The sequence below is a fragment of the Candidatus Zixiibacteriota bacterium genome (genome assembly GCA_035380245.1).
Lineage (GTDB): Bacteria > Zixibacteria > MSB-5A5 > GN15 > FEB-12 > DAOSXA01.
The window spans coordinates 230,687-342,754 of record DAOSXA010000001.1 but is presented as its reverse complement, the minus strand read 5'-3'; the positions used below and the strand labels follow the sequence as shown (position 1 = coordinate 342,754).

At 53.1% G+C, this 112,068-nt stretch carries 83 protein-coding genes and 1 tRNA gene (1 of these 84 running past the window's edge); 45 read left to right on the top strand and 39 right to left on the bottom strand.

The window, feature by feature from the left end; translation table 11 throughout:
• The 3 genes from PLF13_01350 to PLF13_01340 all read right to left on the bottom strand — a co-directional run.
• The coding region (locus tag PLF13_01350; GenBank protein ID HOP05914.1) for a hypothetical protein at positions 1 to 6,551 on the bottom strand (6,551 nt) is incomplete at its 3' end.
• A gap of 444 nt (positions 6,552 to 6,995) precedes the next feature.
• Positions 6,996 to 8,321, bottom strand: coding sequence for a M48 family metallopeptidase (locus PLF13_01345; GenBank protein HOP05913.1), 1,326 nt, complete (start codon positions 8,319 to 8,321; stop codon positions 6,996 to 6,998).
• Positions 8,322 to 8,443: 122 nt separating this feature from the next.
• A complete protein-coding gene (locus tag PLF13_01340) occupies positions 8,444 to 9,502 on the bottom strand; it encodes a class I fructose-bisphosphate aldolase (GenBank protein ID HOP05912.1) in 1,059 nt (352 codons plus the stop codon).
• Positions 9,503 to 9,779: 277 nt separating this feature from the next.
• Here PLF13_01340 and PLF13_01335 point away from each other — a divergent pair, with 277 nt between their 5' ends.
• The 3 genes from PLF13_01335 to PLF13_01325 all read left to right on the top strand — a co-directional run bounded on the left by PLF13_01335 (position 9,780) and on the right by PLF13_01325 (position 12,604).
• Complete coding sequence (locus tag PLF13_01335; GenBank protein HOP05911.1) at positions 9,780 to 10,673, top strand: ABC transporter ATP-binding protein; 894 nt, start codon at positions 9,780 to 9,782, stop codon at positions 10,671 to 10,673.
• A complete protein-coding gene (locus tag PLF13_01330) occupies positions 10,670 to 12,001 on the top strand; it encodes an ABC transporter permease (protein HOP05910.1) in 1,332 nt (443 codons plus the stop codon). Before PLF13_01335 ends, PLF13_01330 begins: the two co-directional genes overlap by 4 nt.
• A 129-nt stretch (positions 12,002 to 12,130) precedes the next feature.
• Positions 12,131 to 12,604, top strand: a complete 474-nt coding sequence (locus tag PLF13_01325; protein ID HOP05909.1) for a DinB family protein — start codon at positions 12,131 to 12,133, stop codon at positions 12,602 to 12,604.
• Positions 12,605 to 13,197: 593 nt separating this feature from the next.
• Here the strand turns inward: PLF13_01325 and PLF13_01320 are convergent.
• The 5 genes from PLF13_01320 to PLF13_01300 all read right to left on the bottom strand — a co-directional run bounded on the left by PLF13_01320 (position 13,198) and on the right by PLF13_01300 (position 20,587).
• A complete protein-coding gene (locus PLF13_01320; protein ID HOP05908.1) occupies positions 13,198 to 15,675 on the bottom strand; it encodes a DUF5916 domain-containing protein in 2,478 nt (825 codons plus the stop codon).
• A gap of 524 nt (positions 15,676 to 16,199) precedes the next feature.
• A complete protein-coding gene (locus PLF13_01315) occupies positions 16,200 to 18,614 on the bottom strand; it encodes a DUF5916 domain-containing protein (GenBank protein HOP05907.1) in 2,415 nt (804 codons plus the stop codon).
• A 188-nt stretch (positions 18,615 to 18,802) separates the two neighbouring features.
• Entirely contained in the window at positions 18,803 to 19,138 is a 336-nt protein-coding gene (locus tag PLF13_01310; GenBank protein HOP05906.1) for an STAS domain-containing protein, read from the bottom strand.
• A gap of 159 nt (positions 19,139 to 19,297) precedes the next feature.
• The gene (locus PLF13_01305; GenBank protein HOP05905.1) at positions 19,298 to 20,062 is read right to left on the bottom strand and encodes a 2-phosphosulfolactate phosphatase; all 765 of its coding nucleotides are present in this window, start codon (positions 20,060 to 20,062) and stop codon (positions 19,298 to 19,300) included.
• Positions 20,063 to 20,074: 12 nt separating this feature from the next.
• Positions 20,075 to 20,587 (bottom strand): hypothetical protein, encoded by a 513-nt coding sequence (locus tag PLF13_01300; GenBank protein HOP05904.1) that lies wholly within the window; start codon positions 20,585 to 20,587, stop codon positions 20,075 to 20,077.
• A gap of 574 nt (positions 20,588 to 21,161) precedes the next feature.
• On the opposite strand from PLF13_01300, the gene PLF13_01295 reads away from it, so the two are divergent.
• Positions 21,162 to 22,391: a sodium:proton antiporter gene (locus tag PLF13_01295; GenBank protein ID HOP05903.1), complete on the top strand. Its 1,230-nt coding sequence runs from the start codon at positions 21,162 to 21,164 to the stop codon at positions 22,389 to 22,391.
• A 14-nt stretch (positions 22,392 to 22,405) separates the two neighbouring features.
• Here PLF13_01295 and PLF13_01290 read toward each other — a convergent pair whose 3' ends face one another.
• Entirely contained in the window at positions 22,406 to 25,624 is a 3,219-nt protein-coding gene (locus tag PLF13_01290) for a tetratricopeptide repeat protein (protein ID HOP05902.1), read from the bottom strand.
• A gap of 418 nt (positions 25,625 to 26,042) precedes the next feature.
• On the opposite strand from PLF13_01290, the gene PLF13_01285 reads away from it, so the two are divergent.
• The 5 genes from PLF13_01285 to PLF13_01265 all read left to right on the top strand — a co-directional run bounded on the left by PLF13_01285 (position 26,043) and on the right by PLF13_01265 (position 35,782).
• The gene (locus tag PLF13_01285; protein HOP05901.1) at positions 26,043 to 26,522 is read left to right on the top strand and encodes a hypothetical protein; all 480 of its coding nucleotides are present in this window, start codon (positions 26,043 to 26,045) and stop codon (positions 26,520 to 26,522) included.
• A gap of 128 nt (positions 26,523 to 26,650) precedes the next feature.
• The gene (locus PLF13_01280) at positions 26,651 to 29,083 is read left to right on the top strand and encodes a hypothetical protein (GenBank protein ID HOP05900.1); all 2,433 of its coding nucleotides are present in this window, start codon (positions 26,651 to 26,653) and stop codon (positions 29,081 to 29,083) included.
• Positions 29,084 to 29,177: 94 nt separating this feature from the next.
• Positions 29,178 to 31,694, top strand: a complete 2,517-nt coding sequence (locus PLF13_01275; GenBank protein HOP05899.1) for a hypothetical protein — start codon at positions 29,178 to 29,180, stop codon at positions 31,692 to 31,694.
• A gap of 271 nt (positions 31,695 to 31,965) precedes the next feature.
• On the top strand, positions 31,966 to 34,278 hold the full coding sequence (locus PLF13_01270; protein HOP05898.1) for a DUF5686 family protein: 2,313 nt from the start codon (positions 31,966 to 31,968) through the stop codon (positions 34,276 to 34,278).
• 85 nt (positions 34,279 to 34,363) lie between these two features.
• The gene (locus PLF13_01265; GenBank protein HOP05897.1) at positions 34,364 to 35,782 is read left to right on the top strand and encodes an O-antigen ligase family protein; all 1,419 of its coding nucleotides are present in this window, start codon (positions 34,364 to 34,366) and stop codon (positions 35,780 to 35,782) included.
• A 69-nt stretch (positions 35,783 to 35,851) separates the two neighbouring features.
• On the opposite strand, the gene PLF13_01260 is transcribed toward PLF13_01265, so the two are convergent.
• From PLF13_01260 to PLF13_01250, 3 genes are all read right to left on the bottom strand, one after another.
• Positions 35,852 to 36,304: a ferritin family protein gene (locus PLF13_01260; protein ID HOP05896.1), complete on the bottom strand. Its 453-nt coding sequence runs from the start codon at positions 36,302 to 36,304 to the stop codon at positions 35,852 to 35,854.
• Positions 36,305 to 36,448: 144 nt separating this feature from the next.
• Entirely contained in the window at positions 36,449 to 36,877 is a 429-nt protein-coding gene (locus PLF13_01255; GenBank protein HOP05895.1) for an FKBP-type peptidyl-prolyl cis-trans isomerase, read from the bottom strand.
• Between the two features lie 92 nt (positions 36,878 to 36,969).
• On the bottom strand, positions 36,970 to 37,902 hold the full coding sequence (locus PLF13_01250; GenBank protein HOP05894.1) for a hypothetical protein: 933 nt from the start codon (positions 37,900 to 37,902) through the stop codon (positions 36,970 to 36,972).
• A gap of 193 nt (positions 37,903 to 38,095) precedes the next feature.
• Here PLF13_01250 and PLF13_01245 point away from each other — a divergent pair, with 193 nt between their 5' ends.
• From PLF13_01245 to PLF13_01225, 5 genes are all read left to right on the top strand, one after another.
• On the top strand, positions 38,096 to 38,317 hold the full coding sequence (locus PLF13_01245) for a hypothetical protein (protein ID HOP05893.1): 222 nt from the start codon (positions 38,096 to 38,098) through the stop codon (positions 38,315 to 38,317).
• Positions 38,318 to 38,402: 85 nt separating this feature from the next.
• The gene (locus tag PLF13_01240) at positions 38,403 to 39,257 is read left to right on the top strand and encodes an MBL fold metallo-hydrolase (GenBank protein HOP05892.1); all 855 of its coding nucleotides are present in this window, start codon (positions 38,403 to 38,405) and stop codon (positions 39,255 to 39,257) included.
• 184 nt (positions 39,258 to 39,441) lie between these two features.
• Positions 39,442 to 40,242 (top strand): metallophosphoesterase, encoded by an 801-nt coding sequence (locus PLF13_01235; GenBank protein HOP05891.1) that lies wholly within the window; start codon positions 39,442 to 39,444, stop codon positions 40,240 to 40,242.
• Positions 40,243 to 40,275: 33 nt separating this feature from the next.
• The gene (locus PLF13_01230; protein ID HOP05890.1) at positions 40,276 to 41,277 is read left to right on the top strand and encodes a phosphotransferase; all 1,002 of its coding nucleotides are present in this window, start codon (positions 40,276 to 40,278) and stop codon (positions 41,275 to 41,277) included.
• A gap of 201 nt (positions 41,278 to 41,478) precedes the next feature.
• The gene (locus tag PLF13_01225; protein ID HOP05889.1) at positions 41,479 to 43,572 is read left to right on the top strand and encodes a DUF2339 domain-containing protein; all 2,094 of its coding nucleotides are present in this window, start codon (positions 41,479 to 41,481) and stop codon (positions 43,570 to 43,572) included.
• 31 nt (positions 43,573 to 43,603) lie between these two features.
• On the opposite strand, the gene PLF13_01220 is transcribed toward PLF13_01225, so the two are convergent.
• From PLF13_01220 to PLF13_01205, 4 genes are all read right to left on the bottom strand, one after another.
• On the bottom strand, positions 43,604 to 44,137 hold the full coding sequence (locus tag PLF13_01220; protein ID HOP05888.1) for a CHAP domain-containing protein: 534 nt from the start codon (positions 44,135 to 44,137) through the stop codon (positions 43,604 to 43,606).
• Between the two features lie 90 nt (positions 44,138 to 44,227).
• Positions 44,228 to 44,300, bottom strand: a tRNA-Lys gene (locus PLF13_01215).
• Between the two features lie 257 nt (positions 44,301 to 44,557).
• A complete protein-coding gene (locus tag PLF13_01210; protein ID HOP05887.1) occupies positions 44,558 to 44,902 on the bottom strand; it encodes a cupin domain-containing protein in 345 nt (114 codons plus the stop codon).
• 291 nt (positions 44,903 to 45,193) lie between these two features.
• Positions 45,194 to 45,574 (bottom strand): hypothetical protein, encoded by a 381-nt coding sequence (locus tag PLF13_01205; GenBank protein HOP05886.1) that lies wholly within the window; start codon positions 45,572 to 45,574, stop codon positions 45,194 to 45,196.
• Between the two features lie 443 nt (positions 45,575 to 46,017).
• On the opposite strand from PLF13_01205, the gene PLF13_01200 reads away from it, so the two are divergent.
• Positions 46,018 to 47,100 carry an AI-2E family transporter gene (locus PLF13_01200; GenBank protein ID HOP05885.1) on the top strand — a complete coding sequence of 361 codons (1,083 nt, stop codon included), beginning with the start codon at positions 46,018 to 46,020 and terminating at the stop codon, positions 47,098 to 47,100.
• A 696-nt stretch (positions 47,101 to 47,796) separates the two neighbouring features.
• Here the strand turns inward: PLF13_01200 and PLF13_01195 are convergent.
• Positions 47,797 to 48,888, bottom strand: a complete 1,092-nt coding sequence (locus PLF13_01195; protein HOP05884.1) for a DUF362 domain-containing protein — start codon at positions 48,886 to 48,888, stop codon at positions 47,797 to 47,799.
• Between the two features lie 737 nt (positions 48,889 to 49,625).
• On the opposite strand from PLF13_01195, the gene PLF13_01190 reads away from it, so the two are divergent.
• Positions 49,626 to 53,711 (top strand): hypothetical protein, encoded by a 4,086-nt coding sequence (locus tag PLF13_01190; protein HOP05883.1) that lies wholly within the window; start codon positions 49,626 to 49,628, stop codon positions 53,709 to 53,711.
• Between the two features lie 306 nt (positions 53,712 to 54,017).
• Here the strand turns inward: PLF13_01190 and PLF13_01185 are convergent, their stop codons facing one another.
• Complete coding sequence (locus PLF13_01185; protein ID HOP05882.1) at positions 54,018 to 54,812, bottom strand: nitrilase-related carbon-nitrogen hydrolase; 795 nt, start codon at positions 54,810 to 54,812, stop codon at positions 54,018 to 54,020.
• A 393-nt stretch (positions 54,813 to 55,205) separates the two neighbouring features.
• Positions 55,206 to 60,062, bottom strand: coding sequence for a C25 family cysteine peptidase (locus PLF13_01180; GenBank protein HOP05881.1), 4,857 nt, complete (start codon positions 60,060 to 60,062; stop codon positions 55,206 to 55,208).
• Between the two features lie 389 nt (positions 60,063 to 60,451).
• Here PLF13_01180 and PLF13_01175 point away from each other — a divergent pair, with 389 nt between their 5' ends.
• Positions 60,452 to 61,078 (top strand): hypothetical protein, encoded by a 627-nt coding sequence (locus PLF13_01175; GenBank protein ID HOP05880.1) that lies wholly within the window; start codon positions 60,452 to 60,454, stop codon positions 61,076 to 61,078.
• Between the two features lie 25 nt (positions 61,079 to 61,103).
• Here the strand turns inward: PLF13_01175 and PLF13_01170 are convergent, their stop codons facing one another.
• The 6 genes from PLF13_01170 to obgE all read right to left on the bottom strand — a co-directional run bounded on the left by PLF13_01170 (position 61,104) and on the right by obgE (position 68,189).
• A complete protein-coding gene (locus PLF13_01170; GenBank protein ID HOP05879.1) occupies positions 61,104 to 62,633 on the bottom strand; it encodes an ATP-binding cassette domain-containing protein in 1,530 nt (509 codons plus the stop codon).
• A gap of 273 nt (positions 62,634 to 62,906) precedes the next feature.
• A complete protein-coding gene (locus tag PLF13_01165) occupies positions 62,907 to 63,989 on the bottom strand; it encodes a bifunctional phosphoglucose/phosphomannose isomerase (GenBank protein ID HOP05878.1) in 1,083 nt (360 codons plus the stop codon).
• Complete coding sequence (gene ptsP, locus PLF13_01160; protein ID HOP05877.1) at positions 63,986 to 65,758, bottom strand: phosphoenolpyruvate--protein phosphotransferase; 1,773 nt, start codon at positions 65,756 to 65,758, stop codon at positions 63,986 to 63,988. Before ptsP ends, PLF13_01165 begins: the two co-directional genes overlap by 4 nt.
• An 85-nt stretch (positions 65,759 to 65,843) precedes the next feature.
• Positions 65,844 to 66,113 (bottom strand): HPr family phosphocarrier protein, encoded by a 270-nt coding sequence (locus PLF13_01155; protein HOP05876.1) that lies wholly within the window; start codon positions 66,111 to 66,113, stop codon positions 65,844 to 65,846.
• Positions 66,110 to 67,225, bottom strand: a complete 1,116-nt coding sequence (gene dprA / locus PLF13_01150) for a DNA-processing protein DprA (protein HOP05875.1) — start codon at positions 67,223 to 67,225, stop codon at positions 66,110 to 66,112. The genes PLF13_01155 and dprA overlap by 4 nt, the downstream gene beginning before the upstream one ends.
• Complete coding sequence (obgE, locus tag PLF13_01145; GenBank protein HOP05874.1) at positions 67,206 to 68,189, bottom strand: GTPase ObgE; 984 nt, start codon at positions 68,187 to 68,189, stop codon at positions 67,206 to 67,208. Before obgE ends, dprA begins: the two co-directional genes overlap by 20 nt.
• Before the next feature lie 143 nt (positions 68,190 to 68,332).
• On the opposite strand from obgE, the gene PLF13_01140 reads away from it, so the two are divergent.
• Complete coding sequence (locus PLF13_01140; GenBank protein HOP05873.1) at positions 68,333 to 68,974, top strand: CDP-alcohol phosphatidyltransferase family protein; 642 nt, start codon at positions 68,333 to 68,335, stop codon at positions 68,972 to 68,974.
• Between the two features lie 133 nt (positions 68,975 to 69,107).
• Positions 69,108 to 70,043 carry a PfkB family carbohydrate kinase gene (locus PLF13_01135; protein HOP05872.1) on the top strand — a complete coding sequence of 312 codons (936 nt, stop codon included), beginning with the start codon at positions 69,108 to 69,110 and terminating at the stop codon, positions 70,041 to 70,043.
• Positions 70,044 to 70,129: 86 nt separating this feature from the next.
• Here PLF13_01135 and PLF13_01130 read toward each other — a convergent pair whose 3' ends face one another.
• Positions 70,130 to 70,786 carry a TetR/AcrR family transcriptional regulator gene (locus PLF13_01130; GenBank protein ID HOP05871.1) on the bottom strand — a complete coding sequence of 219 codons (657 nt, stop codon included), beginning with the start codon at positions 70,784 to 70,786 and terminating at the stop codon, positions 70,130 to 70,132.
• Positions 70,787 to 70,974: 188 nt separating this feature from the next.
• Here PLF13_01130 and PLF13_01125 point away from each other — a divergent pair, with 188 nt between their 5' ends.
• From PLF13_01125 to PLF13_01095, 7 genes are all read left to right on the top strand, one after another.
• Positions 70,975 to 72,201 (top strand): inositol-3-phosphate synthase, encoded by a 1,227-nt coding sequence (locus PLF13_01125; GenBank protein ID HOP05870.1) that lies wholly within the window; start codon positions 70,975 to 70,977, stop codon positions 72,199 to 72,201.
• Between the two features lie 77 nt (positions 72,202 to 72,278).
• A complete protein-coding gene (gene tmk / locus PLF13_01120) occupies positions 72,279 to 72,911 on the top strand; it encodes a dTMP kinase (protein HOP05869.1) in 633 nt (210 codons plus the stop codon).
• A complete protein-coding gene (locus PLF13_01115; GenBank protein HOP05868.1) occupies positions 72,908 to 74,488 on the top strand; it encodes a S41 family peptidase in 1,581 nt (526 codons plus the stop codon). Before tmk ends, PLF13_01115 begins: the two co-directional genes overlap by 4 nt.
• Positions 74,478 to 75,248, top strand: coding sequence for a sulfite exporter TauE/SafE family protein (locus PLF13_01110; protein ID HOP05867.1), 771 nt, complete (start codon positions 74,478 to 74,480; stop codon positions 75,246 to 75,248). Before PLF13_01115 ends, PLF13_01110 begins: the two co-directional genes overlap by 11 nt.
• On the top strand, positions 75,245 to 75,535 hold the full coding sequence (locus tag PLF13_01105) for a hypothetical protein (GenBank protein ID HOP05866.1): 291 nt from the start codon (positions 75,245 to 75,247) through the stop codon (positions 75,533 to 75,535). Before PLF13_01110 ends, PLF13_01105 begins: the two co-directional genes overlap by 4 nt.
• The gene (locus tag PLF13_01100; GenBank protein ID HOP05865.1) at positions 75,532 to 76,197 is read left to right on the top strand and encodes an MtnX-like HAD-IB family phosphatase; all 666 of its coding nucleotides are present in this window, start codon (positions 75,532 to 75,534) and stop codon (positions 76,195 to 76,197) included. Before PLF13_01105 ends, PLF13_01100 begins: the two co-directional genes overlap by 4 nt.
• Before the next feature lie 21 nt (positions 76,198 to 76,218).
• Positions 76,219 to 78,720 (top strand): sugar phosphate nucleotidyltransferase, encoded by a 2,502-nt coding sequence (locus PLF13_01095; GenBank protein HOP05864.1) that lies wholly within the window; start codon positions 76,219 to 76,221, stop codon positions 78,718 to 78,720.
• A gap of 266 nt (positions 78,721 to 78,986) precedes the next feature.
• Here the strand turns inward: PLF13_01095 and PLF13_01090 are convergent, their stop codons facing one another.
• From PLF13_01090 to PLF13_01060, 7 genes are all read right to left on the bottom strand, one after another.
• Positions 78,987 to 80,129, bottom strand: a complete 1,143-nt coding sequence (locus PLF13_01090; GenBank protein HOP05863.1) for a glycosyltransferase family 4 protein — start codon at positions 80,127 to 80,129, stop codon at positions 78,987 to 78,989.
• A gap of 154 nt (positions 80,130 to 80,283) precedes the next feature.
• Positions 80,284 to 80,535, bottom strand: coding sequence for a DUF3098 domain-containing protein (locus tag PLF13_01085; GenBank protein HOP05862.1), 252 nt, complete (start codon positions 80,533 to 80,535; stop codon positions 80,284 to 80,286).
• A 35-nt stretch (positions 80,536 to 80,570) separates the two neighbouring features.
• Entirely contained in the window at positions 80,571 to 81,836 is a 1,266-nt protein-coding gene (locus PLF13_01080) for an O-antigen ligase family protein (protein ID HOP05861.1), read from the bottom strand.
• Positions 81,833 to 82,423, bottom strand: a complete 591-nt coding sequence (locus tag PLF13_01075) for an SIS domain-containing protein (GenBank protein HOP05860.1) — start codon at positions 82,421 to 82,423, stop codon at positions 81,833 to 81,835. Before PLF13_01075 ends, PLF13_01080 begins: the two co-directional genes overlap by 4 nt.
• Positions 82,420 to 83,187 carry a geranylgeranylglyceryl/heptaprenylglyceryl phosphate synthase gene (locus tag PLF13_01070; GenBank protein ID HOP05859.1) on the bottom strand — a complete coding sequence of 256 codons (768 nt, stop codon included), beginning with the start codon at positions 83,185 to 83,187 and terminating at the stop codon, positions 82,420 to 82,422. The genes PLF13_01075 and PLF13_01070 overlap by 4 nt, the downstream gene beginning before the upstream one ends.
• 140 nt (positions 83,188 to 83,327) lie before the next feature.
• A complete protein-coding gene (gene alaS, locus PLF13_01065) occupies positions 83,328 to 86,012 on the bottom strand; it encodes an alanine--tRNA ligase (protein ID HOP05858.1) in 2,685 nt (894 codons plus the stop codon).
• On the bottom strand, positions 85,957 to 86,598 hold the full coding sequence (locus tag PLF13_01060) for a regulatory protein RecX (GenBank protein ID HOP05857.1): 642 nt from the start codon (positions 86,596 to 86,598) through the stop codon (positions 85,957 to 85,959). The genes alaS and PLF13_01060 overlap by 56 nt, the downstream gene beginning before the upstream one ends.
• A 331-nt stretch (positions 86,599 to 86,929) precedes the next feature.
• Between PLF13_01060 and PLF13_01055 the strand changes: the two genes are divergently transcribed.
• From PLF13_01055 to PLF13_01020, 8 genes are all read left to right on the top strand, one after another.
• Positions 86,930 to 87,787: a DUF4388 domain-containing protein gene (locus PLF13_01055; GenBank protein HOP05856.1), complete on the top strand. Its 858-nt coding sequence runs from the start codon at positions 86,930 to 86,932 to the stop codon at positions 87,785 to 87,787.
• On the top strand, positions 87,784 to 88,443 hold the full coding sequence (locus tag PLF13_01050) for a hypothetical protein (protein ID HOP05855.1): 660 nt from the start codon (positions 87,784 to 87,786) through the stop codon (positions 88,441 to 88,443). Before PLF13_01055 ends, PLF13_01050 begins: the two co-directional genes overlap by 4 nt.
• Complete coding sequence (locus PLF13_01045; GenBank protein ID HOP05854.1) at positions 88,443 to 88,673, top strand: hypothetical protein; 231 nt, start codon at positions 88,443 to 88,445, stop codon at positions 88,671 to 88,673. The genes PLF13_01050 and PLF13_01045 overlap by 1 nt, the downstream gene beginning before the upstream one ends.
• Positions 88,666 to 88,854, top strand: coding sequence for a hypothetical protein (locus tag PLF13_01040; protein ID HOP05853.1), 189 nt, complete (start codon positions 88,666 to 88,668; stop codon positions 88,852 to 88,854). Before PLF13_01045 ends, PLF13_01040 begins: the two co-directional genes overlap by 8 nt.
• Positions 88,855 to 88,950: 96 nt before the next feature.
• On the top strand, positions 88,951 to 91,011 hold the full coding sequence (locus PLF13_01035) for a tetratricopeptide repeat protein (GenBank protein ID HOP05852.1): 2,061 nt from the start codon (positions 88,951 to 88,953) through the stop codon (positions 91,009 to 91,011).
• A gap of 145 nt (positions 91,012 to 91,156) precedes the next feature.
• Positions 91,157 to 92,053 (top strand): DMT family transporter, encoded by an 897-nt coding sequence (locus tag PLF13_01030; protein ID HOP05851.1) that lies wholly within the window; start codon positions 91,157 to 91,159, stop codon positions 92,051 to 92,053.
• A 4-nt stretch (positions 92,054 to 92,057) separates the two neighbouring features.
• The gene (locus tag PLF13_01025) at positions 92,058 to 92,816 is read left to right on the top strand and encodes a GNAT family N-acetyltransferase (GenBank protein HOP05850.1); all 759 of its coding nucleotides are present in this window, start codon (positions 92,058 to 92,060) and stop codon (positions 92,814 to 92,816) included.
• A gap of 99 nt (positions 92,817 to 92,915) precedes the next feature.
• On the top strand, positions 92,916 to 94,676 hold the full coding sequence (locus PLF13_01020) for a YgiQ family radical SAM protein (protein ID HOP05849.1): 1,761 nt from the start codon (positions 92,916 to 92,918) through the stop codon (positions 94,674 to 94,676).
• 316 nt (positions 94,677 to 94,992) lie between these two features.
• Here the strand turns inward: PLF13_01020 and PLF13_01015 are convergent, their stop codons facing one another.
• Both PLF13_01015 and PLF13_01010 read right to left on the bottom strand, forming a co-directional pair.
• Entirely contained in the window at positions 94,993 to 95,490 is a 498-nt protein-coding gene (locus PLF13_01015; GenBank protein ID HOP05848.1) for a cupin domain-containing protein, read from the bottom strand.
• Between the two features lie 94 nt (positions 95,491 to 95,584).
• On the bottom strand, positions 95,585 to 98,101 hold the full coding sequence (locus tag PLF13_01010; GenBank protein ID HOP05847.1) for a T9SS type A sorting domain-containing protein: 2,517 nt from the start codon (positions 98,099 to 98,101) through the stop codon (positions 95,585 to 95,587).
• 353 nt (positions 98,102 to 98,454) lie between these two features.
• Between PLF13_01010 and PLF13_01005 the strand changes: the two genes are divergently transcribed.
• The 8 genes from PLF13_01005 to PLF13_00970 all read left to right on the top strand — a co-directional run bounded on the left by PLF13_01005 (position 98,455) and on the right by PLF13_00970 (position 105,761).
• Positions 98,455 to 98,787: a hypothetical protein gene (locus PLF13_01005; protein HOP05846.1), complete on the top strand. Its 333-nt coding sequence runs from the start codon at positions 98,455 to 98,457 to the stop codon at positions 98,785 to 98,787.
• Between the two features lie 2 nt (positions 98,788 to 98,789).
• The gene (locus tag PLF13_01000; protein HOP05845.1) at positions 98,790 to 101,048 is read left to right on the top strand and encodes a sigma 54-interacting transcriptional regulator; all 2,259 of its coding nucleotides are present in this window, start codon (positions 98,790 to 98,792) and stop codon (positions 101,046 to 101,048) included.
• A 716-nt stretch (positions 101,049 to 101,764) separates the two neighbouring features.
• On the top strand, positions 101,765 to 102,355 hold the full coding sequence (locus PLF13_00995) for a BMC domain-containing protein (GenBank protein ID HOP05844.1): 591 nt from the start codon (positions 101,765 to 101,767) through the stop codon (positions 102,353 to 102,355).
• 4 nt (positions 102,356 to 102,359) lie between these two features.
• Entirely contained in the window at positions 102,360 to 102,680 is a 321-nt protein-coding gene (locus tag PLF13_00990) for a EutN/CcmL family microcompartment protein (GenBank protein HOP05843.1), read from the top strand.
• 199 nt (positions 102,681 to 102,879) lie between these two features.
• The gene (locus PLF13_00985; GenBank protein HOP05842.1) at positions 102,880 to 103,026 is read left to right on the top strand and encodes a hypothetical protein; all 147 of its coding nucleotides are present in this window, start codon (positions 102,880 to 102,882) and stop codon (positions 103,024 to 103,026) included.
• Between the two features lie 75 nt (positions 103,027 to 103,101).
• Positions 103,102 to 104,424, top strand: coding sequence for a 4Fe-4S dicluster domain-containing protein (locus PLF13_00980; GenBank protein HOP05841.1), 1,323 nt, complete (start codon positions 103,102 to 103,104; stop codon positions 104,422 to 104,424).
• Between the two features lie 4 nt (positions 104,425 to 104,428).
• The gene (locus tag PLF13_00975) at positions 104,429 to 104,980 is read left to right on the top strand and encodes a BMC domain-containing protein (GenBank protein ID HOP05840.1); all 552 of its coding nucleotides are present in this window, start codon (positions 104,429 to 104,431) and stop codon (positions 104,978 to 104,980) included.
• A 460-nt stretch (positions 104,981 to 105,440) separates the two neighbouring features.
• Entirely contained in the window at positions 105,441 to 105,761 is a 321-nt protein-coding gene (locus PLF13_00970) for an ACT domain-containing protein (protein HOP05839.1), read from the top strand.
• Positions 105,762 to 105,986: 225 nt separating this feature from the next.
• Here PLF13_00970 and PLF13_00965 read toward each other — a convergent pair whose 3' ends face one another.
• The 3 genes from PLF13_00965 to PLF13_00955 are packed head-to-tail and all read right to left on the bottom strand — an operon-like array spanning position 105,987 to position 107,282.
• Positions 105,987 to 106,418 carry a hypothetical protein gene (locus PLF13_00965; protein HOP05838.1) on the bottom strand — a complete coding sequence of 144 codons (432 nt, stop codon included), beginning with the start codon at positions 106,416 to 106,418 and terminating at the stop codon, positions 105,987 to 105,989.
• Between the two features lie 4 nt (positions 106,419 to 106,422).
• Positions 106,423 to 106,965, bottom strand: coding sequence for a toxin-antitoxin system HicB family antitoxin (locus tag PLF13_00960; GenBank protein HOP05837.1), 543 nt, complete (start codon positions 106,963 to 106,965; stop codon positions 106,423 to 106,425).
• A 2-nt stretch (positions 106,966 to 106,967) separates the two neighbouring features.
• Positions 106,968 to 107,282, bottom strand: a complete 315-nt coding sequence (locus tag PLF13_00955) for a hypothetical protein (protein ID HOP05836.1) — start codon at positions 107,280 to 107,282, stop codon at positions 106,968 to 106,970.
• A 285-nt stretch (positions 107,283 to 107,567) separates the two neighbouring features.
• Here PLF13_00955 and PLF13_00950 point away from each other — a divergent pair, with 285 nt between their 5' ends.
• Together PLF13_00950 and PLF13_00945 are read left to right on the top strand one after the other, a co-directional pair.
• Positions 107,568 to 108,923, top strand: a complete 1,356-nt coding sequence (locus PLF13_00950) for a PFL family protein (GenBank protein HOP05835.1) — start codon at positions 107,568 to 107,570, stop codon at positions 108,921 to 108,923.
• Between the two features lie 90 nt (positions 108,924 to 109,013).
• On the top strand, positions 109,014 to 109,289 hold the full coding sequence (locus PLF13_00945; protein ID HOP05834.1) for a hypothetical protein: 276 nt from the start codon (positions 109,014 to 109,016) through the stop codon (positions 109,287 to 109,289).
• A 312-nt stretch (positions 109,290 to 109,601) separates the two neighbouring features.
• Here the strand turns inward: PLF13_00945 and eno are convergent, their stop codons facing one another.
• Positions 109,602 to 110,900: a phosphopyruvate hydratase gene (eno, locus tag PLF13_00940; GenBank protein ID HOP05833.1), complete on the bottom strand. Its 1,299-nt coding sequence runs from the start codon at positions 110,898 to 110,900 to the stop codon at positions 109,602 to 109,604.
• A 539-nt stretch (positions 110,901 to 111,439) separates the two neighbouring features.
• Here eno and cmk point away from each other — a divergent pair.
• A protein-coding gene (gene cmk, locus PLF13_00935) for a (d)CMP kinase (GenBank protein HOP05832.1) crosses the window boundary here: on the top strand, positions 111,440 to 112,068 show its 5' portion. It continues 79 nt past the right edge of the window; only the first 629 of its 708 coding nucleotides appear in the window; it begins with the start codon at positions 111,440 to 111,442; the stop codon falls past the right edge of the window.

Here is a 112,068-nt window from a genome sequence, read left to right as displayed (position 1 = left end):
GTAATTGTCGGGGCGCTGTTGAAGGTCACGTTGATAACGGCTGTATCCAGATCAATCTCGCCGCATTCATCGGTGGCCCGGAGCACGAACTCGTAGGAACCATCGACCGTCGGGGTGAAGCATATCTGGGAACCGTTATAAGTACCGACAGGACTGATCAACTCACAGGCGGTCAGGTTGTCGTCAACGTCACTGCATGAGGCCGACCAGCAAATAGATTCCGCGTCACACAGGAAGAGTGTCTGATCGCTGCCCGCCGAAGCTATCGGAGCCTCGTTGAAGTCGATAGTTCCCGTCACATGGCAGGTATCGGCTCCACAAGCTGTCGTGGCGACAACCATAATGTCGTAAGCTCCCTCGGTATCGGCCAGGAACCGCACCGCACCGGCGCCGTAAGTGCCAAGGTCGGTCGTAACGGTTGCGCTTGCAGGAGTGACGGTAATCGGAATGATCAGCGAATCCGGACCGCAGAGGAAATAATCGGTCGGTTCGGGACAGGTCAAAGTCGGCTCTTCACCGAAGGTCACGGTCACTACGGCGGTATCCTGTGAAATCTCGCCGCAGGCATCGGTCGCTCTCAGAACGAATTCATAAACGCCGCCGACCGTGGGAGTGAAGCAGGCGGTATTGGCTACAGTATCGATCGTGCCAAAACCGGAGAGAAGAACTTCGGTCACCGCTTGTCCGGCATCCGGATCGGTCACCGTATAGTCGAGACAGATTTGCTGAGGCGTACAGAGGAAGACACTGGTGTCGGCCTGCGCCGTAATTGTCGGGGCGCTGTTGAAGGTCACGTTGGTAACGGCCGTATCCAGATCAATCTCGCCGCATTCATCGGTGGCCCGGAGCACGAACTCATAAGAACCATCGACTGTCGGGGTGAAGCATATCTGGGAACCGTTATAAGTACCGACAGGACTGATCAACTCACAGGCGGTCAGGTTGTCGTCAACGTCACTGCATGAGGCCGACCAGCAAATAGATTCCGCGTCACACAGGAAGAGTGTCTGATCGCTGCCCGCCGAAGCTATCGGAGCCTCGTTGAAGTCGATATTGCCGGTCAAGTGACAGGTATCGACACCGCAACCGGTGGTTGCTGTCACCGTTATATCGTAGGTTCCCTCGGAATTGGCATAGAATCGCACGGCGCCGTTGGCGTAGGTGCCGAAGCTGGTTGTTACTACAGCCGTGGTTGGAGTAACCGGGACCGGGATAATGACCGAATCGGGTCCGCACATGAAGTAATCGGTCGGAGGCTGGCAAGTCAGCGACGGGGCCGAATCGAAAGTTGCCGTTACGATCGTCGTATCCTGAGAAATCGCGCCGCAGGCATCGGTCGCTCTTAGAACGAATTCATAGGTGCCGCTGACCGTGGGGGTGAAACAGACCACATTGGCAGTAGTATCGAGCGTGCCGTAGCCGGACAGCATTACTTCCGTTACGGTCTGACCGGAATTCGGATCGGTCACATCGTAATCGAGACAGATTTGCTGAGGCGCGCAGAGGAACAAACTCGTGTCGCCGGTCAGGGTGAGAGTCGGCGCAACGTTCATGGTTACCTTTATCACCGCGGTGTCGGCATCCTGTGCTCCACACTCGTCTTCGGTAAGCATGATGAATTGATATTCGCCGTCGGTGTCGGCATCGAAACAGATATAAGTGCCGTCGTATGAGCCTGGTCCGGAGAAGAGACATTCATCGAGATTGTCATCCGGATCGCCACAGGCCGCGGGCCAGCATATCTGTGTCGGCTCGCAGAGGAAGAGGTCCTGATCCGGTCCGGCGTTGGCCACCGGGGGGCTGTTGAGCGTCAGGTTGACCAGGATCGTGTCGGTGTCGGTCAAGCCGCATTCGTCTTCAACGCCGAGCTCGAACAAGTAAATACCACTGATGCTTGGAGTGAAACAGATTCGCGAGTTGGCCTCATCGAGTGTCCCCGGTCCGGAAAGCAGACTCACCGTAAGCGGGCGACCGTTATCAGGGTCACTTACCGAATACGGCAGGCACATTTCGTATGCTTCGCACACCAACATTGTCGTATCGGCGCCGAGCGATACGGTCGGCGCACCGTTAACGGAGAAGTCGACCGTGAAAGTAGATTCGCAAGTAGCTCCGCAGGCGTCGGTACAACGCATGGTCACCGTTACCGTCTGATGGCCGACCGGCGTGTAACACCAGGCGCCGCTGCTTAAGGTACCGGGTCCCGATATTATCTGACAGACCTGGAGATTACCGTCGACATCAGTCCCGTAAGCCGGCAGACAGACTTCCTGCGAGGAACACAGGAAGATACTCGTATCGTTCGGGACAACACAAACCGGGGTGCTGTTGATCGTGACCGTAGCGGTGACCGTGTCAAGGTCGGTCAGTCCGCAGGCATCGGTGGCCTGGATCACGAAAGAATAAACACCCGATTCGGTCGGCGTGAAGCAGACGGCGGAGCCGTTGTAATAGCCGGGACCGCTCATTAAGGTGCAGTCGCTCAGGTTCCCATCAGGATCGGAACAACTGACCGGCAGGCACACCTCGGTCGGAGTGCACTGGAAGAGGGTCTGGTTGGGACCGGCGTTAGCCACCGGAGCGCGATTGAGGCTGTAGTACACAGCCACTGTGTCCACCGCCTCGAGACCACAAACATCGGTAGCTTTGAAGATAAACTCGTAATTATAAGTGCCGGTCGGAGTGAAACAAACCTGAGAGCCATCGAACGTGCCGGGTCCTTCGATCATTTGAATCGAGGTCAGGTTGCCGTCGGCATCGCCCGAGGCTACCGTCCAGCATATTTCCGTTGCCTCACACTGGAACACCGTCTGGTCCGCTCCGGCATCGACGTACGGCGCTTCATTGAGTGCCACCGTGATGTTAACGGTGTCAAGATCAACTGCGCCACAGGCATCGGTGACCTGCAGGATCATCCGATAGACGCCCTCACCGGTCGGATTGAAACAAACCTGCCCGATCTCGTCGTTGATCGTACCGATGCCGGTAAGCTCTTCGAGCGTGACGATGTTGTCGTCAGCGTCGGAAGTGTCGTAGAAGACACAAACCGGACCAAGAGCACACATAAATCTGGTTTCATCGGCGCCGAGAGTCACGATCGGCGCACTGTTCCTGGTGACATTGTAAGTCAGGGCTGTCGTGTCAACGGCACCGCAGGCATCGGTGACCGCTACCGTCACCGACTTAGTGACACTGCCTGAAGCGTTGATACACCATAATCCATCGTTTGTAACGGTGCCGTCGCCGCTGAGACGCGTCCAGCCGGTGATGTTGTCGTCGACATCGTTAGCTTCGAACTGGAAGCAGATCTGCCCCGATGTGCAGATAAAGGTATCAACCGGGGTGGTCGGATCGACCGCTACCGGTGCGGAGTTGATCGTTACATCCGAGATAACCTGACAGGTATCGGTGCCGCAGGTCGTAGCGGCGATTACGGTGATTTCATAATGGCCGCTGGTGTCGGCCGGGAAACAAAGATTACCGGAGGCATAGCTGCCGATCGGAGTAACCGTTACCGTGGCGCCGGCGCCGTAAATTCCAACCGGAATACAAACACTGCCCGGAGCACAGATAAATTTCTGACTCGGAGCCGGGCAGTCTATCTGAGCCGCCGCGCCGATATCGACGTTGAACGTCAGTTGACAGGTGTCGGCATTGCAGTCCTCGGTTGCGATTACGGTAATATCATAAGTCCCGGCGGTGTCGGCGTCGAAACAGAGTTGTCCGGCGCTGTAAGAGCCGAACGATACATTAACCGCCGCTGAAGCCGGGGTGATATTCAGAGTCTGACATATCTGATCGGGAGCGCAAAGGAAAACATCGATTGCTTCACTCGGGCAATCGATTGCCGCAAACTGTCCGAAATTAATCAGAACCACGGCGGTGTCGTAATCGTATTCGCCGCAGCCGTCGGTTACCGCCACGATGAATTCATACGAACCCGAGGTGGTCGGGGTGAAGCAGATTTGATTGGCGGCCGTATCAATCGTGCCGTAACCCGAAAGCATTTCCTCAACCAATCCGCTTGTTCCCTGTGGATCGCTCACGTCATAGGCGATACAGACAGCCTGGGAAGTGCAGAGATCCACCGCCGTATCACCGGCCAGAGCGATGACGGGAGGTTCATTAACTTCCACGTTGTAAGTCAGGCTGGTTGTATCGGCTAAACCGCACGAGTCGGTCACAGTTACTACGACGCCGTAGGCGCCGCCGGCTGTTGGCGTAAAGCAGTAATAGCCGGCGGCGGTAACGGTACCATCACCGCTTAACTTGCTGTAAGTCAGGCTGCCGCTCTCCGGGTCGGTCGCTTCGAATTGATAACATACCTCTGCTGCGACACATTGAAACAGCTCGACCGGTGAAGTCGGATCGGCGAAGACCGGAGCTCCGTTAAGGGTGATGTTGTACGTGATCGATACGGTGTCGGCGAGACCGCAGGAGTCAGAGACAGCTACGGTTGCGGCATAACTGCCGCTCGCGGTCGGCGTGAAGCAGAAATGCCCACCGCCGGTAATGGAGCCCACGCCCGCCACGTGACTCCAAATAAGGGTTCCGCCATTCGGATCAACGGCGGTAAAATCATGACACAGCTCCGTGGATGAACACAGGAAAGCCGTAACGGGATTCGGTACCGTGGCAACCGGAGGCTGGTTCATTGTTATTGTAACGGTTACGGTATCATAGTCCTGATAGCCGCAGTCATCGAGAGCTTTGAGTACGAAACTATAGCTGCCGGCAGCGGTTGGCGTGAAGCAGATGTTTGAGCCGTTATACGTGCCCGGCCCACTGATGAGTGTGCCGCTGCTGAGATTGCCGTCCGGATCGGTGCATGAGGCCAACCAGCATACCTGGGAAGGAGCACACAAAGCAAAAGTTTGATCGGCTCCCGCGTCGGCGACCGGGGGATTGTTCAGATTGACCGTGACGTTGACAGCGCCATAACCGATATGCCCGCAACCATCGTAGGCCGCAACCGCTACCTGGTATACACCGGTAGTGTCGGCCCAGAAACAGATATCTTCGCTTGAGGGGCTGTTGAATGCGCGTGCGCCCAGGGCGTCTATCGCGAGCGAACCGGAAGCAGCACTGATCTTGATTTCATTAAAGGTTATGCCGTCCGGGAGGTCTACCGTGAGGCCGCCAATACCGTCGCCAATACCCTGAACCGGAAGATACTCCTCCATGCTGTAAGCGACCAGACCGTTATAGTAGAACAAAAGTGAGGCGGTGCCGCCGCCGTAGGAGTTGGTGAATATCACTAAATCGACCGCTGCGCCGTTACAGGTCGTGATTGCCTGGGCAAAGCCCACTTTGGCATAGTTACCGGTCGAGAAATCAACCGCGCCGTCGCTATAGCCGCCGTCCGGACCGCCTGCCCCGGGGAGCGTGTAGGTCAGGTCGGTCGGTGGGCCGAGCAGATAATAAGCTGAGTTGCCCGAGGTGTAGGGGAAAGAACCGTAGTCGGTTACATGGTCGGCAAAAATGAAATCGGGAAGAGTTACCGACACGCCGGACTGAGTATTCACCGGTGAAACAAAATCGTCGGCTTCATACAGAATTTTTCCCGGATCGCCGCCGCCTACTTGTGTTACCGTGCCGCCCAGGGCGTTAATCCTGGACACCTGGTCGTAGTCGGTAGCGTTGCCCGAATAACCACCGAGGTTCGTGATTATCGAGTCGATATCGCATTCCGGATCATCTATCGAAAGAGACAGACATATCTGTGCCGGGGAACAGAGCGTAATCGTCGTGTCGTTACCCAGGTCGACCGTGGGAGCGTTGCCGTACCCGGGGATTATCTCTATTACTTCGCACAAATTGGCCGCCGACAGTTTCGTTCGGCGGGTTGGATCGCAGGCGCTGTTCGGTGGTTCCCACCATTCCGGTTTATCTTCACCAAAGAACTTCACCCGGATAGAGTAAGTCCCCGGACCGGTGGGGAGTGTCAACGAGGCGCTGGCGTTGCCGTAGGCGTCGGTTTCCATACTGTCGTCAGGTGTTTGTCCGACATTGACGCCGCAGTTACCCGGATTGACCCAGAAATAGAGCATACGTCCGGCCAGCGGGGCGGTGCCGTAGCAGCCACATGCTTCCGACAAATTCGCACATACGTCCAGAGTGGCGTCGCCGCAAGCCGTATCCGGCAGGGAAATCGTATAAGACAACAGGGTGTTGCAGTCGGTAAATGTGACTTCAGCCACAATTCCGGATGAAAGACCGATGGCCGTCACCAGGAGGACTTCATCGACATGGTCGTCGGGTGGGACAATCCAGTATGTCTCGAAATTCCCTTCATCGTCGGCTTCGACAACCCAGGGCTCGTGGCCCTCGCCGTCCGGCGGATAACCGTCGTAATGTGTTACCTGTACCTGAATTGATTCGTTTGGCCAGAATCCCGAACCCATAATCACGACTGAGTCGTATGGGGAATAATCGTCCTGGTCCGTAAAAACTACTGAAGTCTGAAGTTTAGCGGAGAAGGCATTGGCCGCAAAAAGACACAATGCCGCCAGGGTCAGGATTAGAACAAGTCCGGTTCTTTCTCTCTGCATTTCTATCCAAGCTCCCACTTAAAGATATAAGTCCTTTCGACGGTGGTGAACGTACCTCGCAGTTCACCTTCGCCGGTAAGTACCAGTTTAAGGAGTATGTATTGGTATGGTCAAGATGTCGAAAATTGAATTGTGGGGAAGACTCAATGACCAATCGTCCATACGTTACTCCGCAGATTACCTTTTTTTTGTCTCAATTGCTGAGACTGCGACCGCGACTTTCAAATCACTGCTAAATTAATGACTCTATTTGTTCGCGATCAAGCTGCGTGACCGAGCCTGCACCCGGTCAATCAAAGATCTCTAATCGTCCTCTCCCAAAGTACCCAATTCAGCCTGTTTAGTCAAGGCAAAAAGCGTCCATTAAGCCGCTTAAAACGCGGCTTTTCAGCATTTTGACATAATGAGAATAGATTTAGTTATCATTTATTCATGATAAGCCGATTATTTCCGTCGATCACCTGTTTGGATCCTCTTTTCAGCCAGTTCTTTGAGGGCCGCTTTACGTTTGGATAAGGTGGGATGATCGTAGAACCAGAACTCGATCAACGCCGGTGGTTCCGGGTCTGAAAGATTGCAAGCGGAGAGTTTGTCGAAAGCCGAAACCGCCGTGTCGGCATCGATACCGGCCACTTCCATACCGAAACGGTCGGCCTGGTATTCCATTACTCGGCTGGAGTAGTTCGTAATCGGTTGAAATACGAAACTGATTATCGAAATAAAGAGCATCACTAGCGGCAAGGAGGCGTAATCGGTCAACTCCGAGAAGCCGAACTGCTTGCGGAACTTGTGGATAACCCATCGTATCGTACGATCGGTCAACCACAGTGCGAACATGATAAACAGGATCGAAATGCCGAGTCCCCACCAAATATGATGCATCACGTAGTGTCCCATTTCATGGCCCATTACGAATAGAATTTCCTTGTCGGAGAAATTGTCGATCAAGGTATCGTACAGAACGATTCGTTTGGTGCCGAACAAACCGGTCACATAGGCATTGACTTTGGAGGATTGTTTGGAGCCGTTGACCTGGAAAATATCCGATCCTTCGATACCCGCCTTGTCGGCCAGGGACTCTATCTCGGCCTTAAGCTGTTTGTTTTTAAGGGGCTCGAAGTTGTTAAACAGCGGACTGATAACAACCGGGGCGATCACAACCGCAAAAATGATAAAAGGGATCGCTCCAATCGAGAAAGCCAGCCACCAGCGTTTCAAACGAGACACGGCCAGGTAAAAGAACCAGGCGGGAATAATGGCAATAACGACGCCGATCAACAGCCATAACAGATCTTCGCCGAACCATCCCCAAAAAGTCTGGTTCATGAAACCGAAATCCGACTCCACGATGAAACTTCGATAGATCGACATCGGCAGACTGAGGATATAATCAACAACCAGGTACATCGCCAGGAACAACCAGAGAATGAAGAATTTTTTCTTTGCCACTTGAGCCCAGGTGCGCATGCGGGCTGAGAATCCGGTGAAAAGAATCAGGGCGGTGATGACCAGACCGATAAAAAACGATACGAAGCGCCAGCGGTTGACGATCCGGGAATACTCGTTCAGTTTTTCTCGCCGTTCCGGGGTCATGAGCGGTTCTTCCGTCTCGGCGTTTATCGCGGCATCGTCGACGGTCACGCCGGCTGTTGCCGACAACGTATCTGTCGTGTTCGTAGTCATATCGATAGAATCATCCGCCGCTACCACCGCTCCGCAGAGGATTATCACGCTCAGACCGATTATGATGGAGAGAATATGTCTGTACATCTTGGCTCCTGCTCAAAGGTTGATTCTCATAGATAATACTACGAAGCCAAAGCCTTTCAAGCCAAGAAAAAACGGGACAAGGTTGTCCTTGTCCCGTGAGTTTACCTGAGTTGGTATCAGCGTCAGGCGACGGTTACCTCTTTGCAGAGATAAACATCCTGAATAGCGTTGAGCAGCGCCACACCGTCTTTCATCGGTTTTTGGAACGCCTTGCGGCCGGAAATGAGTCCCATACCGCCCGCTCGTTTGTTGACAACCGCCGTCAACACGGCCTCGGCCAGATCGCTCGCGCCGGAACCGGTTGAAGCGCCACCGGAATTGATAAGGCCGATCCGTCCCATGTAGCAATTGGCTACCTGATAGCGGCAGAGGTCGATCGGATTGTCGGTCGTCAGTTCGGTGTATACCTTCTCACTTGTTTTACCGAAATTGACAGCTTTGTAGCCGCCGTTGTTGGTCGGAAGCTTCTGTTTGATAATGTCGGCTTCAATCGTGACGCCGATGTGATTGGCCTGACCGGTCAGGTCGGCCGAGGCATGATAATCGACGCCGTTCACTTTGAAAGCACTATTGCGCAGGTAGCACCACAGTACCGTGAACATGCCCAACTCGTGCGCCCGGGAGAATGCCTCGCTGACTTCCTGAAGCTGCCGCGACATTTCCTGTGAGCCGAAATAGATTGTAGCTCCGACACCGGCCGCGCCGAGATTGAAACAGGAGTCGACATCGGTGAACATGATCTGATCGTAAGTGGTCGGATAAGTGAGCAGTTCGTTGTGATTCATCTTGACGATAAACGGAATTTTGTGAGCGTATTTGCGTGAGACCGCTCCAAGAACGCCGTAGGTCGAGGCAACAGCGTTGCAGCCGCCCTCGATCGCCAGTTCGATAATCTTCTCCGGATCGAAATAATCCGGGTTCGGGGCGAATGAAGCACCGGCGGAATGCTCGATTCCCTGGTCAACCGGAAGAATCGAAACGTAACCGCTGTTAGCCAGGCGGCCATGGTTGAAAAGCCCGTTCAACGAACGTAGTGTCATCGGATTACGGTCGGTCTGACTGACCACGCGGTCGACAAAATCCGGACCCGGGACATACAGCCGCGAGGTCGGAATACCTTTACAGGTGTAGTTCAGAAGCGACTTGTGATCGCCCAGCAATTCTTCAATCTTTTTTATCATAAATATCTCCTTGTTATAGCCTTTATCAGGTGTTCGACAGATACTAAGTTTATCGACAAAAGGCAACCATTTCCACTCCCTTTCAAATTCTTTTTTAACCGGCTTAAAAAAGGCGGTTTAAGACCATGATGCAACATCACTATCAGCTAATCGTATCCTAGCAAATGAGAGGTATTATTTGCTAATTTGATCTCTTAAGATCAGGTCTTGACTTGAACCGCAGTCGTTGCTATCAAGGAAAGACAAGTGCTTATTCAACGCAGGGAAAAACAGGACGATGATTCAAGCGACAGACCTAAGAAAACAATTCGGTGAGCTGGTTGCGGTCGACGGCGTATCACTCGATATCCCCAGGGGGGAGACGTTTGGTTTGCTCGGTCCCAATGGAGCGGGTAAGACGACCACTATCAGTATGTTGGCGGGTGTGCTAAAACCCGATTTGGGAGAAGTCCGGATAGACGGCAGCTCCGATCCGACTCGCTCCTCGGTACGCCGTAAACTTGGCATTGCACCGCAGGCCATTGCGCTTTACGACGAAATGACCGCTGAGGAAAATCTGGCCTTTTTCGGCCGTTTATACGGACTGACCGGGAAAGTCTTAAAGGAGCGAGTGAACTGGGCGCTCGAATTTGCCAATCTCTCGGATCGACGTAAAGGGCGCATTAAGACCTATTCCGGCGGAATGCAGCGACGGATCAATCTTGCCTGTGCCCTGATTAACGATCCGCCGGTGCTGCTTTTGGATGAACCGACGGTCGGAGTCGATCCGCAATCGCGCAATCTGATTTTCGATAAAATCGAGGAATTGAAAAAGCAGGGACGCACGATTCTGTACACCACCCATTATATGGAGGAAGCGGAGCGGCTGTGTGACCGGGTAGCGATAATTGATCGAGGTAAGATATTGGCGCTCAACACCGTTGGGGGGCTTATCCGGGAACATGGGGGGGCCTCGGTCATCAAACTCCTGTTGGCTGAAGTACCTTCGGAAAGAGTGGAAGTTGGGGGGCTTTTAGAGGGAAAACACCTTACGATTACTACCCTTGATCCGGTGCACAGCCTCGCTTCGTTGGCGTCATCCGGTCTAAAAATTGAAACCCTTGATATCGAACGGCCCAACCTCGAAGGAGTTTTCCTCAATTTGACCGGGAGGAGGTTGCGCGACCTATGAAAGCTATTATGTCTCTGGCAGCCAAAGACATGCGGCTGTTGTTCCGCGACCGCTTCGCCATGTTCTGGGTGATAGTCTTCCCGCTGCTTATGGCTACCTTTTTCGGATCGCTCTATTCTACCGGTGGTGGCTCCGCCCGTGCTATAAAACTGATAGTAGTGGATGAGGACCAATCGGATTTCTCAAAGGCGATGGTGGCCCAGTTAAACAAATCCGAAGCTGTTCAGATTCTCGAATGTCCTTTGGATAGCGCAGTTACCATCGTAAGGCGTGGAAAGGCCGTGGCGTATCTGCACCTTCTTCCGGGTTTGGGGAAGTGGGAATCGCTATTCGAATCCGATTCGGCCCGTATCCGAGCCGGTATTGATCCCGCTCGTAAAGCCGAGGCTGCCTATCTCAGGGGGGTGCTCATGCAGTCCTGGTTCACGGCGATGCAGAGCAGTTTTTTCAATCCTGAAGCAGCCGTAGAAAAATTGCCGGTTTATTTGGAGTCAATGCGCCGTGATACCAGCCTGTCCGGAGAACAGAAGGCCGTCCTTGGAGATTTTTACAACTCGCTTTACAAATTAATGGCTGAAACCGATACCGGGGTGTTTGCCTCAGGCAGCGTAAGTGATACGGTTCCCGGAGATACGACGGTACAAAACGCGACAGGCGATGCCTATGAAGATCCCATGTTCAAGGGGCCTAAGGTCGAGATTGTCGCTGTGACTACCGAACGCGAAGGTCCTCGCTCTTCGTGGGAGATTACTTTCCCGCAGTCTTTAATATGGGCTTTGATCGGTGTGGTGGCCTCGTTTGCCGTGACGATTGTCACCGAACGAACGCGGGGAACGATGATAAGACTCCAACTGGCGCCGATTACCCGCGCTCACGTGCTGGCCGGTAAGGGAATGGCTTGTTTGTTGTTCTGTCTGGGCGCCTCAGTACTGTTGCTGGGGCTGGGGCGACTCGTGTTCGGTATTCGCACGCCCGATCCATTGATGTTGTTCGCGGCCATCCTTGCCGGTTCGCTCTGTTTTGTCGGCATTATGATGCTTATTTCCGTCCTGGGTAAGACCGAACAGGCGGTGAGCGGAGCCGGTTGGGCTATTTTGCTCATTATGTCGATGATCGGTGGCGGTATGGTGCCGATTATGTTCATGCCCGGCTGGTTGGTGCCAATCTCGAATTTCAGCCCTATAAAATGGTCGATATATGCCCTCGAAGGCGCCATCTGGCGCGGCTTCAGTTGGGGCGAAATGATGATGCCGATAGGTATTCTGCTTGGAATCGGCGCTTTGACATTTGTCGCCGGGGTGCTTCGTTTCCGGAAGGTGCAGTTGTAGCGAAACGACGGTCTCCTGTTCGAATTCTTGTTGGCCGGAATCTCCGCGATTCCGGCCGTTTCGATTGTGATTGACCGGCGGCCGATCCGTTGTTGTTTGTAATCATGAGAATCATATAAAGGGAATGCTATGTCGGATAACAAAACGGAAGCCTTGTTCAAAGAGACCTTACTGGCATTGTTCGATGAAACATTCGATGGTGTCCGGACGGTGTACCTGGACAAGGGAACTTCGTTCTTTGAAACGCTCTCGGGGGTAAATGCCGAGCAGGCGTCACGGCCGCTCACGCCTGGCGGCTCGACCATTGTGGCTCACGTTGTACACACCCGGTTTTCTCTCGATGTTATCGAGAAAGCCATGAGAGGAACACCGGAAGAGAAGGTCGACTGGACTATCGCCTGGCGGCTCAAGGAAGTGAATGAGACGGAATGGAAGGCCATGATCAAGGGCCTCCGCGACTCACGCGACCGTTTGCTTGAGCTGATAAAGGCAATCCCGAACTGGAGCGAGGGGAAAAACATCCATTATGCTCTCGGCGCCCTGGTTCACACCGCCTATCATTTGGGCGCGATTCGTCAGTTTGTGACGGTGGTGAAGAGGTAAGGCATCGGTTGGGTGGGATGTTGTTGTCTCAACTTCGCTTCGCAAATCCCACCCGAGGGGTGGGAAGTTAGATTCAACACGAATGTCGTCCTTGTAGGGCAGGTCTCTCCGAGACCTGCCGCATCGTTACCGCAGCTACGATCCGTGGCACGTCTCGGGGAGACCTGCCATACAGCGTCGGGACCACGAAGGTCCCGACCTACGAAGATTATTGTGAGCTTGTAGGGAATGTGAGACGAGTTGGTTACCTTTTGGATGGGTTCACGTCAATACAGCACGAGAAGCAAACCGGCCGGGATCGCAGGGATCCCCGGCCTTCGGGGACTTTGTTGCCCATGTACCCGGTTTATTGTGTTACCTATGTCCGGTTTGTACACCATCCAAGTCTTTGTAGGTCCGGTTGCTTGCAACCTGACACAAGGGAGGGCGCGGAGCGCCCGAACATGACGCGCCGACGCAGAGCATCGGCGCGAGGAATGAAGCCTAATCCAATCATCAAAGCAGAAGGGCTGCAGGATCGCTCCCGCAGCCCTTAGGCGCGCTATACGGCTGGGTCCTTCCAGCACGCCGTTTTTTATCTGCGCTACTACTGACTACATGTTAAGCCAGTACGAAGCTTTGATCAAGAAGAGGTTTTGTGCTCCTCTACTAAAGAAACGATCAAAGTCCCGCGAAAGATCCAGGTCGTTTACGGAACCGTCATATTCCGGTCGCGACCGGGTCCAGACGCAGTACAGCGTGCTGCCCGGCATATACTCCCACCTGATCAGCATGGTGGAGTTAAGCGCCGAGTAATTGTAATCGTAGTTGTAGTCATCGTTCAGGACCGGCGAATAATCCCCGCTTCCGAGATAGTACCGCGGGTCTTCATAATCCAGACCTGAAATCAAACCCTCGGCCGATAGCTGAAAGGACAAATTCCGGTTTAACAGTACCGAAGTCGAGATGGAAAAGGTCATCTGGTCCATATCGAGGTCGGCAAAGATCGATGAGTCCCCGTCGTTAGTGGAGATGTTTTCGACCCAGCGACGGTTGTCGATATACTGCTTGTAGTTCACACCGAATTCGAGCTCGATATTGCCGGCCGGGTGAAATTCCACACCGGTGTAGTGAGCCCACCAATGTCCGCCGCGATTCGTTCCGGAGCCGGGATTGAGACACAGTGAAAACATCTTACGTTCATCCGTGTTCAGCTCGGCCCACCATGAAAAGGTCGGCACGACCGGCCATTCCCATATCCCATTTCCGCGAGTCTCATCGTCCGAGTATTTCTCAGTCTCGAAGTTTATCCCGCCACCCAATGACCAATGGTTAATGAATTCGAGATAAGCATTCCAGTTGCCGCCCAGATCGTAGTTGATGCCGTCGTAGTTCCAGTAAGACCAGGCGTTGAAGTTGTTGTAAGTGTTGTGAAAAATCCACCAGTCATCGGTGGCGCGATATTGGATCCAGGTGGCGACTTTCCTGGTGTCGGAGCGGCTGGTGTAACCGAGCCGGTTGATCTGCAACTCGGGTGACTTAAAAGTGGTGTTAACTTCACCTCGCCAATGTTGCCCCGCACATTTATAAATCTCGGCGTAAAAACCATAGCCGATGTCGTCCGGATCGACCCGACTGCCGACTGCCTGGCCGGTAAAGAGCCAGGCGTTTCCTTTATCCAAAAAGAGCCGCCAGTCCAGCCCGCCGACAACGTGCGCATGGTAGCTGTCCTGGCCGGTTACGGCCATGGTGGCGCCGATGCTGGAATTGTTGAAGATATCTTTCTTAATCCGCAATACCGAGTAGATCGCTTCCGATTCCACCACCTGCGAGCGGATTGTCGTGTCGGCCGAGATAGTATCCAGAACAGCACCTTCTTCCGACGGTATCTCTTGTGTCACGACATTCGTAAGAGCCGCGTATTCGGCTTTTTCCCGCGCCGTAACCGCGGTCAGGAAAGCGATTGAGGTTGAGGGGGTGATTTTACCGGTTAGTTTCCCGGATCCAAGAATGGTCGTACCGCGCGGGTAATCGGTGTAATAGAGGGCGTCGTCGTCATTGACTCCCTGATAGGGTTGACGACCGATACGGCGGGAATAGAAAAGCATGAACGGTGTCGAAAACAAGTCCGATCCCTCCATGAAGAACGGTCGCCGCTCGTCAAAATAGGTTTCGTACGCGGTCAGGTTAAGCACCGGTTCATCCAGTTCAACTTGTCCGAAATCGGGATTGATGGTGGCGTCAAGAGTCAGGTTCGAGGCCAGCCCGATTTTAAGATCGACACCGGTGTTGGCCAGGATATCGCGACCGTCCGAGTTACCGGCGCTCGGTTCCTCGGTTTCGAGTTGTGATACTACATAGGGAAGAATCTCGATATGGCGAGCGGGCTTGATTCCGTTAATCCCGGTTAAATGGCCGAAGTTGCGGGTGAATCCGCCGGTTTTAATCGGAACGTATGCCCAGCGGCTGGATTCTTCCTTACGAGCGACATAACGGGCAAAATCGACTCCCCAGGTATGTTCCTCGAGTTCATTGAACCGCAGACAGTGGTACGGGATTTTATATTCCGCCGACCAACCCCACGGCTGAATCGCTACCTTGACTTCCCAGACGGCATCCCATGAGTCATCGGTGTTACTGTCGTCGTAAATACGCATATCGCGCATTACTCCGGCCGAACTGACCTCGAATTCGTAACCGGTGCGATGATCATGATAGGGGTCTACACGGAAGGCTATATAATCGGCGTCGGCCCAGCGGTCGCGTCGCACCAGCCGCTTGATGATCTTGTCCGGCTCGGAGTCGAACATTTTCATCGCGACATAGAGCGCTTCATCATCGTACGCCACCGCCACCAGGGTCGATTCGGTTGGGGGAACTCCCTCCACCGGATCTCGCTGAGTGAAATCACCGATCCAGTTTACTCCATGCCCGGTCCAGATTTCATCGTTAAGGTATCCGTCAATTTTGGGTGGATGAGGATTTACACGGTAGGCTTTTATCTCAGGGACCGGTATTCCTGCTCGGGTCTCGACGGTGCTTGAGTCTTCGGCTCGGATAGGGCCGGCTACGGCAACTGTAAATATCGACAAACAAAATCCGATTATCAAACCTCTCACGCAGGCACCTCCTCTCAGTGTGCTCTGTGTGACTCCGACCTCGCCGTATGCGTGTCGAAGTCAACGTTTTCTACTTCAGGTTGGAGAAGCCGTTAATACTCCTCCTGATCCCCAAAATCAACCTGCGTTCGTGGTCGGATATCCAGCACATCACACTGTACGAAATGAGACACGGCTGGTTTCAGAAAAACTATTAAATTCGGAATTGAGGATAGAAATCGTATGCTCTTACATTAATAAAACACCGCCGTAATACGGGTGATACAAAACTGCCCGCTGTGGGGAGTGTTGAAAATCCCCTCTGCGGTGGAGACAAGCCCCGCCGTTACGCGTCAAGAAGTCCTAACCTCGCGTGCGGGCGGCCTTGTGTCGCCCGCAATACGGTCATATTTTACAGAATATCCGGGCGTACGGCTTTATCAATAATCCATGTAATGATGGTTCACCCTTTTATGGCTGGGAAAACCGGACCACTCGTGGGTGATCCGGTCCAAGCTCTACATTCTGAAGAGGTATTGGAATTTTGCGAAAAACTGTCGCGATGAAGTCTGCCAGTCATCGTATGTCGAGGCATCATCCCGCGTCATTTCATAGCTGTTATAAGAAGAGGTCATCCCGATGAAAAACTTCGTGAATGGGTTCACCCGATAAGTTACCAGTGGTTCGATGTTAAAAGTCTCATCGAAGTCGTCGTACTGGAGGACCAGGCGCACGAACAATTCGCGGGTGAACTGGTAGGTGGTGCGTGAGCGCAGGATATAACCACTGTAAATACGTTTGTCGGCGATCTCCGGACGATCGCGCAGATAGGCATCGCGATAGTCCATACGGGCATAATTGAAGTCCAACGATGTGTAAAACCTCTGGTTTGGTTTAAGATTGAGCACTGCGCTGGTTTCTAAAATCCAGCCGAGGACCGGTTCGATGAAGACCGAATCCTCGCCACTCGTTTTCCAATGTGGCCGAGTTCTGTAGATTGATCGCCCGAACTCGAGGTCGATTTCGCCTGAAATGATCTCGGTGGGGCTGACATCGATTAAAATTTCACCTCGGCTGATGCCCGGGAAATGGTATCCGGCAAATCGCTCCTGGCTGTTCAAGTAACTCAGGTACAGAATAGTCGGGCCGGTCAAATTGATCTGAGTCCAGGGCCGGATCCACTCGTCAACTGTCCCGTCACCGAACTTGAACTCCATTTTACCATCGTAAGCCCACTCCCGGCCGTACTCGGCGCCCGCGTAGTAAGCGGTAATAAATTGTCCGTTGGGGCGGAAGTTCATCTGTGCCCCACCTCCCATATAGCGACCATCGTTGTAAGTCTGGAAGCCGTCGTCGGCCCGGAACGTCGGCGCGTACTCGTTATAGTCAAAATCGAACGCCCAACCGCGTGAGTTGTGTTCATAGCTGAAGTACAAAGCCTGACCACTGTAGCTTTCTCCGTCCAGATCGACCGTATGGCGATCACGATCGAACCGAGTCAGACCGGGAAATGATACGATGGCGGTGGTGTCGAAGGTCGTATCAACACCGTCTACTTCGATCTTTATCGGATGGCCGTCGGTTACTTCCCTGGTGTGGGCATACAGCATCTGGTATTCGAAATGGTCGGAGGCCGACAAACGGATGCGGCCGTCGATTCCGGTCACGGTGTTCGAGCCTCCCTTGTGAACATCGTTGGGGCCGAAATCGTCGAGGTGACGGTCTGTCAGGAGAAAACCGATATAGGAATTTTCGCCTACCGTCCGATGCAGTCGAACGATGTTTGACCATGACTTACCTGCCTGAGCGAGAAGGTTTCGTTCCCGAAACGGCAGGAGCAGGGTGGAATTATCATCTCGCGCAGTCAGGAGAGCGACCGAAAAACGACCAAACTGACCGGTATATCGCGCAGCCATTGCAGGGTCATTAATCGAGCGGGTGTGGATTGCCGTGATGTAGGTATCGAACAGGTTGGCCCCTTCCTGAAAAAACGGCCGAGTTTCACTGTAATACAGTCCGTAAGTGGTGTTGATGTCAATCTGCCCGGCGTCGGACTCGACCTGAGAGAAATCGGGATTCACCGTAGCTTCGAGAGATGAATTGGAGGTGAGGCCGTAACGAACATTCAGGGACAGTTCAGCGTCGGGGTCGGAATTAACGAGCGTGCCCTCGTCGTTCCGCTCGCTGCTTTGATAAGCAATGGCACTCGGCATAATCTCCAGATTTTGCCCCGGCTTGATGCCCTCGATGCCGTGCAGATCACCAAACTGACAGATAAAACAGGAATTGTTAAGATCGCGTGCAACCCAGCTATATTGCCGTCTGACATCGCGTCGCTGGTCGCGCCAGAAATTGGCGCGCCATGTCTGGATCGGTTTGTCGGGAAATCTCAACGAAGCAAAAGGAACCGCGATTTCAACCTGATAGCCGCTGTCGGTGACTATCCCTCGCGATTCCCATATCATATTAAAAGCGTCATCCTCGTTGTTATCCTGTGATCGGCGCAAGTCTCCTTGAATGCCGTATGGATTGGCGAACAGTTCGTAAGCCCAACCGGCGTCACCGTAGGTGTCCAGCAACAAACCGATATAGTCATCCTGGAATATCTCATCCCGGTCGCGAAGTGAGGTGCGAACGGAACCGGGGTCATCAAGACATATAAAGGCGACATATAGGTTTTTATAATCGTAGGCGATAAGGGCACGAGTTTCTACCATCGGTTTGATCTGGTCACCGGGGCTGGTTTCGACGAAATTATCTGCTACGGCAGCAGTTCGCCAGGCCGATTCGGACAGGTCGCCGTCGATCACGATCGTGCCATTAATGCGGGGTACGTTCAGGCTGGGCGAGTAATCCGGAGTGAAGTCCTCTGCAGCAGTTACGGCGGTGATCGTTAACAGGACGCAGAAAAAACCTGCTAGTTGGCATTTCATCAAACATGCTCCCTATAACGCACATTTTGTTAACCCATCCGACTCGGTTCAGCCAAGTCGGTACAAACCTCTCCTAACAACTACGGATGTAACGAATCATTGTTTCCGGCGGAACCAATCCGGAGGACCACGAAAAAAGCCCCTCGGGAAAACCGAAGGGCCTTTTTATCTTTTTATCTGCGTGCGTCTTACGAGAAAGACTTGATCGCCAGTTCGCGGCTGTCGTAATGCTCGAAAACCGAGATCAACCGCGTGATGGTCAGAATAGATTCGATCTTATTAATGTTGGCCAGGACCAGGCGACCGCCGGCATTTTTTACCGTGGTCAGGGCCGAGATCAGCATCCCCAGACCGACTGAGTTCATCCAATCCACTTGAGCCAAATCGACTACGATGTTTTTCTTATTCTGGCTGATATATTCATGGATTTTCCCGTGGAACATGGTAGTCTCTTCACCACCCATGATTTTTCCGGACACATCCAGGATTACTATATCACCCTGAAGCATATCATCGAATTTCATTTCAGAAACCCCTTTATCAGGAATTTGTACTTCATATTCAGTATGATAGAACCGGCGCCTTGAGGCTTGTATTCGCCTTATCAGTCTCAGGGACTTAAGCTATAAGCTTGTTTCCGATTACGGGGCGAACATAGGCTAAGTTAACCGAAAAAACAAGCATTAATTGGCCGCCTCGCCGTCGGTCCCGACCACCCGAAAGCGTCTGTCAACGAGCACCGGTACGGTTGAGGAGACATCAATCTCGGCGGCAAAAAGCACGTCGCTCTCGAATCCGATTTCAATCAACTCCCTGCCGGAAGCACAATTAATGAAAGCGCCGGACAAGTCATTGCAGAGATATCGATATGCGCCTCGGGCAACCTCGGCCTCGGGCGACAACGTCAGTGTTCCCATCCGGTTAATTATCGCTCCTGAGCCGATCAAATCCTCGGCCGCCGGACGTAATGGACCTCCATAACCGTCGCGCTTTTCACCGGCGGCAATAATGGCTATGGGTCCTTTCTGCGACCGGCAGAACTCCGCCACCGCCCGCGCGTTGCGAAGACAACCGGCCACGATCGTAATTCCCGACTCAGCCGCCTTGAACGAGAGAGTGGCTCCGTTGGGAGATGGAAGTACGAGCCGGTCGTCTTTATTGAGTTTGGTCAATGAAACCGGGGAGAGGCTGAAGTTGTGAGAAGCGTTTCGTTTCTTTCGGGAAACGGCGAGAAAGGCGTTATTGGTCTCGGCATAACCGGCTGCTTCATCTCCGCATCGATCGAACGGAAGAACTTCGGCTCCCCGTGCGACAGCCGCCTCAACGGCGGTACTGAAGGAGAGAACATCGACAATCACAACGATCGCGACGTGAGGCAACATCTGCTCCAGGCCGGGGAGACCCCATTCGAAGCGAACGTCAAATCCTGATTGATCGGCGAAATTCATGGGATGACTTGATCAATTCTCGGAGCAGAGGCCGAGATATAGCACGCCCGGAATGTTGCCCTTGAACTCGAACTCGCGATAGAGCAGTTGTGTCAACTCGCTGCGTATCTGGCTCAGGTGAACCGATTGCCAGCGCTCGTTTTCATGGGTGGTCGGGAACGCCAGAAGAAGGACTCCACGATGTGGCGCAGCCAACGCTTTGCCGGGATTGGTCAGTTTCCAGATATCCTTAATCAAGTCGTCGATCTCTTTTTTAATCGGGCGACCCTTGGCGCGGCAGCCATCGTGGGGGATGTTGGTGTTGATCGTGCGCACATCGAGCGCCCATTTGCCGAAAACCAGATCGACCAGCTTGTCGGTTGGTTCGGGGTGAAGTCCGTGCTGGACCATAATACGACATAGTTCGACATGTAACCAACCGTCGAATTTCTCCCGTTCCATGGCATAAAGCTGTACCCCGACATGTTCCGCCAGAACCGGCTGAAGGCCGTCAAACACGAGATCGGCCAGTTCATTGTAGGTCATACTGCTTTCTCCCGTATCGGCGCCGCTGGTATAACCGGGCGTTGTTGATATTCCTCGTAGTGCTGCCCGAAAGATAGACCGGGAGCGGCAGTTTTGTCAAGAAAATCGAGAGCGCGTAAAATGAAGGGAGTTATCAGTTCGAGGTCATTGCATTTATAAACGATCAGTCCATCGAAAATGGCTATATAAATGGCAGTATTTTACTGATACATTCATTGCTCTAATAATCAGTGGGTACGTTGTGGTGATCTGCAACCGTGCCATGCCAACCTGATCAGGAATCTACAACATGGAGGAGAAGAGCTTTAGGACTAAACCAGGTTCAGTCAGCAGTGGAAATGCAAGCGAATAATAAACGCTGACGGGACTTAAGCTTAGCCGGCTCACCCAAGCACGGCAAAAACATTCCAGGAATTCTCTTTACACGGGGATGTTCGACTCCATCGATCACTTCAGAGTGAGTTGGAGCAGAGGCTCGCTGTTCAGGCGGGCCTCTGCTGTTTGGGGCAGTTTGTTGTTGAGGCTGCGAGCTGATGTCGATTTCTTGCAGGCCGTAACTTGGAGTTGAAATCGTATGTCGGTATTTTCCATCATATCTATTTTCGTGACGGTTGCAGCGCTGGCATCATGGGTGAATCATCGCTACATCCGATTACCCGGCACGGTTGGTCTCATGACTATCGGGCTGATCATGTCACTAGCAGTGATCGGACTCGATAAGCTCGGTCTGGATATCGGCGGCTGGGTCGAAAACGTCATGGGCAGCATCGACTTCAGCGAAGCGCTCATGAAAGGGATGCTGAGTTTTCTGCTGTTCGCCGGGGCCATCAAGATCGACCTGGGGGATCTTCTTCAACAGAAATTCGTGGTTTCGATTCTGGCTACCGGCGGTGTGGTTATCACCACTCTCCTGGTTGGAGTGGTGCTGCATTTCGCACTCATGCCGATGGGGCTGGAGTTGCCGTTTGCCTGGTGTTTGGTTTTTGGAGCATTGATCGCACCAACCGATCCGGTGGCGGTACTGTCGATTCTCAAATCGGTCCATGCGCCAAAATCGCTTGAGGTAAAGATCGCCGGTGAATCGCTTTTCAACGACGGTGTCGGCGTGGTGGTATTCATGGTCATGCTGGCGATTGCCGCCTCGACCGAGACGGTGACGGTCGGGTCGGTGGTGATGCTTTTTCTGCATGAAGCGGTCGGCGGTGTTTTATTCGGGATTCTGATCGGATGGATCGCTTTTCACCTGTTGAAAAGTATCGATGATTATGCGGTTGAAGTGTTGATCACTTTGGCTCTGGTTTGCGGCGGATATTCGCTGGCCACCGTGATGGATTTATCGGGACCTATTGCGATTGTCGTGGCCGGTTTACTGATAGGAAACTACGGGCGCCATCTGGCCATGTCCGAAACCACCCGCGACCATTTGGATAAATTCTGGGAACTGGTCGATGAAACTCTCAACGCCGTGCTTTTCATCTGGATAGGACTTGAGATACTCATTCTGCATTTTACCATGAGTTATTTCTGGGCCGGTCTGCTGGCCATCCCGGTCGTACTCGCAGCTCGGCTCATTTCCGTCTGGTTGTCGGTCAGCCTGTTACGTTTCAGACGTCAGTTCACCGAGCGAGCGGTCGGCATTCTTACCTGGGGAGGTCTTCGCGGCGGCATCTCCATTGCCCTGGCGCTTTCACTGGCCGCCGGTCCCGAGCGGGATTTGATCGTATCGATCACGTATGTGGTGGTGGTGTTCTCGATCCTGGTGCAAGGATTGACCATCAAACCCTACGTGCAATCGATCAGTTAAAAGCTGCGTCTATTTCAACCGGGAAAAGCCAGTACGAAAAGATCCCCGGCAAGTTCTCTACCGGCCTCCAGCCGGACGGTTGTTTCAAGACAATCCAACTCCGACAGTCCGAAATCATCGGTCAACTTGCGGATGTATTGGCGACTATGAGCGAAGCGACCCGATGAACGAAGATGAAAATCATCATCGGTTGACTCCAGCTTCTCAGTAGAGAAAGCGAAGATCGCACCCGGCCGGGCAACGGCGGCGATCGACTCAAACAGCGGGCGCAAATCGCCAAGGTAGACCAGCACATCGGCGGCGACGATCAGGTCGAATTTCTCCGACAACCGGTCGTTGACGGTATCGATGTTGCCGGTCAGAAGCTCATGATAGAGATGTTTGCTTTGACATTGCCGAATCATTTTTTCGGATAAATCAATCCCGACAAGCCGTTCCACTAAGTCGGAGAGCCGCTCTCCCATAAGCCCGGTGCCGCAGCCAAGATCGAGGGCTGTTTTATAGTGATGATCGGGGGCGGTTTGATCGATAAGGTGCCGGAGCTGTTCCGGGACGGTATATCGCAAGCGACCTACGAGTTGCTTCTCGAAACCATAGGCGAAGGAGTCGAACAGTTCACGGACATAGTCTTCAGGTGCGGTAGCGCTGTTCTTACCCGTAAGAGCGTTCAGGATGTGACGACCGAAGCCATTATCGGGATCCATCGTAACCGCTTGTTGGTAATGAGCAATAGCCTTATCCGGGTGTCCTTCCTGGATGTAGGTATTGCCAAGTAAACGGTGGTGCCGAGCCTGTTGAGGTTCGATGGTAATTGCTTTTTTTATGCAGGTGCGTGAGTGCTCGAATTCGTGGAGTTTTAGCAACACCTGAGAGAGATTGATAAGGGCAACGCAATTATCGGGATCGATGCTCAAAGCCCGTTCGAAGGCTGCTCGAGCCAGGTTGTTTTCACCAAGAGCCAGATAACAATTGCCCAGGTTGCAATGAGCCTTGGTCAGGTTCGGTTGGAGGTGAATGGCCTTTTGGGTCGATGCTATAGCCTCATCGATTCGTTCCATATCAAATTGGAGAATGCCGAGGTTACAATACGCTTCATGGAAATCCGGACACACGGCGATAGCCCGACGATAGAGCTCTATCGCCTCTTCCGGTCGTTGACTGTTTCTTAACAGATTGGCAAGGTTGTAATGGGCATTGGCATAATTGGGACTGAGTCGAATCGCCTGCCAATAAGCCGCCTCGGCCGAATCATTCTGTCCCACAGCTTGCAGGGCCGTACCGAGGTTGACATGGAATTCAGGACGATCCGGATTGATGGCAATTGCCTGGTCGATTGCTCCCACTGCCGCTTGAGGATCACCGCTCTGGAGTGATGTGACTCCCAGAAGATGCCAGGCGTCAGAGCAATTGGGAGTTTGCTCGATAATGTGGTCGTACAATTCTCGAGCTCGATCCAGATTGCCGTTTCGATGACAAGCCACCGCCTCGCTGAGCAGTTCCTTCGTATCATGAATTGCGGTTGACGAAGACAGTACGGTGGTGTTCTGACCGGATATCATCGAGTTTTCCGGTGAGCCTTTTCTCAACCTAAGGACGTATGCCTGGCCGATAATCCAGTTGTTCGCTTCTTTCCGAAGATTAATCCGGCGATTGGACAATATCGCGAAACCGTGCCGCTCCGCGAGGTTGCCGATATAGGAGTCGCTGTGTGCGATATGCCCTGAAGGTTGCAGCTTGAAACCATCGCCGTCCCAACTCTCCACCGTGAAAGTGAACCACGCTTCGCCGTCGGCATGATCGGCAATCTGAGCGAAAAGCCGATCGAGATTCCCAAGGTAAATCAGGACATCGGCAGCTATGAAAAGATCGTATCGATTGTCGGTAGAGGCGAGATAGGCGATAAGGTCATCTTCGATTACGGAGGTATAGACATTTTTGCGTCGAGCCGTTTCAACCATACGCGGCGACAAATCTACGCCGTCGATGTGATCGGATACGATTCGGAAAGCCGTACCAACCAGCCCGCTGCCGCAGCCCAAATCGAGCACTCGGTGGAACCGATACTCCGGGCTGGTTTGGGTTTCCATGTCATGTCGTAATTCTTCCGGACCGTTGTAAGCGAGCTCGGTAACGAAACGATGCTCGTAACATTCGGCGTAGTTGTCGAATAACTCGCGGATGTAACCGGCCGGGACTTGTTCCGGGGTGTAACCGTTGATTGTGTTCAACAGGTGCAGGGTGGATTCATGATCCGGATGGAGCCGTAAAATTCCACGGCAAACCTGTTCGGCACGCTCGTTCTGATCGGTCGCTCTAAGAGCGCGTGCCAGATTGAAATTCAACGCGGCATGGTCGGGGAATTTCGTGGCTGACTCCTCCAGCAAACTTACGGCATTAGCAACGTCACCACGCTCGATGAGTAATTCCGACAAGTTGTTGAGAGCCGGGATGAAATCCGGGTCTGCTTTGAGAGCCCGTCGATAAGCGTCTTCGGCAGCATCGAGATCACCGCGCCGATGCAGCACGAAGCCGATATTGTAATGTGCTTCAGGTTGATCGGGCGAAGCACCGATAGCCTTGCGATACGATTCGAGAGCCTCCTCCATGCGACCAAGTCGTATCAGAATGTTGCCGGCGTTGTTGAGGGCATTGGTATTATCCGGATTAAGAGTAAGCGGAGAACGAAAAGCTTCCAGGGCCGGTTCGAGTTGGTTCTGTTCCAATCGAAGCTGCCCGAGGCGAAACCAGGCTGCTTCATAGGCCGGTCGCAAATCGGCGGCGGTTTGAAAACAGGCCGTAGCTTCGACTACTTTACCTCGCTGTGCCAGCAAATTACCGAGATTGTAATGGGCTTCGGCAAGGGCCGGGTCATGGTGCACCGCCTCGCGACAGGAGGCCAACGCTTCTTCTATACGGTCCAGGGCAAGCAAGACCGCCGAACGGGTGTTGTGGTAGGCCGCGTTGTCCGGATCGAAGTCAAGGGCGCGATTGACATAGTTTAACGCCAGATCGTGATTGCCTATCTGGTAAGCCATCAGGCTGAGCATGTGCAGGGCGATATGGTTGTTCGGTTGAGCGATGAGGACTTCATTGTAAAGAGGGACTGCTCGTTTCAAGTCGCCGGATCGATGGTATTCAATGGCGTCGTTGAGCATGCCGCTCAGAGCTGCCGGATGGACGGCACTGGTTTGTGATAGGGATTTCTTGTTGTTTCTGCGTTGAGCGCGATTCATAGCGATCCTATTGCCTGGTTCAGACGGCAGCGATGCGATGCGAAACGATGACAACTGCCGGTTATTATTTCCTCTTCACATTATCGGCAATCTGTGCAAAATCTACACAGACAGGGCCGTGTGACAGGCGGGAAGCAATGCGAACAACGTAGACGAATTCGGTCCGACGGTATTGAGCTGCTATGGCTACAGTCGTGTTTTATCAAACGCCGGATCGGATGATTTTATATGTGGCGTTCTTTTAAGATGTCAGGCGAGCAATAGATGAAGGTGAAACGATAGAATCACTATCCAGTATCCGAACCAGCGGGGATATATGACTGATCATGTCCTGCAATGGTATTGCCGGAGTCTATCAATTCCCGGTTGCGTGTTTGGCGGATTGTGCTATATTGGTGTACGACTGTGAATTACGGTTATGAGACAGACCCTTTCAAACATTTTCGAGAACTCTCTCTACAATCAGATCCTTAGTTTTATTCTGACTTTTCTAGCGGCTGGTATGATTCAAGCCTCTGATACGTGGACCGTTCTGTCATCCGGTGGCGGTTACGCTATCGGAACTGGTTTAGGGATGGAATTCAGTGTGGGACAACCGATTGCCGGTCAATTCGGCTCGGACGTTATGCTGGTCAATGGTGGTTTTATTCAGTCGTTTGGTCCCAGTACCTGTTGTATCGGCCAGACAGGGGATTTTGACGGCTCCGGTAGTGATGTCCCTGATATCGCGGATTTGGTCGGATTTGTGGAATGGCTTTTTGCCGCGGGAGCCCCGCCGGTCTGTTATGCTGAGGCCAATATCAACGGTGATCCCGGGGGAATAGCAGATATATCCGATATCGTCAAACTGGTTGACTTTATGTTCTTCTCCGGAGCGGCCCCGGCGGCCTGCCGGTAACATATCTATGATACAAACTTGTCGGGGAGATTCATGGACGTTTGGCACTATTGGCTTTGCGGCTTGGCCGTTTCTTGGTATATTGGCCGGCAGTTGTGGGCTTGCCGGGAGAATACGATAGGACTGCTTTGAAGAAATTTCGCTTTGCTATTCTTCTTATGCTGCTCTGGGGCAGCATGGCGGCCGTAGCGTTTAGTCAATTTGATCGTCGTCCCGATTGGGATCATGAAACGCACATGGTCGGCAAGCTCTGGACGGTTGTAAACAACAACGGCGTCATAGGCAATATCAACAGCTATCCGCTTCCTTACCTGAACAAAATCGGTCCTTCTTTTTATTATCCCCGTTACAGCCGGACTTCTTACGGAGATTATATCGGCCTATGGCTAGGGGGGGTAGTCGGGCGCGATACTCTAGTCAGTACGGTGATCGATGAACTGGGCCAGATGGAGTTCTTTCCCGATGAAGGAACATTCGGTCAGATCGAGGTACAATCGATCGATCCCAGTTCTGATTACTACAATGAATATGCCAGCGCCGAGGAGCAGTTTTCGATTGTCTATACGGACACTTTTCAATATCAGAGCTTTGTCCCGTACAACAGCTATGATGCCCGTAGTCACCGCCCGCTGAATGTTGCTGTAACTCAGACAACCTATGCCTGGTCGCCTTCGTACGCTGAGGATTTTATTATTGTCGATTACGCTCTGTTGAATTTGTCCGACGACACGATTCATTCCTGCTGGGCGGGGATTTATTATCATGGAACAGTCTGGAATCGTGGTGAATTGCCTTATCCTATCCCCGATGACCTCGAGGGATATGTCTACAGCGTCCCATACGAGTATGAAGAGCTGGGTGATGAACTGATCCGAGCTGCCTATGTATTCGATAAGGACGGCAAGGTGGTCCAATTCGACTGGGACTTGATTAACAGTTGTACTCATACTTTCGGGGTAGCACCTTTACACCTGCCCCATGGATGTTTCCGCAATAACTTCAACTGGTGGAACAATCAGTACGGAACGAATTTCAACTGGGGACCACGAAAGGCGGACACTGATTTATACCCGTTCAGATCGTTTTTCGGTGGGCTGGGTATGCCTCTATCCGATCGCAACAAATACTATCTGATGTCCAAGCCGGAACTGGATTACAACGGTATCGAGTCGGCTATCAATCATTCTAACGATGGTTGGCTGCCGCCCAATCGGGCCTCTCAGCGCATTGCCTATGGCCACGAACCACAATATGTGACATCTTTTGGCCCTTTCATCTTGTTACCGCATCAGGGAGACACCATAACTTTCGTGATTTCCATAGGTGAGGGGATTCATACCAATAAGGAAGCTTACGACGAGCTGTTCGATGTTTTCAATCCATATCCGTTCGAGGAGTATCTCAAGCTCGATAACCTGGTCAACAACGTCCGCTGGGCTAAAGTGGTTTATGATAATCCCGGCATAGACACCGACAACGACGGCGATTCCGGAAAAGCCTTTTATTATCTTGATCCGGTGGTCAAGGATACTGTGCGGATTTTCTATGAGGGGGATGGAGTCCCCGACTACCGTGGGGCCACAGCACCGCCGGCGCCCAATGTCCGGATTTCAACCGAGACCGGTAAAATTACCCTTCGCTGGAACGGGATGAACACCGAGAATTTTATCGACCCGATGACCCTTACCAAGGATTTCGAGGGATATCGTGTCTATATTGCCCGGTCCGATATGGAAGAAGAGGCGGTGATGCTGTCGTCGTACGATTCGGAAGATTACAAGCTGTATAAATGGAATGATGCTCGCAAGATCTATGAGGCGATAGGCACGGCTTATACGGTTGATTCCCTGCGAGGTATTTTTGGGGAGGATCTTCAGCCTTTATCTTATTCGTATGGATATCCCCTTGTGTATGATGGGGAACATTATTATTTCGAGAAAATCGATTACAATGTGTCCGATATAACCAATCTCCATGAGATTCATAAAATATATCCCGAGGCAGTACTGGATACCGCCGACCGCGACGAAGAGGGTCGAATTCGCTTTTACGAATGGGAATATGTAATAGATAACCTTTTACCGACGGTACCTTACTGGGTAGCGGTAACGGCCTTCGATTTCGGTCATCCCGGACGTTCACTGGAACCGATGGAATCATCCATAGAGCGATCCTATATCAAGATTTTCGCTCAGAATCAGGGTGAGGGGGTGCTGGACAACGGGAGACTGAATGTGTATGTTTATCCCAACCCGTATCGGATCGATGACGGCTATTATGCGGATGGTTTTGAGAACCGTCTGGATGAGACCGGTCCGGATAAAGCTCGTAATGTATATTTTGCCAATCTGCCGAATAAGTGCACCATTAGTATTTACTCGATAGATGGTGATTTAATCAAGCGGATGGAACACGACGAGCTGGAGACCAGCGGGGTGGGTTCAACCCACCGGTTCGATTTGGTCAGCCGTAATCGCGAAGCAATTGTAACGGGTTTGTATATTTGGGTAGTGGAATCGGACTACGGAACGCAAATGGGGAAGTTAGTCGTTCTTAAATAAGATCCAGGGTCCTGACCACTGTCTTGACGGTGTAAGAATCACCGGCTAATATCGTCGTGTATGTAGGTATGAAGTGCTGCGAAGGACTGCGCAAATGACTCGGTCTGGACGTGGGCGGGTTTTAATATGTCTGGCTTTGGTGATGTTTCTTGCTTGGTCGATTCCTTTGGCCGAGTCTGAAGAGACAATCACCGGTCTTGTACCCATGAAATACGATCCGGCACCGGCTCTGAATCAGACGTCGGTATACCCCGGTGTTACTTACGGGATTCACCGTAATGGTATGCTCTGGACGGTAATCCACAGCAACGGAATCATTGGGGATGTCTATGGGCTACGGCTCGACGACTATAATAAGGTGGCCCCATCTTTTTATTATCCCCGTTACAGTCGCAAACAACACGGTTATACGGCGGCGCTGTGGATCGGCGGAGTAGTTGGTCGCGACACCCTCGTCAGTGTCACACTGGACTCGGAGACGAAACAATATCAATGGATTCTGCCGGTTGAATTCTGGCCCGATGAATATCCTATCGGAGCGATGCAGGTTCGCTCGAATCTCCCCACTTCCTCATATTATGATGAAGACGCCAAAGCTGAAATGGAGTTCGAGGCAACCTATTGTGATACCTTTGAGGGTGTCTGGTGGGTGCCGGATAATGAATATGATCGTCGTCGGCATCGGCCGATGGGTTTGAAGGTAACACAGACCTCATATTCCTGGTCGGCCAATTATGCGGCTGATTTTATCATCGTTAACTATGCTATCGAGAATATCGGTAGTGATACGATCCTGGATGCCTGGGCCGGGATTCAGTATAACGGCTGCAACTTCCATCGCTCCGAAGTTCCCTCTCCGCCTAGTGACGACATCGCCGGGTACATTTATTCCTGGCCGTCTGAATTCGAAGAGGTTGGTGACGAATTAATGCAGGCTATTTATTGCATCGATAATGACGGCAATTCGTTTTCATTGCCGTGGGATTTGATTCGCACCGCCGCTGCTTTTTCGATAGCGCCGCTTCATGCCCCCGGTTTTTGGTCAAGGAACAATTTTAACTGGTGGTGTCATCCCTGGGAAGGTGACATGAATTGGGGGCCGCGTCAATATGGTTCGGTGGAGCACCCCCTTCGCCTGTACCAGGGGGAACTGGGCCAGCCGCGAAGCGACAAGGACAAATATGATATGTTGTCCCGGAGCGAGATCGACTATTGTACCTATGAGATGGCCGTCGACCACAGCCGTTATGGATGGTTGCCGCCGCCCGACAATGCCGGAGTGTATGCCAAGGGACTTTATCCTAAAATGCTGACTTCGTTCGGACCGTTCGATCTGTATCCGGGTGATGGACGAGTCTTGACGGTGGTTCTATCAATCGGTGATGATGTCCATTATAATCGCTCAGCTTTTTATTACACTTTCGATACGCTTAATCCCCAGCCGTTCATGGATCAGCTCGACTGGACCGATCTCATCACCAATATACGATGGGCCAAACTGATTTACGACAACCCCGGGGTTGATACTGATCTCGACGGTGATTCCGGCAGCTATGTGTTGCGCGAGGAGTCTTTCACCGGTGACACTGTAAAAGTTTATTATGAGGGTGACGGTGTGCCGGATTTCAGAGGGGCTCAGGCGCCGCCGCCTCCGGAAGTTCGCGTGATACCGCGTGACGGTGAAATCACTATACGCTGGAACGGTTATTTAACCGAGACCTATTACGATCCACTCTCTTTCGTGCAGGATTTCGAAGGATACCGTGTTTACATCGGACGGTCCGCTTCGGCAACCGATGTCTCCCTGCTGTCGTCGTGGGATGCCGAAGACTTCAACGTTCTTAAATGGGATGAAGTGCGCGATAAATACGTACTGGTTTCGTTGCCTCTGTCACTGGTGGAATTACGAGAGGCCTTCGGTGAAGATTTTAATCCAACCGCCTATACTCGCACTGATCCGTTTAAATACGACGGCTATCTATATTATTTCGAACCGGTCGATTACAATATGTCCGATCTATCCGATCCCGATGGTATCCACAAACTCTATCCTGATGCCGTTCTGGATACCAGTGATGTTGACGAGGAAGGGCGACTGCGATATTACGAGTACGAATTCGTTATCAAGGACTTGCAAACGACCGTCCCCTGGTTCGTGTCGGTGACCGCGTTCGATTTCGGCCACCCGCCCAAATCACTGGATCCGCTGGAATCGAATCCGGAGCTGAACATGGTCGAGGTATTTGCCATTGGCCAGGGTGATGATGCCTACACCGACCTCAAAGCCTTCGTTTATCCGAATCCGTATCGAGTAGATGCCAATTATGCGCAACGGGGTCTCGAAAACCGAGGAGACTACACCTCTACCGAGCGCGCCCGACGGATTTATTTCGCTAATCTGCCGCCCCGCTGTACAATTAAAGTCTTCTCTCTCGATGGTGACCTGATCAAGCAAATCGAGCATGATGAACCGGCATGGTCCGGAACCCGTACAGTCGAGGAATGGGATCTCATTTCACGCAACGTGCAAGCGATTGTCAGTGGGCTTTATTATTGGACGGTGGAGTCGGATTACGGCACCCAGATCGGGAAACTGGTCATCCTCAAATAAATCGTTATAACCGATGTGACTTCGGATAGCCAACTCCCCACGAAAACGAAACGATCATCATTTTACGACGAATAATCGTTCCAATTCCATGGATGGTTTTATGTGATCCATCTTTTCATCGGATTCGCAGGGACTACTTTTTTTGTTGGCGTAGTTAAAGGGGAACAATACCGTAGCAAAGACCGTAAAAGCGGTTATCTGAACGAACCTGGAACGTGGGGTCAATATATTGCAAAAATTGCTATCGGTAATCTTGTGGTTGGTCCTCTTGTTGTTTTCCGGACGCACCGCCGCTACTGTTTTATCCGGACAGGTTACGGACTTGGAAACCGGAGAACCGATCGTGGCTGCTACCGTTCGCATTGAAGGCACCGGTTATGCCATGCCCACCAACGATCAGGGGGAGTTCCGTCTTCGCCTGCCGGAGGGAACCTATCGCATCAAGGTCAGCCATATCACTCATTATTCGGAGCGGACCGAGGTAGTTCTGACGGACTCCGCTCAGGTGATTGATTTCAGCCTGAGGCCTTCGTTGATCGAAATCTCCGGCATCAGAGTTTTCGACAAAGCCTACGATCCGGCTCAGCAGATTATTGTGGAGGCCATTAAACGCAAGGGAGACATTCTTCGCCGGATTCAGAAATTTTCTTGTGATGCCTACACCAAGGTTGTTTTCCGCGATGTCGAGAAAGACGACTCCTGCAACGTTATTTTAATCGCCGAGTCACAGGTCGATTGTACCTGGGAGTACCCGGATAAGTACAACGAAGTGATTGTCGCCCGTAAACAGACAGCCAACATCGGTCCGGAGGGGAATCTTCTGTCGGTCGGTGAAATCCTGAATTTCAACGAGAACCGCATAGAAATCGGCACGAACGAGATCGTTTCTCCAACCGCTGAAGATGCCCTCGATTATTATAATTATTACCTTCTGGACACCCTCATGTTCGATAATCGACGGGTGTTCCACATTGAAATCGAGCCCAAAAATCCCAACGATCGGCTTTTCGTCGGGACTGTTGACATTGTCGATTCCACTTTCTCCGTGGTGGGGGTGGACGTCGGTATGTCCAAAGGGGTAGAGTTGACGTACGTGCACGACGTGCGTTATACGCAGGTCTTTGCCGAGTTCGAGGGGGAATACTGGTTGCCGATTGAGATTGGACTATCGGGTGAATTAAATCTTCCCATTCCCGGAATTCCGAAGCTTTCGTTCGATTATAAAGCGGCGTTGCATGAGTACGATCTTCATCCGGAGATAATTCGGGGTTTGTTCGATTTCGCTATCGAGGTAGCCGAGACAGCCGATGATGTCGATTCCATAACCTGGGCTGACGGACAAATGGTACCGTTAACTCCGCTCGAAGATCGCGGTTATCGTTATCAGGACTCTCTTGCCAGTGCTCCGAAACCGATCGGTAAGACGCTCCTTCGAACAACACTGGCTCTTACGGCGTCGGCTTTAATCAACAAGGATCTGTTTCGTTTCAACCGGGTCGAGGGGGCTTATGTCGGTCTCCCTTTGGGTTATTATTTCAAACCGTTAAAGACGGATTTATCAATGACCGGAGGGTACTCTTTTGGCTTGGAGAAATGGCAGTTCCGGTCCGTGATTTCCAATCGGTTCGGGCGAAGTCATCCCGTCCGTTTTTGGGCAACATACCTCAACCAGGTAGTCGGACGACAAAGCCTGATCACTACCGAGCACTACAACCCGACCTTCGTGGCTCTTATGCTCGAGGCTGACCCGTTTGATTATTTTGGTGAGGAAGGTTTTCGGATCGGTGCTTCGATGCGTGTTTTCAAGCCGATCACCCTCGGTGCGGGCTATAACCATGTTCGCCAATACAGCCTTGATAAAACTGAAGACTACAGTGTTTTCGGTGATGAACCGGCGCGACATAATCCGGTTATAGCCGATGGCCACTTGCGGTCGTTTGATGCTTTCGTGGAGTATGACTCCCGACCGATTATGAAGTTAAAGCGGCGAGAAGCGCGACTCGACCAGATCCCGCGTACTTATGCCCGGATCGAGGCCGAATATGCTTCTCCCGATTTGATCGACAATGATTTCGATTTCGTCCGCTATGAGGCCTCTTTCATGCATTCCCGCACGCTGTTAGGTCTGGGAATCACTCGGCTCTATCTGGCCGGAGGTCTTTCAGATCGTTCGCTTCCTCCGCAGAAATACTTCACGGTCGATTTTAACGATATCATGTTCTCGAACCGGCTTCATCTGAACACCCTCGACTATAACAATTTCGTCGGCAGCCGGATGGGACTGATCGCCCTGCAGCATGATTTCGGGAATGTTCCTTTTCGGAAAAGTGGCATTCCCGGTTTCAAGCGGTTGCCGTTTTCACTTTCCGTTTATGCCGGAGCGTTCTGGAGCGATCTTGAGAACAATCCTGTCCAGCCGGGAGATGACCTGGTGCTGACCGCTCCCAAAGCCTACACCGAGGTTGGTTTCTCGATCGGTCGTATCCCTCCGCTCGGCTTGAAAATGCTGTTAACCTGGCAGCTTTCGGACTACAATACTGCCGATTTCAACATTGGTTTCGATCTGGATTTGTTTGGTGACTAAGCGGCTGATCCTGGTTTCTATTTATTTCTCTAAGGTTAGGACTTGCTCGTATACATGGGTTGACTATCTTTGAGCCATGAACCTCATGCCGTCAAGCCGTAACCTCATTGCCGTGCCGCTCTGGCCGGCTTCGGACAATGCCCGCCATTGTCTCTGGGGTGTGCTTCTTCTATCTCCGCTTGTGTTGATTGTCGGTGATTTTCTTCCAATGGCAGCCTGCGCTTACATTGGGGGATTGCTGTTGGTGTTTCTTCTCGTTAATCCGAGATATAGTTATGCCCTGCATTTATTCGCTATTTCAATCTATGCTGCTGTTCAGGTAGGTCCTTTTGCAGTGTTGCCTTCAGATGCTCTCTTTATGGTGTCGTTTATTGCTGTAATACTGGACTATCTTCTTAGAGGAGAAACCGAGATTGACCGGACCAGTTTCGATTTTCCGCTTCTATCGTTGATGTTTTTTACATACCTCTCCATCTTGGGAGCCCGGAGTTTTTCGATGAGTCTCACGCCGGCAGTACGGATACTCACTATCTATATGGCATTTCGGGTTGGATATCGCATATCGGTCCAGGTTGGTCCCCGACGGGTGCTGCTTTGGTATCTCGGTCTGGTTACGGTACTGGCAGCGATCAACTGTGTTGAATTCGTAAGGTTCGCTGGGCAGAAAAGAATTTGGGGAATAGCCTGGTTGTCTTTTGAAGCAATGTCAATGACCGCATTGCCCATGGCGGCCACCTGGATGGTTTGGTCTGACTCTGCCAGACAGAAGATTTATTCCGGTTTGGCTTGTTTTATCATCGGTCTCGGGATATTTGCAACTCAGTCACGGGCGCCTATGCTGGCAGTGGCAATAGCTGTTCCGGTTCTGTTATTTGTTGCAATCCGAAAGGAGCGTCTTGAAGGACCGGGAAGAGGAATTGTCCGCACAGTTAAAATGTTGGTGCCGCTAGTAGCCGTCATAGGGATATTCACGATTTATCAGCAATCACTCTTCGCGGGTGCGTTGGGACGGGTAAAGGAATTTGTGAATTCTTTGACGATCGATCCCGAGGGGACGGTTGCATTGCGGATTGTTCTGTGGACTACAGCAATAAAGGCATTTATAGCTCATCCGCTTATGGGAATAGGCATTGGTAATTTTCGTATAGTTGATCAAGTGATTACCGAAGTGCGCATGAATCCGGTTTGGTATTATATTCGCGGTATGTCGACACACAACGTCATCTTACAATATCTTGCGGAGACGGGTATATTCGGTGGTGCTTCACTCCTGTGGTTGGCCTGGCGCGGCATGAGTCGGAGCTATCGGGATTTTTTCAGAGCTTCGGGACGTGACTCGATCCAGTTGTCGGCAGCTCTTTTTATCGGACTATTTGTCTATGCCGTGACAATTCTCTATATGCGCTCCTGGACCTGGGGGCAGGATGGATATATCATGGCAATGCTATTCGGTCTTTCGGCCGCCTGGCATAAACGTTCCTCTTCAACTGAATCCTTTACCTAAACGGAAATCACATCCAATAAAAAACCGCGCCTGTAAAAGCGCGGTCATACCTGTTTATCGCTATTGGTATTAGTTTTCCGTCAGAATGACGTCGTCGTATTCAATCTCGAAGCGCAGCTTGTGCTTGGCCTCTTCTTGAGCCAGGCTGAGGAACAAGTTGCGAATGCCATCGTCCTCGGCGGCGGAAGCTAAATCGGTGTACAGCTTGTAGGCGGCTTTTTCGGATTTCATTGCCACGATTAATGCCTGCTGATAGTCCAGGCCGGCATCAAGATCTACCTCTACCAAATGATCACCGATCTTGAGATCCATTACTTTCTTCTCGGATTTCATCAAGATCTTGCCTTCCTTGACACCCTGGAGCTTGGCCTTGTGACGCTTCTCTTCCTCGGCAAAGTCGCGGAATATCGCCTTCATGTGTTCGTGTTTCATTTTGCCGGCCAGGTCAGTATAGAAACGGGCGGCGTCCTCCTCTTTCTCGATCGCATAATCGAGGACGGCATCGACTGAATCCAGCTTCATTGCTTCCTCCTAAACGGTTTATAATATCCGGAAATCCACCCGGAGGGCTTTCAGTCCGGATTGCTCATTCTCAACTCATGCTACGGGCTGCAAAATAATCAATCGAGGGCAAATCGCAATCGGATTTTTAAGTCAGTGAAGAACCTAAAGAATCCCCATCAGTTCTACCTCGAAGGTCAGCGTTTTGCCCGCCAAAGGATGGTTGCCGTCGACCTCGATTCGCGTATCACCAACCTTGGTTACCGTAACCTGGGCCACCTTACCCCCTTCCATCGGGATTTGAAGGCGCTGGCCGAGGTGCGGTTTGATCGTTGCCGGAATATCGGACTTATTGATCTGCATGATGTTGTTGCGGGTCCAGGGACCGAAGCCTTTCATCGGAGTCACCACGATCGTTTTCCTGGTTCCGACTTCCATTCCAATCAGACCGTCCTCGAGTCCCATTATCGTTTTGTGTTCCCCGATTTGAAGCTCGAGCGGTCCCCGGGCATAGGTGGTGTCGAACACAGTGCCGTCTTCCATCTTGCCTTCATAATGGATGCGAACCTTATCGCCCTCTTTTACTACAGCCACGGTATTCTCCTTATAATTGCTAAAAAAACTTATACCGAGGCACAATATGGGTGAGAATGGCAACGGCGCAAGCGGTTTTCGGCTTCCGGTAATTACCGGGTGGCACCGGCACTGTTCGGTCTCAGTCGGTCAATTACGCTGGTCGAAACCCAGAACAATCCATTGATTTCGCCCGAAATGCGAGGGAAGATAAGAAACCGACCGTCAGGAGTAACCATCGGACAGACGTCGTTGTGAAGGCTGTTCACATCATCGCCCAGATTGATTGCTTGGGTCCAGTTCCCAAGTGAGTCTTTGAAGCTCACGAACAGGTCGGCGCGGTTGTTTTCTTCCGGCACGCTCCTGGCGAACAGGAGATAACTCTCATCGGGAGCGATATAGGGAGAGAAGTCCCTCACATCGGTATTAACACCGGCTCCCAAATTAACCGGTTCGCCGTAGCCGTCTTCAGACCAGGGCGCCATGAAAATACCCCGACTGTTCAGATCGTCGCCGTCCTCGGAGGTGAAGTAGAGGTTGCCGTTGCCGGCCATGGTAAATTGCCAATGGGTCGCATGGGCCCGTACGATGGAATCGATCGGGTGGGGCTCGGACCAGCCCGAGGCGGTTCGATCGACATACCAGATCCGTTCCCGATCAACCGGATCGTCGGGCGGCGGCTTGCGGTAGAGGAAGTATAACCTGCTACCGTCGGGCGAGAAACAGGCCTCGCCGATGCCATAAACGGTGTCTATGATCATCCTGACTGGCCTGGTCCAACGGCCGTCCTCCATCCGGGAGTAGTAGGTGACCTGACCCATGGAGGTCCAAACGACCTCACGGCTGTCGGGAGAAAACACGGCCGAACTGTGGAAACCCTCCGGCGGTACAATGAAACCCGCGCCGAACTCGACTGCCTGGTCTCCCGGTGGTGTCTGACCCAGATACGGTCCGGTGAGTGCGGGGAAATTCTCATAAGCGGTTTCGCCCGTTGCGAACGGAACAAGAATTATCAAGAGGATGGCTGTCAGATATGCTGTTCTCATGAATCGGTGCCTTTTCTCATTAAGAAAGTTGTGGTTTCTCATTTAGGACGAACAGCACTATCATTCATCAAATCTAAAACATGGATAGAATATCCACCACGCTATTCAGGATTGGGGAAGTATGGTTTCTTTTCTATTGAATATTCCGTTGAATCGGCTGTAATTACGGAAACACTCTCACAAGGAGGTTGTTATGTCTCAGGCCGCCTTGCTTATCATTGTGTCGATCATCGTGCTCGCATTAGTGCCGATCGTACCGCAGATGATGTCGCTTCGGATTGGCGTCCTGAACGCAATTGGCCTGCGTGGTTTGGCCGCCTGGCACGACCGAAATCGCACCGTGCTGATTCCAGTGGTACGGATTATCCTTGCCGTTCTGGCGGTGACGCTTTTTCTGATCGGACTGTATTCTTGAATGGTTGTCATCAATTGAACATTTCCTGGATAATGACGTCTTTAATGCTAAAGACTTAGCAATTATTATAATTCAGGTAAGTTTGATGCGTCGCTTTCCGATTCTTCTCGTGACACTACTAATCATTTCCTGCAGCAATAACGCCAAGTCACCGCTTCAGCTAACTTTCGTTTCCAACTGTGGCTTCATTCTGGAGGCGGGGGAGAGTAAGATCGTTATCGACGGTCTCCTTACATCGAAGCAAAGCATCTACTACGCCATGCCCAGCGACTCGGTGGTGGCGTTGATCCGTGAGGCAGCGCCCCCATTCGATGACCTGGATTTGATCCTCATCACTCATGTGCACTCCGACCATTTCGACGCCGCCCTGACGGTCGAGAACATGTTGCACAATCGCCATGCGCAGTTTGTCGGCCCGCCACAGGCTGAAGATAGTCTCGAGCTACTTCCCTCGTACGAGCAGATTGACGACCGTGTTCACATTGTCCCGGCCCGCGCCGATTCGATCATCGAGTTGACGTTCGACGGGATTCTGGTGCGAGCGCTTCCCTCGAAACATTCTGCCTCGCAGGAGTTGGACTCGTTGACCGGTGAGACCTATAACGTCCATGCCAACGTCGACCACCTCGAATATGTCATTCAGTTCGAAGGCCGAACCGTCTATCACAGCGGCGATGCCGACATCAACGACTACGAACGCTACACCAGGTACGGTTTCGGCCAGGAACCGATTGACCTCGCCATGGTCGACTGGTGGGACGAACGCCCGCGTATGACCTTCGTCCAGAAGCTCATTCACGATCTCATCCGACCGCGAACCGTTGCCATGATGCATCTTGCCCCCCGGAGACCTCCCAAGGGGCATCCCGAGAGCCAGACTCTGGTAGCAGACCGCGTTCTCCTGCCGGAGCACCAACTCCAGACCTGGACGATCGAGTAAGGTGATGTCAATGTGTGGGCAATCTATAATCTGAGGCCCGATCCCGCTGAGTCGGAGTTCAGCCTTTATCCAATAGCGATCAATTAAAACACTTCTGGTTTAAGCCCTACCGCTGTTGTATTATCGTAACTTCGGGCCTGATTAGACCGTTACTTTATGAACGACTCATGTTTCTCGGGACGCTATGAGACTTTGTTGGCTTACGGACATTCACTTTGACCACCTCGACAACGAGAGTATCCATGATTTTCTCAGCATGGTCGCGGGGTACCGGCCGCAAGCGGTTCTGATCAGCGGTGATATCGGCACCGCCGAGCGAGACAATGAGTACTTCGCTCAGATCGACAAGACCTTTAACGTGCCGATCTATTTTGTTCTCGGAAACCACGACTTTTTCCACGGGGCTTTCGCTACAGTAAAAATGCAAACCATTGAGATTGTCGCCCGTTCCCGGAACCTGCACTGGCTGGACCGAAGCGAAGTGATCATGCTCGATGAAACCACATCGCTTATCGGTCATAGCTCCTGGGCCGACGGCCGTTTCGGTGACTATGAACACTCCGAGGTTCAACTCGCCGATCATGTACTCATCGGGGACCTGAACGTGGATCTGTCAGAGCGACTGCGGAATATGCAGGCGTTCACGCAGGAAGCAGCTGATCATTTCAACCGGATTTTACCCGAGGCGCTGAATCAGTCGCAGCATGTGATTGTCGTTACCCATGTGCCGCCATTCGAGGAGGCAAGCCTTTTTCGAGGTAAACCAACCGATCGCATGTGGCTGCCGTTTTATGCCTGCAAGCGGGTGGGAGAAGTACTCGTCGACCACATGGACCGGTATCCCGACAAACGGATGACAGTACTGTGTGGACACACCCACGGGCAATGTCGATACGAGCCGGTTCCCAATCTCGAGGTCCGCGTCGGAGGAGCAACTTACGGTCGCCCCGAAATTCAACAACCGACCGATTGGCCCTGGATATAACTCATAGCATGAGAAGATAAGGCTAAGAAACAAATGAAAGCCGAAATAGAAGCCCGATTCACCGACAAAATCCGCACTGAATTCGCTCATCGTTTTCTGGTGGAGCCAAAATCACTCAAGTTGCTCGATGGTTTTGAAAATCTCGTCCTTGAGGGTGTCCGCGAGGGACGCCCCTGCATTCTGCGCCTAACCCATCACACCCATCGCACGCGGGACAAGGTCGAGGCCGAGTTGGACTGGATCGATTTTCTGGCGGGCAAAGGTGCTCCGGTCTGTGTGCCGCTGCGATCACGCGAGGGGAATCTGACCGAGTATATCGAGACCGATGCCGATGGTTTCGTGGCGGTGTTATTCGAAAAAGCTCCCGGCAGTATGGTGGAACGCGATCAATGGACCCCGGCAATGACTTTCAATCGGGGTGTCATGCATGGCCGGATGCATCGTCTTACCCGCGACTACCAACCTCCCTCCGAGACTGTCCGCCGCTGGAACTGGCACGAGGAGCACGATTTCGTTGCCTACCGCGACTATCTGCCCGAGGGGGACGAAATCATCGGCGACCGTTTTGAGGAACTGCTGGATGATTTGCGTTCGATCCCGACCGACGGCGATTCTTACGGTCTCTGCCATGTCGATGCCCATACCGGGAATATCTTTTTCGACGGCGACCGGCCGACCCTGTTCGATTTCGATGACTCCGCTTATGATTTCTTCATTGCCGATCTGGCTATAGCGCTTTTCTACGCTGTCCCGAAGAAGGGAACCGAGGCGGAGATACGAGCTTTTTCACGCGAATTTCTGACTCGACTACTGGAGGGGTATCGAACCGAATTCGGACTGGACAACAAGTGGCGGGAGATGATCCCCAAAATTCTCCGTCGCCGCCAGATGGTTTTGTATGTGGCGATTTATCGCGGATTTGATTCTGATGGTTTCGATGAATTCTGCCGGGCATATATTGATCGTAACCGCTCGCGCATCATCGACCGCACACCGTTCGTCGACCTCGACTGGACCGAGTTCGAACTTTCATGAGTCGAACCGATGTCAGGTTGCAGGCAACATTACTGCTTGCGATCCCGAGTCGTTGGCGTGTGGATGTGGATTAAGAACCTTGGGAACTGACCGCCTCCCACACGACCCTCAATTCCTTTTATGTTGGCCCTGTCGCGGTGTGTTCGCATACTATCTCGTTGATTGGATTATTCACAGGTGTGACACGGAAAGGCAGGCGCGGTGGATCAACCCGAGGAACGAGAACTTCGCGAGCGAGTCGGTCGGCTCGAAAACGACATCGCAGAAATCAAGAAGGTGCTGGGGCAGCTCACCTCGCAGCCTCTGCCGCCTCCGGGGCAACCGTCCAGGATCAAACCGGTCCCGAAAATACCGACGCTGCCCCCGAAACCGCCCACATCGTCGTCCTGGAAGTTGCCGGCCAACATGCGCGGAGGTGATTTCTGGCTCAAGATCGTGGGAATTGGCCTGACCCTGTTCGGGGTGGCGTTTGCCTTCAAATATTCGATCGATCAGGGCTGGATCAATCCGCTCGTGCGACATCTGTTCGGACTGGGAGTAGGGATGATCCTGCTGTTGTTTGGTCTGCATCTCTACGGCCGACGTCCCGCCTTCGGTCAGGTGTTGCTGGGGGGGAGCATCGGGACCTTCTACATCACCTGTTTCTCGGCCTTCCAGCTCTTCGAGTTGATAACTTATCCGGTCGCCTTTGCGGGGATGGTGGCGATCTCGGTCGGATCGTTTGTGATCGCTCTGCGGCAGGATCGAGCGTTTTTCTCCGTGATAGGCACCGCCGGTGCGCTGGGGACGCCATTCCTGCTCTACACCGGCTCGGGCAATCTCCCCGGTCTGGTTCTCTACACCTGTTTGGTTTTCGTTTCGGCGGCGGCGGTCTATTTCTACAAAGGCTGGCGGCTGTTGCTCTGGCTCTCGGCGATCGGCGGCTGGATCGTCCTCGCGATTGGTGTTATTGACCTCGAAATGGATTCATGGACAGTCGTGGACGGCGACCGCTGGGCGATGCAGGCCGGTCTGGTCACGGCCTGGCTGACCTTCTGGATAACTCCGGTGGCGCGACGGGTGGCTGCGGTCAAAGCGCCGACACGATGGAGGATCGAACGACTCGGCATCGGCGACTCCGGCATCGGCAGTATGGCCCAGACCGTGCTGGATCGGCATGTGCACCTGCTTTCGGTTGGCCCGGTGCTCCTGGCGCTCATGCTGTCCTACGCGACCTGGTCCAACATCGATCCGCATGTTATCGGTTGGGTCAACATGGCCGTTGTTCCGATTTACGCCCTGGCCGCAGTGTATCTGAAAACGATCCCATCGCTCCGAGACCTCTCGTTCACTCAGGCGGCGGTCGGGATCGTGTTGTTCACTCTGGCTTTGATCAACCTGCTCTCGGGCGATACCCTCAGGTTCGTTCTGTCGAGCGAAGCTCTGACTCTGCTCGTCATTGGCCGGCACCTGTCCGACCGGCGAGTCTCTCTCGGCGGGCATCTGCTGTTCGCGGCGGTGGTCATCGGTCTTTGGTCCAGGCTCATCGTCGATCCCTCCGGAGCCCTCGGGTTTTTCAGCGAGGCGAACCTGGTCGATCTCTGGACAATCGCCTGCGTTGGGGCGGCGGCTTTCGTTTGGAACGAACCCGACACCCGTTGGATCTACGTGATCGTCGCGGCGCTTTCTCTGGCAAGGTTGTTGGGTCGCGAGTTCGAAGGCAACCTGCACCTTTTCCTGGTGACGCTCGAAGCAGCGGTCCTCAGCGTGCTGGCGTGGAGGCTGAAGGACGTCGTTCTCCGAGTTTTCTCTCACGTGTTCTGGTTGGGCACGGCGGTCTTTGTGGCCTCCCGCATGGCCGAACCGCGCCTCGTAGGACCGGCGTTTTTCAATCCGGATGCCGCTTTCAATCTCTTGCCGCTGATTCTGATCGCGGGCACGACTTTTCTCCTCGCGAACGAGGCTGAGAAGCGGACCTATTTGCTTGCAGCTCACGTCGGTTTTCTGGCCTGGCTGGCTCGGGAGCTCTTGCCGCTGGAAAACGGGCAGGGGTACATCTCGGTCGCCTGGGGTGTTTTCGGCGCAATCCTGTTGATTACCGGTCTGCGACGTAACGTCCATTTGGCGCGTCTGGTCGGACTTGGCACGCTGATGCTGGTGGTGGCCAAGATGTTCGTAGTCGATCTGGCCCGGATCGAGACAATCTGGCGCGTGTTGCTTTTCATCGGATTCGGGGGCGTGTTCCTGGCCCTCAGCTATTATTTCCCGAAGCTCTGGAAGAAGAACGCGGGGGAGTCTTCCTCGGACAAGACGTGACCGACCGCGCGGGGGTGGTGTGTGTGCGTAGTTAGAGCCGGTCGTGGGTGCGCGCGAAGCTGTAATCCTCCGGGACGCGAATGAGGCCGCGCACGTTGCGACGAAGCGGTCGTTCCACCACCGCCGAGAGGTTGTTGACGTTTCCCTCGGCGACGGTGAGCTGCGTCTTGGAGGCTTTTATCACAATCCCAATATGGTCGTGGGGGCCGGGATCGAAAATGTTGTCGTAGATTATGATATCTCCCGGAGCGGGCTTGTAACGGGCATGATTCACGGAGATGTAGAAGCCGTTCTCCGGTCGCTTGGACCATTCGAGCCAGGCTCGCACCGATGCGAACGAGCCGAACGCTTTGGTGGGGTATTGGGGGGGCAGGTCGAATCCGGCCGAGCGGAAACAATGGTAGACAAAAGCCGCGCACCAGGAGCCGTCGAACTCGCTTCGCGGTCCCTTGGGAAAGCGGTCGGTTATGGGTTTGAGGTTGGACCTTAGTCCGAGGACTTTTCCGTGGAACGGCTTACGGGCCATTTGCTCCGCGACCTCGGCGAGCCGCCTGCGTTTGGTCATAGATGTCACTCCTTTGCGTCCCGGAAGCTACGAGAAGAGGCGTCAGCTTCCTTGGAACCTGACAAAGCTCAATTTCCCCCAATAAAAAAGTACGCCATCAGGGACTCGAACCCCGGACCCGCTGATTAAGAGTCAGCTGCTCTACCAACTGAGCTAATGGCGCACAAAAAAAGAACAAACGTTTACACGCTTGACTGGTAGTCGTCTATTTCAAAGAACTAAAACCAAACCGTCAAGGGCTCGGCCTGCGCAGAGAATATATAGGCTTGCCCAAAAATGGCAAGGAATTTTACAGGCCAAATTAGGCCCTTCTCAATCCTCGGTCTGCTTGCTAACGAGCCGGCCAAATATAATACGCTTGATCCCGGTCCCGGCGAGGGAAAAAACGCCGCCCGTGAGCCCGACCGAAACCGGCCGCGCCTAGTACTCGCCGCGCTCCGGGACGATACAGATGAACTCCAGCTCCTCATCGAACGGATTCTCGAACTGGTGATTGGCGTTCGGCGGTACGAAGGCAAAATCCCCGGCGGCCAGTTCGTGAGCCTCTCCGTCGATAGTAAGTTTCCCGCGCCCCTTCATGATGTAGTTGACATGTTCCCAGTCGTGAGAATGGCGAGGGGTGCAACCGCCCGGCTTGAGTCGAAACGTGCGTACCACATGCTCGGGCCAGATATCGGCGTTCATCGGCACCGCTTTGGAGGCATCGCGCACACCGTCCATAATGATCGGTGTGTATTCTATGTCTTCGTATTTGATAACCGGCATAATTCTCTCCTGTCGTTAAGCCTGTTGATCAGTCTTACGAGACGGCATGTTGCCGGAGAGTCAAGTTCCCGACTGTGCAACCGGGGATCTCGACCTCGCGTAGCGGGTGAACTCGTATCGCCCCGGCGACGGTTGTGTCTCCGACGCCGTCCGGTCGTCAGGCTGTTTCAACAAGCGCGATTGTTTGAGAGAATATAACAGGCAAAAACGGAAAAAGTGCAAAAGAAAAGGTCCGCTCTCGGGGAGAGGGCGGACCTTTAAGAAGAGTAAATTCCAATTACGTGGCAAGGCCTACTGCTGGCGACGGTTCGAACGACGATTCGTACGACGAACGTTGCTGGCGCGGTAGGTGCGCTTGTTCTGCTGCTGACGCTTCGCGACCTTGCGGTTGGTAGTGGTCTGGCGGGTGACCGGCTTACGGAAGGCATTGGCCGGGCCACGATTGCCGCGCCACACTGACGGGCTAGCCTTCTGGATGTTCAGATCCACAGCCTTGTAGCGCACAGAGTAGACCGTGCGGCCGAGCTGGCGGGCACACCAGGTGGTTTCGTACTTGCGGTAGTATTTCCGCATGAACGCGATTTCTTCTCTGGTCCACGGACGAGCCACACGACGGGTCTTGCGCGGGGTAACCGCACGACGGGTCTTTCTCTGTGGTTTACGCGTAGCCATAATAACTCCTTGTTTGAAGCGTTAAGGTATGCGAACACACATTGTTTGAATGACGGCATTCGCAGTTTGCTTTTTCTATAGCATTAGCATCGGCTGTGAGATAAAATCCTTAACGCCAACTGATTAACTTTTTGCATGGATCATTCCCCCTCGGACCGGTCAGGTCCATCTTTTGTCGCTGCCCTGAAAAGTTCCTCAGAATTCATTACAGCCGTTTAAATCATTCTCAGGATACGGCGTCAACCTGTCGTTTTGAAACATCCGGTGGGGGAGAAAACCTATAACATAGAGCAGGAAACCGCTCTGCGAGCGGGATTGCGGTCGCAACGACAAATCTCTTTACGGATTGTCGATCGAAACCGATCGTGCTAAAAATCCATTCCAAAATGTTAGTTGCCAGACGTTGAGGGGCGGATTAGGTTGAAATCGGGTCAGGAGAGAAGATGAAAAGTGAGTATCTCAAAGCAGCTTTATTTCTGATTTTTACGGCAGCCTTCTTCTATTTGTTCTATCTGATCATGGCGCCGTTCTTCGCGCCGCTCTGCTGGGGAGCGGTTCTGACGATCATTTTCTATCCGCTTTACACTCGTATCTGCCGGAACAAATTCTTTCATGTTCCGAAATGGCTCGCTTCGGTGGTTGTTATCGTGATCGTGGTGCTGGTTATAATCGGCCCGATCGCCTACCTGTTCGTCGCCCTGGTTAACGAGGTAACCGCGGCTGTGGCCAAGGTCAACGAGATGTATAAAAATGGAGAGCTGGACAGCCTCCTGTCGTTCAATGTCCCCTGGATCGAGACGGTCAAGCTGAAACTGGCCAAATACTACGATATCTCCCAGATCAATCTCGATCAAATCGCCAAGGATGCCATCAATCGTGTTTCCGGAGTGGTGCTCAATCAAACCAGTTGGCTGGTAACCAACGGCACCAAGGCGGTGTTCTATTTCATCTTGACGCTGTTCACGATGTACTATTTCTTCATCGACGGCGAACGCCTGGTGGCCAAGGTAAAACGCTTGATTCCCCTTTCGGATGCGGATCAGGTGGAGTCGATCTTTGCCCAGTTACATAGTATTACTCATGCCACGATGTTCGGCGGGACGATGGTTGCCCTGCTCCAGGGATTCATCGGCGGGGTGCTTTTCGCCGCGGTCGGCATCGGTTCACCCGTCTTCTGGGGAGCGCTGATGGCCTTTCTGGCTATCATTCCTTTCGTCGGGGCATCGATTGTTTATATCCCGGCCGGGATAATCCTGATCCTCGGCGGATCATGGATCAAGGGGATCGTGGTGCTGGCGGTGGGCGGAGTCATCATTAGCCAGATCGACAATGTCGTCCGGCCCTTGTTGATATCCAAGGGAGCCCAGATTCATCCGCTGCTGTTGTTCTTCGCCATCATGGGCGGGATCAGCCTGTTCGGTATCCTGGGGCTGGTGGTCGGTCCGCTGATCGCAGCGGTCTTTATGACTCTTCTGCACATTTTGGATTTCCGTCTCAATCCCGAAAGAGAATCACCAGATTTATAATAACCCGCCGGGTATAGGTTGATTTCGTGAAGGGCCGACAACCTCGTTGGCCTCTTTTTTTCAATGTCTGACAATGACGCGGAGGTCAATTGTGTCACCTGTGTGGCCGGTTTGTAGCCTGAACCTTCCCACCCGAGGGTAGTGTTGACAAACCTCCATCGTGGCGGAGACAAGCCCCGCCGCTACGTGTTAAAGAGCCCTAACCCTCGCGTAGCGGGCGGCCTTGTGTTGCTCGCATTACTGACGTGATTTGTGCGAATGTCCGAGCGTAGGACTTTTTCAACATTCCCCGAGGGGGGGAGCGCCAGGGTCGACAGTAGGGTATGTCTCTCCGAGACATGCCATGGTGTTGTCGGTATGATTTCTAATCCTGCCCGTGGACGGGTGGGCCACCGGACCACCATTACCTGCGAACACGCGGGTTCGAAGACGGACCCGCGCTACGGGTTAATTAGAAGTTGCAGAAACAGGGGCAGACGAGACGTCTGCCGCCCACGAAGAAGTAGATCGGGGAAGGCGATACGCGAGCGCGTTGCGCCCTTTCTCATCTCTGGATGCCGGCCTTCGCCGGCAAGACATTCCCCGGGGCAGACGAGACGTCTGCCGCCCACGAAATGGTGTTGTCGGTATGATTTCTAATCCTGCCCGTGGACGGGTAGGCCACTAGCGAGTTTCTGTCGCTATCGCAGTGCAGGGTCAGGCTTCGCCGCGTTTGTATTTGTCGAACAGGCGACCCCATTCGGTCTCGGAAAACTTGCGGATGATGGATTTCCCGACTGTCGGGTACCAGAGCCAGTCGTGGTAGATATTGGATGCCGCCGGCGCCCAGACCACTAACGGTGAGTGCAGCGCAATCTTCTCTAGGAACCGCAGCGGTCCCTTTCGAAGCATCTGATCCCCCCAGATAACGAACGACTTCTTGGTATGGAAATGGAAGTTAATCTCGTCGATATCTTCCCCCTTGATCTCCATATCCTTGTATTCGGCGCAGCCGAGACCGCGCTCGTGGCACATGCGGAGATAGGGAATACTCATCGGATCGAAACCCATGAGTCGCGCCGCCACGGCGTCGATCGCCACCGAATCGGAAGAGGCCAGAATCAGATTCTTGCTGTGTGGAATCATTGTTCTCGGACCGGCCCCGTCGCCTGCCACGGTGCCGTCCATCACCGCCAGGATGTTCGGATGAAGTTCCTTCTGCATCAGCATCAGGTCGACCAGCACCTCGTGCATGTATTTATGAGCGTAATGGCGCACCTCGCGCAGGAGACCGCCGAAAGAGTTCTTGATCGAGCCGGTAGTGGTCGAATGGCCGTGTGTCTTGACCGTCGGCAGATGGATAATCTGTTTACCGACGTACATCTTGGGAATCTGGATGCCCTCGGGGAAAATCTCGTTGAGCTTGAGCAGTTCCGATTTGAAATTATAAACGATCCATTCCACCCCCGGCAGCGGGGTAAAGCCCAGACCGTATTTTTTGAGGATCGGCATCCAGAGATTGTTGTGAGCGCCTTTGATCGGATTGGTTACTACGGTCTTGTTTTCAACCGGGATGAGTTTATCCTTTTCATAGCCGTCCTCGACCATTGTCCGGACCAGCCCCTCGACCTGCCAGGGTTGTGAAGAACAGGCCGGGAAGTATTTAGTCCAGGAGAGATTCAATTTGATCAGGGTGTCCTGGCTTTTATCGATGATGTTTTGATAATCGATCAACTCGAGGAGTTTACGGTAGTCTTCCACGACTCGGGTTGAGTCGGTTCTGAGGACGGCGACGGTGGCTTTACTCATGAGTTCCCATTTTCGATACGGTTAAATTCATATAGAACGAGGGCGAATATAACCCTGTAGCGGAAGTATGTCAAACGGGTGGAAAGGTTGTTTCAAGGGACAAGTCTCCCGAGACAACATCATATAATTAACTTTTAAGGTATTCTTCTGAAAATTGCTAAATTTTCGCACAGTTAAGCCGATATGAATCAAAAGGTAAAGAGAATAGGATACAATCTGTTAGGGCTACCCTGTGAGGGTGATTTTGCTTGCTTTTACTGTATCAGGAAGTTATAGTCATAGCTTAGCATTGAACCTTCCAACCATTCATGCAGAAGACATGTCGAGGTTGGTTAAAGTGATGGCGGGCAAGGCCAGGAGGAGGATAACAGCCCTCAAACGTGTCGTTTTTCCGACTTTTTTATCCTTGACACGGTTTTTCAGTTCAAATATGTTTAACTCCGATTTTGGTGTCTTCCGCCAATTAGAAGGTTTTACGGCATAATGGTTTACATCATTTAGCCGATAGTAGGCGGAAGGTAACGTTGACAAAGATTGATAAGAAATATATAGAATACGAATACGAGGTTAGAACAAGCAAAGGAGGTTTTCTTGAAAGAAAGCCGGGACATGGTGGCCTTAGCATGTTCGTCGCTTGAATCCCGGGGGAAGAGTTTTGAAGTTGACGGAACAACTTCCTATCAATGGATTGTGAGAGAATTACGAAATCAAACAGGTTTCTTAAAGGAGTAAATGGAATGAGAAGAAACACAAAGTTTCTGTTGCTGTTCGCAATACTTGTGACCAGCATCATGGCCGTGTACTTCGTTAGCGGTTGTGGGGACGACACCACCAATATCACGGTGCCGGACAACACTAACGACACGACAAACAACAACAATAACGACACGATCGTCAATATCGAAGCCGACGACGAAGTTATTGGTTCGGTACAGGGTATCGTAACCAGCACCTATGACAATTCCGTGTTGTCCGGTGTGACGGTTACCTGGACGAAGAACGATCAGTCCTTCACCTACGCTACCAACGCTGCCGGTTATTACCTGATCGATGACTCGCTTTCTTCCGGTTATTACGAACTGACCTTCACCCTGACCGGTTACACGATCATTAACGCCACCGTGTACATCCCGACGATCGAAGAGATCCGCGGCAGCACCTCCGACGAGGCGGCCGGCGACGAAGAGTACATGGAGACGATGAACGTCCAGTTGTATCCGATGACTGCTACCGTGACCGGTACGATCTATACCGCTATGCCCGATATGCCTGCTGCTGCCGGTAAGGATGCCCCGATCATGGCTCAGGACGACTTCGATCCGGCTGTCGGTCTGGCTGCCGGAGTGGATGTGGTACTTGACTACAGCACTTTGCTCGGCTACTACTACGAAGATTCCTATTACTATTACAGTGACGCTCGCTTCCAGGTTAACAAGTACAACGCCACCACCGATGCCAACGGTGTTTTCACCTTTAACAACGTGCCGCTGGTCATCGATAACTGGTTCTATGATTCCGGTGCGAAGAAAGATGGAACGCCCGATATGGCTTCCGGTTCTCCGTGGACCGGCGTAAGATTGCTGATTATGCCGTTCACCCTGAATGATTCGGCTTATGCTTATTGCGTCTACAATTTCATCATGAATCCGGGTACTACCACTTTGCCGAATCTGTTTGTACCGCTGGCCGGCAGTGGTGACGAACCGGTTGCTACCAACAAACCGGCTATTCTGACTTATAACTTCGAACAGCCTGGTTTCCTGGTTGATGAGAACCTGGTTCTCACCTTCTCCAAGTCGATGGATTCGGTTATGTTCGACTTCGATCTGCCGTTCGACTTTGGCTATACCTGGGCCAACACTTACCGTACTCTGACCATCAATCCGGCTCTCGACCTGGTTCCCGATCAGAGATACATCATTAAGCTGTACGGTTACGGTTTGAACGGACTCGAGCTGTACGGTGGTGAGTTCATGGATACTCTGTACACCCAGCAGGGTATGCGGTTCGTGACCACCAACCTCGATGACTACGGCGCCACCGACGGCACCGATGACTTCACGCAGATTCCTCTTGCCACGGCGATCACTTTGACCTTCGATATGAACGTCGATCTGTCCGAAGGCTTCATCGAGCTGCGCGACATCGACGGCGGCAACCGCCTGGTCAACTTCGCGTCTTCCGGCGACGGCACCCAGACTGTAACGATTACTCCGACCCAGATTCTGGAATCCGATCATCGCTACAGCCTCGATTTCGAAATCTATTCGACTCTGCGTAACGATTATGTTACGGATGCCGAAGTTGCCACCGGCGCGCTGACTTTCCGTACCGTTTATACCGGTCCGGCTATGGTCGCTCCGACCAATTTCGTGATCAACTATGACGAGATGGGCGGCGATGACTGGGTTGCCGACTGGGACAACACTTCGTTCTACTTCCAGTGGACTTCGGTTCCGGGCGCTGATTACTATCAGATTTTCGCCAAGGACAACATAAACAACACCGACGTTGTTCTGGTTGAAGACAGTGTTCAGGATTACAGCTACCTGCAGCGTCAGGTAGGTTCGGTTGACCTGACCAGCGGCTCGAATACTCAGTTTGACCTGTACTTCGACGACCTCGTTCAGACTCCGTTCTCCGGCGCTACCGAGGTGACTTTCTATGTCCGTGCGGTCGATCCGCTGGGCAACGCCGGTCCGTTCTCGGCCGGTATCACCATAGCTGATGAAGTCGAACCGGTCTTCATGGCCCATCAGGTCGGCAATGCCGACAATGCGGGTGGTGAAGAGTCATCAACCTTCTACATCGGCATTGGTCCTGATCTGCTCAAGGCTATGTCCTTGTTCGAATATCTCGGTGCGATCGAGTGCAGCTTCATTGAAGCCGGTGGTGATCCGAACTTCGTGCTGACTTCCGCAGCCGTTGAGTGGACCTTCGGCAACGACATGCGCTCCGTTTACGGTGTTGTGACCGTTCCGGCCGGCGCTACAGCCTCGGGCGATATGATGATTATCAACCTGTACGACAACAGCAACAACATGGCTGTTGACACGATCTATCTGTACCCGTGGGTGACAATTACCTCTCCAGTCGATACCACTTCGACCTTCATGGCTCAGGAGTTCCTGGTAACCTGGAACTCGACCGATCCCGAAGGCCTGTACAATATCTTTGACATGTACCTGTCGCTGGACGGCGGCACGACCTGGTTCGACACCCTGCTCAACGTTGAAGATGACGGTTCTGAGACTATCGACGTTGATGATACTCTGTTCTCGACCACGGCCATGATCGGTCTGCAGGACACCACCGCCGGCGGCGGCTGGATCTGGACCTCCGACCTGTTCACCTGGGCCGGTCTCAAGCTGACCGCTCCGGACTCCTCGACCTATGACACTATTACCACTATTTACGATGAAGGCGGCATTGACTCGACCGGTATTCCGATCGCGTTCAGCTATGCCGGTCTTGACAGCATCCAAGTGTTTTACATGTTGTCTCCCGGTGGTTTAATACGCGTTGTCGATACCATCGTTACCGATGGCTCCGGTACCTACAGCTACACCTGGTATCCTGAAGACCGTGGTGAGAATTACACTTGCTACCTCGGCATCCGGGCTCTCAGTTATTCGCACCCGATTCACTATTTCGGTTGGGGCATTGATGTAATTCACGACTATGTAGACATTACTGGCCCGATGGCTGCCGACTGCATCACGGGTGGTGCTGACACCGTGATCACCTGGACTTCGGATTTCAACCCGGCTTCCTCGCAGATCGTGCTTCAGTACTCGCTCGACGACACCACTACTTGGACAACCCTGGCCGATACCGTTGCCAACGACGGTGTATTTATCTGGTCAGTTGGCAGCACCATTCCGTCGAATGATTCTGCCTGGGTCCGGATTCTGAACCAGGACGATGTTGTACTCGACCTCGAAGGTCCGTTCAGTGTCAGCGGTATCGTTCTCGATTCTCCGCTGGTCGGCACCGAGTGGCGCGGCGGCACCTCCCACAACATCCTGTGGAGCACCGTCTGTTCACCGGGTACGATTGATCTGTACTACTCGCACGATAATTTCGTGACCGACTCGACTCTGATCGTGGCCAACACCGCCGATGACGGCACCCATACCTGGAGTGTCCCGAACACAGCCGATGCCAACGTTTGGATTCGTGCCTTCACGAACACGCACAACACCTATACGACAGCCGGTCCGTTCACTATCTCAGGTGTGACCCTGACCGATCCTAACGGTGGTGAGGTCCTGTCGAGCGGCGGCAGCTACTTGATCACGTGGAATACTATCGGTACTCTGATGGATTCTGTCGGTCTGCACTATTCGATCAACGGCGGCTCCTGGACCCTGATCGCGGATGATATCCCGAACACAGGTTCTTATACCTGGACCGTGGCTAATAATCCGGCCGATTCAGTGTCCATCCGCGTAGGTAAGAATCAGACCTATAACGGTAATGACGTCTGCGATGCTCCGTTCAAGATTGCCGGTATCATCGTTACCTCTCCGAACGGCGGTGAGACCTGGACTCTGAACCACGCTGAGACGATTACCTGGGAAGAGATCTCGATTACCAGCGCGGTCAAGATTGAGTACACGCTCAATATGACCGATTACTACATAATCCCCGGTGCTTCCAGCATTGCGGCGGGTACTAAGACCTTTAACTGGGATCTGAACCCGAGCAATGACCCGAATCTTGCGGCATCAAATACTTGTTTGATCCGCATCACCGAGGCGAGCGGTCTTGAGCCGATGAGTGACGCTTCCAACACGTCATTTGAGATCGTAGCTCCGTAAGTGTTGTCACACTGACATTATTACCGGCGGCCACTTTATGTGGCCGCCGGTTTTTTTGTGCCTGTAATCTTGATGGGGGGTGGGCAGACATAGGGGCAGACGAGACGTCTGCCGCCCACCATGTTGCTGTTTTATTGTGACAACTATGTCTGGTTTGTACAAAATCACTTCGGTGGCCCACCCGTCCACGGGTGGGCCACCGAAAGCGGAAGGATGTGCTGATATTCCCACCGTGGACGGGTGGGCCACCAATGCGTTTTATCGATATCCAATCCCCTCAGGAGGGAAATTTCAATTAGTGCGAAATTACTTTTTCACCAGTTCCCGGTAGCACTCCGGGCGGCGGTCATTGAAAGCATGATTGCGGGGAGTGAGCATCTTATCGCGAGCCATCGCGATGTCGACATCAGCCGAGATAAACTCTTCACCCGTTGAGGTTCCCTCGGCGATCACTTCTGCTTTGGGACTCGCAATGATCGACCTGCCGGTGAAGGTCAGTTCGCCTTCGGTTCCGACGCGGTTGGCCGTCATTACGAATACCCGGTTACAGACGGCATGAGTGGGAATCGCTTTCTGACAAAGCTCGGGCAGGACGAGGTTGGAAGGATGACAGATGATGTCCGCTCCCTTGAGGGCGAGTATTCGCCACACCTCGGGGAAGAGCCAGTCGAAGCAGACCAGCATACCGATCCGAGCCGAACCGATATCGAACAGGGGCAGTCCAAGATCACCTGGTTGGAAGATATCTTTCTCGTTCCAAAACAGATGGATTTTACGGTACTTTCCAATCGGACCGGCAGGGCCGATTAACACGGCGGTGTTGTAAAGATAACTGCTGTCTCGCTCGTTTAATCCGGACACTACGTGAGTGTTGTGTAGTTTGCAGTATTCTGTGAGATATTGCACGAAAGGGCCATCCTCGGCGGATTCAGCCAATTCACGGGCTTGTGTTGGGCTGGAGAAGTTATAGCCGCTGTTACACAGCTCGGGGAGAACGATCAGATCCGCGTCAGTTGCTTGATCCAGGAGAGGCTGGAGCCTGGCGATAGTTGCTGCCCGATCTCCCAGCACCGGCGCAATTTGAATAATGCCAAGTTTCATCAGGAATCCTGTGCTTAATGTGGTGTCTGCATTAATCGGACATTACGATTTATGGACAGGGTAGTCAAGTCTTGCATAGATTGAGCTCATGGTGGCTCTTTGGAACCTGCCCGCAAGTGGCAGTATTGCCGTAGTGCAGGTCCGTCTTCGAACCTGCGCACGGAATGCGAGGTTAGGACTCTAAAACACGTAGCGGCGGGGCTTGTCTCCGCCGCATAAGAGGTTTTTCAACACTCCCCGTAGCGCGGGATCCCCGCGATCCCTCGATATGATCCCGCTTACCACCTCGTATCACGTTTTTACTGCGAAAGCGGGGATATATCTTCATCATTACGATGATAAAAAAAGCCCCGACCTTGAAGGCCGGGGCTGTGACAAACTATAGTATCGAGTCTATTCGACGCAGTTCAGATCATCACCACCCTGGAACATATAAGTTGCCAGATGAACCAGGTCGGCAATCGTAATACCCGGTTCGCCGTCGACATCAGCCGCCGCCATAACCGGAGGCACCGGGCCACTGCCGAACATGTAAGTAACCAGGTAAACCAGGTCGTTGATATCCGGACCAGAGCCACTGCCGTCAACATCGCCACAGACATAGACCAGCTCGGGTTCAACCGTGAGGGTTACCGGGATGTTGAGACTCGGGGTGTCCGGATCGTTGGAGCTGATCAGGATCTGTCCGGTATACTCGCCGTCTTCCAGTTCAATGGCGCTGTAGCCGACCGTAATCGTGGCGAAACCGAACGGGTCGATCGATCCGCCAGCCGGAACAATCGAGAGCCAGTGAGAAGATACGATTTCGATAGCGAGATCGGAGTGCATGTAAGCGGCGTTATTGACGATCTCGAGAGCGTCAGACTGCTCGCTGTTCTGCAGACCAATCGTGTGACTCAGGAAATCGCGTTCACCGGTCTCCATCGTACCGTAATGCAATTGGATCGAGCCGTTCTCGTACAGTTGGGCCTGGAAGGACAACGAGCCCGTTCCGGTCGTGCTGTAGTAGAACATGATTTCATCGAAGCTGACGATAAAACGACCGTTGGCGACATCGTGATAATAGAGAATCTCACCGCCGCGACGCGGATCGAGATCATCCCAGAACATCGCAATGATCGCTTTGGCAACGCTGCTCGGCAGTGTGCCGTTGACACGGCTGCTGAGGCTTTCATCGAAGCTGATGATTCCGTTGGATCCGATATAAAGTTCGGTGTAGACCGAATCGTAGAACGGGAAACCGAAGCCGATCGAAATAGCCTCGGAACCCTCATCATCACCGAGAGTAATTGCCGTACCGACAGTGGAGATATCCATATAGTCGAGAGCCGGTCCGCCCGATTCGTCGGAATCGATCCAGGAGTGACCGAAGACATCCGGACCGCCGGAGCCTTTTTCAATCGGAGCGTAAATCGGCTCCTGATAGTCGGACTTATCGGCGTCACCGGGACGATAAGCGATCGGTTCGCTGGAGGAGGTCGCCAGACCGGCGGTTGCTGTCTTGTCCTTGAGGTTCATGAAGCAACCGGCGGTGTAATCCAGACGGCCGGGGCCGTTGTTGTTAATCGTCAATTCATACGTCGATTCCTGACCGGATTCCAGAGTCTCGGACAATGAAGTCTCGATAACACTAACGTCAGGAGCGTAGATAAGGGCGGTAAAGGAGATGTTACCTTCCGGGTCACCGTTGTCGTTGCTGGTGTAATGGATGCTTCCGAGATGTTCTCCGCATTCCAGACCCTCACCGTTAACGACAACCTCAACTACCGCTGAATCGCCTGGGAGAATCAATTGAACATCGGTGGAGAATTCAAGCCAGGTGTTGTCGGATTCCAACCAGACCCGCAGGGAGCCGTCACCGGTGTTGCGGAAAGTCATATAATGCGTGGCGGAAGCGCCGGGTTGGAGACTGTCGGCAAACGGACCGGCTTCCATCTCCATATCCGGCATCCCAATTCGTCCGTACCCTTTGATCTCGATGTCGTCAATGTTCCAGCCGGATTGTTGGATGGAGCCATCGGTCGATCCGAGACCCCAGCGAAGCTGGAAGTAGGAGTTGGAGTCGGCCACTTCGGACAGGTCATAGAACTCGTAAGTCCACTCTGTTTCCTGGTTGGTGGCATCGTTCTCGAAAAGACGGATCCAGCTTTCACCGTCGTAAACATCGAAATAAGCATGGTCATAGGAGGAGCTTTCGACTCCCAGCCAGTGGTAATAGGTCATCTGTACGCCGGTCATGGTACCGCAGTCGATAATCGGTGAGTAAACCCACTGGGTCGAAGAAATACTGGCGTTATATGCACCACCAAGGTCGTTACCGAGCACCTGGTTGTCTGTCGTCGGAGAATGATCTTCGGCCGGATCGTCGTTAGTCCCGACCGTTGGGCCGATTTCCCATTCAGCGGAGCCGCCAAGGCCGGTCCACCCTTGATCGTAGGAGAAATCGTCGGAGTAGAAGACTACCCGGTCGCCTACGGTGACGTTGAAGGAGAGGGTTGTGTTAAAACCGTTATCGCCGGTCACATCGACCGTGACCGGTACGGCATAGCCCAGTGGACACTCGCTGTTGGCAGTCAGGTCGAACTCACTGCCGTAGTTGTTGGCTGTACCGCCGGCCGAGTCGAGCGAACCGTAATACGCCATAGTATTTCCGAACTCGACATAGCTGTCGGTTTCGGAAACAGTTACGTTCACTCCGAACGCCTGGCCGGAGCCGCTGTTCTGCAGGGTAACGGTCAGATCGGCGGTTTCACCCGGATCCAGAATACCGTTGTTGTCTCCGCCTTCGGAGTCATCGATCGCCACATACAGCACGCTGAGATTAGGGGCATGGATAGGTACCTGGAACGTTCCGAACCAACTATCACGTGCCGTTCCTGTTACCTCGAGATTAATAATCGCCCGATGACCATCCGGAGCATTACCGGCGACATCAAAGGCATAACCGTCGACTACGTAACCGGTACCGTTGTCGCCAACGATTGTTCCGTAGCTTTCGGTGCTGTCGGTAATAGTCAGATATTCATCGTCGGTGTTGATATGTCCTACGACACCGAGAGCATCATCGGGGCCGACATTGACCAGGCCGAGCCCGAGTGAGATCGACTCACCGGCATCGATAATACCATTGTTGTTGCCGAGGGCGTCACCGAAATCGGCATAGTCATAAACGACATACGGGCCGCTGGGTGTAATTACCTGAATCGTGTCGAAATACGGCTGCTTGAACTGAGCCGTAACGACTATTTCCGCTTCGCCGGGAATTCCGAACGAAGTCAATGGAATCGTAACCTGACCCGAGGCGTCGACATAACCGGCGCCTTTCAGTTCACCGTCAAAGGTGATACCGACGTAAGAGGCCGGATCGGCCGTAACCGTGATATTGGTTGCAGTCATCAGCAACGTGGCATCGTGTACCACATTGTTTTCTTCCGGTACGCCGAGGTAAGTCATCACCGATGGGTCACCCATCAGGTGGTAAATTTCCCAGTAGTACGTTTCACGAGAGCTACCGGCCTCGGTAACGGCAAAGGAACCGGCTGAAAGGATAGCGCCGTTGACGATGTACCAGGCGGATTCAGCTTCGCCGTGATCGTGGAAGATACCGTCGTAGGCGCCGGGGCCCATATCTTCATAATCTGGACCGGAGCCGACAATGTCACCGGCGCCAACGCCCCACCAGTAGTCTTCGTCCCAGTAGGTGCTGTTGGAACCGCCGATATAGCCGATACCGCCCTTGCCCTCGACCTGAAGGAATGCTTCACCGAAGCAGGGGGTGGATTCATCGAAGGTGTTGGACTGACAGCAGTTGCCGATACCGAGCAGGTACTTGCTGTAGTTGGTCAATCCGGGAATATCAGAAGTCGTGAACGACGGATCGGCATGGCCCGAGTGAGAGCAGTGGGCCGTGTAGTTATAGAAACCGACACCGTCGGAGATCGTCTGAATGATCGCTGCTGCCGCTCCGGAAGCGTCGGATGCCGGATACAGCCAGACATGCGGGTCGATTCCATGAGCGAGATTGAAGTAGTAGTTCGTGCCGTAGTTGATCTGACCGTTGCCGTAGGTGGAGGCATAGGTACCGTCGACACCGGATACCATGGTAACTTCACCCAGGTAGCTCGGGTCGGGCATCTGGTACATTTCGTATTCGAGTGTTTTGTCGATCTGCGGCTGAAGTTGTGCGGTTGTCTGCGCTGAGAAACGACCGTACCACATCTCCGGGAAAAGATCGTCGGTAAACTCGAAGAAGTACAGGTCGGTCACATGGCTGCCTGCCGTTCCCGAATAGGGATCGAGCTGTTGGGCGTCGCCGACGATCAAAGCCATGGAGGGCGCCGGGACCATGTTGGTGTAGAGGCTGTCCAGGTAGTTATGAACGGCGGTGCGATCATTGCTGATCACGTCGAAATAGGCAACGTGTACCTCAAAGCCCTTACGAGTTTTCCACTCGATGAAAGGCTGCAACTGGTCCTCGAACATCCGGTCGGCAATAATAATGTAACCGATGGGATAGGTCAGCAGGTTAGCCTTGGAGCCGGCGAACATATCTTCATAGTTGATCGCCTTGTTCCAGACCGGTTCGAATACCGGGGAGTAATAGCGATCGAAAAGCATATCGGTCGCACCCCAGTCGGCATTATCGAAATTTATCCGAACTTCAATGTTCTTATGCACGCGTAGAATGTTCTCGGAAGGAGAGTATTCGAATGGGTTAATCTCGACGTGGCCCATTCTGACTCCACGCATGATTCCTTCCTCTCTCGTGACAACCATCTCCGGCTGATAGAAACCGGACATCTGATAAGTTCCTTCATCCTGCATGAAGGGGAGTGATTCCGGGTCTTCCGATTTGGAGACCGAAGGTTGCGCCGGCATAACCGGCATGTCGAAACCGAGATCGGAAAGTTTAATTTCCTCAACGTCGGAATGAATTACTTCCGCCGACAGCTTGCAGCCAAGGGGGATCGCAATTACATTTCCGGCAGTGGGCAGGAACGGTTCACCGATTTCTTTGGAGCCGGTGAGGCCCTGAGCGGCGACAACGCTATAAGCGCCTTTCTTAGTAATAACTTCGGCGATGTTGATTGTGCCGACGTCAAGCCGCAGACGCAGACCATTGTCGTCTTGCTGAAGAAGGGTTACGCCGTTGGCGGCATCACTAATCTGTACTGTCTGGGGCGCCGAGCTGCCATAAGCTACGAGCGGCAACAGTACGCACAGCAATGCCAGGCAGAGCCATGAACGCATTTTCAAAACTTCCTCCATTCCTGTAATACTTGAAGTGGCCCTCATCCGGTGGGGCGGATGGGACACATAGGTGGATATGTACCATCAATCGTCTGTTCGGTTTATGTTATGCAAAGCCTCTGCGAGCAGTATCCAAGCTGTAAAATACAATAAAATGGCCATTTTCAAAGGAAAAAACCGGATACATTTCTACTCCAATAGGTTAAAAACGCTTATTTTATGCCGGTTTGCACCGATTCCGTGCAGACCTACAGCCGGTTTGGAGGAGATCGGCTTCCGGATAGTTCCACTTGAGTCTTTTAAAATGGGAGCTCGCGGACCCGGTAATGCTGTTTTCCCTTTGAAAATAGCGGTTTTATGCTATATTCCGGCTAATCAGGGAGAATAGTATGACAAAACTGTTATCTGTGCTTCTAATGCTACTAGCAGTTCTGTTGGTAGCGATGTCTGCTTACGGAGCCGATCGAGATGTTGATCTGAAACAACCGTCGAAGAGTTCCACCAAGACTGATGTTAAAACTGTTACCACAACTACCGTCCAAAAAGTCGAAACTGATACAGCTACTGAGGTTAAATCGAACCTGACGACGGTGGAAACCGATCCTGTTGTCGAGGCGACTGAAGCTGTTTCATCAGCTAATTCCGACTGGCACGTAATGGCTTCGGGCGGCGGCATGCAGAGCGTTGGGACGCTTTTTCTCGGTTCGACCATCGGCCAGACAGCTGCAGGTATTTCTACGGTCGGGAGCTATCAGCTCAATTCCGGTTTCTGGCAGAACTGGTCCGAGAGTGAAAGCTGCTGTGTCGTGCGCGGGGATGTCAACCACGCCGGTGATGGTTTCGATATCAGTGACATCGTTTATTTTGTCAACTGGCTCTTTCTAAGCGGTCCGGATCCTGTCTGTATGGAAGAAGCCGATGCCAATGCCAGTGGTGGTGATGCTGATATCTCTGACCTCGTTTATCTGGTAGCTTACATATTCCAGGGCGGAGCGGCACCCGTTCCTTGCGATTAAGGCATTGCTGTAAAATATCTTAACATCACATCAGACTCAACTCACCGTTCTCTATTACTATGAGTTGACGGGCTATGTTTTGCACGAAACTGCGATCATGGCTAATCAACAGGAATCCACCAGGAAACTCCTGTAACAGGTGCTCCAAAACCTCGATTGACTCAATATCAAGATTACTGGTAGGCTCATCCAGAATCATGAACTCGGCCTTGTCCAGGAGGCACCGTACCACCGCTGCTCGCATCAATTCTCCCGGTGAAAACCGCTCCACCGCTTCGGTGACCTTGTCGCGTCTCAGAAGGGCTGCTCCTAAATACTGGCGGACTTGGGTTTCATCATGATGTCCCAGTCCCATGTTGTCGAGCAGGCTGCCGTTGTCAAACACTCCCTTAAGTCCCTGTGGTAAATAAACGGCGGAGACATTTCCGTTGCGATGGATATTACCTCGAAGAGGTTTAAGTTTTCCCAGTATGAGATTCAGCAGAGTGGTTTTACCAGCCCCGTTCGCACCTAATAAACAGGTCTTGGAAGCGGTAGACAGCTCAAACGAAAGTTGCTTGAGGAGGGGAGGTCTCCGGTCCGGCATATAGTCAAAATCAACACGATCAAGACGAACGAAGGTTCGATGACGTACTGTGTATGGTTCGATCTTAAGATTAACTGTCTTGGGGACAAAAGGTTTCACCTTTTCCAGGTCCTTACGAGCACGTTCAGCTCGCATTTCCACCGCTTTTGATCGCGCAGCCATTTTTTTAGCCATTTTGGCGATATGTGGTTTTTCCAACTTGGCGCCTTTCTTGGTCTTTTCCTTGTTGGCAGCCCAAGTTGAGCGACGTCTGGCATCGGCCTGAAGCTGGTCCATTTTCCGTTTGATATCTGCGGCCTGGCGTTGGCGGCTTTCATAATCAGTAGTTTTAAGGGACCAGGCGGCGGAATATCCTCCCTCGACGGAGTAAATACCGTTAGCTGAAATAAGCAGGGTACGGTCGGCGAGATTATCGGCCAGAGAACGGTCGTGTGTAACCAGCAGGAAACCGCAGCCGCGCTGTTTCTGCCGGATCACCATTTGCTCGAAGCCGTCGACACCCCCAAGATCAAGGAAGTTGGTCGGTTCATCGAGCAGGATCAAATCGGCATCGCACGCCAGTACCGAGGCGAGTGAAAGTTTCTGTCGTTGCCCTTCGGATAATCGATCAGGTTCTATTTCATCGAGAACCAGTCCAAACCTCGCCGCAGTGCGGAACAGAAGCGAGTGGTTCGCTTTTCCCTCCAGTTCCCGACCGGAGAGACCGACTTGTGGCAGGTAAGCAAGGGAGAGGGCGGGACGCAAAGCCAGGTGACCCTCCCAACAAAGATCGTTACCGTTTGTATTATTCTCCGAAGAAGTGGCCCTGGCCGCGATTGCTTTCAGAAGAGTCGATTTGCCGCAACCGTTTCCGCCCATGATTGTCACTAACTCGCCGGGCGCTATGGATAAACTGATATTCGATACGACCGTAGTCGCATGATAACCTAAGGATAAATTCTTGATGGATAAAAGCGGAGCTTCAGACATACTGACACCTCAATCTGAGGGACTGCCGATTGCCCAAAAGACACTCGATAGCCCGCCGGTTCTTTGTCTTAGATTGATTGCCGATCGGAGCGATCGGACTGATTTACGTGTCAGTTGTTTCTCATCTTCCTCTTCAGCCTCCGTGGAGTTGATATATTTCTACAATATCGAGCATTGGCCGTTTTAGCAACTTTTTTCGAAAACGAAAATGCTATGTAAAAAAAACGGCCCGCGATAAGCAGGCCGTTTCATGATCATATTTCAGCAGTTCGGTTATACCATCTGCTTCCGAGCCATCAATTCCTTCTTAAGCCAGTCAATTGCTTCAACCGGTTCGGGATCGGACTCGTTAAGAACTGCCAGGTAGTAGGATGTGAAATCAGCCATCTGGACGGCACTGAACATACGCTCCATACGGCTCTTGCCCTTAGTATGGATTTCGTAGATTTCAATACCAACCTTGTCGATGATCTCCTTGACGATGTTCATGCGAGTTCGTATCTGAGGATGATCCTCGGCGTCGCGTAACAATATCACTATCAGATGGTCGGCATGTTGTTTGGCGACGTTGCAATAACCGACCAGTTCGTTGTGATTGAACTCCGGGAATTGATTCCCGAACACCAGATTCTTTCCATTTTCGGCGATCTGTCCGCGCAGGCGAAGGCCCACGGTGTCGGTCAGAGTCGGTCCGGAATAGACGATCGGTATCCGACCGTGAATCTTGGTGGCGAGCAATTTGGCCGGATTGCTTTCAGTGGGATTATCCTCGATATATGCTTCGCGGTAATGGCTGAGGTTGGGGATCATATCCCTGATGTCATCCACAGCCCCTTTGGCAAGACCGACGGTGTCAAGGAAGTGGACCATAAGAGCGAAGCTGTACCCGATTGCCGCACGCGGCGGCAAACCACCGGGCATCTGTGCCATCGGGATTTCGTTAAGGCTGCAGATGTCGCCGAGCATACCGCCGGTGCTGAAAGCGGCCACCATCGCTTTGCGAGCGAGAGCATCTTCAACCGCGGAGATGGTTTCTTCGGTATTGCCGCTGTACGATGATGCCAGCACCAGGGTCTCATCATCGACATACTCGGGCAGCGAGTAATGACGGCAAATCTCGAACGGAACCAGCAGGGTGGAGCGCAGCAGAGTACGGATCATGTCGCCGGCAATAGCCGATCCTCCCATCCCGACCAGTACGATATTGCCCGGGTCGAGAAAATCATCGGCGTTGATATGCCAGCGCTTGGCCAGCTTGAGGGCGTCGGTCAACTGCTCCGGCAGGTCGAAGATCTTATTGTACATATTGCTGGGATCGAATTCCCTGATCTTATCGACATTGTCCAAAACGCTCAATTGGCTGTTCCTTTATATTTCGGGTTCTTTTTTTCCAGTTCGGATCGGAAACTTTCCAGTTTGTTCATGACCAGCCTTGTTGTCGTACTGGCCATGATCGGGGCTACCAGATGTTTTACAAGTTGCGAATCGATTCGTTTGACCGTTCGGCAAACATCCAGGATTCTCCGGGGTGCCATCGATAGCGTGTCCACGCCCATGCCGATGAATAGCGGCAGAGCGAGAATGTCACCCGCCACTTCACCGCAGATCGACACCGGTATGCCGTGTTCCCTGCAGGCTCTCACGGTCATATTGACCAGTTGCAGGACCGCCGGTTGATACGGGCTGTAAAGTTCTCCGAGTTTACGGTTCTGACGATCGGCGGCCATGGTATACTGCGTGAGGTCGTTGGTGCCGATCGACATGAAGTCGACTTTTGGGGCGAGCTTGTCGGCCAGCAGGGCTGCCGAAGGAACCTCGACCATGATGCCGACTTCGATATTCTCGTCGTAAGGAATGCCCTTGCGACGAAGACCCAGTTTCACCTGGGAGATCAGTTTCTTCGCTTTTTCGATTTCGTGGAGTTGCGAGATCATCGGCAGCATTATTTTGATGTTGCCCAGGGTCGAGGCTCTCAGCACAGCACTAATCTGGTTTTTGAACACTATCGACATATCGAGCATGGCGCGAATACCACGCCACCCCAGCGCCGGATTGTTTTCATCCGGCCAGACACCGTCATCCGCTACCTTGTCATAGCCGAGATCGAAGGTGCGTAGAACAACCGTAGTGTCCTTGAATTTTTCGGCGATTCGGCGATAGAATTCATACTGCGTATCCTCGTCGGGAAAACTCCCGTTGGCCAGATACATGAACTCGGTCCGGAACAGACCGACCGGGATCTTTCGCTCGGAGAGGACATCATCAACCGGGCCGGGGATAGACACATTGGCTGCGATGTTGAACGGAATACCGTCGGCTGTGAGAGGCGGGATCGGCGAAAGCTTGCGCAGACGGGTGATGAAAGCCGGTCCGAGACGACGTCTCCTTTTCTGGTAATCGGCCCATTCATCATCGGTCGGGTACATGATTATTTTTCCGACCGTGCCGTCCACGATAATCGGAGCCTCGTTGGGTATCTCACTCCAGGCCGGACCGGTCGCTACGACCGGCATCATCAGCGAGCGGGCGATCAGCGCCATGTGGGAGTCGGCGCCGCCTTCAGCGACGACAAAAGCGATGGCCTTGCGATTGCGATAACCGAGGATATCACCCGGTGAAAAAGTTCGGCCGATCATGATTGTGTTGGGAGAAAAATGTAATTCACAACTCTCATAACCGGTCAAATATGAAAGAACCCGGCTCGAGACCGCCTCGATATCCTGCACCATCTGGCGCATGTAACGATCTCCCGAGCGCTTAAGTTGTGAGGTCGTGTTTTGGACGAGGCTGTTATAGACGAATCCGGCGTTGCGCCGACGAGCGATGATCTGGTCTTTAACTTGTTTGAGGAATTCGTAATCCGAAGCGATGAGAAGCTGGGCGTCGAAAATTTTCGCCAGCGGCAGGCCCATCTTCTTGTCGGCCGATTGATGCAAATCCCGCAGTTCGGCAATAGTACGCTCGACGGCGCGGTCAAGAGCATCGATCTCAGCCTGGATTTTCTGCGCCGGTACGGCTACTTCGGCAACCTGCATATCACCCGGCAAAACCACCCGGGCTTTGCCCAGAGCGATCCCACCGGCGATAGGGAAACCGGCGATTACCTTGCGACGACTGGCCGACATATACTCCTTCCCGCGAGAATAATCCACACTCCACCAATAAAGCGGTTAGATAAGTAAGCCGGCGGTCAAAAACAAGAATAAAGAGCTATATTTCTCCCCCGAACCCACCTTCGATAGTCTTCACGATCTCGGCCATGGCCGCCTCTTCGTCCGGACCGTCCACTTCGACCAGAAGTTGCGAACCCAGCTCCGCGGCGAGCATCATTACGCCCATAATCGATTTGCCGTTAACGCGCAGGCTTTCCTTAGTGAAAAATACCTCGGACTTAAACCGGGAGGCGACCGTGACCAGCATCGCCGAGGGTCGGGCGTGCAGGCCGAGTCTGTTGACGATAGTAACCGTTTGCTTAATCATTCGTAGCCGTCTGTCAGTACATACCGTTTACCAGCCAGTTCCCTGATAACACCCTTAAGTTCTAGCGCCAATAGCAGTTCCATCATCTGGTCAACCGGCAGACCGACAGCTCGTGAGAGTTGGTCGAGCTGCTGTGCGCCGTTGGCCAGGCGGTTGGTAATATCTCGCTCGGCAGGTGTCATATCCGGCAACTGCGTAAATTTCCGGGCCAATATAGTACCTTTTAGGCCGGGTAGCTCAGAAAAAATGTCATCAATTGATGTTGTCAGGCAGGCGCCGTTGCGGATCAAGTCATTGGCGCCAATGCTCATGCGGTCTTTGGGGTGACCGGGGACTGCGAACACTTCGCGTCCCTGGGAGGCCGCCAGCTCAGCGGTAATCAGGGCTCCGGATTTGGTCCCGGCTTCAACCACTACGGTTCCGGCGCATAAACCGGAGATGATCCGGTTGCGTTCCGGGAAAGTGGTTTTGTCCGGGCGGGTTTGCGGAAGATACTCAGAATAAATTGTTCCACGGTTGCGGATTTCCTCAGCCAGGCCCTTGTTACAGGCCGGAAAAACCCGGTCCAGCGAGGTGCCCCACACTGCAACCGTATGTCCGCTCTTATTCAGGCAGCCGCGGTGCGCAGCGGTGTCTATTCCTTCGGCCATGCCGGAGACAACCGCAATCCCGGACTCGGCCAAATCAGCGGCCAGTTGACCGGCTGTCAGGCGGCCTTTTTCGGTCGCATGACGCGTGCCGACCACCGCGATCATCTTCTCCTGCGGGTCCATCGGAAGCCCCAGCCGATAGAGGATCGGCGGGGGATCGTTAATCTCTTTAAGGAGAACGGGATAGTCGTCATCCTCCAGGAACAGGGCCGACCAGCCAAGTTGGATTATTTCTGCGGCAACGGCTCGGGCTTTTTGAGCATCGGCGTGTCGCTGGATGTCGGAGGCGGTTTTACGTGAGATGCCGTTGATTTCTTCCAGTCTCGAAAGTGGCTGGGACAACACGGCCCCCGGTCCCCCGAAAGCTTTGATCAGCTTCTTGTAGCGACCGGCGCCGACACCGGGAACCTGAAGCAGAGTGATGGCTTCAGAAAGTCTCTCTTTAAGCTCGGCGTTCGTCAAGGCGTCGGGCTATCTCTCCCAGGAAAAGGTTGGTGTTGCGATGAGCCACGGCCGAAATGAAAAGGAACTCTCCGGGTAATTTTTTTGCGATTCGCTCAACCTCGTCTTCCGGCATCGTGTCGATCTTGGTCACGGCAACGAACGAGGGCCGTTCTAAAAGCCCGGCATCGAATTCCCTCAACTCGTTCTGAAGCTCGTCGTATACACTCTCGATATTCTCTTCGTTGATGTCAATAACATATATCAGCAGCCGGGTGCGTTGAATGTGTTTCAAAAACTGAATCCCGAGCCCTTTGCCTTCCGAGGCGCCCGCGATCAAGCCGGGAATGTCGGCCATGACACAGTTGCGAGTATCGGTCAGCTTTACGATACCGAGATTCGGTACGAGGGTGGTGAAAGGATAATTGGCGATCTTGGGACGAGCGGCCGAGAACGTTGCCAGGATTGTCGATTTGCCGGCATTGGGGAGTCCCACAAGTCCGACATCGGCCAGCAATTTCAACTCCATGGACACTCGCAGATATTCCCCGGGACGACCGGGAGTCGCTTTGCGCGGAGTTTGATTGGTAGGCGATTTGAAATGGACGTTACCCTTGCCGCCGCGACCGCCGCGCACCAGAACGATTTCCGTTCCCGGTTCATCCAGATCCGCGACCTGGCGACCGGTGTCGAGATCCGTGACGATGGTGCCGACCGGCAAATGCAGAATGGTGTCTTTACCGGATCGTCCGGTTTTGAGGCTTCCCTCGCCGGGACGGCCGTTCTCGGCTCGATATTTTTTCTTATAGCGGAAATCGAGCAGGGTGGTCAGATTCGGATCGGCTACTGCCGTCACGTCGCCGCCACGACCCCCGTCACCTCCGTCCGGTCCCCCTTTGGGAATGTATTTCTCCGTCCGGAAAGCGATACAACCGTCGCCGCCGTCGCCTGCGGCGATCTCTACTTCAACATAGTCAATAAACATAGACGGGAATATCCGCCGTAACGGTCGCGAAGTCAACCTGAATAGGGAACGGGGAGGGGCCCGTTTGAATTGTTTTATCGCTTTTGAATTTGTTGACGGCTGCCATTGACAAATATATATTCGACCCCATGTCAAACAGCGGAATGGAACAGAAAACAACGACACCGACCATTAATCAGCGTAAACGGCGTTTCTATGAAGAGTCTTCGCTGTTTTTGGGGCATATCTGTCTTAAGCTCGGATTGACTCCGAACATTCTGACAGCCATCTCTTTCCTTTGTGCCATTGCGGGCGGTATCGCGTTCTGGCGCGACCAGATGCTCTGGGGAGTGTTCTGGATTATTGCCACGGCTTTCACCGATATGCTCGATGGTTCCACCGCTCGGGCCGGGGATATCGGCACCGTATTCGGCGGCATTCTCGATCACGTTTCCGACCGCTACGGCGAGTTTTTCATCCTGGCTGGCATTACTCTTTCCGGGGCGGTTCATCCCGGCTGGGGCATTTTTGCCCTGTTTGGCATGATCATCGCCTCCTACACTCGGGCGGCGGCGGAGTCGATGGGGAAAATCGAAAACTGCGCTGTGGGCATCATGGGCCGTTTAGAGAAGTTCATTCTCATTATCGCCGGATCGATTGCCGAGTACTATCTTCCGGTTGGCACCTGGCCGCGCGGCGGCTGGCTGGAATTCGCTTTGATTATTGTCGGTTTGACCTCATTTATCACCTCGGCACAACGACTCGTTTTCACCTACAAAGTCCTCGGCAAGAAACGTCACGTCTGAAATCTGTTGTCGACCGGCATCAAATCGCCAACAGTTTCTCTTGATCGGCCGGACCGGTCTGCTTATATCTGAATTCAATTAATGACTCTTAACGCACCCGCTGCGGGCGCCAGACGAAGGACTCGACAGGACTATGATTACGGCTATCGGCAATCCGGTTTACGATTATATCAAGACACATCGCATTAATCCCTCCGGCCGCGTGCTTAGCGGTTGCTCCACCAACGCCGCTCTGGCGCTGGCCAAGATCGGTCGACCGGTACGCCTCGTTGGAGCAATCGGTGAAGATTATCGCGAGCATCTGATGAAGTCGCTGGCGCAACTCCATATTGATGTCAGGATTATTCCGTCGAACGAGTCCGGCGGTTTCTCGCTGATTTATTACGACAACATGGGCAACCGCACCCTGGATCTGCTCGGACGCGCGGCCGATATCGGTGAGATCGATCCGGCCTGGTATGCCGACTCCGAAGCGGTGTTGATCGGTCCGATTCTGGGGGAAGTCTCATTCGACAATATCCGCCGCATTCGCGCAACATTCGATGGTCTATTCTTCTGTGATCCCCAGGGTCTGATTCGCAATGCCGATGCCGACAAGCGTATTTATCACGAGAAGGTGGACGGTATCGAAGAAATCCTTGGTCTGTTCGATATCGTCAAACCGAACGAACTCGAAGGGAAAGTGCTGACCGGGATTGATTGTCGCCGGGATCCTTACGAAGCAGCGCGGATAATCAAAAGCTGGGGGCCGAAGATCGTCATTGTGACTCTCGCTGAGCTGGGTTCGATTATTTACGACGGCAACAATTTTATCGATATCCCTCCGCATCCCGTCGATCTGCTCGATTCCACCGGCGCCGGCGACACCTATATGGCCGGCTTTACGCATGAATACCTCAAGACCGGCGGTGATTTACGACGAGCCGGTTGCTTTGCCTCCTGTACCTCGTCGATCATGATCGAAAACACCGGACCGGATTTCCCGATGACCGAAGCCATGATCCGTGAGCGCCAGGAACACTTGCTGGCGATGGAAGGATTCAAGGTTGACGTCGCGGTGAATAAATAGGATTCACGGTATGCCCAACATAATTTCATACGGAGATTTCGAGAAAGTCGATGAAGCGGAGGTGGGCGGAAGACTCTATTGACCGCTCAGGCCTTGATCCCGTCGAACAGGAACGAAATCAGATAATCAGCCATCTGCCGGGGGCGGATCGAATGGTCGATATATCGACGCTTGACCAGCGCCGAGACCACCAGCTCGACCAGATGTGCGGTAAGCTCGGCATCGGCGTCACTGCGGATTTCACCGGTCTGTTCGCCGCGTATGATGATATCGTTCACGTAGTCGCTGAAATGACGTTCTATGTCGACTCCCTCTAGAGCCACCGCGGAATGATATAACGCTCTTGTCACGAACAGGTAGAATTGTTCTTCGTCGCGATATAGTCGTGAGTTCACGATCAAAGCGTTGCACAGGTAACGGATACGATCTCGCGCCAGGGCTGCCGTTTCCGCCTGCCGCAACGACTGCATCCAGCGACCGAGGTAATCATCGAACATCAACACCGTGAACTCGAGCAGGTGGCTCTTGGAGGGAAAATACTGGAAAAACGAACCTTTACTGATACCGGCTTCACGACAAAACTGATCCACCGAAAGACCATCGTAACCGAATTCGGCGAACAGCTTCAAGGCCGTGCGGTACACCCGGCTCTTTTTGTCCGGAGTCAGGCGACGGAAGGTATCTCCTGCCGTGCCGTTGGCGGCCAGTTCGTTTATGAGATTCTCGTTGAGTGATTCCGGCATAGATGCCCCTTCAATACGTACGAAGGTGGAATAAATTTCAGTCGATTATGACTAATTAGTCATAATGCATAGACTAATAGTATATAATTTATGATAAATGTCAATATCCATTTGACACCCCGGAACCATCGGCATAGCTTCCGGGTCAAAAGGAACGTTGGCACACACTCATACAGAGGATGTAATCGATGTCAAAAGTCAGAGTAGCCATTATCGGAGTCGGCAACTGCGCCTCATCGCTGGTGCAGGGTGTCGAGTTTTACAAGAAGGCCAAGGATGACGATCAGATCCCGGGTCTGATGCACGTCAACCTGGGCGGCTATCACATTCGCGACATAGAGTTCTCGGCGGCGATCGATATCGACGCCAACAAAGTCGGTAAGGATCTGTCCGAAGCGATCTTCACCAAGCCGAACAACACCTACAAGTTCTGCAACGTCCCGAAGCTCGGCGTGCCGGTCATGCGCGGTATGACTCACGACGGTCTCGGATATTATCTGTCACAGATCATCACCAAGGCTCCCGGTGACACGGTCGATATCGTGAAATTGCTCAAGGATACCAAGACCGACGTGGTGATCAACTACCTGCCGGTCGGTTCCGAACACGCCACCAAGTGGTACGTGGAGCAGATTCTCGAGGCGGGTTGCGGTTTCGTGAACTGCATTCCGGTCTTCATCGCTCGCGAGCCGTATTGGCAGAAGCGTTTCAAGGAGAAGGGTCTTCCGGTTATCGGTGACGATATCAAATCGCAGGTCGGTGCTACGATCGCGCACCGCGTGTTGACTCGCTTGTTCCTCGAGCGTGGCGTCCGGCTGGAGCGTACCTCGCAGTTGAACGTCGGCGGCAACACCGATTTCTACAACATGCTCGAGCGCAGCCGTCTGGAGTCGAAGAAAATCTCCAAGACCAACGCTGTTACCTCGCAGCTCAACTACGACATCGGCGCCGACAACGTCCATATCGGTCCGTCCGATTACGTGGCCTGGCTGACCGACCGCAAGTGGGCTTATATCCGTCTGGAAGGGACCACGTTCGGCAACGTTCCGCTTAACATCGAAATGAAGATGGAAGTCTGGGACAGCCCGAACTCGGCCGGAGTCGTGATCGATGCTCTCCGTTGCTGCAAGCTCGGTCTGGATAATGGCCTCTCCGGCGCTCTGCTGGAGCCGTCGTCATACTTCAAGAAGTCCCCGCCGGTTCAATACACTGACGATGAAGCCCGTCGCTTGACCGAGGAGTTCATTGCCAAGTACGGCTGGAAGCAGACTGATGTGAAGAAAACCGCTCGTCGGACGACTAAACTCGCGGCCAAGAAGGCTACGACAAAAAAGCCGGTAACCGGCACTCAGAAAGCTGCCGCTCCGAAGAAAACCACCACGGCTAAAAAGCGCGTGGTTCGCAAGAAAAAATAGTCGATTCGATGCTAGAGTAAGCCTATTTTGACCGGCGACTGCAAAGTCGCCGGTTTTTTAATTGAAGAGAGGAGCCCGTGCCAGTAAGACACAAAGGACCGCTGTTTTTGACATTCGAGGGGATTGATGGTTGCGGCAAAACAACCCAGGCTATTCTTACCTATAAATTGCTCAAAGCGCATGGCTATGAGGTAAAGCTCCTGCGTGAGCCGGGATCGACCAAAGCGGCCGAGCGTATTCGCCGCATTCTCCTCGACAAAAAGCTCGATATTGACGCCACGACCGAACTTCTCCTCTATGAGGCAGCTCGGGCCAATATCACCGTGACCGAAATCGCTCCTTTCATGAGTGAAGGACACGTCGTGATCTGTGACCGCTTCTATGATTCCACCACCGCATACCAGGGATACGGTCGTAAACTCGATATCCGCACGGTCCGGTCGCTCCACAAGGTGGCCGTGGGCAAGCTCACCCCGGATTTGACTCTTCTTTTCGATCTCGATGTTGCCACTGCCCGATCACGCCAGGGAGATAACCTGGATCGGCTGGAGTCGGAACCCCAGGTCTTTTTCGAGCGTGTTCGGAAAGGTTTCCTCGAAATTGCACGCAAGGAACGGTCACGCGTAAAAGTCATTGATGCCGCCCGTCCGATTGAGGCGGTTTTTGCCGAGGTAACGGATATCTTAGCCAAACGTTACGGAATCAAATGAATCACCACACGCCGCTCGACACCCGTGCTATTCTCCAGTCGGGAGTGCTGATTACGCTCCTGGCGTTGCTCTGCGGTGCAATCGGCATTTATGTTATTACCGATCCGGCCATAATCGAATCCCAAACGCTTTATATCGCTGCGATGGTGATCGATCAGGAATACCAGAACGATGTGAACTGGAACCGGTTGACTAACTCCGCCCGTGATGCCATGATCGATCGACTCGACCGTTATTCCGGGATTGTCACCGATGAAGATTTCAGCGAGATGGATGAACAGATGACCGGTTCGTACGGCGGTATCGGCACTAGTATCGTCGGTCGCGATCGGGGGCTGCTCATTGTTTCGGTAGTCGACGGCGGCCCGGCGGATCAGGCCGGTCTCATGGACGGCGACTTGATCATCAGGGCCGACAGCGTCGATCTGGGAACATTGACGATGCACAATGCCGCCCGGCGTCTTCGCGGCGAAAAAGGCAGCCGGATTGAGCTGGCAGTGTTGCGACCCGGCAGCGCTGATACTCTCACGATCGAGGTAACGCGCGGGCGCATTCCCTACACTCACATCCCGTATGCCGGGATACGACCGGATAGTGTGGCTTATATCCGCTTGACCGATTTCGATGCCGGAGCGGCCGAAGCCGTGGAGCAATCTTTGGATAGTTTGAATGTTTCCTCAAACAACAGTGCTCTTAAGGGATTCATCCTGGATCTGCGCGGCAATCCCGGCGGCTTGTATCGGGAGGCGGTCGCGACGGCGAGCTTATTTTTACCGGCAGGAACGTTTATTGTCGGAACTGAGGGCCGCTCGCGTTGGACTCAGGCGACTGATCGCGCTGCCGGTGGTGACCGCACCGAGGGAATCCCGATGGTTGTCATGGTCGATCGTAATTCCGCTTCCGCATCGGAGATCACGGCCGGAGCGTTAAGACAGGCGGAACGGGCTGTTTTAGTTGGTGATACCACCTTCGGTAAGGGGCTGGTTCAGGGATTCGTGCGTATTCCGGGACAATACGGTCTCAGACTGACTATTTCGCGTTACTATCTCGACGGCCGCCTGTTCCTGAACCAGTTCGATTCCACCCTACAGGAAATAGGGAAGGGATTGACTCCCGATGTCGAATACAAAGCCGATTACGATCAGTTGTTCGTAAGCCGGTTGGAGAGTTCGCTTCTTTTGCAGCAGTTCGCTCATTCTCATCAGGATGAATTGATATATGACGGGCAGGATCTGATTTTACACGACAGTTGGATCGATGATTTCATGGAACTGGCCCGCAAAGAAGGCTTTGAGTTCGTCTCCGATCTGAGCGGCGATATCGAGATGCTGGCTGAAATGGCTCAGGATGAGGACTCTCCCAAAATTGTTCGTATGATCGAGAAGCTGCGTCGCATAGCGCACAAAGATGACATGAATCAATTCCGGCGTCATGCCGAATATATAAAAATGCGTCTGCTCCAGCTTGCACTTCAACGCAAGTATTCTGTCTATGCGGCCTATAAGCAGGCGGTGAGCCTTTTGAGCCCGGAGATTGTTTTCGCTGCCGGGCAGTTCGATCACAACCATGCCGACTGATTTGATCTGGTATATTAGCTGTGGCCTTGTGGCCGGGATGGCCGGCGGTTTTCTTGGAATCGGCGGCGGTGTTTTACTGGTACCGCTGCTGACGGTTGCTGCCGGACTGAGCGTACATACGGCAGTGCCGGTGTCGATTACCGCGGTCGCGGCGCATTCTTTTGCCTCATCGAATATCTATCTTAAACAGGGGCGAGTGGATCTGGAGTTAGCCCTGCCGGTGGTTCTGCTGATGACCATGGGGAGTGTGCTGGGTGGTTATTTACATCCGATTATCTCCCCGCATTGGGTGGAATTGCTGTTGGCGGCGATGATGATCTACACCGCGCTGTCGTTGATTTTCACCGGTAAGCGTCAAGATGACGGCATGTTCGAGGGACTCAAAAGCCGCAACTATGGTATCAGTGCGATTCTCGCGGCGGCGATAGGTTTTCTGGCCGGGTTGATCGGCGTAGGCGGCGGCGAGTTGCTGGTGCCGATTCTGTACAGCCTGGCCCGGGTGCCGTTTAAAACAGCCCGGGGTACGGCGCTGTTGATAATCTCATTTTCAGCGGCTGCGGCTTCGGCGGTTTACTTCCTGGAAGGAGCGGTCGAGCCGAGAGTGCTCGCACCGGTTTTGATCGGAGTTATCGCCGGTTCTCAACTGGGTTCTTTCCTGGGAATGCGAACGCCTTCGAGTATCGCGCGTTTCGTTTACATAGGTGTCATGGCCTATTTAGCTTATGCTATGTCGGCAAAAGGCATTGAGGGATTTTTATGAACCGGACCGATTTTAATCTGAACCCGCTTGTCGGATTGCAGCGACATTCCTTACGGATTATGATCATTCTCTTCGCTGTGAGCGCCGCACTCTATTCGCTGGGGGCGCCAATCGCCACCCTGGTGGGATTGATCGGTCTTGGCAGTTTATACCTGGCTACCGTAGTTAAGCTCGTTATGATTTCGGAACTTTTCAGGAAAGCGCATCTGCATCGTCTGTGGATGCTCTCTCTGGCTTTATTACTGGTGTTGGTTGCGGTGGTCGCAGCGGAATACATATCGATATGAAAACAGCGGTTTTTTGTGACTTCGATGGAACTGTCTGCCGACGCGATGTCGGGGCGACGCTTTTCAAAAAATTCTCAGGCGGCAGGACCGATGTCCTGATTCCCCTTTGGAAGGACGGGACGATTTCAACCCGGGAGTGTCTTCGCCATGAAGCCTCGATGGTCACACTGGACAAGCAGGAATTGTATCAATTTCTCGATGAGTTCCAACTCAATCCCGGCTTTGACCGTTTCTACGAACTTTGTCGCGCCGGTGGGGTGGATATCTACGTTATCTCCGACGGCTTCGGATTTTATATCGACTATATTCTCAAGCGCTTCGGCTACGGCGAACTGGAGGTTATCACCAATCATGGGCAATTGGTCGATGGTGTCCTGACGATCGAATTCCCCTGGAAGAACCGCCGCTGCCGTCGTTGCGGCACTTGCAAGGGAGAGAGGATAGCCGAATGGCGCGAGCGACAGAATGGTGAAAATCGTGTCGCATTCGTCGGCGACGGTTATTCCGATCTCTGTGCACTGGCGGAGAGTGATTTGGTTTTCGCGAAAAAAGACCTTGAACAGTACTGCTTACAGAACAATATTGACCATATCGTTTTCGATGATTTTGATGATGTTATCCATCATCTGCAGGGACGGCAATGGCTGCCCGAGACTAATTGAACGCATCCTACGGAGAGTACGATGAAAGCGATTATCATGGCCGGCGGATTTGGAACCCGGCTGCGACCTCTGACCATAAACATCCCCAAACCGATGGTCCCTATAGCCAACGTGCCCATGATGGAACACGTGGTGACACTTCTTTGCCAGCATGGCATCACCGATATAACCGCTTTACTCTATCATCAGGCAGAGAAGATTACCGAGCATTTCGGCAACGGCTCGCATTTCGATGTACGGATGGAGTATGTCCAGCCGGACGATGACTACGGCACGGCCGGAGCGGTCCGTTATGCCCTGGCCGATTGTGACGAACCGGTGCTGATCATATCGGGGGATCTCCTGACCGATTTCAACCTGACCCAGGCGATGGCCTGGCACAAGGAAAAGAAATCCGATGCCACATTGCTTCTCACCCGGATGGAGAACCCGCTGGCATACGGTATCGTTATCACCGACGGCGACGGCCGCATCGTTCGTTTTCTTGAAAAACCCTCCTGGGGAGAGGCTTTTTCCGATACGATCAACACCGGCATCTATTTGCTGGAACCCTCGGCCTATAACCTCATTCCGCCGCAAACCAACTTCGATTTTTCGCAGGATTTATTCCCGTTGATGCTTTCGAAGGAGATGGGACTGCACGGGAAAATCATGGATGGTTATTGGAAAGATGTCGGTAATGTCGGTGAGTATCGTCTGGCTCATGTAGATTTCTTCGACGGTTCGCTTCAGCTCGAGTTAAAACTCCAAAAAGTCGAACTCGAAAAGGGGATTCTTTACAAGGGCTTGAATGTTCATTTGGAACCCGGTGTCGAGCTCGAAGGCCGCGTCGTTTTGGGTAACGATGTTACCATTGGTGCTCACAGCCATTTGACCAACTGTGTGGTGGGACATCGCAGCCGCATCGGTCACGGCGCTGAACTGACCAACACTATTATTTGGAACGACAATTCAATCGGCGCCGAAGCCGGTATGACCGACGCCATTGTTTGTACGGGATCGCGGATCGGACGAGGGGTTACCCTTCTGGACAATGTGATCGTCTCGGATGAATGCCAGATCGGCGACTCTGCCACGGTCAAAGCCAACTGCAAAATCTGGCCGGGGAAAATGGTCGATCCGGGAGCGATTGTCTCGACTTCGGTGGTCTGGGGTGATAAATGGAACCGTGAGTTGTTTACCAACTCCAAGGTAGCCGGGCTGGCGCTGACCGAAATAACACCGGAGATGCTGGTCCGCCTCGGAGCCGCGTTCGGGGCTTTTGTCGGGCAGGGAAATTCGGTCGTAACCAGCCGTGATGCTTCGGATACTTCCCGTTTGCTCAAGCGCGGTTTGATTTCGGGATTGCTGGCCGCCGGTGTTCATGTTTCCGATTTCGAAATGCTCCCCATTCCGGTGGTGCGTTACGGTCTTCGTCGCGGCGAGTATTCCGCCGGCATTTATGTCCGGCATAATCCCGAGGATTACCGTCGCATCGACATCATCTTTTTTGACGGCAACGGACTCGATTTGCCGACCGCCAAATCCAAGAAGGTCGAGCGGCTTTATTTCGGTGAAGATTTCGAGCGTGCCGGGTTGGATCAGATCGGCCATTTGGACATGGAAGAGCACGTGCTCGAGGACTACCGCGAGGATTTCCTCAAAGCGATAGACAGCAATATCATTCGTGAGGCCGGTTTCAAACTGGTCGTGGACCATTCCAACGGCGCTTCCAGCCAGGTGTTCCCGACGCTCTTTTTCAATCTGGGCATTTCGGCCATCGAACTTAACGCCAATCTGAATCCGCGCAAGTTCGCCGTTTCACCGGAAGAGCAGTCGCAGGCGATTGTTCAGCTTTCCTCGATTGTCACTTCGCTGCACTGTGATGTCGGTTTCCTGCTAAACTCAGCCGCCGAAAAACTGACAGCGGTGGACGAAACCGGCAAACCGATCGATCCGCAGTTGTTCCTGCTCATTGTGGTTGATCTTTTCCTCCGGACCAACAAGGCGACCAAGATCGCCGTTCCGGTGGGAGCCTCGATGGGAGTCGAAGAGATCGCCGCCGAGCATAATGTCGAGGTCATCCGCGTTGCCAACGACCATTTGAGCATGATGGAAATCCATCGTCGCGGTGAGGTCGATTTTGTCGGCGGCACTCGCGGTGGATTTATCATGCCGGGTTTCCAGCACGGTTCCGATGCCATGCTGGCGGCGGTGAAATTGCTCGAAATGATGGCGCTGACACACAGTCGCCTCGGAAGTCTCCGCAAACGATTCGAGGGACTTGTCCGCAAGTCCGCTTCGGTTCCTTGTCCCTGGTCGCGCAAGGGGACGGTCATGCGCAAGTTGATCGTCGGCTCGGAGGACAAGCAGCGGCAGTTGATCGACGGTGTGCGGATTTTTGAGGATGACGGCTGGGTGCTGGTTACCCCCGACCGCACCACTGCCTCGTTCAATATCCTGGCGGAATCGCGCTCACGCGATGGTGCTGATCTTTTAGTCGATCGTTACCGTTCGATGGTCGAGGAGTCGCAGGTCGACTGAGAGAGTGCAGAAGAGATAACGATCTGTAAAGCCCGGGAACTTGCTCCCGGGCTTTTTCAATGTGGCGTCAGGGATTTCTGCTTAACTCGTGGGCCCCTGTGTCTGCATCTTTTCATTGATCCGCTGGTGGCTCGCCTGTCCACGGGTGGGATATATCTGAAAGCTTCGGACAAAGGTGACCCACCCCTCGGGTGGGAAGTTTGCAAACGTTAACAGGTGTCGAAACTTCGCTTCGCGATCCGCTTTCGGCGGACAGGGGTTTCGACCTACAGCGGCTTCAAAAGTACGCGTTCCATTGCGGCCACCTGAAGGCGGTGGTCGAATCGTGCCATAGCTTCTTCCCGGGCAGAACGAGCCAATCTTTCACGCTCTTCGGGATGTTCAATCAACTCTCGCAGGCAGTTCTCCAGGGCAGACGCTGATTGGGGTGGAAACAGTCGACCGGTTTTGCCGTCGGTAACGATTTCCACCGTGCCCCCTTCGGCAGTGGCGACCACGGCGCGCCCCGAGGCCATCGCTTCGACCGTCACCATGCCGAACGTTTCCGAATGTGAGGTCAGTACGAATATATCGAGAGCGGCATAGGCGGTCTCGACGTCTGCCATGAACGGTCGTTGATGTACGAAACCGTTAAGGCCCAGTCGCTCGATCATCGCATTCAGCTTCTGTTCGTATTCCTGTGCCTCACCGGCGGTGCGATCTCCCACCAGAAGTACGTGGACCGACAGACCGGAACGATGCAATCCGGCTACGGCTTCGATTAACGTATCCTGTCCTTTCTTGGGGTCGAGTCGCCCGATGTTGCCGATCACGATTCCCTCAGTCGGTAGCTTGAGACGAACGCGGGCTTCGATTCGATCCGGAAGATTCTCCACGAACGGTTCCTGAACGATGCCGTAGGGAATCACATGAATGCGCTCGGGCGGGATCACCGTGGCCGCCGCGACGCGCTTTTTGAACATCGGTAAAGGGGCGATCCAGGCATCGAAGCTGCGATATTGCCAGTTGTGAATCGGATCGCGTTTGTTGGCTCCGAGATGCATGTGCTGGAGATTCATCAACCGGAATGAATCACTACAGAGTCTCCGGGCCAGCGCCACGGTAAGTCGATCTCGACTCAGGTTGGAAATGAGCCAGCCTATTTTATCTCTCCTGGCACGCCCTATCAGCCAACGCGCCTTGAAATAGGCACCGGCCAATCCGCCGATTTTATGCGGTCTCACAACCGGCAACCCGACATCCCGGGCGGTGATCCCAAGCGGGGATTTCGGATCGCCGTAGATGGCTGTCGGCCATCCGCGCTCGGCCAGCCACCGCGCCAGGCGGAGAACATTCATTTCCAGCCCGCCCCAGGAATGGGTGTCGCAAAGAAAAGCCAGTCCGGGTTTGTTCGTTTTAATCTCTGTCATAATTAATTCTGCCGTCAGGCATCGTTCGTAACGAAGATAAGATCGGCGGGAAGTAAACGAAATGAAAAAAGCCCGGTTGCTTGTCCGGGCCATTAGCTATCACAAAAAGCCGCACGGATCACACCGGCGGCTCGATATATTTTACCGTAAGAAGTTATTCGATATCGGTCGGCGTCTCTTCCGCAATTTCCTCTGATTCATTCTTCCAGAGAATCGCGGCCGGAATGAGTACACAATAACCGAGTGTCAGCAAAACCGGGGAGAGGGTCATGGAACCCTGGCCCAGGAGAATATAGCCGATTACGATAACGACCAGAGCCGCACCGAAGAGAATATAATTCTTCTTCCCGAACGGCCATTCCACTTCTTCGGTGGAGCTATCTTGTTTCTTTGCTTTAACTGCCATAATACGCCTGTAAAAAAGCGATCCAACGTTATCTGTCAAGAAGTTTCACGGATCACGTTCAACCCGTCGGTCTCATTCTTATACCAGATCGGGAGGCCCGTCGCCCATAGAAACATCAGCAACTGGCGGACTTCTTCATCGGAAAAAGTAGCCTCGGTGGCGGAACTTATCAGAAATAAAAGCGATCCAAGCAGCCCGGCCAGCGCCAGTCGCTGTGCCGTGGGATTGATCCCCTGCCGGAAATTGCGGAACTGCCGCCATAAAACCGTCAGCCAGAGCGCCGCGAACAACAACGCCCCCGGTATGCCGGTTTGGGCGGCGACATCGAGGAGATCGTTATGAGCGTGGGGTAACTTACGATACTCCGGAATATCAGGCCGTAGCCGGGCAGCGTATTCTTCCGGAAAATTACCCGGGCCGACTCCAAAGATCGGATTGTCGGAAATAATACTTGCAGTGTTGGACCAGACGAATAAACGGCTGCCTTCATAATCGGTGCTCAGATCACGGGTCGAATCCCCAACGAAACGGTTGGAAAGTCCCGGGATTGCCAGCCAGGCGGCCAGTCCGACTGCCGCCACGATGCTGATCAGGGCAATTGCCGCTCGTTTTCGGGTCAGCAAGCCCGCCAGCACGGCCACGATAACCATGCCGGCCGCGACTGTACGCGAGAAAGTCAGCACCGTTGCCAGCGCCGCCAGTCCGGCGGTCAGGAGAATCAGAAAACGGTGTCGACGGTCGAGATTGTTCCCCGGTAGTAATCCCAGTCCAAGCAGAAAAGCAGCCGCAGTGCCGTAATAATTCCCGAATGTCAGCCGGTGCGTAAAATTCCCGCGCACTTTGAAACCGAATCCGGGCGCCTCCTGAAGCGGTGTCGATTTGAACCAGTTCAAACCGAATACATACTGCAGGATTCCATAAATACTTATTACCAGCACCGCCAGTACGAAACATCGCAAGAGAAGCCGCTGATAATCCGGTCGCTGCATAACTGCCGCGCCGATCGGAATTACGCAAAAAAGCCAGGCCTCACGCATCGTGTTAAGCGATTTCAGCGGTGTGCCCCCGACCATCGCGGCGATGATATACCAGGCGAGCAGCGCTCCGATCAGCCAATAGATGTTTTTCAACTCCCCGGCAAACGGATTTGAACGATCGCGGATCATCACGATCAGGAACAGCAGTAGCGATACCCCCAGCGCTATCTGCGCCAGGGCAATGGAGAAAGTTGACCCGACAACGAAGACCAAAAAGGTGAACGCGAGGGCCCTCGTGAGGCCTTGTGCCTCAGTGTGGTTCATCCAAATAAATCGGCTTCTATGGTTTCAACCAGAGTATGGATAATGAAGATATGCTCTTCCTGAATGCGTTGAGTCGAGGTGTGCGGGATAATAATGCTGCGGTCGACCGTTTCCGCCAGTCGGCCGCCGTTGCCGCCCAGCAACCCCGCCGTGAGTATGCCTTTCTCGCGAGCAACCGTCACCGCCTTGAGCAGGTTGGCCGAGTTGCCCGAAGTGGAAATAACCAGCAACAAGTCACCTTTATTGCCGAGAGCTTCGGTTTGCCGTGCGAACATGTTCTCGAAGCCGAAATCGTTCGAGGCCGCTGTTACCACCGAGGGGTCCATGCCCAGGGCTATCGCCGGCAGAGCCTGACGGTTGCGGTCGGCGGTCAGGCGCACGACCATCTCCGCCGCAAAATGCGAGGCATCGGAAGCCGAGCCGCCGTTGCCTGCGATGAGGAGTTTGCCGCCGCTGCCGATCACTCCGGCTGTCACTGCGGCCAGGTCATGCACTCGCGGACCGATTTCTTCGATCCAGGTTCGGCGAAGTTCTGAGGTCTCGTCCGCCTGACGTCTCAGCTTTGATATGAACTCATCTGATTTCAAACCGAAGATGTCTCCTTCTGGTGAGTCGCATCGGTCAACTCACGCAAATACACATTTTGGGGGTCCTGTTCAATCCCGGTTCCTACAACCACGAACGAAGCTCCGGCCTCGATAGTTCGCGCGCAGTCCTCGGCGGTGCGGAGACCGCCGCCGACGATGGTCGGAATCTCGATAAACCGACTGACCTGTCGGACCATTTCGAGCGGGACCGATTCTTTGGCGCCGGATCCGGCTTCCAGATAAACCAGTTTCATCCCGAGATATTGAGCCGCCAGGGCATGGGCGCAGGCGATATCCGGTTTGGAGCGCGGGATCGGCAGCGTGCCGGAAATATACTGGACCGAGGTTAACGGACCGGATTCTATCAGCATGTAGCCGGTCGGAATAGTCTCAATCCCGCAACGCTTTGCCAGCGGAGCGCCTTTGACCTGTTCCTCGATCAGGTAGACCGGATTGCGACCGGAGATCAGCGAAGTGAACAGAAGCGCATCGGCGTACGGGTTAATCTGGGCATATGAACCGGGGAAAATGATCACCGGGATATCGCATCGTTCTTTAATTGCTTTTACCGCCAAAGGGAAATTGGTGTCGAGCATGAACGAGGTGCCTACGAGGAGGGCATCGACTCCGCAGTCGGCGGCTTGCTCGGCCAGACCGAGATAAACCTGTTCGGGAATCCGGTCCGGATCAATCAGGAGTAGAAAACCCCCACCGCGAGTACGGCTGCGCTCAATCAAAGCCTCGTATGTTTTCCCGTTGTTCATAAAATCCCCCTCTTCGCTTTCCCGTCCCGCACGACCCGGGACTGTTGCCGGCTCACGGCAGGTTGTCTAAGGTCGGGGAGATCAGCCTCCCGACTGCGCGACTGAGAGCACAAATCTCGCATAGCGGGCGGCTGGTCAGACTAATCCGGCAGGAGCTCCTCTAGTTTCTCTACCATACTAATCAATTGTGTGCCGTCGGCGACGCTACCCTGGGCGAAATTCGGTTTGCCGCCGCCGCGTCCGCCAAAAGCCGAAAACAGTTCTTTGGCCAGATTCCCGGCGTGGATTTTTTGCTCCTTGACGGCCGAACCGGAAGCGGCCACGAGAGCGGTTGTTTTGCCGTTTACCGAACCGATTGCCAGTGCTACGATCGCCTTGGATGCTTCCTTCTGGGCATCGGCCCAACTGGCCATCGTATCACGATCGGTTTCGCCGAAATCGTTGAACGAAACGGTCAAAGCTCCTTTGGTCCGTTCCTGGCCGACTGTTTTGCCGCCGCCGGAGAACATCTCCGCTTTGACCTTCTTGATCTCTTTATTGAGCGTCTGATTGGTTTCGCGCAACTGCTTTACACCGTCGAGCGCTTCTATCTCGGGGCGGTTAACCACTCCCGCCACCTCGCGTCGGAATCGTTTCGTTTCCAGCATGTACTTAATCGCCTCACGTCCGGTGATCGCTTCGAGTCGACGAACCCCCGAGGCGATGCCGGTCTCGACCGTGATAAACATCGGACCGATCTGACTCACATTCTCGACATGGGTGCCGCCGCATAACTCCCTGGAGAAGCCCTCCACCGAGACTACGCGTACCTTGTCACCGTATTTTTCGCCGAATAGAGCCATAGCGCCGGTCTTTTTGGCCTGGTCAATATCCATAATGTCCGTTTTGACCGGAGTGCCGGCCAGAATCTCCTCGTTGACCAGTCGCTCGACCTCTTCGATCTGTTCGGCCGTCAGCGGTTGATGATGCGAGAAGTCGAAACGAAGGCGATCCGGTCCCACGTACGATCCGGACTGCTTGATATGCTGACCCAGCACCTGGCGCAAAGCGGCGTGAGTGAGGTGGGTGGCCGTATGATTGCGCATGATATCCCAACGACGGGCTTCGTCCACCTCGGCGGTGACTTCCTGCCCGAGCTGGAAATCATCGACCCGCCCGATCTTTACCCGTCCGATGTGAACGGTGTGCTCCTGATGATTGTACAATCCGGATACTTCAAATTCCCAGCCGGGGCCATTTATACAGCCGGTGTCGCTGATTTGTCCACCCGACTCGACGTAAAACGGGGAGCGATCGAGCACCAGCGCGGCATGGCCGAGATCGCTGACATTGCCCGCTATCAATTTAGCCTTGAGATTCAATTCACCGCGCATGAATTCTGTATTCGGTTTGTTATCGAGACCATCGGCCTGAAGCGCTTCCACCAGCTTACGGAGCTTTTGGTCGCCACCGACTTCGAAAGATGATCCTGCGCGCGATTGTTCTTTCTGCTGCTCCATCGCCTTTTCAAAACCGTCGCGGTCCAGCGTAAGACCCTGTTCCGAAGCCATAATTTCAGTCAGGTCATAGGGGAAACCATAGGTGTCGTACAAGCGAAACACCTCATCTCCCGGAACGATCCGGCCGCCATCAGCTTTGACCCTGGTCGCTACTCGATCGAATAACTCCAAACCGGTGGCCAGCGTGCGGGCGAATGATTCTTCCTCGGTTTTAACGATGCTCTCGATATGTGTCTGCTTTTCTTTGATCTCCGGAAAAGCTTCACCCATTTCATTCACCAGGACCGGCACGAGGCGATAAAGGAATGGCTCCTCAAGACCGATCAGTCGGCCGTGGCGGGCGGCGCGGCGCAAAATTCGGCGCAAAACGTACCCCTGGCCTTCGTTGGAGATACCGGCGCCGTCGGCGATGGCAAAGGTCAGCGCCCGGATATGGTCGGCGATCACGTTGTGCGAAAACACGGAATCTTTGTAAGACGAACCGGACATATCCGAAATGGCGTTGATCAGGCTCTGGAACAGGTCGATCTGAAACACCGTGTCGGTGCCCTGGAGCACCGAAGCAATTCGTTCCAAACCCATACCAGTGTCAACCGAGGGTTTGGGCAGATCAACCACCTGCCCATCCGGAAGCTGATCGAACTGCATAAAAACGAGGTTCCATATTTCAACGAAGCGGTCGGTTTCACCGTTGACTATATCCTCCGGACCGGTACCGTATTTTTCACCCCGGTCGATATGTATCTCGCTGCACGGACCGCAGGGACCGACGTTGCCCATCGACCAGTAGTTGTCTTTTTTGCCGAAACGAAGAATCCGGCCGTTCTTCAGCTCCGGGGCTATTTTGCCCCAAAGCTCGAAGGCGTCGTCGTCGGTTTCGTAAACGGTCGCATAAAGGCGATCCACCGGCAATTTGGCCGTTTTGGTGAGCCATTCCCAGGCCATACTGATCGCTTCTTCCTTGAAATAATCGCCGAAACTGAAATTACCCAGCATTTCAAAGAAAGTGTGATGGCGGGCGGTGAAGCCTACATTGTCTAGATCGTTGTGTTTGCCGCCGGCGCGGATACATTTTTGCGTCGAGGCAGCTCGGCGGTAGTCGACCTTCCGTTTGCCGGTGAACACGTCCTTGAACTGATTCATACCGGCGTTGGTGAAAAGCAGGGTGGGATCCTCGAATGGAATCACCGGGGAAGAGGGAACGATTTTATGGTCGTGTTTCCGGAAATAATCCAGAAAAGCGTGTCTTATATCGGCGGTCTTGATGTTGTTATTCCTCGTTTTTATCGGCCCATAACTGATCAAACGCGGCTTTAGAGGCAGCATAGCCAAAACCGCGTCGGGAAAGGTAATTATACGCCTTGCGCTGGGCCGTTTCAAGTTCAAACTGGCTTATCCGGTTCCAGCGGGACTCGAGAGCGCTTACTGCGGAGGCGACATTATCTCCGCTCGGGATTAGCATTTCGGCAGTCTGCTCGGCCAGCCTCCGGTCGATTTGTTTCTTGCGCAGATAAGCGATCAGATACGAACGACCGCAAGGTTGACGTTCCAACAGCGACTGTCCGGCGGCAGCGGCAAAGCGGGCGTCATCGAGCGTGCCCGTTTTGCGATAACAGCCGATTATGGGGTCGATAATCTCCCGCGTGAAGCCTTTGCGGCGGAGTTTGCCGATCAGTTCACCGGTGGAATGATCACGCATGGCCAGCAGGTCACCGACCTTGCGCTCGCAGAGGAAGCGCTGTGAGTCAAGATGGAGCGTTCGCAGTTGCCCCTCGGTGATGACGATTCCTTCGATCAGGCGATGCCGGGTGGCAGCCTCATGGGAAATCAACAACGGTTGCTCCTGGCCGCTGATGGTCAGGGCCAGGCCCCCGGAGATTTCCTTTATCTTGGACAGTATCAGTTTCGGCATAGATGTCGTCCGTACAGTTACGTTCTGGTAATGTCAGCTTAGTGATTTGGATGAATCGGATCAACTAGTTTTCCACAATGCTGCGAGAGTTGGTTCACATTTTCTTATAGTTCGTTCGCATGAAGGACTTTTTTGTACTGTTCAATGTTGACTGAGTAAATTCGATATGTTATTGTCAATCGCAATTGAATTGATAACGATGCGATACCCGCCAGGCTGAGGTATTACGAGCGAATCAGATCGAAATTCCTAATGACTCAGGGTGCAATTCCCGGTATCGCGATACAAGAACGAAAGCTGTTAACTTCTAAATAGATTGCACGGAGCATTCATGGACCTTGATTTGCAGGGAAGGATAGAGCGTTTCACCCTGCCGGAGATATTCCAGTTGATTGCGTCGGGACGTAAGTCCGGAACGCTGGGGATTCAGAAAGAAGACTCGATAGTCATGGTGTATTTCCGGGAAGGTGAAGTTATCTATGGATACGGTCCCAGACAGACGTATCACCTTGGACAACTGCTGAAAAAACGCGGCATCATTAATGATAAGCAGCTCGATGAGGCGATCAACGTGCAGGCTCGTACCGAGAACACCAAGCGTCTCGGCGAGATCATGATTACCCGCAAGCTGATCGATCGTGCCGATCTCGAATCGGTTGTCAAGAGTCAGGTCGAAGAGTTGTTATACTCACTCTTGTCCTGGGAGACCGGTTCGTTCAAGTTCTATGAGAACCAGTTCCCGACCGACGAAGAAATCACCGTACGGCTTTCGGTTGAGAATGTCATACTCGAAGGACTCCGCCGAATCGATGAGCGGAACTGGCTCAACGAGACGTTGCCGGACATGAATCATGTTTACACGATATCCGCTTCACAGGGCGGGCGACGTCGCGATGTCGCCATGCAGGCCGATGAATGGAATATCATGGCGCTGGTCGACGGCCGCCGGACACTCGAACAGGTGGTCAAGCTCAGTCCGGTTGACCGCGAACGCTCACTCAAGACACTAGCGCAGCTCAAACTGGCCGGTCTGATCGTAAAAACTGATCGTGAACCGGAAACTGCCTCACCGCAGTTAGACAAAATGGTCAACCGCCTGGCGGATCTGTTCGAGGGTTATCTGACAGCCAAGAGCAGTAATCGTCTGAGAGATCGCCGGGTAACCACGGTTGTGGAGGAAGTCGATTGAGTCGGGTCGAAACGCTCAAGCGCCTCGAGACCATGATCGAGGATTTTCTGGATCAGGCTACGGCGCTCAAGGATGAACGGCTGACCGTACTCGGCGGGATGAATCGGCTCGATGACCTGGCCCGAGCTTCTACCGATGGGGTCGATGTCAGCGACCAGGTAGCTGAATGGTTCGCCGACCGCCGGGTTTGGCCGGACGGTGGCCTGTTGCGGGAATCGGATCGGACGCGTATTTCCGATATGCTTGACCGAATCGGACAGGAAATCACCAAAACTACCGGAGATTCCCCTGCCGGTCGCAAGGTCAACGACATTATCACCCAATGGCTTAAGTCGGGACCCGTTCCGGGTGATGCCCTGACACTCCGTCGCGGACCGGAAGAGGTTGTGCGCCAGGAAGTTGACTCAATCAAGAAGTTCCGCCTCATGTTGGCCCGTTTGACTGAAAAATTCGATGATCACGCTTCCGGCAAGGATCATCTGCTGTCGGCGCTGGATCGAAGCCTGAAACAGGCTGTCGAAAACCATGACAGAGAGGCCTTGCTTTTGTCCGCTTACATTATATATTATCTGCGGCTCGGCAAGTATATGGTGGAGCCATACGTTAAAAGGCTGAAAGAAGCCGAGAAGCTCTTTTCCGGAAAGGAGAAGTCCTGATGCTTAATCCTGCGGAAAAGGCTTATTGCGAGGCATTATTAGCCCTTCGACGTAAAGAATACCAGCGTGCCGCCGAACAGTTCGATAGAGCGGTCCCGTTTTTCCGCAAAGATCAGGAATTTAACCTGTTTCGGGAAACAACGCGACTGCTGTTGACTGTTAAGGAAGAACTGGCAAGGTTGGAAAAACAGAACGAACTGCAGATAGAGGAAGTCTTCACCGATGGCTAAAAAACAATCGTTTTCCGATAAGGCGAACAAAAAGAGCCATGAGACTGTTTGTCCGGTCTGCTCCGAAGTAATCCAGTTTGTCAAATTTGTCAAACCGGTTAAGAGCGACAAGGGCGGTTGGAAGATGCGGGCGCAGAATGTCGGCATCTGCAAGTGCAATCAGGCGGAATACAACTACTAGCACTTATTCGACCAGTCAGGTTTCAAAACCCTCCTAATATCCGGGAGGGTTTTCTGTTTGGGGGAGGTTTGTTATTCGCTATATTAGAGTACTGTCATGTCGGAGTTGCACAATCAACAGACGGGTGACGCCGCCGAGACCAAAGGATCGTCCACACGAGCTTACCTGATAGCTTACTATGCGGTTCTGGTGGTCCTGCTGGCCGGTGCCTTTCTACCACAATACCGAGTGTGGGGAATCAACGTCTGGAGTCATAAGTCACTTTTTTTACCGTTGTTCTGTTTTGGGCTGGGAGCGGTTCTGCCGTGTCTGTTAATGCCGTTGCAGATGCGATGGCGAACGGATATTTCCGGCCCGTCCGGCAGCACCGTGTGGCTGACGTCAGGTTCGATCTCAGCCGGTCTGATCGCTCTCTTTTATTTTCTCAGAGCGCGTTCATTTTATCTGGGAGATGGATATACTGTCCTCTCGTTGTTGTCTGAGGAAGTCCCCCTGGTTAAAAAACGTGACCTGGGTGAAGCACTCATCCATGTCTGGATCAAACATCTCTCCGGCCGCGAGGGAGAAGCCGGAGCCCTCTTCTCATTTCAGGCTATTTCCATGGGCGCGGGTGTAATCGCTCTTGCTTTGCTGATCTGGTCCGGGTGGAAACTTTTCAACTGCGGCTGGCAGCGGATCGCTTTCCCGTTAATTACCCTGTCGGGCGGATTCAGCCTGCTCTATTATGGTTATGTCGAGAATTACTCGGTATTTGTTACGACGGTGCTGGCTTTCGGTGTCGTCGGCCTGCTTATTTCCACCGGGCGGATAAGTCGCTGGTGGGCAATTCTCCCGGCCGGCCTGGCTGTGCTTATGCATGTGTTCGGTGCGGCTCTCATTCCGGCTCTGATATATCTGTTGTTCAGTGATTCACCGGCGGGGGATCGTATCGCCCGTTCGGATATAAAGACTAAAACGCTGTTTATCATTCTGGCCGTAGTCAGTATCGCGGCAGTGTTTTTCCATTTCTATTTCAAGATTTATTATTTCCGCTTCTCACTCATTCCGTTGGTTCCTGATCGGTTCACCGTTGAAGGTTACTGGTTGTTTTCGTTCAAACACCTGCTGGACACCTTGAATCTCTTGCAGATACTTCTCCCGGCACTGGCTATTACGATTGTCCTTTTCATCAAAGCCGGGCCACGCTCACTCATGCAACGACGTGATTATCGTTTCCTCCTGATTTTCTTCGCCGGGGCTTTCGGGGAAATTTTTATTTTCGATCCGAAGCTTGGGATGGCTCGCGACTGGGATCTTTTCTCACTCGTCGGAGTACCGTTGGCTCTGTTCGCCGCCTGGCTGATCTTAGATCTGAAGATCAGGCGGACGCCGAGATTTCTTCTAATAGGGCTCATAACCGGATTGGGTTTCCTGGTGCTGATTCCGAGAGCACTCAATCAAACCGACATTAATGTCGGTTTTACCTGGTTCGAGTCATACACCGAGATGGATTTAACCAAGTCCATGTATGCCCGTTCATTGATTCATGACTATTACGAAGAACGCGGCGACAGTGTCGGAGTCGATGCTGCTATCCAGCGATACAAAGAAGACTACCCCTGTTGGGTCGCTAACCGTGAGGGGCTTGCGTATAAGAAGATCGGTAACTGTGACAATGCCATTCCTCTGTTCGAGCGAGCCATCAGTCTGCATCCGTTATATGCCGCGGCTTATACTAATCTGGGAGTATGTCTGAGGGATCGAGGTATGTTGGATAGTAGTCTGGCTATGCTTCAAATAGCGGCGGCCTTGAATCCATACAATGCGACCATTGCGAAAGAAATGGGGTCCGTATTTTTCCATAAAGGAAATCTGGACGAAGCAGAAAAGCACCTGCATGATGCCCTCGCCATTGATCCCGATAACACCGATGCCATGACCGGTCTGGTTCAGGTTTATTCGCGGCAGAAGAAGACTGATTTATATCTGAAATATCTGCATCGTCTGGTTTTAAGACCAGATGCTCCCATGCAGGCTTTCAAGGAACTTGCTGAATACTATGTCACTCAGAAAAACTGGCCTGTAGCCGGGAAACTATATCGAGAAGCTATAGACCGGGGACTTGATACCACCTATACCCGAATCCTGCGCGAGCAGGCCCCGCAACTCGGGCTGTAGTGGTTCCACCGTGATAATCTTCGCTGATTATAATTAAACGAGTTCACTCTCAGCTTGCCTAAGTGACCGTTTTTCGGTAACTTAGCCGCTCACCTCGGCGGTATGAGAAGTCTCTGCCCGATTATGAAAGGCATCATTACCCTAGATGGCAATTAACGCGGATATATTGGGCGAATTGCTCTCTCTTCTCTGTGCGGTGGCTTGGGCCGTCGCGGTGGTGTTGTTTCGCAAATCGGGCGAAACGGTTCATCCAATCGGGCTTAACCTGTATAAATCGCTCCTTGCTACCCTCTTTCTGGTCCCGTCTATATTGATTTTCGAGAGGGATATGCTGGGCAATATCGCCGCGGTCGACTATGTGATCTGTTTCATCAGCGGAGTGGTAGGGATTGCCGTTTCCGACACTCTTTTTTTCAAAAGCCTGAATCGTCTTGGTGCCGGTCTTTCGTCGATCGTTATGTGTTTGTACAGCCCGTTCATCATTATTCTGTCAATGTTCTGGTTGTCCGAGTCGATCAGTTTCCGGCAATGGCTGGGGACACTGTTGATCGTGTCGGCGGTCGCTTCAGCGGTAAGTAAACCGACCGACTCCGATCTCGATACCCGATCCGTCATGATTGGACTTCTTTGGGGTGTCGGTTACCTGTTCACCAATGCTATCGGAGTAGTGCTGGTGAAACCGGTGCTTGATCGATCTCCCGTGATGTGGGTAACCCAAATGCGCATTGTCGGTGGAATCATCTGTTTGCTCCCGATGCTCTACTGGCATCCGCACCGCAGAGAAATAGTCCGCACTATGTTTGCCAAAGTGGGGCGCGTTTACACTATTACCGGATCGTTCATCGGTTCCTATGTGGCCATGATTCTCTGGATGGGCGGGATGAAATATACCACCGCCTCGGTGGCCGCGATCCTCAATCAGATGTCGACTATCTTCATCTTTATTCTGGCAACGGTTTTTCTGAAAGAAAAAATGACTACATCCCGTGTTGTTGGCGTAATTCTGGGTGTGGCTGGAACCATATTCGTAATGTTTGGATAGAATCATGATCGATTTTAAGACTGAGATAATTACGGGCGTCGAGAGGGAAGACCTTCTCGAAACAGCCGATGAATTCACCATACCGGCCTGGCCGGAATTCATGCGCAAAGACCCTGTTTCCAATCGACACTGGAGTGATATATATCGCTGTTTCCCGGCCTATCAATTCGTTATGACACGTACCGACACCGGCGCGATCATTGCAGCCGCCAATTCGGTGGCGCTTCGTTTTGAGGGAACTCCCGAGGAACTCCCCGAAACCGGCTGGGACTGGGCAATGGAGGAGTCGGTCAAACAGCATAACGGCGGCATTGCTCCCAATCTGCAGTGTGCGATTCAGATTGTCGTTGATGTCGCTTACAAGGGCGTTGGCCTGGCCGGGGAAATGGTTCTGGCCATGAAAGCGATCGGACGCCGCCATGGCCTCAAGGCTTTAATCGCTCCCGTGCGTCCCAACAACAAACATCGCTGGCCGACCGTCTCTATTGACGATTATATAACCTGGCGGCGCGAAGACGGTCTTCCGTTCGATCCCTGGCTGCGTGCCCATGAGCGACTCGGCGCGAAACTCATCAAACCCTGCCATGAGGCGATGACTATTCCCGGAACGGTGAGCGACTGGCGGAGTTGGACCGGGCTGGCGTTCGCCGGAACCGGTTTGTACCTTGTGCCCAAAGCACTCGTCCCGGTCAAGATCGACCTGGAGCAAAATCACGGACTGTACGTCGAACCGAATGTCTGGATGTGGCATCCGCAGGAATAAGACCGATCTTCGGGATATGGAGTCGGCCGGACAACAATTCGATCCGCCGCGGCGAACTATCGGCGTTCCTCGCGAGTTATTGGATATGATCGAAACTGTTTGATATGCTCAAATAGGACATTACTTATCAATAAGAAATCACTGAAAAAAGTCTTTCTGCCGACCACGAGGAAAGAAATAAAAGAACTCGGCTGGGATCGGCCTGACATAATACTCGTTACCGGCGACAGCTATATTGATTCACCCTTTGTCGGGGTGGCCTTGATCGGTCGTCTTCTCGAAGCTGAGGGATTCCGGGTCGGCATAATCGCACAACCGGATCTCGAGTCAGACAAGGACATCGGTCGATTAGGACAGCCGCGTTTATTCTGGGGAGTGACGGGCGGTTGTATCGATTCGATGGTGGCCAACTACACCGCACTCAGGAAACGGCGCAAGTCCGATGACTACACCCCCGGCGGGATCAACGACCGACGCCCGGATCGCGCCGCGATTGTCTACAGCAATCTCATCCGACGATACTTCAAGAAAAGCGCTCCCATCGTTCTCGGCGGTCTCGAAGCAAGCCTTCGCCGCGTCGCCCATTATGATTTCTGGTCCAATCGCATCCGGAAGTCTATTTTGTTCGATGCCAAAGCCGATTACCTGCTCTACGGCATGGCCGACCGTTCGACCATAGCGCTGGCTCATGCCCTGGAAAAGAGAGAGGACCCGCATTCCATTCGGGGACTTTGTTATATCTCAAAGGAACCGGAAGAAAACTATCTGCGGTTGCCGTCGTTCCAGGAAGTCTCTTCCGACCGGGTCGCTTTCGTAGGCATGTTCAAGACCTTCTACGATAACAACGATCCTGTTTCGGGAAAAGGACTCTGCCAGCAGCAGGACGCCCGGTATCTTATTCATAACCCACCCGCTGAGTATTTATCGCAGGAAGAACTTGATTGGCTTTATACGCTTCCTTTCACGCGCGATCAGCATCCCCATTATGAGAAACAGGGGAAAGTCAAAGCGCTGGAGACGATCCGTTTCTCCCTTGCCGGTCATCGCGGTTGTTACGGTGAATGTAACTTCTGCGCAATTACCGTCCACGATGGCAAAACAGTCCGCTGGCGATCTCCGGATTCGATTCTTTCCGAAGCTCGTGAGCTGACTCGCCATCCAGCCTTCAAGGGGAATATCTACGATGTCGGCGGACCGACCGCCAATATGTACGGTTTCGAATGCGAACGTAAGCTCAAACACGGAGCTTGCAAGAATAAGCGCTGTTTATTCCCGAAGATATGTGAACGACTGCCGATTGATCACGGACCTCAAATCGATTTACTGAAACATTTGCGTCGACTTAAGGGAGTAAAACGAGTTTTTGTGGCTTCCGGTTTGCGTTATGACATGATCGTTCACGATAAGAAGAATGGATCTCGTTATGTCCATGAGTTGGTCGAGCACCATGTCTCGGGTCAGTTGAAGATTGCCCCGGAGCATGTCGAGGGCCGCATTCTGAAGCTGATGGGCAAGCCGGCCGGGGATTATCTGGAGTCGTTTCGAGCGATGTTCGAACAAGCCACTCGTGCGGCCGGGAAGGAGCAGTTTTTAACTTACTACTTCATTGCCGCCCACCCCGGTTGTACCGATGAGGATATGTTGATCCTGAAAAAATACATCGGCAGTCACCTTAAGATAAACCCGGAGCAAGTACAGATATTTACGCCGTTGCCTTCAACCTGGTCGGCGGTTATGTATTATACCGAGATGGATCCTTTTACCGGCAAGAAGCTGGCGGTACAGAAACATCCCGACGGTAAGCAACGCCAGAAAGATATCCTGCAGAAAAAACCGCATCGATCCCGCCCCCGCCGCTAGTGAAGTCATACGCCCGACATTCCGCGAGGCGTCGTAGGTTGTGTTCCATCCGGTGGCCCACCCGTCCACGGGTGGGAATTGCGGCCGAGTGGCCAACCTGTCCACGGGTGGGATAAATCTGAAAGTTTCGGACAAAGGTGCCCCACCCCTCGGGTGGGATTTCGTGGGTGTAGCAACAACACAATGGCATGTCTCGGAGAGACATGCCCTACTGCAGGGGCCGACGAGACGTCTGCCGCCCACCAAAAACGGGCGACTTTGTGTCGTTTGTCTTCGTCGTGTTTGGAATGATCAATGCGATTTATGAATACGCCCGCTAGCGCGTCAAACGTTCGATAATATCGGCAACCTCAGGATATGCACGGGTTAGTCGCTCGCATTCACCCGCCTCGTAGTCATCGTAATCGAATCCCGGAGCCATAGTGGTCCCGAGCAGAGCATAAGCACCGCCCGGATTGAGGAACATCCCCTGCCACACCCCTTTGGGTACGACCACCTGTACTTGCTGGCCGTACAACAGGTCCTGTCCGAGACGAATCTCACGACTGGAGCCGTCGGGATAAAGCTGCAACATCGTCACCGGATCACCGAGGTAGAAGTGAAAGACCTCATCGGTCGGGAGCCGATGCATGGCCGAGAACGTGTCCGGTGTCAGGAGATAATAGATTGCCGTCGAATACGCTTTGAGGGTGCTGTGCCAGGCCGCGGAATCCTTGGAAGCGAATTCATCCGAGCGATAGCTCTCGACGAAATAACCTCCTTCAAGCGGATGCGGTTGCAGATTGAGCAGCTTTATTATCTCTTCGGCGGTCATATAGATTCCTCAGTTGGAGCTCGGTATCTTTCAACCGAAGAGGACAGCCGCAAGGCTGTCCTCTCAATGTTGTTTTGAATATAGCGGTCCGATGCTATTTCATCAACAGCATCTTCCGCGTTTCCGAAAACTGACCGGTCTGTATCCGGTACAGGTAGACACCGCTGGACACCGGCACGCCGCTGTCATCCGTACCGTCCCAGACGACCTCATGCGGACCGGCGGAGAACAAACCCTCGGCTACGATTGCTACCTGTTGGCCCAGAATGTTATAAACCGCAAGGGTGACCTGACCGGCCTCGGGCAGATTGAAACTGATCGAGGTGGTCGGGTTAAACGGATTGGGGTAGTTCTGCGAGAGTTGGAACTCACCCGGAATCGAACTGACTGCAGACAATGCGGCCAGCTCGACGCGCGAACCGTTGCCCTGCCAGGTCAGATTGAGGTCCACCGGTTGATCGTCGATCGTAACGATCAAGCGATCCCCTTCGACCGGATACTCGGCCGTAGCCGGATCGGCCAGGTCGCGACCATACACCGGCGTGAACTTAAGAGTACCGTCGTTGTAAACGCCGCTGCCGCAAAGGACGTCGTCGGATGTGTATAGCTTGATCCGGCTGCCGTCGGCCAGCGGTTCATCGTTAAGCGCTAAATCGTGACCGTACACGGCCATGAAAGAGCGTGAAGTGGGCAAAGTCTGAGTCTTGGCTGCCGGCAGCGGTTGGTTGGCTACATAGGTACAATCCATCGGGAGGTAGAAAAGGTATGCCTGCGCGGTGGATTTAATCCAATAGCCGTATCCGGGATTCATCTCGTTCAGTGTATTGTGCAAAGGATCGCCCGGGATATAAACCTGCATACCGTCGTCGAAGCCGTATACAACTTCGAGAAAACCGGCAAGTGAGGCCAGGGCATCGGTCGGCAAAAGGGAAGTTGAAGGCCAATAGCCGACCAGGTTCCATCCGGGATAGATCGGAATCCCTTCCCAGAAATAAGGATAAATGTCAAGGGCGCAGACCTCGAAATGCACCGGTTCAGTCAGACGAATCCAGTACCCGTAATCGAAATGAACATGGTTAAGGGTGGAGAATTCGGGCAGGGTCGGTACGTACATCAAACCGCCCTGGTCAAACGCCATGACGACATCGACGCTGTTTTCGAAAGGTTCCAGGAAATCCTCAATGGGACCGGAATAGAGCACATTCCACGAGATCAGATGCCATCCCGCTTCCAGGTCGAATTCCTGGCAACGCCCGTAGTCGAAACTGCAAACCTCGATGTAGTCGCCGTTCTCCGTCCAATAGACCGGTGAATAAGTGATTAAGGTTTGATCTCCCACCGTGAACGTGAGACGATCTCCGGGTTCAGCTCCTTCGTCGACATCGGTGAATATATCATCGCCGTAGACCAGCAGAAAACCGAACTCACCGTTGGCCCTGATTTCACCGGCGCCGCACAGCACTCCGTCGGGATCGTACACATAAAGCATCTCGCCTTCGGGAAGGAAACCGCTGTCGCCGATGAAGGCATGTTCGCAATAGAGACTGACCCAGGTGTCGGTTGGAATGATGCCGCTATCGTAGCCTGGTTCAGTCGGACCGAATTCCACCACCGACCAGTAGAGGTGCAGGTCTTCGTCGTTGGGCAGTGAGTTGTTCCATTTTCCCGGAGGACGCCGAGGATCGGTGTTGGCCGGTCCCCAGATAGACAGCGCCGTTTCGATGCCGACATTGTTAGGTTCGCCCGGCGCCCAGTTGGTGAAGTCCCAGGGTTCGTCGGTCATCCATTGCCAGCCGTCGAAATCTCTGCCGCCCAGCCAGAACAATTCATCGTTGCAATTGGTCGACCAGCCGTCGAGCACCTCATCCATGATGAAATCGTTTTCTTCCTGTGAGGTGATCGTCGCCAGGTAACCGGCTTGATTTTCTATCGACATGCCGCGAGCGATTTCATCCGCCTCGACCCAACGATAGCACAAAGGCAAAATACCGTACCAATGATCATTACCTCCCTCGGAGACCGGCCACTGGACAACATTGACCAGACTGTCGGGGGGAATGATATCGGTAATGGTAAAGCAGTACGGTCCGCCCCATTGTGGGATTATCGTAGCCGTTGCTGTCGCCCACTTCCATTCACCGGCCGGTGGATAGTAGCAGGAATCAAGGCATATCTGGGTTTCATCCAGATAGGATGTGATCGGACCGATCGTGATGCGATAAGACTGAGCATCGAACTCGGCCGGCATGCCGGTGCCGAACATACGAAATCCGCCGAAACCGACCGTGTCGGCGCCCTCACCGGTGACGCCGAATTCGTTAATAAAGAATCCTCCGTCGAACAGAGTTTTGCCTATCGGTCCCAGGGTATCGGCCACGGTGGTTCCCCAGGTCAGACTATCGCCGTAAATACGAAAGCCGTTGGTGATGCCATACGTCGGATCCGTATTATTGGTGACATGTAGATAAAACTCGATAGTCTCACCCTGCGGCAGCACGTTGCCCGAGGCCGCCGGTAGTACCTGATCCAGATAAATAGACTGTGCCGTCAATGTTGGGGTGATACCGATCAGGATCATGAGCACAAGATACGCGAGCTTGGTCTTGGACATAGAGCGACCCTCCGTTTGGGTTTATAGATATTCCTTCCTGTGATTACAAGTCATCGCGTGATCAATTAATCATCTGTTAAAGTATAACCACAGCTCCTTTATCGGTCAACCGAAAAGCCACTTTGGTTGTGTGATCGTACTTCTCGATTAATACGCGCAGTAGTTGCGTCAGCCGTTCATAGGCCGGTGACAAGTAAAGACTGTTTGACAAACTTAAAGGTGTACGTTATATATAATTAAGGAGAATCACAGGACGTGACACCCCCTCACCCAGCCTGCCTCAGCGATGTCAGATCAAGAAAAAGCTTAGCAAAGGGTTTTGCTATTAATTTATTTTTTCCAAGGAGTAATTCATGAAAAACTCAATCTTCGTATTAGCCGTTGCGCTGATACTGGTGGTGGCGATGGCCGGCGAGAGCATCTCGCGCGGCACGCCTGTCAGTTATCGTGATCCTGCGTGTCAGGATGGTGATGATCATACCTGGGGTGGTGAAAACGGACTCATCCCCGGCGGATGTCTTAACTCGACCGCTGCGACCGGCTATTTCCCGATTGATTTCCTGATCAACGCTTTCGGGGATCGGAATCTTCGCAGTGTGATCATTATCGGGATCATTGGCACGCCGATAACGAGCGTGACCGACACCAACAGGGATGCGACTACCACTAGTAACAGAGGCAACTGAATATGGCAAAGGACTCACGCGTTGGCGATCAGTTTCGTCAGGCCATGCTGCATTACATCGCAGCTTTGACCGTAAGGCGAGACTTTGCCGGCGTTGTCGCCTATTACGAGTCCAACCGACATACTTTGGCGACAACGACCGACGCGATGACGGGAGAAATCCTGCATCACGCGGCTCGTGCCTTTGCCTCCCTCTCTCAATACCCGCAAGCACTTAGAACCGCCCGAACGGCCCAGACCTGCCTGGCCGCTGACGGCGACAGCATCCATCTCGCGGAACTGTTCGTGACTCTGGGCGGCATACTCAGAGACATGGGTGAGATAAGGGAAGCCGAAAAGGCATTCCGTGACGCAGAATCAATTTTCCGTCGCTATGACTGCCCCGAGGGTCAGAGCCGCGCGCTCAACCTTCTGGCGGGGCTGTTCTATCGTCAGAACGATTACAAAAACGCGCTTAGCGCACTTATGGACGCGATCAAAATTGCTCGCGATCTGAAGGATCAACGCAAGATAGCCTTCATGATGGGCAACATCGGTCGTATTTACACTTTCACCGGAGATTTCGTAGAAGCTAAGAAATACCTCCTGACCAACATTGAACTCTCAGCCGAATTGGGCGATAAGTGTGAGGAAACTCGCGCCAGAATAGCTCTGGGCTATGTCATGCTTCAACAGGGCGACTACGAGACTGCCCGCGCCACTCTCGACGAGGCGCTGAGCCAGGCCGAGAAACTCGAAATGTATCACGATGTGGTCATTTGCCGAACCTATCTGGGTGAACTCCAGTATCGGATCGGCCATTACGATGAATCGCTCGGTACGCTTCATACTGCCCTTGCCGAGGCAGCTGCTCTGTCTTCTGATAGTTCGTTGCTGGGGCGGGTACTGCGACATCTGGCTGAACTGGAAATGCTTCAGAACAATGTTCGTAGCGCCAAGCGTTTGGTGGCCAAGGCTACAACGATAATGGAAAAGACCGGCAATCAGGTCGAGGTCGGTGCTTTGCTGAAGCTCAAAGCACTCATTGCCGCCTCTGAAGGCCATGTCGAACAGGGCCGGATACTCATGAACCGAGCCATATCCGTACTTTATGATACCGGGGTTCGATTCGAGATGGCCGATGCCCGACTCGCAGCCGGGAAGAGCGGATTGTATGATGACCGCCATCGTCTGACTCATCTTTTCCATGCTGAAGAATTCTACAGCCAATATCAACTGACTCACCGGCTCCGTGAGGTGCAGGAAGCGATTGCTCGTATCGAATATGATCCTTCGGGAAGGAAGATCGAACCGATACATCCGGCACATCCGGCGAACGATGTCGACTATCTGACCAACAATGCCGATCTGCTGCGCTGGAAAAAACAACTGGAGGCTGTAGCTCAGTCCGATCTCCCGCTGTTGTTGACCGGCGAAACCGGCGTCGGCAAGGATCGCATGGCACGCTATTACCATTCGATCTGTCGTCCCAATAAACCGTATGTGGCGGTCAACTGCGCTGCGATACCGAAGAACCTGCTCGAATCCGAGTTGTTTGGCTATGCTCGTGGTGCCTTCACCGGCGCCGACAGCCGGAAACAGGGTTTGTTCGTAGCGGCGAACGGCGGGGTATTGTTGCTGGATGAAATCGGCGATATGCCCCTGGAACTGCAAACCAAACTGCTCGGTGTTCTGGAAAGCCGCAAAGTGGTGCCGCTTGGCACTACCCATGAAGTGGAACTCGATATCCGCCTCGTAGCGGCTACCAACCAGGACCTCGAAAAAATGGTCGATGAGGGGACATTCCGTCGTGATCTCTATTACCGTCTCATCGGTTTCGGTTTCGAGATTCCACCGCTGCGGAAAAGGAAAGAGGATATCCCCCTCTTGATGCAGCATTTCATGACTCGATCCGGTTTGCTGGAAGAAGGTGAAAAACCATCGCCGCAGTTGGTTCAGCATTTCATTCGCTACGACTGGCCCGGGAATATCCGGGAGTTGGAGCACCAGATTAAGAAACTCGAGGTGATGGCTGAAATGGTGGCCGATGGCGACCTGCTCGAATTGTCACGCTCGATTTTCGCCGTCGAACAACCTTCTTCAACCGGTTCGTTTGCCGAACAGGTTGAGCAGTTTGAACGGCAGTTGCTGGTGGAAGCACTGATAGCAGCCAACGGCAACAAATCCGAAGCGGCCCGCCGACTGGGAATCCACGAAGCGACCGTGCGGATGAAATTGAAGCGGTATGCCATCAGTATTGATGGCGATGGCTTGTTGCAATGACAACAACGACCTGACTGAACGGCGCGAGCGCGGTGTGATCCGTGTTCTCATATAGAATGCGGGTGCTCCGGCTGCTCCGGTCGTAAGGTCGTACGATATCGATACATTACTCCTTGGTGGCGGTAATTGCTTGTTAATCAGGCGGTTACCGCCTTTTCTACGCCTTGATTCGTATATTCGTACGAATCATGTCTTCGGCAATATCTCGCAGGGAGATGGGCTCGCATAGCTATCTTATTGTCGTAAAATGAGTTGCCATGCCGATTGCGAACGCTGTTACAGTGATGGCATACCGCTTGCTGAAGAAATGAACGTCATTTTTGCTCTCTGAGCGCTGTTGCTTGTGCTTGGTTTGTTCTTTTCTCTTTGGTCGAGCCTCTCCGCACTCGAGGGGGAGTGCGGAAGGCAGTCCTTACACGGGCAGTGTTCCTTCCTGGCTCTCAGGAACACTGCCCCTTCCTTTTGTGGTCCGTTTAGTAACCCATAGATAAATACGGCTGTAGAGCAGGCGACGCAAGGCCGCCGCTACGCGAGGTTAAGGCACTCTATCGCGTAGCCCGGGGCTTGTCTCCCGGGCGACTAAATTCGTGCCGAGGTTTTTCAACAATCCCTACTGGGAGAACGGTTTTTTCAACGCTCCCTTTCAGGGCAATTCTATTGAGGGACATCAGATAATCGTTTTACAATCCGGGAGCGGTTCACTATAATTGCTTACCATGTCGGACTATGCTCTTGGTTTAATAGAAACATTCGGTCTAGTCGGTGCGATCGAAGCTACCGACGCAGCCTCAAAGGCGGCGGCGGTGACGGTGACGTCTGCCGAATTGACCCCGAGTGCATTAATGACCATAAAGATCGAGGGTGAACTGGGAGCAGTTCAGGCGGCGGTGGAAGCGGGAGCAAAAGCAGCTCAACGCATTGGCTATCTGGTGGCAGCGCATGTGATCCCGAATCCGGACGATGAACTGGAGCACATGATCCCGCCGCGTCGCTATGTATCCAAGTATCATCCCGGTGATGATCGTCCGCGTCTTTCACCCGGGCCGCCTCGTTCCAGACCTCCTGTCAAGCCTGCAGGAGCAGGCGCTCCAGCCCAAACCTCGTCAGGGATACAACCACCGGCGATCTCCGTACCAAAACGCACCGAGAAAGCGATGACCGTTACGGATCTGGCCAGTCTCACGGTAGTGGAATTACGTCGCCTGGCACGCGGACTGGCCAGGATAGACATGGCCGGGCGTGAGATATCCAAAGCTAACAAGAAAACTCTAATCGACGCTATTAAACGCGTCCTCGATATGGACTAAGGATATGTTTATCGGCAGAGTAGTCGGCTCTCTCTGGGCCACACGTAAGACGGCCAACACTCAGGGGATGAAATTTCTCATTGTTCAGCCTTACAACCTGAACAAGACTCCCAACACCGACACCGTCGTCGCGGCTGATATTCTCGGAGCCGGTGAAGGTGAGATGGTCATGGTGGCTTACGGCCGTGCTGCCCGTGTAGCCGTTGGTAACGAGAATATGTCGATTGAAGCGGCCGTGATCGGGATTATCGATGAATACGAGGTATCGCCGGAGCTTTATCACGGTGATCTCGATCCCGACAAGATCCGCTTCAAGAAGACCTGAACCGAGGTTGTGAACAACACCTGTTGTTTAATGACGGTGTCCCACCTCTCGGGTGGGATATTCGAATGATCGGTGCCACCCTCGGGCAGGCCCTCGCAGGTCAGGACCCTTGCAACCTGACAACCGAAAGCCGAAGGCGCTTGCAGGTCAGGTTCCTTGGAACCTGACAACCGAAAGTCAAAGACTTAGGATTGCTGTTATGAAAAACATAAAATGGTACTACATTCTGGCTGTCGCTCTGGGACTGGCGGCGGTGGTTGCGATCGTGTTCATTTTTATCCGTTCCGGCCGGATTGTCGAAAGACTCGGTGGACGGCGTTCCGTTAACGAGTTGGAGATGGAATAGGCGGAAACAGTGCCGCCCGAGCAGTCCGTAATTATCGGACACGATAAATCGTTCGTTTAGCGCGCAAGGAACTGCATGCATCCCATTGTTGAAAAAGTCAAAGAAGCGGGTGTGATCGGCGCCGGCGGCGCCGGATTCCCCTCCCATGTTAAATACAACACTCAAGTAGAGATACTCCTGGCCAACGGCGCCGAATGCGAACCCCTGCTCTATAAGGACAAGGAGTTAATGCGGCTTTTCACCGGTGAGGTGAAAAAAGGCATGGAAACGGTAGCCGAAGCGACCGGTGCTACTCGTTCGATTCTCGGGATCAAAGCCAAGAATGTCGAAGTAATCGGCCAATTCAAACAGCTCTTCGGCGGTACCCGTCACGAGATATTCCAGATGGGTGACTATTACCCGGCCGGTGATGAATACGTCCTCGTTTATGAGGCCACCGGGCGTTTGATCCCCTACGGCGGTTATCCGGTTAATATCGGTTGTATCGTGTCCAACGTCGAAACGTTGCTCAACGTCGCTTTATCTCAGTTAGGAGTGCCGGTCACCGAAAAGTTCCTTACCGTGACGGGAGCGGTGAAAGAACCGGTGACGCTTCGAGTCCCTATTGGTATTACGTTCGGTGAAGTACTCGAAATGGCCGGTGGGTCGACCGTACCGGGTGAGGTTACGGCTCTCGAAGGCGGAGCTATGATGGGAAGACTTCAGACTAACCTCAAAGCGCCCGTTACCAAGCTGACCGGCGGGTATATCGTTCTGCCTTCGGATCACTATCTGATCCGGCGGCGCAACCAGTCGATATCGGAGATCAAAAAAATCGGCCAGTCGGCTTGTGATCAATGCACTTATTGCACCGAATTTTGTCCGCGCTATTTGCTCGGGTATGAAATAGAACCGCACAAGGTCATGCGTACTTTGGGATTCGCCGGTGAGAAAGCCGACTACTGGAGCAAATTTGCCGTCAACTGCTGCGAATGCAATCTCTGCTCGCTTTTCTCCTGTCCCGAAGGCCTCGATCCCAAGCAGGCCTGCGTCCGCAGCAAGACCAATATCAAGCTCAAAGAGCTCCCTTACACACCACCCGACCGGCCGCTTAAAGCTCATCCGATGCAGGCGCATCGTAAAATCTCGATCAAGAAGCTGATACGTAAGCTGGATCTGGTGTCTTACAACCGTCCGGCGCTTTACCGCGAGGCAGAATATCATCCGACTCGAGTGGTGTTGCCGCTTAAGCAACACTTCGGCGCACCGTGTGAGCCGCTGGTGGCAGTGGGGGAGCAGGTTAGTTTGGGACAAAAGATAGGAACTATTCCCGAGGGGAAACTAGGGGCTGAGTTGCATGCCTCGATCAGCGGCAAAGTGACCGCAGTCAACGATTCGATAACTATTGAGGCGGAATGAAAATATGGAATATAACGCGATAGGACTCATCGAATACAGCTCGATTGCCAAAGGGATCGGATCGGCGGATGCCATGGTCAAGGCTGCTGCGGTCGATCTCGTGATCAGCCGAACGATTTGCAGCGGTAAATATATGAACCTGGTCGCGGGAGATGTGCAGGCGGTCAAATCGGCCGTTGCCGACGGTGAGTTGTTCGCCCGGGAGGCAGTGATCGGGACATTTATTATTCCGAACGTTCATCCCGATGTTTTCCTGGCTATGTCCGGCTCGACCGGAGTTGAGAAACTCGATGCCCTCGGTATTGTTGAATCGTTTTCGGTTGCCGCACTGATTGAGGGCGCCGATGCGGCGGCCAAAGCGGCCGAGGTGAAACTTATTGAGGTTCGTCTGGCCATGGCGCTTGGCGGCAAGGCGTTTTTTACCATGACCGGCGCCGTTGGAGCGGTACGGTCCGCGGTCACCGCTGCCGAAGAAGTTATCTCGCGTGAGGGTATGCTGGTCAACACGGTCGTGATCCCCTCACCGCGACCGGAACTGCTGCGGGATATTTTGTGAACCTGTAGGTCGAAACCCCTGTGGTTTCTACAACGAAATATTGGCATCTGAATGTCATTCCCGCGAAGGCGGGAATCCATCTTGAAAGACAAAGATGGGCCCCTGCTTCCGCAGGGGCGACGTGGAGAGTCGTTCCGGTTTGGGAAACCCACCTGAAAGGTGGGCCACCCGCACGAAAACGAAAAAAACGCACTGTTTGATATAGGACGCGATAATGTCACTTTCGGACTTTGAAATAGGCAAAATAACCGAAATCGTCGCCGGAAGAGTCGGCGCTAAACTCGACGCCAAAACACTGCGACAGGTAGTCGATCGGGTAGTCGATGCGATGAAAGCTCAGCAGGGAAATCCGGACATTAAAGGCGTAACTTGCGAGGTCCCGAGGTCTTCTTCCACGACCGGCCAACCACAGATGCCTCAACCGTCGCTGCCGCCCAGGGTTCTGCCGCCGGACGAAGCGATGATTGCCGACCGCGGCGGGCTTTACGAGCAGATTGAACGCTCCGACGGCACCCGCATCATCGTAGCCGCCTTTGGCAAGGATCGCCCCGGTATCGTGGCGGCCCTGACCCAGGTGTTGAGCGAGAACTCATGCAGTATCGAGGATATTTCCCAGAAGTTAATGCAGGAGTTTTTCAGCATGATCATGGTGATCAACATTGACAACTGCAAGGTCGACTTCGCCGCTCTGCGCGACCGCCTGGCCGCGGCCGAGGCGCAGTTCGGCATGAAGGTCTACGTCATGCACGAGGATATTTTCAAGTACATGCATCGGATATGAGTTCTAGTTCGGAACACCTGTCGGCTGATACCCGCAGTCGGCAAGTCTCGGTGGCCCATCCGTCCACGGGTGGGATGTGTAGCGCTTCCCGTGGGCGGCAGCCCTTACGGTCGGGCCTTGAGTTGACTCTTCCCGACTTCGTGGGTGGCAGACCTCCCGGTTTGCCCCTGTTGCAGAGTCGCATTCGTCCCATGGGCGGCTACTCCTATAGTCCGCCGCTTCGGTTCAACCGCGCACTAGGAACTTACGAAGGGGAAGAAGCAAGCGTGGCAAACCCATCTTCGTGAAATGGGAGTCCACTAACTCCCTATAATAGGGAAACGTTTGGAGAGGAAGGGAATACTGCGAGTAGAGGTGGAAGAACTCGCTTGGGATCAATTTGGATGTCGTGAGCCTAACGTGGTACTTCGCCTGAATGGTGGCGATATTCGATCGTCCGTTCCTGGTCTTAACGGTGTAGGCTACCTCAATCAGTGCGTGATTGTCGTTGTGCTCTATCACCTGGTAGTCTTCCTTAAACTGGAACTCCGGCCGATTGCCGATCTCATGGCGATGCAGGGTTGACCTAACCTCCTTGAGATAGATGTTGCCCAACTCGACACACTCCAATAGCGTCGCATACTCTGCTGGCGCGATCTTCTTCTTGGCCTGTTCCACGAGGCTATGCTGCTTCTGTATTGGTCTCATCGTACGCGCCCTTGCTACTGAATTTGCTCCCCGGCTGAGCGGCTGAATATATGTCCTTGAATGATCTAGGTACGATCAGCGCCGCTTCTGAGTTCGCTCGCTCGGCCATTTCCACGAATCTATCTGTCAAAAGCGCTGCAGTTGTATACCGTTCAAAGATGCAATTGACGAGTGCGTTCAAACTCTGGTTGTTTGATTGGGCTAACTCATAAAGGTGATTGTGAGTTGCTGGGGACGTCCGCACCATGAATTTGCCGCTTCTCTGGACAACACTCTCTCTTCTTGGCTCTGGAATAGGGATGTTGTTTTCATAGTAGTATTCAAACATCTCATTCTTCAATCCTTCGAAAGACTGGAGAGCATCCGGTTTAGTAGTACCTACACCATAAATTGCGGCTTCATCTAACTCCAGCGCAGTCGCCATGTAAATGAAATCGCCATCGTCCTCAACCCGCTTAATCCGAACATCGTAGTCCAGTCGCAGGTAGTACTCCAAATGGTGTCTGTTGTGTTTCACATCTATCCTCTTTGCGTCATGTAAATGATGGCTTCAATGTGTGGATAAAGGAACTTCCTGTAATCAAGTCTCCTGATCATGGGCTTGTCTCTGTGTTTTCCGTGAATCGTATGAACGGTAAAATGTCCGGATTGGCCCATCTGTTTCAGAATCGGATGGAAGTATTTTCTTTCCGAGCCGTGCCCTTTCTTCGTCGCAATTAGCTGAACTCCCAACTCAGTGACCATCAGTCTCTCTATGGGCTTCAATTCTAACTCCTTCTTGCCGGAGTTGTAGAACTTGTCAAATTCTGATTTTAGCTGATTCGTGTCTACCAAGTCCCACCCATACAGTTGTCGGCAAGAACAATATCAACATTAGCATGATATCAAATATAGTATCATTATTTGTTCTGTCAATAGCCTTAACGAAGCAATCATTACAATTGTTCATCTTTTTTTGTGTCTTAATGTATCAGCGGTCTGTCACATATGGTGTTGCGATACAATTGTTTGTATGTTTTGCGCTGTCTGTTGTTTGTATCAAATTACTCTATATGCCCGATTTTGATGGCTCTTGGGCGGTGATTTCCTTATATATCCGTCATAAAGCCGGAGAGAAATATGACCTACGATCCTAATGAAATAATCGAAACCATACACATGACCGAGGTGGAGCACCTCGATATCCGCACCGTAACCCTCGGGGTCTCCCTGCGCGACTGCTCCCACCCCGATCCGAAAACCCTCTGCGCCAACATCCGCCAGCGTCTGCTGACGGTGGCCGAGAATCACGTTAAGACGGTCGAAACCGTGTCCGCCGAATTCGGCATCCCGATCGCCAACAAACGTATCGCCGTCACTCCGATCTCCGTCGTGGCCGACGGACACGACATCGGTACCTTCATCGAGGTGGCCGAGACACTCGATGCCTGCGCTGCCGAGTTGGGTATCGACTATCTCGCGGGCTATTCCGCCCTCGTGCAGAAAGGGATGACGATTGGCGATAAGAATCTGATCGAGTCGATTCCGGATGCTCTGGCCTCGACCAAGAGAATCTGCAGCTCGATTAACGTAGCCTCGACTCTGGCCGGGATCAACATGGACGCGATCGCCAAAATGGCTCATATCATCAAGGCTCTCGCCGAAAAAACCGACCAGGCTATCGGCTGCTGCAAGCTGGTTGTGTTCGCCAACGCGGTCGAGGATAATCCGTTCATTGCCGGAGCGTTCCACGGTATCAGTGAGCCGCAGACGGTCATCAACGTCGGTATCTCCGGGCCGGGTGTCGTTCTTAACGCCATCAAACGAGCCGGACAATGCGATCTCGGCGCGCTGGCTGAGGTAATCAAACGAACGGCTTTCAAGGTTACCCGCATGGGGGAGATGGTCGGTCGCAAAGTCTCCGAGCGTCTCGGTGTGGAGTTTGGCATCATTGATCTTTCGCTTGCGCCGACTCCGGCCGAGGGCGACTCGGTCGCCGACATTCTCGAAGCAATCGGCGTCGAACGCTGCGGTTGCCACGGCACCACGGCGGCGTTGATGATGCTCAACGACGCCGTCAAGAAGGGGGGCCTTATGGCCTCGTCGTATGTCGGCGGATTGTCCGGAGCGTTCATTCCCGTGTCCGAGGACGCCGGTATGATCCGGGCGGTCGAGGCGGGGGCGCTGTCGCTCGAAAAGCTCGAGGCCATGACGGCGGTTTGCTCGGTCGGTCTCGACATGGTGGCCGTGCCGGGTGATACTCCGGCCGAAACCATCGCCGGGATTATCGCCGATGAATGCGCTATCGGTGTCGTGAACCATAAAACCACCGCCGTGCGCATCATTCCGGTGCCGGGCAAGATGGTGGGGCAGTCGGCCGAATACGGCGGTCTGTTGGGCACTGCTCCGATCCAGCCGGTGAGCAAGTTCTCGTCTCGCAATTTCATTTTACGCGGCGGCCGCATCCCGGCCCCCAGCGGCGGGATTAAGAATTAACACAACATGTGGGGCCGATTGTGCCCCATGTTACATGTCCCCATGCAAGCCACGTATATATTCGGGCCGATAATTTTCATTGTTGCCGTTATGGTTATCCGCACGGACAAGAAAATCATCCGTGCCCTGCGCCGAGCTGGCGCTGTTCATCCCGGCTGCACGATCGAGCTGGATACTTCCGGGACGATCAATGGCTGGCGCATTCGTCGCTTCATGCGCTTCGGTGTGCTGGTAGAAATACAGCCCGGTCGTTTCTATCTCGACGAGGAGCGTTATCTCGAACTCCGCAAGAAAAAGGTAATGATCATGCTATCTGTCGTAAGCGCAGCCCTGATCGCAGTCGTCCTTTTTCTCCGGCAGTCGTAGGTCGGGTTCCTGCGAGAACAGCGCTCAGGGCGATGTTCTCAGAATAACCCGATACCCCTTCAACGGTTTGAGAATGCCTCAACGACTCAATACCCCACCCGTGGATGGGTAGACCACCGACGTTCGCCATCTTGAGTAGGTCGAAACTCCTGTCCGCCGAAGGCGGATCGCGAAGCGAAGTTTCGACAATGCGCGGACGGGTGGACCACCGGTCCCCGAATCATCCAGGACCACAAAAAAAGCCGTCAGGCAGAGACGCCTGACGGCACATCAGTGGATATCGGAGTAATGCAGATATCGAGTCTGTCTTTCCTATTTCTTCAGATTATAGAACGCCCCCAATCCCGGATAGACCGCCCGGCCGCCGATTGTCTCCTCAATCCGAATCAACTGGTTGTACTTGGCCAGCCGATCCGAACGCGACATCGATCCGGTTTTGATCTGTCCCGCCGAAGTCGCAACGACCACATCGGCGATCGTGGCGTCCTCGGTCTCACCGCTGCGATGTGACACCACCGCTGTGAACCCGGCCTTCTGGGCCATCTGGATGGCATCGAGCGTCTCGGTCAGGGTGCCGATCTGATTCAGCTTGATCAAAATCGAGTTGGCCGATTTCTCGGCGATACCTCGGGCGAGCCGCTTGGGATTGGTCACGAACAGATCATCGCCGACAATCTGAATCAGACCACCCATTTTCGCAGTGAACTTCTGCCAGCCTTCCCAGTCGTCTTCGGCAAGGCCGTCCTCAATCGAAATGATCGGATACTTTTTCACCAGGCCTTCGTAGAAATCAATCATCTCGTCGGACGAGAGCTTTTTCCCCTCGGCTTTGAGGTCGTAGACTTTTTTCTTGGCGTCGTAGAATTCAGAAGAGGCCGGGTCGAGCGCCAGCATGATATCCTTGCCCGCTTTATAACCGGACTTGGAAATTGCCTGCATGATTACCTCGAGCGCCTCCTCGTTGGACTTCAGATCCGGAGCAAAACCACCCTCGTCGCCGACGGCCGTGTTGTAGCCCTTGGAGGCGAGCACCTTTTTAAGATGCCCGAACACCTCGGCTCCCATCTGAAGCGCCTGTCTGATATTCTCCGCGCCGACCGGCATGATCATGAACTCCTGCAGGTCGACGTTGTTGTCGGCGTGTTTGCCGCCGTTGAGAATATTCATCATCGGCACCGGCAGCATTTTGCAATTACAACCGCCGATATATTCGTACAAAAACCGCCCGCGCGATTCCGCCGCCGCCTTGGCCGTCGCGATCGAAACCCCCAAAATGGCGTTGGCGCCGAGCTTGCCCTTGTTTTCGGTGCCGTCCAGCTCGATCATGAAATTATCGAGGGAAACCTGATCGAACGGATCGACATCGTTCTGTATCAGGGCCGGGCCGATTTTCTCGTTGACGTTGGTTACCGCCTTGGTAACTCCTTTGCCGAAGAAAACCTCCTTGTCGCCGTCGCGTAATTCCACCGCTTCATGAGCGCCGGTCGATGCTCCCGAGGGAACCGCCGCACGACCCAGAGTGCCGTCGGTCAGGCAGACATCGACCTCGATTGTCGGCGTACCGCGACTGTCGAGAATCTGTCTTGCATGGATATAATCAAAATCGGACATGATGATTCCTTTCGTCAATGTGTCTGTTTTGATCGGAAACTTATCCGCTCCCAATTCTCATTTCAACTTATAAATGTTGTGCTGTTGTCGTTCTTGGGTTGAGCCAACTACCCCACGTTATGGATTTGTTACGGAAGTCGTCTACCAGCAATTTCAAACGAATGCAACTACGGTAGGAGCGACACCAGGCTGCCCGCTATGCGAAATCAGAGCCTTAAATCGCATAAGCAGGGGGATGTGTCTCCCTGTCTTTATGCTAGACAGTGGGGTTTTTCAACAAGTCCTATGGGTTGTGCGCCATAATCCGGGAGTGCCCGTGTTACGTTAAGGTGTTGCCATACAATACGATAGTTGTCGGCACGAAATTTGTTATATATTCGTGTACCTGTTTGAATTTCGGATCTTTTATAGATCTCGGTCAGTGGATTTAAAGAACAACTGGCCAGGGGCCGGCTCCGACCGGCCCCTACTTATATGTGGTCCGAGGGCGGAATCAGAAATCCGTTGCCTTTTAGGACCTTCCGCTATAACATGGCGGCATGAATTCACGGCCACTCAACCTTTCCAAGCTCAAAGGGAAAGTAATCGCCATCGACGGCCCGGCCGGAGCCGGTAAGTCAACCACCGCCAAGGCCTTGGCTGAACGCCTGGGGTATATCTATCTCGATACCGGAGCGATGTATCGAGCCTTGACCTGGTTTGCCCTACAAAATGGCATTCCTCCCTTCGATGAAACCAGTCTGACTCAGGTGGCCAGGAAAGTCCCGCTCGAATTCAAGCCGACCGATGGTGTCAACCGGGTGTTTTTCAACGGCATAGACGTTACCGAAGCTATTCGCACTCCCGAAGTTACCCGCGATGTTTCCGAAGTCGCGGCTCATCCCGGTGTTCGCGAGGCGATGGTGGCTCGGCAGCGTGAAATCTCCCGCAAGGGATCGATTGTTGCCGAAGGCCGCGATACCACCACGGTCGTATTCCCCAACGCCGATTTCAAAATCTATCTCGATGCCACTGTCCGCGAGCGGGCTCAACGCCGCCTGTTGGAGTTGACCCGTAAAGGGTTTACTACCACGCTTGAAGAACAGGAAGCCGACATTCGCCGCCGGGATAAATACGACTCCAATCGCGCCCATTCACCGCTCAAGCAGGCCAAGGATGCCTTTGTGGT

Excerpts from the sequence above, each read along its gene's own strand:
- PLF13_01210 (HOP05887.1), bottom strand. The coding sequence starts at position 44,902 with ATGCCGGTTATCAAATACGAAGACATAGAATACACACCGATCATTATG.
- PLF13_01125 (HOP05870.1), top strand. The coding sequence starts at position 70,975 with ATGTCAAAAGTCAGAGTAGCCATTATCGGAGTCGGCAACTGCGCCTCA.
- PLF13_00950 (HOP05835.1), top strand. The coding sequence starts at position 107,568 with ATGACCTACGATCCTAATGAAATAATCGAAACCATACACATGACCGAG.
- PLF13_01010 (HOP05847.1), bottom strand. The coding sequence starts at position 98,101 with ATGTCCAAGACCAAGCTCGCGTATCTTGTGCTCATGATCCTGATCGGT.
- PLF13_01275 (HOP05899.1), top strand. The coding sequence starts at position 29,178 with ATGACTCGGTCTGGACGTGGGCGGGTTTTAATATGTCTGGCTTTGGTG.
- PLF13_01035 (HOP05852.1), top strand. The coding sequence starts at position 88,951 with ATGTCGGAGTTGCACAATCAACAGACGGGTGACGCCGCCGAGACCAAA.
- PLF13_01290 (HOP05902.1), bottom strand. The coding sequence starts at position 25,624 with ATGAATCGCGCTCAACGCAGAAACAACAAGAAATCCCTATCACAAACC.
- PLF13_01205 (HOP05886.1), bottom strand. The coding sequence starts at position 45,574 with ATGGCTACGCGTAAACCACAGAGAAAGACCCGTCGTGCGGTTACCCCG.
- PLF13_01220 (HOP05888.1), bottom strand. The coding sequence starts at position 44,137 with ATGACCAAACGCAGGCGGCTCGCCGAGGTCGCGGAGCAAATGGCCCGT.
- PLF13_01265 (HOP05897.1), top strand. The coding sequence starts at position 34,364 with ATGCCGTCAAGCCGTAACCTCATTGCCGTGCCGCTCTGGCCGGCTTCG.
- PLF13_01325 (HOP05909.1), top strand. The coding sequence starts at position 12,131 with ATGTCGGATAACAAAACGGAAGCCTTGTTCAAAGAGACCTTACTGGCA.
- PLF13_01130 (HOP05871.1), bottom strand. The coding sequence starts at position 70,786 with ATGCCGGAATCACTCAACGAGAATCTCATAAACGAACTGGCCGCCAAC.
- PLF13_01070 (HOP05859.1), bottom strand. The coding sequence starts at position 83,187 with ATGAACAACGGGAAAACATACGAGGCTTTGATTGAGCGCAGCCGTACT.
- PLF13_01115 (HOP05868.1), top strand. The coding sequence starts at position 72,908 with ATGAATCACCACACGCCGCTCGACACCCGTGCTATTCTCCAGTCGGGA.
- eno (HOP05833.1), bottom strand. The coding sequence starts at position 110,900 with ATGTCCGATTTTGATTATATCCATGCAAGACAGATTCTCGACAGTCGC.
- PLF13_00980 (HOP05841.1), top strand. The coding sequence starts at position 103,102 with ATGCATCCCATTGTTGAAAAAGTCAAAGAAGCGGGTGTGATCGGCGCC.
- PLF13_01005 (HOP05846.1), top strand. The coding sequence starts at position 98,455 with ATGAAAAACTCAATCTTCGTATTAGCCGTTGCGCTGATACTGGTGGTG.
- PLF13_01180 (HOP05881.1), bottom strand. The coding sequence starts at position 60,062 with ATGCGTTCATGGCTCTGCCTGGCATTGCTGTGCGTACTGTTGCCGCTC.
- PLF13_01195 (HOP05884.1), bottom strand. The coding sequence starts at position 48,888 with ATGAGTAAAGCCACCGTCGCCGTCCTCAGAACCGACTCAACCCGAGTC.
- PLF13_01055 (HOP05856.1), top strand. The coding sequence starts at position 86,930 with ATGGACCTTGATTTGCAGGGAAGGATAGAGCGTTTCACCCTGCCGGAG.
- PLF13_01025 (HOP05850.1), top strand. The coding sequence starts at position 92,058 with ATGATCGATTTTAAGACTGAGATAATTACGGGCGTCGAGAGGGAAGAC.
- PLF13_01250 (HOP05894.1), bottom strand. The coding sequence starts at position 37,902 with ATGAGAACAGCATATCTGACAGCCATCCTCTTGATAATTCTTGTTCCG.
- PLF13_01305 (HOP05905.1), bottom strand. The coding sequence starts at position 20,062 with ATGAATTTCGCCGATCAATCAGGATTTGACGTTCGCTTCGAATGGGGT.
- PLF13_01340 (HOP05912.1), bottom strand. The coding sequence starts at position 9,502 with ATGATAAAAAAGATTGAAGAATTGCTGGGCGATCACAAGTCGCTTCTG.
- PLF13_01090 (HOP05863.1), bottom strand. The coding sequence starts at position 80,129 with ATGACAGAGATTAAAACGAACAAACCCGGACTGGCTTTTCTTTGCGAC.
- PLF13_01015 (HOP05848.1), bottom strand. The coding sequence starts at position 95,490 with ATGACCGCCGAAGAGATAATAAAGCTGCTCAATCTGCAACCGCATCCG.
- PLF13_01085 (HOP05862.1), bottom strand. The coding sequence starts at position 80,535 with ATGGCAGTTAAAGCAAAGAAACAAGATAGCTCCACCGAAGAAGTGGAA.
- PLF13_01235 (HOP05891.1), top strand. The coding sequence starts at position 39,442 with ATGAGACTTTGTTGGCTTACGGACATTCACTTTGACCACCTCGACAAC.
- PLF13_00990 (HOP05843.1), top strand. The coding sequence starts at position 102,360 with ATGTTTATCGGCAGAGTAGTCGGCTCTCTCTGGGCCACACGTAAGACG.
- PLF13_00945 (HOP05834.1), top strand. The coding sequence starts at position 109,014 with ATGGTTATCCGCACGGACAAGAAAATCATCCGTGCCCTGCGCCGAGCT.
- PLF13_01110 (HOP05867.1), top strand. The coding sequence starts at position 74,478 with ATGCCGACTGATTTGATCTGGTATATTAGCTGTGGCCTTGTGGCCGGG.
- PLF13_01175 (HOP05880.1), top strand. The coding sequence starts at position 60,452 with ATGACAAAACTGTTATCTGTGCTTCTAATGCTACTAGCAGTTCTGTTG.
- PLF13_01315 (HOP05907.1), bottom strand. The coding sequence starts at position 18,614 with ATGAAATGCCAACTAGCAGGTTTTTTCTGCGTCCTGTTAACGATCACC.
- PLF13_01260 (HOP05896.1), bottom strand. The coding sequence starts at position 36,304 with ATGAAGCTGGATTCAGTCGATGCCGTCCTCGATTATGCGATCGAGAAA.
- PLF13_01295 (HOP05903.1), top strand. The coding sequence starts at position 21,162 with ATGTCGGTATTTTCCATCATATCTATTTTCGTGACGGTTGCAGCGCTG.
- PLF13_01040 (HOP05853.1), top strand. The coding sequence starts at position 88,666 with ATGGCTAAAAAACAATCGTTTTCCGATAAGGCGAACAAAAAGAGCCAT.
- PLF13_01185 (HOP05882.1), bottom strand. The coding sequence starts at position 54,812 with ATGAAACTTGGCATTATTCAAATTGCGCCGGTGCTGGGAGATCGGGCA.
- PLF13_01030 (HOP05851.1), top strand. The coding sequence starts at position 91,157 with ATGGCAATTAACGCGGATATATTGGGCGAATTGCTCTCTCTTCTCTGT.
- PLF13_00985 (HOP05842.1), top strand. The coding sequence starts at position 102,880 with ATGAAAAACATAAAATGGTACTACATTCTGGCTGTCGCTCTGGGACTG.
- PLF13_01200 (HOP05885.1), top strand. The coding sequence starts at position 46,018 with ATGAAAAGTGAGTATCTCAAAGCAGCTTTATTTCTGATTTTTACGGCA.
- alaS (HOP05858.1), bottom strand. The coding sequence starts at position 86,012 with ATGCTGCCTCTAAAGCCGCGTTTGATCAGTTATGGGCCGATAAAAACG.
- PLF13_01100 (HOP05865.1), top strand. The coding sequence starts at position 75,532 with ATGAAAACAGCGGTTTTTTGTGACTTCGATGGAACTGTCTGCCGACGC.
- PLF13_01170 (HOP05879.1), bottom strand. The coding sequence starts at position 62,633 with ATGTCTGAAGCTCCGCTTTTATCCATCAAGAATTTATCCTTAGGTTAT.
- PLF13_01190 (HOP05883.1), top strand. The coding sequence starts at position 49,626 with ATGAGAAGAAACACAAAGTTTCTGTTGCTGTTCGCAATACTTGTGACC.
- PLF13_01230 (HOP05890.1), top strand. The coding sequence starts at position 40,276 with ATGAAAGCCGAAATAGAAGCCCGATTCACCGACAAAATCCGCACTGAA.
- PLF13_01285 (HOP05901.1), top strand. The coding sequence starts at position 26,043 with ATGAGACAGACCCTTTCAAACATTTTCGAGAACTCTCTCTACAATCAG.
- PLF13_01060 (HOP05857.1), bottom strand. The coding sequence starts at position 86,598 with ATGCCGAAACTGATACTGTCCAAGATAAAGGAAATCTCCGGGGGCCTG.
- PLF13_01335 (HOP05911.1), top strand. The coding sequence starts at position 9,780 with ATGATTCAAGCGACAGACCTAAGAAAACAATTCGGTGAGCTGGTTGCG.
- PLF13_01345 (HOP05913.1), bottom strand. The coding sequence starts at position 8,321 with ATGTACAGACATATTCTCTCCATCATAATCGGTCTGAGCGTGATAATC.
- PLF13_00970 (HOP05839.1), top strand. The coding sequence starts at position 105,441 with ATGATTGCCGACCGCGGCGGGCTTTACGAGCAGATTGAACGCTCCGAC.
- PLF13_01330 (HOP05910.1), top strand. The coding sequence starts at position 10,670 with ATGAAAGCTATTATGTCTCTGGCAGCCAAAGACATGCGGCTGTTGTTC.
- PLF13_00995 (HOP05844.1), top strand. The coding sequence starts at position 101,765 with ATGTCGGACTATGCTCTTGGTTTAATAGAAACATTCGGTCTAGTCGGT.
- PLF13_01140 (HOP05873.1), top strand. The coding sequence starts at position 68,333 with ATGGAACAGAAAACAACGACACCGACCATTAATCAGCGTAAACGGCGT.
- obgE (HOP05874.1), bottom strand. The coding sequence starts at position 68,189 with ATGTTTATTGACTATGTTGAAGTAGAGATCGCCGCAGGCGACGGCGGC.
- PLF13_01000 (HOP05845.1), top strand. The coding sequence starts at position 98,790 with ATGGCAAAGGACTCACGCGTTGGCGATCAGTTTCGTCAGGCCATGCTG.
- PLF13_01155 (HOP05876.1), bottom strand. The coding sequence starts at position 66,113 with ATGATTAAGCAAACGGTTACTATCGTCAACAGACTCGGCCTGCACGCC.
- PLF13_01245 (HOP05893.1), top strand. The coding sequence starts at position 38,096 with ATGTCTCAGGCCGCCTTGCTTATCATTGTGTCGATCATCGTGCTCGCA.
- PLF13_01300 (HOP05904.1), bottom strand. The coding sequence starts at position 20,587 with ATGACCTACAATGAACTGGCCGATCTCGTGTTTGACGGCCTTCAGCCG.
- PLF13_00975 (HOP05840.1), top strand. The coding sequence starts at position 104,429 with ATGGAATATAACGCGATAGGACTCATCGAATACAGCTCGATTGCCAAA.
- PLF13_01045 (HOP05854.1), top strand. The coding sequence starts at position 88,443 with ATGCTTAATCCTGCGGAAAAGGCTTATTGCGAGGCATTATTAGCCCTT.
- ptsP (HOP05877.1), bottom strand. The coding sequence starts at position 65,758 with ATGTCGGCCAGTCGTCGCAAGGTAATCGCCGGTTTCCCTATCGCCGGT.
- PLF13_01240 (HOP05892.1), top strand. The coding sequence starts at position 38,403 with ATGCGTCGCTTTCCGATTCTTCTCGTGACACTACTAATCATTTCCTGC.
- PLF13_01095 (HOP05864.1), top strand. The coding sequence starts at position 76,219 with ATGAAAGCGATTATCATGGCCGGCGGATTTGGAACCCGGCTGCGACCT.
- PLF13_01080 (HOP05861.1), bottom strand. The coding sequence starts at position 81,836 with ATGAACCACACTGAGGCACAAGGCCTCACGAGGGCCCTCGCGTTCACC.
- PLF13_01105 (HOP05866.1), top strand. The coding sequence starts at position 75,245 with ATGAACCGGACCGATTTTAATCTGAACCCGCTTGTCGGATTGCAGCGA.
- PLF13_01310 (HOP05906.1), bottom strand. The coding sequence starts at position 19,138 with ATGAAATTCGATGATATGCTTCAGGGTGATATAGTAATCCTGGATGTG.
- PLF13_01135 (HOP05872.1), top strand. The coding sequence starts at position 69,108 with ATGATTACGGCTATCGGCAATCCGGTTTACGATTATATCAAGACACAT.